107 protein-coding genes and 1 pseudogene are annotated in these 112,405 nt (G+C 71.3%); 74 read left to right on the forward strand and 34 right to left on the reverse strand.

Annotated elements, in window-relative coordinates:
* Nucleotides 1–72: 72 nt before the first annotated feature.
* Both AC5L3X_RS16565 and AC5L3X_RS16570 read right to left on the reverse strand, forming a co-directional pair.
* Nucleotides 73–810: an SAM-dependent methyltransferase gene (locus AC5L3X_RS16565; RefSeq protein WP_494857813.1), complete on the reverse strand. Its 738-nt coding sequence runs from the start codon at nucleotides 808–810 to the stop codon at nucleotides 73–75.
* A gap of 79 nt (nucleotides 811–889) precedes the next feature.
* Entirely contained in the window at nucleotides 890–2,668 is a 1,779-nt protein-coding gene (locus AC5L3X_RS16570; protein WP_494857814.1) for a hypothetical protein, read from the reverse strand.
* A gap of 66 nt (nucleotides 2,669–2,734) precedes the next feature.
* Between AC5L3X_RS16570 and AC5L3X_RS16575 the strand changes: the two genes are divergently transcribed.
* Entirely contained in the window at nucleotides 2,735–4,015 is a 1,281-nt protein-coding gene (locus tag AC5L3X_RS16575; protein WP_494857815.1) for a hypothetical protein, read from the forward strand.
* A gap of 65 nt (nucleotides 4,016–4,080) precedes the next feature.
* Here AC5L3X_RS16575 and AC5L3X_RS16580 read toward each other — a convergent pair whose 3' ends face one another.
* Nucleotides 4,081–4,956 carry an MBL fold metallo-hydrolase gene (locus AC5L3X_RS16580; protein WP_494858198.1) on the reverse strand — a complete coding sequence of 292 codons (876 nt, stop codon included), beginning with the start codon at nucleotides 4,954–4,956 and terminating at the stop codon, nucleotides 4,081–4,083.
* Nucleotides 4,957–5,116: 160 nt separating this feature from the next.
* Between AC5L3X_RS16580 and AC5L3X_RS16585 the strand changes: the two genes are divergently transcribed.
* Complete coding sequence (locus AC5L3X_RS16585; RefSeq protein WP_494857816.1) at nucleotides 5,117–5,518, forward strand: single-stranded DNA-binding protein; 402 nt, start codon at nucleotides 5,117–5,119, stop codon at nucleotides 5,516–5,518.
* A 138-nt stretch (nucleotides 5,519–5,656) separates the two neighbouring features.
* Here AC5L3X_RS16585 and AC5L3X_RS16590 read toward each other — a convergent pair whose 3' ends face one another.
* Nucleotides 5,657–7,066: a DUF1015 family protein gene (locus AC5L3X_RS16590; RefSeq protein WP_494857817.1), complete on the reverse strand. Its 1,410-nt coding sequence runs from the start codon at nucleotides 7,064–7,066 to the stop codon at nucleotides 5,657–5,659.
* A gap of 110 nt (nucleotides 7,067–7,176) precedes the next feature.
* Between AC5L3X_RS16590 and AC5L3X_RS16595 the strand changes: the two genes are divergently transcribed.
* Nucleotides 7,177–7,599 (forward strand): tetratricopeptide repeat protein, encoded by a 423-nt coding sequence (locus AC5L3X_RS16595; RefSeq protein ID WP_494857818.1) that lies wholly within the window; start codon nucleotides 7,177–7,179, stop codon nucleotides 7,597–7,599.
* A gap of 260 nt (nucleotides 7,600–7,859) precedes the next feature.
* A complete protein-coding gene (locus AC5L3X_RS16600) occupies nucleotides 7,860–8,831 on the forward strand; it encodes an HAD-IIA family hydrolase (protein ID WP_494857819.1) in 972 nt (323 codons plus the stop codon).
* A 305-nt stretch (nucleotides 8,832–9,136) separates the two neighbouring features.
* On the opposite strand, the gene AC5L3X_RS16605 is transcribed toward AC5L3X_RS16600, so the two are convergent.
* Nucleotides 9,137–9,484 carry an SCP2 sterol-binding domain-containing protein gene (locus AC5L3X_RS16605; protein WP_494857821.1) on the reverse strand — a complete coding sequence of 116 codons (348 nt, stop codon included), beginning with the start codon at nucleotides 9,482–9,484 and terminating at the stop codon, nucleotides 9,137–9,139.
* 124 nt (nucleotides 9,485–9,608) lie between these two features.
* Between AC5L3X_RS16605 and AC5L3X_RS16610 the strand changes: the two genes are divergently transcribed.
* The 13 genes from AC5L3X_RS16610 to AC5L3X_RS16670 all read left to right on the forward strand — a co-directional run bounded on the left by AC5L3X_RS16610 (nucleotide 9,609) and on the right by AC5L3X_RS16670 (nucleotide 22,234).
* On the forward strand, nucleotides 9,609–9,767 hold the full coding sequence (locus AC5L3X_RS16610; RefSeq protein ID WP_189126834.1) for a hypothetical protein: 159 nt from the start codon (nucleotides 9,609–9,611) through the stop codon (nucleotides 9,765–9,767).
* The gene (locus tag AC5L3X_RS16615; protein WP_494857823.1) at nucleotides 9,764–10,576 is read left to right on the forward strand and encodes a TlyA family RNA methyltransferase; all 813 of its coding nucleotides are present in this window, start codon (nucleotides 9,764–9,766) and stop codon (nucleotides 10,574–10,576) included. Before AC5L3X_RS16610 ends, AC5L3X_RS16615 begins: the two co-directional genes overlap by 4 nt.
* A complete protein-coding gene (locus AC5L3X_RS16620; RefSeq protein WP_494857825.1) occupies nucleotides 10,573–11,472 on the forward strand; it encodes an NAD kinase in 900 nt (299 codons plus the stop codon). Before AC5L3X_RS16615 ends, AC5L3X_RS16620 begins: the two co-directional genes overlap by 4 nt.
* A gap of 63 nt (nucleotides 11,473–11,535) precedes the next feature.
* Nucleotides 11,536–13,245, forward strand: a complete 1,710-nt coding sequence (gene recN, locus AC5L3X_RS16625) for a DNA repair protein RecN (RefSeq protein ID WP_494857827.1) — start codon at nucleotides 11,536–11,538, stop codon at nucleotides 13,243–13,245.
* Nucleotides 13,246–13,318: 73 nt separating this feature from the next.
* On the forward strand, nucleotides 13,319–14,515 hold the full coding sequence (gene steA / locus AC5L3X_RS16630; protein WP_189126944.1) for a putative cytokinetic ring protein SteA: 1,197 nt from the start codon (nucleotides 13,319–13,321) through the stop codon (nucleotides 14,513–14,515).
* Nucleotides 14,512–15,489: a copper transporter gene (locus tag AC5L3X_RS16635; RefSeq protein WP_494857829.1), complete on the forward strand. Its 978-nt coding sequence runs from the start codon at nucleotides 14,512–14,514 to the stop codon at nucleotides 15,487–15,489. The genes steA and AC5L3X_RS16635 overlap by 4 nt, the downstream gene beginning before the upstream one ends.
* Before the next feature lies 1 nt (nucleotide 15,490).
* Nucleotides 15,491–16,345, forward strand: coding sequence for a hypothetical protein (locus tag AC5L3X_RS16640; protein WP_189126839.1), 855 nt, complete (start codon nucleotides 15,491–15,493; stop codon nucleotides 16,343–16,345).
* Between the two features lie 75 nt (nucleotides 16,346–16,420).
* Nucleotides 16,421–18,055: a murein biosynthesis integral membrane protein MurJ gene (gene murJ, locus AC5L3X_RS16645; RefSeq protein WP_494857831.1), complete on the forward strand. Its 1,635-nt coding sequence runs from the start codon at nucleotides 16,421–16,423 to the stop codon at nucleotides 18,053–18,055.
* Between the two features lie 15 nt (nucleotides 18,056–18,070).
* Nucleotides 18,071–19,198 carry a glycosyltransferase family 4 protein gene (locus AC5L3X_RS16650; protein ID WP_494857832.1) on the forward strand — a complete coding sequence of 376 codons (1,128 nt, stop codon included), beginning with the start codon at nucleotides 18,071–18,073 and terminating at the stop codon, nucleotides 19,196–19,198.
* Between the two features lie 179 nt (nucleotides 19,199–19,377).
* Nucleotides 19,378–20,364: a TerC family protein gene (locus tag AC5L3X_RS16655; RefSeq protein ID WP_189126946.1), complete on the forward strand. Its 987-nt coding sequence runs from the start codon at nucleotides 19,378–19,380 to the stop codon at nucleotides 20,362–20,364.
* A gap of 108 nt (nucleotides 20,365–20,472) precedes the next feature.
* A complete protein-coding gene (locus AC5L3X_RS16660) occupies nucleotides 20,473–21,114 on the forward strand; it encodes a phosphatidylserine decarboxylase (RefSeq protein ID WP_494857833.1) in 642 nt (213 codons plus the stop codon).
* Nucleotides 21,101–21,925, forward strand: a complete 825-nt coding sequence (pssA, locus tag AC5L3X_RS16665; protein WP_189126842.1) for a CDP-diacylglycerol--serine O-phosphatidyltransferase — start codon at nucleotides 21,101–21,103, stop codon at nucleotides 21,923–21,925. The genes AC5L3X_RS16660 and pssA overlap by 14 nt, the downstream gene beginning before the upstream one ends.
* Nucleotides 21,926–21,961: 36 nt before the next feature.
* Nucleotides 21,962–22,234: a hypothetical protein gene (locus AC5L3X_RS16670; RefSeq protein ID WP_225263750.1), complete on the forward strand. Its 273-nt coding sequence runs from the start codon at nucleotides 21,962–21,964 to the stop codon at nucleotides 22,232–22,234.
* Between the two features lies 1 nt (nucleotide 22,235).
* Here the strand turns inward: AC5L3X_RS16670 and AC5L3X_RS16675 are convergent, their stop codons facing one another.
* Both AC5L3X_RS16675 and AC5L3X_RS16680 read right to left on the reverse strand, forming a co-directional pair.
* Nucleotides 22,236–22,892, reverse strand: a complete 657-nt coding sequence (locus tag AC5L3X_RS16675; RefSeq protein WP_189126843.1) for an MBL fold metallo-hydrolase — start codon at nucleotides 22,890–22,892, stop codon at nucleotides 22,236–22,238.
* A complete protein-coding gene (locus AC5L3X_RS16680; RefSeq protein ID WP_494857835.1) occupies nucleotides 22,889–23,683 on the reverse strand; it encodes a maleylpyruvate isomerase family mycothiol-dependent enzyme in 795 nt (264 codons plus the stop codon). Before AC5L3X_RS16680 ends, AC5L3X_RS16675 begins: the two co-directional genes overlap by 4 nt.
* A 213-nt stretch (nucleotides 23,684–23,896) precedes the next feature.
* Here AC5L3X_RS16680 and uvrA point away from each other — a divergent pair, with 213 nt between their 5' ends.
* The 8 genes from uvrA (at nucleotide 23,897) to whiA (ending at nucleotide 33,476) form a co-directional block, all read left to right on the forward strand.
* Entirely contained in the window at nucleotides 23,897–26,737 is a 2,841-nt protein-coding gene (gene uvrA / locus AC5L3X_RS16685) for an excinuclease ABC subunit UvrA (RefSeq protein ID WP_494857836.1), read from the forward strand.
* Nucleotides 26,738–26,923: 186 nt separating this feature from the next.
* Nucleotides 26,924–27,355, forward strand: a complete 432-nt coding sequence (locus AC5L3X_RS16690) for a Rieske (2Fe-2S) protein (protein ID WP_494857837.1) — start codon at nucleotides 26,924–26,926, stop codon at nucleotides 27,353–27,355.
* Between the two features lie 104 nt (nucleotides 27,356–27,459).
* Nucleotides 27,460–27,909 carry a Rieske (2Fe-2S) protein gene (locus AC5L3X_RS16695; RefSeq protein WP_494857839.1) on the forward strand — a complete coding sequence of 150 codons (450 nt, stop codon included), beginning with the start codon at nucleotides 27,460–27,462 and terminating at the stop codon, nucleotides 27,907–27,909.
* 45 nt (nucleotides 27,910–27,954) lie between these two features.
* On the forward strand, nucleotides 27,955–28,398 hold the full coding sequence (locus AC5L3X_RS16700) for a Rieske (2Fe-2S) protein (RefSeq protein WP_494857841.1): 444 nt from the start codon (nucleotides 27,955–27,957) through the stop codon (nucleotides 28,396–28,398).
* A 96-nt stretch (nucleotides 28,399–28,494) separates the two neighbouring features.
* On the forward strand, nucleotides 28,495–30,396 hold the full coding sequence (gene uvrC / locus AC5L3X_RS16705) for an excinuclease ABC subunit UvrC (protein WP_494858199.1): 1,902 nt from the start codon (nucleotides 28,495–28,497) through the stop codon (nucleotides 30,394–30,396).
* A gap of 72 nt (nucleotides 30,397–30,468) precedes the next feature.
* Nucleotides 30,469–31,335 (forward strand): RNase adapter RapZ, encoded by an 867-nt coding sequence (gene rapZ / locus AC5L3X_RS16710; RefSeq protein WP_189126848.1) that lies wholly within the window; start codon nucleotides 30,469–30,471, stop codon nucleotides 31,333–31,335.
* A gap of 134 nt (nucleotides 31,336–31,469) precedes the next feature.
* Nucleotides 31,470–32,426, forward strand: coding sequence for a gluconeogenesis factor YvcK family protein (locus AC5L3X_RS16715; protein ID WP_494857843.1), 957 nt, complete (start codon nucleotides 31,470–31,472; stop codon nucleotides 32,424–32,426).
* 69 nt (nucleotides 32,427–32,495) lie between these two features.
* Nucleotides 32,496–33,476, forward strand: coding sequence for a DNA-binding protein WhiA (whiA, locus tag AC5L3X_RS16720; protein WP_189126850.1), 981 nt, complete (start codon nucleotides 32,496–32,498; stop codon nucleotides 33,474–33,476).
* A 143-nt stretch (nucleotides 33,477–33,619) separates the two neighbouring features.
* Here whiA and AC5L3X_RS16725 read toward each other — a convergent pair whose 3' ends face one another.
* Complete coding sequence (locus tag AC5L3X_RS16725) at nucleotides 33,620–34,228, reverse strand: hypothetical protein (RefSeq protein ID WP_494857845.1); 609 nt, start codon at nucleotides 34,226–34,228, stop codon at nucleotides 33,620–33,622.
* A 224-nt stretch (nucleotides 34,229–34,452) separates the two neighbouring features.
* On the opposite strand from AC5L3X_RS16725, the gene gap reads away from it, so the two are divergent.
* The 5 genes from gap to AC5L3X_RS16750 all read left to right on the forward strand — a co-directional run bounded on the left by gap (nucleotide 34,453) and on the right by AC5L3X_RS16750 (nucleotide 38,225).
* Nucleotides 34,453–35,457 (forward strand): type I glyceraldehyde-3-phosphate dehydrogenase, encoded by a 1,005-nt coding sequence (gene gap / locus AC5L3X_RS16730; protein WP_189126852.1) that lies wholly within the window; start codon nucleotides 34,453–34,455, stop codon nucleotides 35,455–35,457.
* Between the two features lie 60 nt (nucleotides 35,458–35,517).
* Nucleotides 35,518–36,705: a phosphoglycerate kinase gene (locus tag AC5L3X_RS16735; RefSeq protein WP_494857847.1), complete on the forward strand. Its 1,188-nt coding sequence runs from the start codon at nucleotides 35,518–35,520 to the stop codon at nucleotides 36,703–36,705.
* 1 nt (nucleotide 36,706) lies between these two features.
* On the forward strand, nucleotides 36,707–37,483 hold the full coding sequence (gene tpiA / locus AC5L3X_RS16740; protein ID WP_494857849.1) for a triose-phosphate isomerase: 777 nt from the start codon (nucleotides 36,707–36,709) through the stop codon (nucleotides 37,481–37,483).
* Between the two features lie 99 nt (nucleotides 37,484–37,582).
* Complete coding sequence (gene secG / locus AC5L3X_RS16745) at nucleotides 37,583–37,813, forward strand: preprotein translocase subunit SecG (protein ID WP_189126854.1); 231 nt, start codon at nucleotides 37,583–37,585, stop codon at nucleotides 37,811–37,813.
* A 67-nt stretch (nucleotides 37,814–37,880) separates the two neighbouring features.
* Nucleotides 37,881–38,225: an RNA polymerase-binding protein RbpA gene (locus tag AC5L3X_RS16750; RefSeq protein WP_113703949.1), complete on the forward strand. Its 345-nt coding sequence runs from the start codon at nucleotides 37,881–37,883 to the stop codon at nucleotides 38,223–38,225.
* Nucleotides 38,226–38,310: 85 nt separating this feature from the next.
* Here AC5L3X_RS16750 and AC5L3X_RS16755 read toward each other — a convergent pair whose 3' ends face one another.
* Nucleotides 38,311–39,924, reverse strand: coding sequence for an amidohydrolase (locus AC5L3X_RS16755; protein WP_494857850.1), 1,614 nt, complete (start codon nucleotides 39,922–39,924; stop codon nucleotides 38,311–38,313).
* 216 nt (nucleotides 39,925–40,140) lie between these two features.
* Here AC5L3X_RS16755 and AC5L3X_RS16760 point away from each other — a divergent pair, with 216 nt between their 5' ends.
* Nucleotides 40,141–41,163: a GNAT family N-acetyltransferase gene (locus AC5L3X_RS16760; RefSeq protein WP_189126856.1), complete on the forward strand. Its 1,023-nt coding sequence runs from the start codon at nucleotides 40,141–40,143 to the stop codon at nucleotides 41,161–41,163.
* 135 nt (nucleotides 41,164–41,298) lie between these two features.
* Here AC5L3X_RS16760 and AC5L3X_RS16765 read toward each other — a convergent pair.
* Nucleotides 41,299–41,742, reverse strand: a pseudogene (locus AC5L3X_RS16765) (Clp protease N-terminal domain-containing protein); the annotation flags it as partial.
* A gap of 71 nt (nucleotides 41,743–41,813) precedes the next feature.
* Between AC5L3X_RS16765 and AC5L3X_RS16770 the strand changes: the two are divergent.
* Nucleotides 41,814–42,575: a hypothetical protein gene (locus AC5L3X_RS16770; RefSeq protein ID WP_494857851.1), complete on the forward strand. Its 762-nt coding sequence runs from the start codon at nucleotides 41,814–41,816 to the stop codon at nucleotides 42,573–42,575.
* A gap of 90 nt (nucleotides 42,576–42,665) precedes the next feature.
* Nucleotides 42,666–43,697, forward strand: coding sequence for an adenosine deaminase (gene add / locus AC5L3X_RS16775; protein WP_494857852.1), 1,032 nt, complete (start codon nucleotides 42,666–42,668; stop codon nucleotides 43,695–43,697).
* A gap of 7 nt (nucleotides 43,698–43,704) precedes the next feature.
* On the opposite strand, the gene pgl is transcribed toward add, so the two are convergent.
* From pgl to tkt, 6 genes are read right to left on the reverse strand one after another with little or no spacing between them, the layout of a single operon-like run.
* Nucleotides 43,705–44,478 carry a 6-phosphogluconolactonase gene (gene pgl, locus AC5L3X_RS16780; protein ID WP_189126860.1) on the reverse strand — a complete coding sequence of 258 codons (774 nt, stop codon included), beginning with the start codon at nucleotides 44,476–44,478 and terminating at the stop codon, nucleotides 43,705–43,707.
* Nucleotides 44,479–44,537: 59 nt separating this feature from the next.
* Nucleotides 44,538–45,482 (reverse strand): glucose-6-phosphate dehydrogenase assembly protein OpcA, encoded by a 945-nt coding sequence (locus AC5L3X_RS16785; protein ID WP_494857853.1) that lies wholly within the window; start codon nucleotides 45,480–45,482, stop codon nucleotides 44,538–44,540.
* 43 nt (nucleotides 45,483–45,525) lie between these two features.
* Nucleotides 45,526–47,127, reverse strand: coding sequence for a glucose-6-phosphate dehydrogenase (gene zwf / locus AC5L3X_RS16790; protein ID WP_225263755.1), 1,602 nt, complete (start codon nucleotides 47,125–47,127; stop codon nucleotides 45,526–45,528).
* Between the two features lies 1 nt (nucleotide 47,128).
* Entirely contained in the window at nucleotides 47,129–48,742 is a 1,614-nt protein-coding gene (locus AC5L3X_RS16795; protein ID WP_494858200.1) for a glucose-6-phosphate isomerase, read from the reverse strand.
* The gene (gene tal / locus AC5L3X_RS16800; protein WP_494857854.1) at nucleotides 48,742–49,833 is read right to left on the reverse strand and encodes a transaldolase; all 1,092 of its coding nucleotides are present in this window, start codon (nucleotides 49,831–49,833) and stop codon (nucleotides 48,742–48,744) included. Before tal ends, AC5L3X_RS16795 begins: the two co-directional genes overlap by 1 nt.
* Nucleotides 49,834–49,836: 3 nt before the next feature.
* Nucleotides 49,837–51,867, reverse strand: a complete 2,031-nt coding sequence (gene tkt / locus AC5L3X_RS16805; RefSeq protein ID WP_494858201.1) for a transketolase — start codon at nucleotides 51,865–51,867, stop codon at nucleotides 49,837–49,839.
* A gap of 336 nt (nucleotides 51,868–52,203) precedes the next feature.
* Between tkt and AC5L3X_RS16810 the strand changes: the two genes are divergently transcribed.
* Both AC5L3X_RS16810 and AC5L3X_RS16815 read left to right on the forward strand, forming a co-directional pair.
* Nucleotides 52,204–53,148, forward strand: coding sequence for a heme o synthase (locus AC5L3X_RS16810; protein ID WP_494857855.1), 945 nt, complete (start codon nucleotides 52,204–52,206; stop codon nucleotides 53,146–53,148).
* A gap of 75 nt (nucleotides 53,149–53,223) precedes the next feature.
* Complete coding sequence (locus tag AC5L3X_RS16815; protein ID WP_494857857.1) at nucleotides 53,224–54,417, forward strand: PrsW family intramembrane metalloprotease; 1,194 nt, start codon at nucleotides 53,224–53,226, stop codon at nucleotides 54,415–54,417.
* Between the two features lie 36 nt (nucleotides 54,418–54,453).
* On the opposite strand, the gene AC5L3X_RS16820 is transcribed toward AC5L3X_RS16815, so the two are convergent.
* A complete protein-coding gene (locus AC5L3X_RS16820) occupies nucleotides 54,454–55,170 on the reverse strand; it encodes a SanA/YdcF family protein (RefSeq protein WP_494857859.1) in 717 nt (238 codons plus the stop codon).
* Between the two features lie 61 nt (nucleotides 55,171–55,231).
* On the reverse strand, nucleotides 55,232–56,218 hold the full coding sequence (locus tag AC5L3X_RS16825) for a COX15/CtaA family protein (protein WP_494857861.1): 987 nt from the start codon (nucleotides 56,216–56,218) through the stop codon (nucleotides 55,232–55,234).
* 119 nt (nucleotides 56,219–56,337) lie between these two features.
* Between AC5L3X_RS16825 and AC5L3X_RS16830 the strand changes: the two genes are divergently transcribed.
* From AC5L3X_RS16830 to AC5L3X_RS16865, 8 genes are read left to right on the forward strand one after another with little or no spacing between them, the layout of a single operon-like run.
* Nucleotides 56,338–57,501 carry an NAD(P)/FAD-dependent oxidoreductase gene (locus tag AC5L3X_RS16830; RefSeq protein WP_494857863.1) on the forward strand — a complete coding sequence of 388 codons (1,164 nt, stop codon included), beginning with the start codon at nucleotides 56,338–56,340 and terminating at the stop codon, nucleotides 57,499–57,501.
* Complete coding sequence (locus AC5L3X_RS16835; RefSeq protein ID WP_225263760.1) at nucleotides 57,498–57,746, forward strand: (2Fe-2S)-binding protein; 249 nt, start codon at nucleotides 57,498–57,500, stop codon at nucleotides 57,744–57,746. Before AC5L3X_RS16830 ends, AC5L3X_RS16835 begins: the two co-directional genes overlap by 4 nt.
* Before the next feature lie 41 nt (nucleotides 57,747–57,787).
* On the forward strand, nucleotides 57,788–59,179 hold the full coding sequence (locus tag AC5L3X_RS16840) for an FAD-dependent oxidoreductase (RefSeq protein WP_494857865.1): 1,392 nt from the start codon (nucleotides 57,788–57,790) through the stop codon (nucleotides 59,177–59,179).
* Nucleotides 59,176–60,069, forward strand: a complete 894-nt coding sequence (locus AC5L3X_RS16845; protein ID WP_494857867.1) for a dihydrodipicolinate synthase family protein — start codon at nucleotides 59,176–59,178, stop codon at nucleotides 60,067–60,069. The genes AC5L3X_RS16840 and AC5L3X_RS16845 overlap by 4 nt, the downstream gene beginning before the upstream one ends.
* A complete protein-coding gene (locus AC5L3X_RS16850; protein ID WP_494857869.1) occupies nucleotides 60,066–61,067 on the forward strand; it encodes a proline racemase family protein in 1,002 nt (333 codons plus the stop codon). Before AC5L3X_RS16845 ends, AC5L3X_RS16850 begins: the two co-directional genes overlap by 4 nt.
* Nucleotides 61,064–62,035, forward strand: a complete 972-nt coding sequence (locus AC5L3X_RS16855) for a proline racemase family protein (RefSeq protein WP_494857871.1) — start codon at nucleotides 61,064–61,066, stop codon at nucleotides 62,033–62,035. The genes AC5L3X_RS16850 and AC5L3X_RS16855 overlap by 4 nt, the downstream gene beginning before the upstream one ends.
* Nucleotides 62,035–63,012, forward strand: coding sequence for an ornithine cyclodeaminase family protein (locus AC5L3X_RS16860; RefSeq protein ID WP_494857873.1), 978 nt, complete (start codon nucleotides 62,035–62,037; stop codon nucleotides 63,010–63,012). Before AC5L3X_RS16855 ends, AC5L3X_RS16860 begins: the two co-directional genes overlap by 1 nt.
* A gap of 4 nt (nucleotides 63,013–63,016) precedes the next feature.
* Nucleotides 63,017–63,688 (forward strand): GntR family transcriptional regulator, encoded by a 672-nt coding sequence (locus AC5L3X_RS16865; RefSeq protein ID WP_494857875.1) that lies wholly within the window; start codon nucleotides 63,017–63,019, stop codon nucleotides 63,686–63,688.
* Here the strand turns inward: AC5L3X_RS16865 and AC5L3X_RS16870 are convergent.
* On the reverse strand, nucleotides 63,680–64,627 hold the full coding sequence (locus AC5L3X_RS16870; protein WP_494857876.1) for an EamA family transporter: 948 nt from the start codon (nucleotides 64,625–64,627) through the stop codon (nucleotides 63,680–63,682). The genes AC5L3X_RS16865 and AC5L3X_RS16870 overlap by 9 nt on opposite strands.
* 323 nt (nucleotides 64,628–64,950) lie before the next feature.
* Between AC5L3X_RS16870 and AC5L3X_RS16875 the strand changes: the two genes are divergently transcribed.
* Complete coding sequence (locus tag AC5L3X_RS16875) at nucleotides 64,951–65,481, forward strand: MFS transporter (RefSeq protein WP_494857878.1); 531 nt, start codon at nucleotides 64,951–64,953, stop codon at nucleotides 65,479–65,481.
* 244 nt (nucleotides 65,482–65,725) lie between these two features.
* Nucleotides 65,726–65,995, forward strand: coding sequence for a hypothetical protein (locus tag AC5L3X_RS16880; RefSeq protein WP_494857880.1), 270 nt, complete (start codon nucleotides 65,726–65,728; stop codon nucleotides 65,993–65,995).
* Here the strand turns inward: AC5L3X_RS16880 and AC5L3X_RS16885 are convergent.
* Both AC5L3X_RS16885 and AC5L3X_RS16890 read right to left on the reverse strand, forming a co-directional pair.
* A complete protein-coding gene (locus AC5L3X_RS16885; protein WP_494858202.1) occupies nucleotides 65,957–66,670 on the reverse strand; it encodes an ABC transporter permease in 714 nt (237 codons plus the stop codon). The genes AC5L3X_RS16880 and AC5L3X_RS16885 overlap by 39 nt on opposite strands.
* Before the next feature lie 47 nt (nucleotides 66,671–66,717).
* Nucleotides 66,718–67,626 carry an ABC transporter ATP-binding protein gene (locus AC5L3X_RS16890; RefSeq protein ID WP_494857882.1) on the reverse strand — a complete coding sequence of 303 codons (909 nt, stop codon included), beginning with the start codon at nucleotides 67,624–67,626 and terminating at the stop codon, nucleotides 66,718–66,720.
* Nucleotides 67,627–67,770: 144 nt separating this feature from the next.
* Here AC5L3X_RS16890 and AC5L3X_RS16895 point away from each other — a divergent pair, with 144 nt between their 5' ends.
* From AC5L3X_RS16895 to AC5L3X_RS16945, 11 genes are all read left to right on the forward strand, one after another.
* A complete protein-coding gene (locus AC5L3X_RS16895) occupies nucleotides 67,771–68,538 on the forward strand; it encodes a VOC family protein (protein ID WP_494857884.1) in 768 nt (255 codons plus the stop codon).
* Between the two features lie 92 nt (nucleotides 68,539–68,630).
* Nucleotides 68,631–69,854 carry a multidrug effflux MFS transporter gene (locus AC5L3X_RS16900; protein WP_494857886.1) on the forward strand — a complete coding sequence of 408 codons (1,224 nt, stop codon included), beginning with the start codon at nucleotides 68,631–68,633 and terminating at the stop codon, nucleotides 69,852–69,854.
* 172 nt (nucleotides 69,855–70,026) lie between these two features.
* Complete coding sequence (locus AC5L3X_RS16905; protein ID WP_189126879.1) at nucleotides 70,027–70,731, forward strand: helix-turn-helix transcriptional regulator; 705 nt, start codon at nucleotides 70,027–70,029, stop codon at nucleotides 70,729–70,731.
* Nucleotides 70,728–72,140 carry a Fe-S cluster assembly protein SufB gene (gene sufB / locus AC5L3X_RS16910; RefSeq protein ID WP_189126880.1) on the forward strand — a complete coding sequence of 471 codons (1,413 nt, stop codon included), beginning with the start codon at nucleotides 70,728–70,730 and terminating at the stop codon, nucleotides 72,138–72,140. The genes AC5L3X_RS16905 and sufB overlap by 4 nt, the downstream gene beginning before the upstream one ends.
* A complete protein-coding gene (sufD, locus tag AC5L3X_RS16915) occupies nucleotides 72,140–73,264 on the forward strand; it encodes a Fe-S cluster assembly protein SufD (protein ID WP_189126881.1) in 1,125 nt (374 codons plus the stop codon). Before sufB ends, sufD begins: the two co-directional genes overlap by 1 nt.
* A complete protein-coding gene (locus AC5L3X_RS16920; protein WP_189126882.1) occupies nucleotides 73,261–73,578 on the forward strand; it encodes a non-heme iron oxygenase ferredoxin subunit in 318 nt (105 codons plus the stop codon). Before sufD ends, AC5L3X_RS16920 begins: the two co-directional genes overlap by 4 nt.
* 4 nt (nucleotides 73,579–73,582) lie before the next feature.
* Complete coding sequence (gene sufC, locus AC5L3X_RS16925) at nucleotides 73,583–74,329, forward strand: Fe-S cluster assembly ATPase SufC (protein WP_494857889.1); 747 nt, start codon at nucleotides 73,583–73,585, stop codon at nucleotides 74,327–74,329.
* Nucleotides 74,326–75,603, forward strand: a complete 1,278-nt coding sequence (locus AC5L3X_RS16930; RefSeq protein ID WP_494857891.1) for a cysteine desulfurase — start codon at nucleotides 74,326–74,328, stop codon at nucleotides 75,601–75,603. Before sufC ends, AC5L3X_RS16930 begins: the two co-directional genes overlap by 4 nt.
* Before the next feature lie 2 nt (nucleotides 75,604–75,605).
* Nucleotides 75,606–76,046, forward strand: a complete 441-nt coding sequence (gene sufU / locus AC5L3X_RS16935) for a Fe-S cluster assembly sulfur transfer protein SufU (protein ID WP_494857892.1) — start codon at nucleotides 75,606–75,608, stop codon at nucleotides 76,044–76,046.
* A gap of 10 nt (nucleotides 76,047–76,056) precedes the next feature.
* On the forward strand, nucleotides 76,057–76,416 hold the full coding sequence (locus AC5L3X_RS16940; protein WP_189126885.1) for a metal-sulfur cluster assembly factor: 360 nt from the start codon (nucleotides 76,057–76,059) through the stop codon (nucleotides 76,414–76,416).
* A gap of 313 nt (nucleotides 76,417–76,729) precedes the next feature.
* Nucleotides 76,730–78,544: a DEAD/DEAH box helicase gene (locus AC5L3X_RS16945; protein WP_494857894.1), complete on the forward strand. Its 1,815-nt coding sequence runs from the start codon at nucleotides 76,730–76,732 to the stop codon at nucleotides 78,542–78,544.
* 39 nt (nucleotides 78,545–78,583) lie between these two features.
* Here AC5L3X_RS16945 and AC5L3X_RS16950 read toward each other — a convergent pair whose 3' ends face one another.
* Complete coding sequence (locus AC5L3X_RS16950) at nucleotides 78,584–79,816, reverse strand: MFS transporter (RefSeq protein WP_494857895.1); 1,233 nt, start codon at nucleotides 79,814–79,816, stop codon at nucleotides 78,584–78,586.
* A gap of 58 nt (nucleotides 79,817–79,874) precedes the next feature.
* The gene (locus AC5L3X_RS16955) at nucleotides 79,875–81,074 is read right to left on the reverse strand and encodes a cytochrome P450 (protein ID WP_494857897.1); all 1,200 of its coding nucleotides are present in this window, start codon (nucleotides 81,072–81,074) and stop codon (nucleotides 79,875–79,877) included.
* A gap of 189 nt (nucleotides 81,075–81,263) precedes the next feature.
* On the opposite strand from AC5L3X_RS16955, the gene AC5L3X_RS16960 reads away from it, so the two are divergent.
* The 3 genes from AC5L3X_RS16960 (at nucleotide 81,264) to AC5L3X_RS16970 (ending at nucleotide 83,123) form a co-directional block, all read left to right on the forward strand.
* The gene (locus tag AC5L3X_RS16960; RefSeq protein ID WP_189126889.1) at nucleotides 81,264–81,527 is read left to right on the forward strand and encodes a phosphoribosyl-ATP diphosphatase; all 264 of its coding nucleotides are present in this window, start codon (nucleotides 81,264–81,266) and stop codon (nucleotides 81,525–81,527) included.
* A gap of 61 nt (nucleotides 81,528–81,588) precedes the next feature.
* Complete coding sequence (gene hisG / locus AC5L3X_RS16965) at nucleotides 81,589–82,434, forward strand: ATP phosphoribosyltransferase (protein ID WP_189126890.1); 846 nt, start codon at nucleotides 81,589–81,591, stop codon at nucleotides 82,432–82,434.
* Nucleotides 82,435–82,469: 35 nt separating this feature from the next.
* Nucleotides 82,470–83,123, forward strand: a complete 654-nt coding sequence (locus AC5L3X_RS16970; protein WP_494857899.1) for an acVLRF1 family peptidyl-tRNA hydrolase — start codon at nucleotides 82,470–82,472, stop codon at nucleotides 83,121–83,123.
* A gap of 35 nt (nucleotides 83,124–83,158) precedes the next feature.
* On the opposite strand, the gene AC5L3X_RS16975 is transcribed toward AC5L3X_RS16970, so the two are convergent.
* The gene (locus tag AC5L3X_RS16975; RefSeq protein ID WP_494857900.1) at nucleotides 83,159–83,977 is read right to left on the reverse strand and encodes an NAD(P)H-binding protein; all 819 of its coding nucleotides are present in this window, start codon (nucleotides 83,975–83,977) and stop codon (nucleotides 83,159–83,161) included.
* An 85-nt stretch (nucleotides 83,978–84,062) separates the two neighbouring features.
* Between AC5L3X_RS16975 and AC5L3X_RS16980 the strand changes: the two genes are divergently transcribed.
* The 5 genes from AC5L3X_RS16980 (at nucleotide 84,063) to AC5L3X_RS17000 (ending at nucleotide 89,642) form a co-directional block, all read left to right on the forward strand.
* Nucleotides 84,063–84,638: a TetR/AcrR family transcriptional regulator gene (locus AC5L3X_RS16980; RefSeq protein ID WP_494857902.1), complete on the forward strand. Its 576-nt coding sequence runs from the start codon at nucleotides 84,063–84,065 to the stop codon at nucleotides 84,636–84,638.
* A gap of 184 nt (nucleotides 84,639–84,822) precedes the next feature.
* A complete protein-coding gene (locus AC5L3X_RS16985) occupies nucleotides 84,823–86,421 on the forward strand; it encodes an ABC-F family ATP-binding cassette domain-containing protein (RefSeq protein ID WP_189126893.1) in 1,599 nt (532 codons plus the stop codon).
* A 113-nt stretch (nucleotides 86,422–86,534) separates the two neighbouring features.
* Entirely contained in the window at nucleotides 86,535–86,750 is a 216-nt protein-coding gene (locus tag AC5L3X_RS16990; RefSeq protein WP_020547488.1) for a helix-turn-helix domain-containing protein, read from the forward strand.
* Nucleotides 86,751–86,868: 118 nt separating this feature from the next.
* The gene (locus tag AC5L3X_RS16995) at nucleotides 86,869–87,702 is read left to right on the forward strand and encodes an enoyl-CoA hydratase/isomerase family protein (protein ID WP_189126894.1); all 834 of its coding nucleotides are present in this window, start codon (nucleotides 86,869–86,871) and stop codon (nucleotides 87,700–87,702) included.
* A 71-nt stretch (nucleotides 87,703–87,773) separates the two neighbouring features.
* On the forward strand, nucleotides 87,774–89,642 hold the full coding sequence (locus tag AC5L3X_RS17000) for an ABC transporter ATP-binding protein (RefSeq protein ID WP_494857906.1): 1,869 nt from the start codon (nucleotides 87,774–87,776) through the stop codon (nucleotides 89,640–89,642).
* Nucleotides 89,643–89,657: 15 nt separating this feature from the next.
* Here AC5L3X_RS17000 and AC5L3X_RS17005 read toward each other — a convergent pair whose 3' ends face one another.
* The gene (locus tag AC5L3X_RS17005) at nucleotides 89,658–90,539 is read right to left on the reverse strand and encodes a sulfotransferase family protein (protein WP_494857908.1); all 882 of its coding nucleotides are present in this window, start codon (nucleotides 90,537–90,539) and stop codon (nucleotides 89,658–89,660) included.
* 118 nt (nucleotides 90,540–90,657) lie between these two features.
* On the opposite strand from AC5L3X_RS17005, the gene AC5L3X_RS17010 reads away from it, so the two are divergent.
* Together AC5L3X_RS17010 and AC5L3X_RS17015 are read left to right on the forward strand one after the other, a co-directional pair.
* The gene (locus AC5L3X_RS17010) at nucleotides 90,658–91,551 is read left to right on the forward strand and encodes a S66 peptidase family protein (protein ID WP_494857909.1); all 894 of its coding nucleotides are present in this window, start codon (nucleotides 90,658–90,660) and stop codon (nucleotides 91,549–91,551) included.
* Nucleotides 91,552–91,592: 41 nt separating this feature from the next.
* On the forward strand, nucleotides 91,593–92,456 hold the full coding sequence (locus AC5L3X_RS17015; protein ID WP_494857911.1) for a hypothetical protein: 864 nt from the start codon (nucleotides 91,593–91,595) through the stop codon (nucleotides 92,454–92,456).
* 54 nt (nucleotides 92,457–92,510) lie between these two features.
* Here AC5L3X_RS17015 and AC5L3X_RS17020 read toward each other — a convergent pair whose 3' ends face one another.
* The 4 genes from AC5L3X_RS17020 to AC5L3X_RS17035 are packed head-to-tail and all read right to left on the reverse strand — an operon-like array spanning nucleotide 92,511 to nucleotide 97,125.
* Nucleotides 92,511–94,265, reverse strand: a complete 1,755-nt coding sequence (locus tag AC5L3X_RS17020) for a glycoside hydrolase family 15 protein (RefSeq protein WP_494857912.1) — start codon at nucleotides 94,263–94,265, stop codon at nucleotides 92,511–92,513.
* A 45-nt stretch (nucleotides 94,266–94,310) separates the two neighbouring features.
* The gene (gene yczE / locus AC5L3X_RS17025) at nucleotides 94,311–94,955 is read right to left on the reverse strand and encodes a membrane protein YczE (protein WP_494857914.1); all 645 of its coding nucleotides are present in this window, start codon (nucleotides 94,953–94,955) and stop codon (nucleotides 94,311–94,313) included.
* A gap of 56 nt (nucleotides 94,956–95,011) precedes the next feature.
* Complete coding sequence (locus tag AC5L3X_RS17030) at nucleotides 95,012–95,626, reverse strand: trimeric intracellular cation channel family protein (RefSeq protein ID WP_225263770.1); 615 nt, start codon at nucleotides 95,624–95,626, stop codon at nucleotides 95,012–95,014.
* A gap of 11 nt (nucleotides 95,627–95,637) precedes the next feature.
* Nucleotides 95,638–97,125, reverse strand: coding sequence for a peptide MFS transporter (locus AC5L3X_RS17035; protein ID WP_494857916.1), 1,488 nt, complete (start codon nucleotides 97,123–97,125; stop codon nucleotides 95,638–95,640).
* Nucleotides 97,126–97,275: 150 nt separating this feature from the next.
* Between AC5L3X_RS17035 and AC5L3X_RS17040 the strand changes: the two genes are divergently transcribed.
* From AC5L3X_RS17040 to AC5L3X_RS17065, 6 genes are all read left to right on the forward strand, one after another.
* Entirely contained in the window at nucleotides 97,276–99,111 is a 1,836-nt protein-coding gene (locus AC5L3X_RS17040) for an AMP-dependent synthetase/ligase (protein WP_494857918.1), read from the forward strand.
* Between the two features lie 70 nt (nucleotides 99,112–99,181).
* Nucleotides 99,182–100,054, forward strand: coding sequence for a hypothetical protein (locus AC5L3X_RS17045; protein WP_494857920.1), 873 nt, complete (start codon nucleotides 99,182–99,184; stop codon nucleotides 100,052–100,054).
* 153 nt (nucleotides 100,055–100,207) lie between these two features.
* Nucleotides 100,208–100,687, forward strand: a complete 480-nt coding sequence (locus AC5L3X_RS17050; protein WP_189126905.1) for a hypothetical protein — start codon at nucleotides 100,208–100,210, stop codon at nucleotides 100,685–100,687.
* Between the two features lie 211 nt (nucleotides 100,688–100,898).
* Nucleotides 100,899–102,359, forward strand: coding sequence for a benzaldehyde dehydrogenase (locus AC5L3X_RS17055; RefSeq protein WP_494857922.1), 1,461 nt, complete (start codon nucleotides 100,899–100,901; stop codon nucleotides 102,357–102,359).
* A 161-nt stretch (nucleotides 102,360–102,520) separates the two neighbouring features.
* Nucleotides 102,521–103,783 (forward strand): sensor histidine kinase, encoded by a 1,263-nt coding sequence (locus AC5L3X_RS17060; RefSeq protein ID WP_494857924.1) that lies wholly within the window; start codon nucleotides 102,521–102,523, stop codon nucleotides 103,781–103,783.
* The gene (locus AC5L3X_RS17065) at nucleotides 103,780–104,439 is read left to right on the forward strand and encodes a response regulator (RefSeq protein ID WP_494857925.1); all 660 of its coding nucleotides are present in this window, start codon (nucleotides 103,780–103,782) and stop codon (nucleotides 104,437–104,439) included. Before AC5L3X_RS17060 ends, AC5L3X_RS17065 begins: the two co-directional genes overlap by 4 nt.
* 19 nt (nucleotides 104,440–104,458) lie before the next feature.
* Here the strand turns inward: AC5L3X_RS17065 and AC5L3X_RS17070 are convergent, their stop codons facing one another.
* The 5 genes from AC5L3X_RS17070 to AC5L3X_RS17090 form a co-directional block, all read right to left on the reverse strand.
* Complete coding sequence (locus AC5L3X_RS17070) at nucleotides 104,459–105,700, reverse strand: cation:proton antiporter (RefSeq protein ID WP_494857927.1); 1,242 nt, start codon at nucleotides 105,698–105,700, stop codon at nucleotides 104,459–104,461.
* Between the two features lie 92 nt (nucleotides 105,701–105,792).
* Complete coding sequence (locus AC5L3X_RS17075; protein ID WP_494857929.1) at nucleotides 105,793–107,082, reverse strand: ArsB/NhaD family transporter; 1,290 nt, start codon at nucleotides 107,080–107,082, stop codon at nucleotides 105,793–105,795.
* The gene (locus AC5L3X_RS17080; protein WP_494857931.1) at nucleotides 107,079–107,699 is read right to left on the reverse strand and encodes an AAA family ATPase; all 621 of its coding nucleotides are present in this window, start codon (nucleotides 107,697–107,699) and stop codon (nucleotides 107,079–107,081) included. Before AC5L3X_RS17080 ends, AC5L3X_RS17075 begins: the two co-directional genes overlap by 4 nt.
* Nucleotides 107,700–107,834: 135 nt before the next feature.
* Nucleotides 107,835–108,929 carry a glycerophosphodiester phosphodiesterase gene (locus AC5L3X_RS17085; RefSeq protein ID WP_494857932.1) on the reverse strand — a complete coding sequence of 365 codons (1,095 nt, stop codon included), beginning with the start codon at nucleotides 108,927–108,929 and terminating at the stop codon, nucleotides 107,835–107,837.
* A gap of 64 nt (nucleotides 108,930–108,993) precedes the next feature.
* Nucleotides 108,994–110,151: an RtcB family protein gene (locus AC5L3X_RS17090; protein WP_494857933.1), complete on the reverse strand. Its 1,158-nt coding sequence runs from the start codon at nucleotides 110,149–110,151 to the stop codon at nucleotides 108,994–108,996.
* Between the two features lie 250 nt (nucleotides 110,152–110,401).
* Here AC5L3X_RS17090 and moaA point away from each other — a divergent pair, with 250 nt between their 5' ends.
* Both moaA and AC5L3X_RS17100 read left to right on the forward strand, forming a co-directional pair.
* Entirely contained in the window at nucleotides 110,402–111,391 is a 990-nt protein-coding gene (gene moaA / locus AC5L3X_RS17095; RefSeq protein ID WP_225263773.1) for a GTP 3',8-cyclase MoaA, read from the forward strand.
* Nucleotides 111,392–111,433: 42 nt separating this feature from the next.
* On the forward strand, nucleotides 111,434–112,234 hold the full coding sequence (locus AC5L3X_RS17100) for an NTP transferase domain-containing protein (RefSeq protein WP_189126914.1): 801 nt from the start codon (nucleotides 111,434–111,436) through the stop codon (nucleotides 112,232–112,234).
* The last annotated feature ends 171 nt before the right edge of the window (nucleotides 112,235–112,405 follow it).

Below are 112,405 nucleotides of genomic sequence, written 5' to 3' on the forward strand. Positions count from 1 at the left end.
CGCTGGTTCCATCACCGAGCCCGCCTGACCACCGCCTATCTCCAGGTCAACTAACGAATGGCGGCTGCCGTACTAGGAGCGGAGGACGAAGACACCCCATCCCAGGTACTGCCGGCCGTACTCAAGGTGAGAGCGCCGCGACTGGTTGAGGAAGTCACGAATGGCCGGAGCGTCGGGATCCTCTGAGTTGTGCTGGAGCCATTCGCTGAGCGTCCACCATTGGCTGGCTACATACCTGTCCCAGCTGTCCACGTTGGACATGACCATTTCCACCAATTCGAGGCCGGCGCTTTCGAACCGTTCGCCCGTGCCCGCGAGCGAAGTGAACGTGTCCCGGGCGATTCCGAGTGATTCGTAAGCCTCGTCTGGGGGAGGGGTCGCCCAGTAGCACTCACCGACCAGGGCCAGCCCGCCGGCACGCAATGGTGGGCGCATCAGGTCGAGAGTGCCGAGCAGACCATCGCCGATCCAGGTCGCACCGAGACAGGAGACGATGTCGTACGCTCCTGGTTTGTCCTTGTATTCTGCGGCGTCGGCCTCGACGAAGGTCACCTGCTCGGAGACTCCGAGCTCGTGGGCGCGGTCTCGGGCAGCAGCGAGAAAGACCTTGCTGATGTCCACGCCGACCCCTGTCAGGCCGTAGCGGGATGCCCAGCGAGCCAGCAACTCTCCCTTGCCGCAAGCCAGGTCCAGCTGGCGAGTTTCCGGGGTGATGCCGCAGATCTCCCCCAGCAGGTTGAGCTTGTCGTCCGTGAGGGGGTTCAGTATCCGGTGCCTGGACTCGGCGATCTCGTGGAAACGCAGTGACATGCATAGCAGTGTTCCGGACGTACGTCTTGGAGGCGACTCAATAAGGCTCTCGTCAGGCGCGTGGACGTTCTGGAGCTTGCTACGCTGAGAAGGAGCGGGCCGCCCCCACGGGTGGCCTTCGTCGCGTAAGGCCCGAGGGCGGGCGGCGACCAGCCACGGCAGACCGTGATTTGCGTACGGATCTCGCTGAGTGAGCCAACGAAATGGACCAGAAGTGAACAGAGATAACGGATCGGACGGCGGACAGTCCGGGCGCGGCGACAGCGAGGAAAGGCGGTCGCCCAGAAATACAGAGGGTGAGGCCGGTTCCCGCGGGCGCGAGGAGCGCGAAACCAGGGGCGACCGTCCGTTCCGTTCCGGCGAGCGCTCCAACGACCGTGGACAGCGGCGTGATGGTGACGACCGCCACTCGTCGCGGGACCGGGGACACCAGACGGAGCGGCCTGGATTCCGCGGCCGGGACGACCGCGGTGGCAACCGTGACAGCGCCCCGAGAGGTAGTTACGGCGGTGACCGGGGTCCGCGTCGTGACGATGACCGGCGTTCGTTCCGTGACCGCGATGATCGTGCTCCTCGTCGTGAGGGCGGGTACGGCGGTGGTCGTGGTCCGCGTCGTGATGACGACCGGGGATCCTTCCGTAACCGTGACGACCGCAGCCCGCGCAGTGAGGGCGGGTACGGCGGTGATCGTGGTCCGCGTCGTGACGATGACCGGCGTTCGTTCGGTGAGCGTGATGATCGCGGTCCTCGTCGTGAGGGTGGTTACGGCGCGGATCGTGGTCCGCGCGGTGAAGGCGGTTATCGCGGTCCGCGACGCGAGGGCGGTTACAGCGGAGACCGTGGTTCGCGCGGGGACAGTGGCCCGCGTCGCGAGGGTGGGTACAGCGGCGATCGCGGCCCGCGCCGTGAGGGCGGTTACGGTAGTGATCGCGGTCCCCGTCGCGAGGGCGGTTACAACGATGATCGCGGTCCGCGTCGTGATGACGATCGGCGTTCGTTCCGTGACCGTGATGATCGCGCTCCTCGTCGTGAGGGTGGTTACGGTGCGGATCGTGGTCCCCGTCGCGAGGGCGGGTACGGCGGTCCGCGTCGTGAGGGTGGATTCGGCGGTGATCGTGGTCCGCGTCGTGATGACGATCGGCGTTCGTTCCGTGACCGCGATGATCGCAGCCCGCGCAGTGAGGGTGGATTCGGCGGTGATCGTGGTCCGCGTCGTGATGACGATCGGCGTTCGTTCCGTGACCGCGATGATCGCAGCCCGCGCAGTGAGGGCGGGTACGGCGGTGATCGTGGTCCGCGTCGTGACGATGACCGGCGTTCGTTCGGTGAGCGTGATGATCGCGGTCCTCGTCGTGAGGGTGGTTACGGCGCGGATCGTGGTCCGCGCGGTGAAGGCGGTTATCGCGGTCCGCGACGCGAGGGCGGTTACAGCGGAGACCGTGGTTCGCGCGGGGACAGTGGCCCGCGTCGCGAGGGTGGGTACAGCGGCGATCGCGGCCCGCGCCGTGAGGGCGGTTACGGTAGTGATCGCGGTCCCCGTCGCGAGGGCGGTTACAGCGGAGACCGTGGTCCGCGTCGCGAAGGCGGTGACCGGGGCTCGCGCGGCGAGGGCGGCTACGGTGCCGGTCCGCGTCGCGATGACGAGCGCCGTCCCTTCCGCGACCGCGATGATCGTGGACCTCGTCGTGATGATGATCGGCGTTCGTTCCGTGACCGTGACGACCGCGGCCCTCGTCGCGAGGGCGCTGACCGGGGTCCGCGGCGTGAGGGCGGCTACCGGGATGACCGGGGTCCGCGGCGCGAAGGCGGCTACCGGGATGACCGGGCGCGACCTTTCTCGCGTGATCGCCAGGAGCACCCCGAGGACGGCACCCGTGCCCGGTATGGCCGGAATGACCGCGAGGACAACATGGGGCGTGAGAGCATGCCGGAGCTCGCGCCTGACATCACCGCCGACGAACTCGACAAGGAAGTACGTGACGAACTCCGTTCGCTGCCTACGGACCTTGCCGAACTGGTGGGCAGGCACCTCGTCGCCGCGGAGCGCGCACTCGAAGAGGATGACACCGACAAGGCGCACGAGCACACCAAGGTGGCGCGAAGGTTCGCGGCCCGCATCGGTGTCGTCCGTGAGGCGGCGGGCATTGTCGCCTATCGCGCCGGCAACTTCGCCGAGGCGCTCAGTGACCTGCGTGCCGCCAGGCGGATGACCGGATCGGACGCGTACCTCCCGATTATGGCCGACTGCGAGAGGGGCCTTGGCCGCCCCGAACGGGCCCTCGACCTGGTCCGGTCGCCTGAGGCTGAGCGTCTCGAACGGGCTGAGCGCATCGAGCTGTCCATCGTCGAGTCCGGTGCGCGCCGCGACCTCGGTCAGCACGACGCCTCCGTGATCATCTTGCAGCGCCTGCCCGAGCTACGTGATCCGCAGCCGAAGCCGTGGTCGGCGCGGCTGGCATTCGCGTACGCCGACGCGCTGGCCGAAGCGGGCCACCCGGAGGCGGCGACTGACTGGTTCGCCAGGGCGATGGCCTTCGACGAAGACGGCGAGACCGACGCGGCGGAGCGCTACGCCGAGCTCACCGGCACTGTCATCGAGGACATCGAAGAGGACTTCGATGACGAGTTCGAGGCGGATGAACAGGACGCGGAAGCCGTCCTGACCCCTGCCGAAGATCTGCCCGACAAGACGAAGAAGCCGGCGCCCGCTGACGGTGAAGCCGGAACGCGGGACAGCGCCGAGCCGGAGGGTGCCGCGGACGTGGCGCCATCGGACCTCGGCGGCAAGCAGGACGGCCCGGAGACGACCGAGCCCAAGGACGTCGCCGCGAAGTCGCCTGAAACGGAGGATGTTCCGGAGTCACCGGTGATTGGTGACACGACGGACGCCACCGGGGCAGGCGACGTGAACGAAGCGGCGGAGGCGAAGGATCTGACCTCGGCGGAATCCGGTGAAACAGAGGCCGTCTCCGAGTCAATATCGTCGGCTGGTGCGAAGGTTGTCCCCGAATCGGCTGACGGCGTCGACACCGGAGTGTCCGGTGACGGGGTGGACTCCGACGATGACGGGGAGGCCGCTGGTGAGACGGTTGTGGTGAAGGGCGATACGCCCGACATCAACCTGGCGTTCATCGAGCCGGACTTCGGCGACATCTTGGATGAGCCTGACGAACCAGCCAAGGAACATCCCAAGCACGACAACTGACGTCTTATGAGACGTTACTGCGGCGGGTGGCCCCCAGGGGTCACCCGCCGCAGCAATCTGAGGTTCTACGGTGAGACGCGGTCGAGCCAGTGGATGATGCCGGCCACGTTGGACGCGGCGCCGCTGAGCAGTTCGAACTGTTCGGCCGTCTCGTCATCGGACTTCAGTGCGGTGTAGCGCTCCTTGGTGCGTTCTCTGACCATGGCGACGGCGTGGTCCAGATCCACGCCCTCCGCATGCGCCTGGCGGGTCAGATCGACCCAGATGCGGAGTTCCTCCGCAGAGCGTTCCAGTGTCTCCTGTACCGCGTCCACGGGCCCATAGTGGCTGAACAGCAGCCGTTGCGGCCCAAGCGCCCCGAACAACGCGATCGAGTCGAGTGCCGTCCGCAGGTCGAAGTCCGGCGGCGGGGTGGCCGGACGCAGGTCGCCGGTCTGTGGCAGGTAGACTCCGGCCGCGTCGCCTACGTAGAGGTCACCGGTGCCCGAATCGATCAGGCCGACGTGGTGCTTGGCATGACCGGGGGAGTAGTGGCTGTTCAGTGTCCTGCCGTTGCCCAGGTCGATGGCGCCGGTGTCGCCCAGCGCCACGATCCGCTCGGCCTCGGTGGGGGACAATTCACCGAAAAGCGTGTCGAGCCGGTCGCCCCACACCATCCGGGCGCTGGCCATCAGTCGCGATGGGTCGGCCAGATGCCTGGCGCCCTTCTCATGCACGACGATCTGCGCGTTCGGGAAGAATCTCGCGATGTCCCCGACCCCTCCGGCGTGGTCGAGGTGGATGTGCGTGACGACGACCGTGGCCAGGTCCTGAGGTCCGACGCCAAGCGAGGCCAGCGCGTCGCGCACGATCGGGGCCGACGTCGAGGTGCCGGTCTCGACGAGACACGGCCGATCCCCCAGGATCAGATATCCAGCGGTGATGCCCGAATACCCCGCCATTCTCGTGTCGATTTCATACACGTCTCCGCCTAGGGCGGTGATGTTGTCCACAGGCAGCTCCCGAGCGTCGGCCACTGTCCCCAGAACGGCGTTCGGCCGATCCGGCTCTCTGCTCATCGTAGAGAGTGATCCTCACCAGACCACAGACGGGAGGACGACAGTGGACCGCAACGAGGTCGTGCTGGTGGGGAGGCTGTCCATGGCAGCCGAGGACAAGACGTTGCCGAGCGGCGACACCCTGACGAAATGGCGCCTGGTCGTACGACGGCGCCGCCGTCACAAGCGAGGTGAGGCTCTGACGGACAGCATCCCGTGCGTGACCTTCGACCCCGAGACGGCCGCCTTCGTTCGCAGTCTCGATCTCCAGGACACCCTGGAGGTCATGGGCGCCTTTCGTTGCCGCATCTACGGCCCGGCCACCGCCAAGGTTTGGCGTTACGAGGTGGAGGTGTTCACTGCCAAGGCAGTAGAGGAGGCGACGTGCCCGGTTCCCGAGGTGACGCCCGTGGACCTCGTCACCCGGCCACCCCGTGCGGTGGCATCCCTCGCTCGAGCGGGCTGAATCCCCACTCCGTAGCGCCGTGGCCATGGTCCCGGGCGCCTGATTCACCTGCGGCCCTCCTCAGGACGCCGCGTCCGGAGGCTCGTGATCAGGTCCCTGTGAGGCCGGTGGCGCGGTTCCTGCGGATGAGCGGGGAGGTCAGTCGATGGCGAAGGTGCGCAGGACGAGGCCGGTGCGGGGCTTGGGGCCGAAGGAAGTGGACTTGCGGGGCACCCGTTCGCCGCTGGCGGCCACGGCCAGCACGTCCTCGACGGCGAGAGGCTTGAGGATCACGGCCGTGCCGCCCATGCTGACGGCCAGCCGGGCAGCGGCCTCCGCGTCGTGGTGCACCACGCGTACGGCCTGTTCGTCATCCCGCATGCCCCACACCCGCGGCATGACGAACTCCGTCAGGATCGAGGTGTTCAGGGAGTTCCATCGGTCGGAGCGGTCGGCGGGCATCGCGAGGGCGAGCTGCACCGGGTCAGGATTGGTCAGCAGGTGGCAGCCGCCCTCGCCGGCGATCAGAAAGGCCGGTTCCGGGGCGGCGTCGAGCGCGGCCAGGCCCTCGGTGAGGGTCGGGTGGTCCTGTACGCGCCACGAACCCTTGGCCCTGGCGGCCGCCTCGTCCAGCGGCAGGCCTGGGACGACCCGGTGGATGGCCTTCAGGTCGGGCGGGTACGCGGAGGAGTCGACGAGCAGCGCCAGCCCGAAGTCCCACGGGCCCAGCGCCCGCTCGTCGGCCGAGCCCGAGGCGCCGGGCGGCGACGAGGCGGCGACGTCCAGGGGGCTGGGCTGAGACGTCGCGCGCGCGGCGTGCTCCTGACGTTGGAGTACGCGATATGTCGCGTACCTGTGGTGACCATCGGCGATGAGGGCCTGGCGGCTGCGGAGGTCGGCGTTGACGGCGTCGATCTCCGCCTGGTCCGTGATCGCCCAGAGGCGGTGGTCGAGGCCGTCCTCTGTCCGGGCGCTCACCAGCGGCGCACGGTTCACGGCCACCTCGTCCACCAGGGTGGTGGCCGTGCTCTGGGCGCCGTCGTACAGGAGGAAGATCGGTTCCAGGTTGGCCTGGGTGGTGCTCATGAGCGCGAGACGGTCGGCGACCGGGCCGGGCAGCACGTCCTCATGAGGCAGGATGATGCGGCGCGCGGGGTCAGTGAGGGCCACGTCGCCGATGATCCCGCGTTGCAGCACGCCGGGGCCGCTCTGCTCGTACACGTAGAGCGCCGGGCGTTCGTCCGATGCCAGCACGCCGGAGTCGAGCCAGGCGCGCAACGTGTCCCGGGCCTCGACATACCTCTCTTCGAGGGGCTTGTCGGACCGGCTGGCGGGGGAAGGGTCAGAAGACGCGCCACCGGACGTGGGCGGAAACGATGGCGACGCGCCGGGAAGGATGAGGCGGACGACATTGTTGGGATGTGCGTTGAGGAGTACGCGGACGTCGCCGTCGGAGATCAGATCGTAGGGCGGGGAGGTCACCCTGGCGGGCTCGTCGACAGTGAAACGGACGCCACGGAAGGGCCGCAGCACCAGTCCATCGGGTACCGGCAGTTCATGAATCCCCATACCGGGCATGCTCCCATAAAGATCCGAGTCTTCCGGAAATCCCCACACCTCAGCCGTTCCGAGATCGCGGTGTCCAGCGGATCCGTCGTCTGCAGAAGGAGGCCTCACGCATGGTCCAAGGACGAAACGTCCACGATGATTCCCCTGGAGCCCCAGAGGGGGACGTATACGAGTGGTATCAGCGGGGGGTGAAGCTGCTCCGCGAAGGTAGTCCCGCGGCTGCCGCGGCCCTGCTCGAGCGTGCCGCGACGGCCGAGCCCGACTCCCGTAGCATCCGTGAGGCTCTGGCCCGGGCGCAGTTCAACTCGCGGCAGTATTCTGACGCCGCCGCGAGCTTCCGCCAGATCGTGGACGCCAATCCGGCGGAGGACTACGCCTATTTCGGGCTTGGCCTGGCGTTGTGGCGGACGGGCGATGTGGAGGGAGCCCAGGAGCCCCTCGCGATCGCCGTGGCCATGCGCCCGGACGAGGGCCACTACGTGTCCGCTTTGAAGAGCGTCCGCGCCACCTTGCGTGCCCGCCGCGAGATGTGACCTGCGCTACTTAAGGTGAAGTCCGCTTCATGTGAGATGGCGGGCAGGAGCGCTGTACGGCTCGCCAAGGCCGTGGTGGATCTCGTACGCGCGTCTTCGGCGGCGAAATCGCCGAACGGTTCCGTCCGTGCTGGGGTGAGATCGGGCTGTGCTGGGGTGAGATCGGGTGGTTCGGACATGGTCGGCCTTCCTAGGGTGGGTAGGAGGTCCCCGACGCTAAGGTCTCACGCGACGTGAGAGCCGAACCGGAATGAGGCGCTGTGCTGATCGACGGTTATGACACCCTGCTGCTCGACCTCGACGGGGTCGTCTACCTGGGCGACCACGCGGTTCCCGGCACGCCTGAGGCGCTGGAGGCGGCACAGGGCACGGGTGTCCGCCTGGCGTACGTCACCAACAACGCCTCGCGCACCCCCGCGGTCATCGCCGGCCATCTGCGTAGGCTGGGCGTGCCGGCGACGGCCGACGACGTCGTAAGCTCCGCTCAGGCGGCCGCGCGGTTGGTCTCCGAACGGGTGCCACCGGGGTCGAACGTGCTGGTCGTCGGTGGGTCCGGCCTGCGGCTGGCGGTGCGAGACAGGGGTCTTCGGCCGGTGACCACGGCGCTGGACGCGCCCGCCGCGGTGGTGCAGGGTTTCGCGCCGGGACTCTCCTACGGGCTGTTGGCGGAGGGCGCGCTGGCGGTGCGGCAGGGAGCGCTGTTCGTCGCGTCCAACGGCGACCACACCATGCCCACCGGCCGCGGTGAGCTACCGGGCAACGGCTCGATGGTGCGGGTGATCGCCACGGCGACGGGCGTGGAGCCGTTGTACGCGGGCAAGCCCGACCCGCCGCTGCACCGGGAGTCGGTGATCCGCACCGGGGCCCGCCGGCCGCTGGTCGTGGGCGACCGGCTGGACACCGACATCGAGGGGGCGGTCAACGCGGGCGTGGACGGCTTGGTGGTGCTCACCGGAGTGGCGACACCGCTCGACCTGCTCACTGCCGGTCCCCGGCAGCGGCCGACGTACTTGTCGGAGGATCTGTCGGCGCTGCTCGAGCCCTACCCGGAGGTGCGGCACGGCGGTTGCGGCGGTTGGCGGGCCCGCTGGGTGGACGGCGTGCTGCGACTGGAGGGCGACGGGAGCCGGATCGACGGCCTGCGTGCCGCCTGTGACGCCGCGTGGGCGGCGGCGGGAGCCGGACGGGCGGAGGAGGACGCGGTCAAGCACGTGCTCGACCGCGTCGCGTGACGGCGGCTCGGCTCGGGCGGCGCGTTCAGCGGTCTGGCGGGCGAACTGCAAGGAGCCCCCGGTGCCCGCAGTCCACGGTGCCCGCAGTCCACGGTGCCCGCAGTCCACGGTGCCCGCAGTCCACGGTGCCCGCAGTCCACGGTGCCCGCAGTCCACGGTGCCCGCAGTCCACGGTGCCCGCAGTCCACGGTGCCCGCAGTCCACGGCCGGCAGTGGCGCCGATGAGGAGACCCAGGTGTTCGCCCGTCGCCAAACAGTTGATGAAGTCACTGAATATCCGCGAGGCGACTCAGGTCAGCGGGCCGTCAGATCAGACGACGCAGGCGCAGCAGGTCGCCGAAGCTCGCGTCGATCTTCACCTTGCCCCCGAGCAGCGCGCGGGCCAGGTCGAGCTCCCCGTTGACCATCGACACGAGATCGTCGCTGCCGATCGTCAGCCTGACGTCAGCGGATCTGCCGTCCGTGGGAGGTTCCTCAAGAAACGGGTCAAGTCCGTCGTGGTGCAGGCGGCCGTAGAACGTCACGGCAAGGTCGGGAATTCGGCAACTGACCGTGCGCTCGACCACGTGCCTGGCCCGGTCCTGCTCGTCGATCTCGTCGAACTGGGCGACGAGCTTGGCCAGTGCCGCCCGGCACTCCTCGACGCTTGCCATGGTGCCCATCCTTTCTGACCTCTGGGACGTAGCGTTCCACATCAATCGCGGCCGCCATGACCCTTCAACGTCTGACACGCCTGCCAAGGTGCCGGGCGCTCCCGAGAGGCGTTACCGTCGTGTCATGAGTGCGCTGCCGGAGGAGACCGGCGACGAGCGGGTCGACGCCGTGCTCGACGGCCTCGGTCGTCTGGCCGGGCTGCCGGTGAGCGACCATGTGGCGGTGTTCGAGGAGGCGTTCTCCGGGCTTGAGGCCGCCCTCGCCGACGTGGACGACCAGTGAGCCGCCGGATCCGTCTGGACAGCGAGCTGGTACGACGGGGCCTCGCCCGGTCGCGTGAGCAGGCGGCCCAGCTCATCGAGGCCGGCCGGGTCTCCGTCGGCGGCCGTCGGGCGGGCAAACCGGCCACGCAGGTCGACACCGCCTCACCCATCGTCGTGGCCGAGTCTCCCGACGGGCCCGACTACGTCTCGCGCGGAGCCCACAAACTGCTCGGCGCGCTCAAGGCGTTCGAGAGCCTGACCGTCGAGGGCCGCCGCTGCCTCGACGCGGGCGCGTCCACCGGCGGTTTCACCGACGTGTTGCTGCGCGCGGGCGCCGCCCACGTGCTCGCCGTCGACGTCGGCTACGGTCAGCTGGCCTGGTCGCTGCGCACCGACGAGCGGGTCACCGTGATGGAACGGGTCAACGTCCGAGACCTCACCCCCGACATGGTCGGCGAGCCGCCCACGCTGGTCGTGGGCGACCTGTCGTTCATCTCGCTGCGGCTCGTGCTGCCCGCCCTGGCTGGCGTGGCCGCTCCGCGAGCCGACTTCGTGATGCTGGTCAAGCCGCAGTTCGAGGTGGGCAGGGAGCTCGTGGGAGCCGGCGGGGTGGTGCGCGACCCCGAGCTCAGGGCGGGAGCCGTGCGCGAGGCGGCGGGCAGCGCGGTCCGGCTCGGCCTGGAGGTGCGCGGCGTCACCGCCAGCCCTCTGCCGGGGCCCTCCGGCAACGTCGAATACCTCCTCTGGCTGGGCAAGGGCGAGGGCGCGCCGCCGGTCGCCGACCTCGAGGCCGAGATCCGGCGTGCCGTCGCGGAGGGGCCGCAATGAACCGGACCGTCCTGGTCACCGTGCACACCGGGAGAGAGGCGGCCGTCGACAGCGCCCGCCTGGTCATCAGCCGTCTGGTCGACGCCGGACTGACCGTCAGAGTGCTCGACCTGGAGGCGCCCGAGCTCGCCTGTCCGGGCGCCAAGGTGGTGCCCGGCGACGCCGACGCTGCCAAGGGCGCCGAAGTCATGATCGTGCTGGGCGGCGACGGCTCGCTGCTGCGCTCGGCCGAGCTCGCCCGCCCCACCCGCACGCCGCTGCTCGGCGTCAACCTCGGGCACGTGGGGTTCCTGGCCGAGGCCGAGGTGGCCGACCTCGCCGCGGCGGTCGACAGCGTCGTCGCCGGCCGCTACGACGTCGAGGAGCGCATGACGATCGACGTCCTGGCCCGGCAGAACGGGCAGGTCATCGCCGACACATGGGCGCTCAACGAGGCGACCGTGGAGAAGCGCGACCGCATGCTGGAGGTCGTGGCCGAGATCGACGGGCGGCCCCTGTCGCGCTGGGGCTGCGACGGGGTGATCTGCGCGACCCCGACCGGATCGACCGCCTACGCCTTCTCCGCCGGCGGCCCGGTGGTCTGGCCGGAGGTGGAGGCGCTGCTCATGGTGCCGATCAGCGCCCACGCGCTGTTCGCCAGGCCGCTGGTGGTCTCGCCGCGCTCCACGCTGGCCATCGAGATCCTGCCCGACACGCCCGGCGGGGTGCTGTGGTGCGACGGGCGACGCCGTTTCGACCTGCCGTCCGGCACCCGGGTGGAGGTCCGCAGGGGCTCCGATCCCGTACGGCTGGCGCGATTGCACGGGGTGGAGAGCACCGGCGCGCCCTTCACCGACAGGTTGGTCGCCAAGTTCGAACTGCCCGTTCAGGGGTGGCGCGGAAGGGTGCGTCCCTGAGTGAATGAGCGGTGAGGCGCGTAGGATCATGCGCACAGGTGTTCGGAGCGACGGGAGTGGGCAGTGCGACCAAGGGTCGAGGAGGTCCGCATCCAGGGGCTCGGCGTCATCGATGAGGCCGTGCTCGAGCTTTCGCCGGGCTTCAACGTGGTCACCGGCGAGACCGGCGCGGGCAAGACGATGGTCGTCACCGGGCTCGGGCTGCTGTTCGGTGGCCGGGCCGACCCGTCGCGCATCAGGCCGGGCGCCGACAAGGCCACCGTCGAGGGCACGCTCGTCATCGAGACCGGCGGCCGGGTGGCCCAGCAGGTCGAGGACCTCGGCGGCGACGTCGACGACGGCGAGCTCCTCATCTCCCGCACCGTCTCCGCCGAGGGCCGGTCGAGGGCCTGGCTCGGCGGTCGCAGCGTCCCTGTCGGCACCCTGACCTACCTGGCCGACGACCTGGTGGCGGTGCACGGCCAGATGGACCAGCAGCGCCTGCTCCAGCCCGCCAGACAGCGCGCCGCGCTCGACCGCTACGCGGGAAACGGCCTGGTCAAGCCGTTGCGTGCCTATACGCAGGCGTACAAACGGCACAAGCAGGTGAGCGCGCTGCTCGACGAGCTCACCACCCGGGCACGCGAGCGTGCCCACGAGGCCGACCGGCTCAGGTTCGGCCTGGAGGAGATCGAGAAGGTCGATCCCAAGCCGGGCGAGGATGTCGAGCTGCGCGGCGAGGAGGAGCGGCTCTCGCACGCCGACGCCCTGCGCGGCGCGGCCACGGGCGCCCACACGGCGCTGCTCGGCGACCCGATGGAGGCGGCGAGCGACGCCCGGGACGTGATCTCGCTGCTCGGTGAGGCGCGCGCGGCCGTCGAGGCGGCGGGCGACTTCGACGCGCAGCTGGCCGGGATGGCCGAGCGGCTGGCCGAGGCCGGCTACCTGATCTCCGACGTGGCCACCGATCTGGCCGCCTACGCCGAGTCGATCGAGGCCGACCCCGCCCGGCTGGCCGCCGTGCAGGAACGCCGGTCGCTGCTGTCCGGGCTGATCCGCAAGTACGGCGAGGACAGCGCCGGGGTGCTGGCCTGGGCGCGCGAGGCGGCGGCCCGGCTGGCCGACCTCGAGGGAGACGACGACCGCATCGAGGAGCTGACCCGCGAGCAGGAGGAGCTGACCGCGCAGCTCACCGAGCTGGCGGCCAAGCTGACCGCCGTGCGTGAGGCGGCCGCCGAGCGGTTCGGGCAGGCCGTCACCGAGGAGCTGACCGCGCTCGCCATGCCCCACGCCAGGGTCGTCGTCCAGCTCACCCAGGCCGCCGACTTCGGCCCCGAGGGCGTCGACGAGGTCGAGCTGCGCATGGCCGCCCACCCCGCCGCTCCGCCGCTGCCGCTCAACAAGGGCGCCTCGGGCGGCGAGCTGAGCCGGGTCATGCTCGCCATAGAGGTGGTGTTCGCCGGTGCCGATCCGGTGCCGACCTTCGTGTTCGACGAGGTCGACGCCGGAGTGGGCGGCAAGGCCGCGGTCGAGATCGGCCGCAGGCTGGCCCGGCTGGCCCGCACCGCGCAGGTCGTGGTCGTCACCCACCTGCCGCAGGTCGCCGCCTTCGCCGACCAGCACCTCGTGGTCGAGAAGGCCGGTGACGGCAGCGTCGTGCGCAGCGGCGTGCTGGCGCTCGACCATGAGGGCAGGGTCCGCGAGCTGTCCCGCATGCTGGCCGGACTGGAGGATTCCGAGCTGGGCAGGGCACATGCCGAAGAACTCCTCGGGCTGGCCGCGGCAGACCGGTGATCCGATGTGACATAGCGGACACACCGCGTACTGAATGGCCTCCCCGCCGTTTCACTCTGGCAGGATGGTCATGATGAAGGTTCCGGGGAGCAGAATGCCGGGCCTCCGTGCGAAGAAGGTCGCGGACCTTCCCGGTGTCACGGCTGTGGCGAGAGTCGATCGGCGGACGAAGAGGCTGACCAAGCGCCTCCAGCCCGGTGAGATCGCGATCATCGATCACGTCGACGTGGACCGGGTCAGCGCGGAGGCTCTCGTCGCGTGTGGTGTCGCGGCCGTGGTCAACGTGGCGGCGGGCATCAGCGGCCGCTATCCCAACCTGGGGCCACAGATTCTTGTCGAGGCGGGCGTGACGTTCGTCGACAACGCCACGCCGGAGCTGTTCGAACGTGTCCAGGACGGCGACGTCGTCCGCCTGCACGAGGGTGTCGTCTACCTTGACGACGAGCTCGCCGGCAAGGGCGACGAGCAGACGGCCGAGGCCGTCGACGCGGCCATGGCCGAGGCCCGAGCCGGCCTCGCCGTGCAGATCGAGGCCTTCGCCGTCAACACCATGGAGTACGTCCGCGGCGAGGGCAAGCTGCTCATCGACGGCGTCGGGGTGCCCGACATCCGCACCCCGATGGAGGGCCGGCACGCCCTCATCGTGGTGCGCGGCTACCACTACAAGGAAGACATCGCGACGCTGCGCCCCTACCTTCGCGAATACCGGCCGGTGCTCATCGGCGTCGACGGCGGCGCCGACGCGCTGCTCGAGGCCGGCTATCTGCCCGACGTGATCGTGGGCGACTTCGACTCGGTCTCCACCAAGGCGCTCACCTGCGGCGCCGAGCTGGTCGTGCACGCCTACCGCGACGGCAGAGCTCCGGGCCTCGAACGGGTCCACCAGCTCGGTCGCGAGGCCGTGCTCTTCCCCGCCACCGGCACCAGCGAGGACATCGCCATGCTGCTGGCCGACGACAAGGGCGCCGAGCTGATCGTCGCCGTCGGCACCCACGGTACCCTCGAGGAGTTCCTCGACAAGGGCCGGTCCGGGATGGCCAGCACCTTCCTCACCCGGCTGCGCGTCGGCAGCAAGCTCATCGACGCCAAGGGCGTCAGCAGGCTCTATCGCAGCCGCATCTCCACGCCGCAACTGCTGTTGCTGGTGATCACGGCGCTGATCACCATGGGCGTGGCGCTCTTCCTGTCGCCGCTCGGCCAGACCTGGCTCAACGGCCTGCAGGACGTCTGGAACGCATTCATCTTCTGGTTGGTCGGACTCTTCTCGTGATCGATTTTCGCTATCACCTTGTCTCCATCGTCGCGATCTTCCTCGCGCTCGCCGTGGGCATCGTCCTGGGCACCACGCTGCTGCAGGAGCCCGCTCTCAAGTCGGCCGAGGAGCTGACCGCCCAGCTGGCCAAGACCAAGGAGGAGCTGCGCACCCAGGTCAACCTGCTGCAGGGCCGGGAAGCCGGCAACGACGCGTTCGTCAGCGAGCTCACGCCCAAGCTCGTCGCGGGCGAGCTCAACGGCGAGCACGTGCTGCTGATCGAGGCGCCGGGCTCCAGCTCCGCCAACCGCGAGGCGCAGCACCAGGTCCTCCTGCAGGCGGGAGCGGCGATCACCGGACGGGTGACGCTGACCGACAAATACCTCGACCCCGCCAACGCCGGCCTGATCGACGGGCTGGTCAACCAGCTCAAGCCCGCCGACATGGTGTTCACCGAGGGGGCCGCCACCTACGACAAGGCGTCCACCCTGCTCGCCGCCACGCTCATGACCACCGACCAGGGCCAGGCGGGCACCGCCAACCAGGCCACCGCGGCCGTGCTCGACGGCTTCGAGACCGGTGGCCTGCTCAGCGTCGACGACGAGCCCGAGAAGCGGGCCACCCTCGCCGTGATGTTCGCGCCGGAGGAGCCCTTCGAGGGCAAGTACGCCGCGGTCCAGGCCGGCGCCCTGGCCTCGCTCGCCGGCGGGCTCGACGCGGGCGGCAAGGGCACGGTGATGACCGGCAGCGGGAGCTCCGCGGTCGGCCCCGGAGGCGCGCTCACCACGGTCCGTGACGACGGCGACATCGCCAAGCGTGTCTCCACCGTCGATACTCCCGACATGCCGGCGGGCCAGATCGTGATCGTCTACGCTCTGCGGGAGCAGGCGCGCGGCGGCGTCGGCCAGTACGGCATCGGCGCCGGAGCCTCGGGGCCCATGCCCGCGCTGCCCACCTCGTCCCCGTCCCCCTCCAACGAGTCAGGGAGCTGACATGGCCCGTGGCCTGCTCTACGCACTCGCCGGCGCCGCTCTCGGCGCCGCCGCCGCCCGTGCCGCCTACACCGCGCTCACCCGCGGGCGCGGGCAGGGCGACCCCGGTGACCGCTGGACCCGCAAGAACCATCGGGGCGAGCCCATCACCCTCCTCGAAGGGCCCGCGTTCGTGGCCGGCTCGGGCGCCGCGCTCGCGTGCGCGCCCGGCCTCCCCACCCGGGTACGGCTGGCGGCGCTGCTCGCCGGGGGCGGCAGCGGAGCGCTCGGCGCCTACGACGACCTGTACGGCACGACGTCCTCCAAGGGATTCAAGGGACATCTGAGCGCGCTCACGCGTGGCGAGGTCACCAGCGGCGCGGTCAAGATCCTCGGCATCGGCGCCACCGGTCTCGGCGCCGCCGCGCTCGTCTCGACCGGCCCGGTCGACACCCTGGTCAACGGCGCCACCGTCGCGGGCGCCGCCAACCTGGCCAATCTCTTCGACCTGCGCCCCGGACGGGCGATCAAGGTCGGACTGCTCGCGGGCGGGCCGCTGCTGGCCGCCTCCCTCCTTCGTGACCGGCCGGTGAGCGCAGCCCTCACGGCGGTGCCCCTGGGGGCGGCCGCGGCGCTGCTGCCCGAAGACCTCGGCGAGCGGGCCATGCTCGGCGACGCCGGAGCCAACGCGCTGGGTGCCCTGCTCGGGCTCGCGGCCGTGACCGGGCTGGGCCGGCCGGGCAGGCTCGCGGTGCTCGGCACCGTCGTCGCGCTCACGGCCGCGGCCGAGAAGGTCAGCTTCACCAAGGTGATCGCGGGCAACCAGGTCCTCAACCGTCTCGACATGCTCGGCCGCCGCCCGGCCGCCGCCGTGTGACCGGACCTGGCTCGGCGGACCGGTCATCCGCGTGGCCTGCCAGGATGTCAGCGTGACCGGCTACAGGCGGGCGTCGTGACCTCGAGGCTGGCCCGTGGCGTGGCGGGTGGAGCCCTGCTCATCGGCGCGATCACCATCCTGGCGCGGGTCATGGGCTTCGCCAAGCAGTACGCCTTCGCCCAGACCGTGGGCACCAACTGCCTGGCCACCGCCTACGCCACCGCCAACCAGGTGCCCAACATCATCTTCGAGGTGGTGGTCGGCGGGGCTCTGGCCGGCGTGGTGGTCCCGGTCCTCGCGGGCGCGGCCGGCGCCGAGGCGCCGGCGGGGCGGGAGCGGGTGGAGTGGATCAGCTCCGCACTGATGACCTGGGTGGTCGTCGTGCTGGTGCCGCTCGGCCTGCTCACCGCGCTGTTCGCCGAGCCCGTCGCCGGCTTGTTCTTCGGCGACGCCCTGAAGGGGTGCGACGCCGGCGCGGTCACCGCCGTCGCCACCCGCATGCTGGTGGTGTTCGCCCCCCAGATCCCTCTGTACGGCGTGGCGGTCGTGCTGTACGGCGTGCTCCAGTCACACCACCGCTTCGCCTCGCCCGCCCTGGCGCCCCTGGTGTCCAGCGTGGTCGTCATCGTCGCCTACCTGGTGTTCGTCCCGCTCAGCGGTGGCGACACCGACCCGGGCGCCGTGCCCTCGGCCGAGCTGGCCCTGTCCGTCGGCACCAGCCTCGGCGTACTGGCGCTCGTGCTCACCGTGATCGGCCCAACGGCCGGGCTCGGTCTGCGCTGGCGGCCCACGCTGCGTTTCCCCGAGGGCGTCGCGAGGCAGGTGCGCAGGCTGGCGCTGGCCGGGGTCGCCGCGCTGCTCGCCCAGCAGGCAGCGATGATCGTGGTGCTGCTGCTGTCCAACAACGTCATCGGCAACGGCGCGATCGTGGTCTACAACTACGCGTGGGCGATCTACCTGGTGCCCTACGCCGTGCTCGCCGTGCCCATCGCGACCAGCGCCTTCCCGCGCCTGTCCGCGCGGGCGGAGGCGGCGGACAGCGATGGCTTCGTCACGCTGGCGGCGGGCACCACGCGGGCGGTGGTGCTGGTGTCCGGGCTCGCCGCCGGGGTGCTGGCCGCCGTCGCCGGGCCGGGCGCCGTGGTGTTCCTCGGTTTCAAGAGCGACGTGCCGGCCGCCGACTTCGCCCGGGCCGTCGCGTTGTTCGCGCCCGGCCTCATCGGCTACGGGCTCATCGCGCACCTGACCCGGGTCCTCTACGCCGCCGGAAAGAGCCGGGCCGCGGCGACCGGCACCGTGGCGGGCTGGCTCGTCGTCATGGCCGCGCAGGTCGTCTTCGTGCCGGCCTTCCCCGACGGCTGGAAGATCGCCGGGCTGGCGCTCGGCATGACGGTGGGCATGACCGTGGGAGGCGGACTGCTGCTGGCATCCGTCGTGTCCGCCCGGGGACGCGGGACGGCGAAGGGACTGGGCCGGGCCGCCGTGGCCGCCGTGGCGGGCGGCGGCGCCGCCTACCTGGCCGGCGCCGCCGTGGTGGCCTGGATCGGCGCGCGCGGCATCTGGCCCAACATGGGCGCGGTCGTCCTGGCCGCGATCGTGGCGACGGCCGCCGGAGGGCTGGTCGTCGCGCTGGTGGACCGGGCCGACGCCCGGGCGGTGGCCCGTCGGCTCACGCGCGGCGGTCCGTCGCGCGGGCCGGGCGGGATCTGAGAGAAAGGAACTCCTGTGCGGGTGGCATTCGTGCTGGGCACCACGTCCGGCGGCACGGGCAGGCACGTCCACATGCTGGTGGAGGGGCTGGTCCGGCGCGGCCACCAGGTGCTGGTCGTCGGGCCGCGCAGCGTCGAGGAGCGTTTCTCCTACACCGGCGCGGGCGCCCGCTTCGCCGAGGTGACCGTCTCGGACCGGCCGCATCCGTTCAACGACGCGCGGGCGGTGCTCGCCATCAGGCGGCTGACCCGTGGCGCCGACGTCGTGCACGCCCACGGCCTGCGGGCCGGTGCGCTCGCGGCGCTGGGCCGCCGCTCTCCCCGGCGCGGCTCGTCCCGGGCGGTCGCGGCGCGGGCGCCGCTGGTCGTCACGCTGCACAACGCGCTCACCGCAGGCGGGCTCATCGGGCTCGTCTACGGGCTGCTGGAACGCGTCGTGGCCGGGCGAGCCGACCGGGTGCTCGTCGTCTCGCCCGATCTCGGCGAGCGGATGGCCGCTCTCGGGGCCCGCGACGTGCGAGCCGCCGTGGTGCCCGCGCCCCCGCCGCCGCCCGCGCGGCGCGGCCCCGAGGAGGTGCGGGCCGAACTGGGCGCCGGGCGGCGTCCCGTCCTGCTGACCATCGCCAGGCTCGCGCAGCAGAAAGGCCTCGACACCCTGCTCGACGTCGCGCGCGGCCCGTGGCCGGACGACGACCCGGAGCGGTCGCCCCTGTTCGTGGTGGCGGGGGAGGGGCCGCTGTGGGAGCCGCTGCAGGCCAGGATCGACGCCGAGCGGCTGCCCGTGACGCTCCTCGGCAACCGTGACGACGTGCCCGACCTGCTCGCCGCCGCCACCGCGGTGGTGGCGACCGCCCGGTGGGAGGGGCAGCCGCTCAGCCTCAGCGAGACGCTCATGGTGGGCAGGCCGGTGATCGCGACCGAGGTGGGCGGGATTCCGGACCTGCTCGGCGGTGCCGGCGTGCTGGTCCCGTACGGGGACGTCGAGGCGCTGCGCCGTGCCGTACAGGAGCTGGTTGGGGATCCGGGGGTGGTGGAGAGGATGGCGGAGGCGTCCGCGCGGCGCGGCGCTGAACTGCCGGACGCGGATGACGCGGTGGAGAGAATTATGTCCGATTATGGACAGGAAGATCGCACGAAGGATTAGGCGAGGGTTAAGCGTTCTCGTATACTGCGTGCGTTAAGGGAGGGGAGTATCCCTTCGCGGCAGCCTCGTCATCACGGTGTAGCCCCGCTCCACGGGGCCCCCGGGGCTGCCGGTCCGCGTGTTCGGCGGGCGGGAGAGACCTCCGGCAGTTTTTTCTCGCATGCCGGAGGTTTAGTCACGTGAGCGTACCCTTGTGGGCTTGGATCGCCGTGATCGGCGGTCTGCTGGTCATCCTCGCCGTCGATCTGTGGATAGTCGACCGGGGCGAGGCCCGCGAATTCTCGATGCGGCAGGCCGGTTACTGGGTCACGTTCTACATCACGCTGGCCGCCGCCTTCGGCGTGGTGCTCTGGATGACGGCGGGTGCCGCCAAGGCGGGTGAGTTCTTCGCCGGTTACATCACTGAATACAGCCTGAGTGTCGACAACCTGTTCATCTTCTTCATCATCATGAGCCGGTTCGCGGTGCCGAAGGCCTACCAGCACAAGGTGCTGCTCATCGGCATCCTGCTCGCGCTGGTCATGCGCGGCATCTTCATCGCCCTCGGCGCCGCCGCCCTCGAGCGGTTCAGCTGGCTGTTCTACGTGTTCGGTGTGTTCCTCATCTACACCGCGGTCAACATCGTGCGCGGGCACATGAAGGGTGACGACGAGGGGGACTTCAACGAGAACGTGCTGCTCAGGTGGGTGCGCAAGGCGTTCCCGACGACCGAGGGATACGTCGGCTCCAAGATCACCGTGAAGATCGACGGCAAGCGCATGGTCACGCCCATGCTGATCGTGATGATCGCCATCGGCTCCACCGACCTGTTGTTCGCGCTCGACTCGATTCCGGCGATCTTCGGCCTCACCACCGACCCGTTCGTGGTGTTCACCGCCAACGCGTTCGCCCTGATGGGCCTGCGTCAGCTGTACTTCCTGCTCGGCGGGCTGCTGCAGCGCCTGGTTTACATCAGCTACGGTCTCGCGTTCATCCTCGGGTTCATCGGGGTTAAGCTGATATCGGAGGCCTTGCACGCCAGTGGGGTTTCCTGGGCGCCCGAAATCCCCATCTGGTTGTCGCTCACTGTCATCGGCAGCACCATGGTCATCACCACTGTGGCCAGCTTGGTCAAGGCCCGCGCAGACGCGCGCAGGAGCGAGGAAAGCAGCCCTACCAGGGGCTAGCTAAATGGCTTTCGAGGCGCTTTGCTTGTGTAGTTCCGCCGTGTAATAGTTGCTGACCCCGTAACATCACGGCAAAGCGCCCAGTCCAGCCACCACCAAAGGTTGTCCGTGTCAGACGATTCTGCCCAGTCGAACCGCCTCAGACTCGCGCGCGGGGTGTCCCCGTGGCTCATCCCCACGGTGGCCGCGGCGGCCGCCACCGCGTTGCTGACGCGCCGGGACCGGCGATGGGCGCTCGCGGCGCTGCCGCTGGGCGCGCTCACCGGCGGCATGCTCTGGTTCTTCCGTGACCCCGACCGCACGCCAGGCGAGGGGCGCGTCCTGTCGCCGGCCGACGGGGTCGTGCAGAGCATCGACCCCTGGCCCGACGGCCGCATCCGTGTCGCGATCTTCATGAGCCCGCTGAACGTGCACGTCAACCGTGCCCCTCTTGCGGGAAATGTCCTGTCCGTGCAGCATGTGGCGGGTGGCTTCCTGCCGGCTTTCAACAAGGACAGCGACCAGAACGAACGCGTGGTGTGGCATTTCGACACCGCGCTCGGTGACATCGAGATGGTGCAGATCGCGGGCGCGGTGGCGCGCAGGATCGTGCCGTATCTGAGCGCGGGCGCCAAAGTCGCGCAGACCGACCGCATCGGCCTCATCAGGTTCGGTTCCAGGGTCGACATCTACCTTCCCGAAGGGATCTCTCCCGCGGTGTCCGTGGGCGAGAAGACGATTGCGGGGGTGACCAGAATTGACCACGGCTGATGCCGGCAGTTGGCAGGAGGAAGAGGAAGAACTCCGGGGCCCGGTCGGAAAGGCGTTCCGGCTCTCGGCCGCCGACTCTCTCTCCCTGGGCAACGCCCTCTGCGGTTTTCTCGCGGTCTGTGTTCTGGCCTCCTCCGCCATCCAGTCGCTCAAGGACGGCGGTGACTTCACCCCCGCGCCGAGCTACTTCGCGACCGCGGTGGTGCTGCTGTTGATCGGTGCCACCTGTGACCTGTTCGACGGTCTGGTCGCGCGCCGGTTCCGTGCCTCCGCGATGGGCGCCGAGCTCGACAACCTCGCCGATGTGATCAGTTTCGGGTTCGCTCCCGCGTTCATGGTCGTGATCTGGGGCGGCTTCACGCACCAGGTGCCGTTCGTCGCGGTGCTGGCCGCCGCGGGTGCCGTGCTCGTCGCGGGAGTCGTACGCCTGGCCAGGTTCGCCTGTGTCAAGACCAAGAGCGGCGACTTCATGGGGCTGCCCATCCCGATGGGCGCCATGACCGTGATCTCCATCGTGCTGCTGTTCGAGCCCAGCATCTACGCGCTGCTGGCGGTGCTCGGCGTCGCCTGGCTGATGGTCAGCCGCATCGAGTATCCCAAGCCCAAGGGGCAGCTCGCCGCGGTCGTCCTCGGATGGATCATGGTGAACGTCGCATTCCTCGCCTTCTGGGTGGCGCGGCCGGAGGGTGGTGACCTGCCCATCATGATCGGCGCCTCCATGCAGATCGCGTTGGTGGCGGCGATCCCGCTCCGGATGCTGTTCTACAAGCGGTCGCAGCGCAGGGAAGCCGAGCGGGTCATCAGCAACTAAGGCGATTTTTCGGCCTTCTTCGGCTTTGATGGAGCCATGTCGGCCATGCCGCGCGAGCACACGCGCACGTACTTCCTCGGCAAACTGGCCCAGGAGCTCGAAGCCCGCGGGCTGACCGCCATTCTGCGCGCTCATCCGCCCGCGCTGCGGATCAGCGACCCGGACACCGCGATCCTCGCCGAGACCGTCGACTGCGTGCCGCTGGCCGACGGATGGTTCTACCGCTGGTCGTGGGGCGAGGTCGTCGGGCTCGCCGACGACCCCGCGCTCGCGGCCCAGCGGATCGCCAAGGTCCTCGCCGGGCGCTGAGCTACCAGCCCCGCTCCTTCCACTCCTGGAGCGAGGGGCGCTCGGCGCCGAGCGTGGTGTCCTTGCCGTGGCCCGGGTAGACCCAGGTCTCGTCGGGCAGCCGGTCGAAGACGCGCTCCACCACGTCGGTGTAGAGCTGGGTGAAACGCTCGGGGTCGTTCCACGTGTTGCCCACCCCGCCGGGGAAGAGCGAGTCGCCGGTGAACAGGTGCAGGTCGGAGCCGCCCCCGTCGTAGAGCAGCGCGATCGCGCCCGGCGTGTGACCGCGCAGGTGGATCACCTCAAGGGTGACCACGCCGACCGTGATGCGGTCGCCGTGCTCCACGGTCCGGTCGGCAGGCAGCGGCAGCGCGGCCGCGTCGAGCGGATGCACGAGCACCTTGGCGCCCGTCACCTTGACCACCTGCTCCAGCGCCTGCCAGTGGTCGCCGTGCTGGTGGGTCGTGACCACCGAACTGATCGGCTGGTCGGAGATCAGGGCCAGCAGCCGGTCGGCCTCCGCGGCCGCGTCGATGAGCAGCCCGTCGCCGGTCTCGACACAGCGCAGCAGGTAGGCGTTGTTGTCATAAGGCCCGACTGCCAGCTTGTAGATCGTCAGCTTGGCCAGCTCGCGGACGTCGGCGGGACCGCCGACCTGGACGTCGCCTGTGTAGGTCATGGATAGTCCTTCGGGGGCGTCTCGGGCAGATCAGCGGGAGCGAGCGTCGTCAGCCACGGCGGCGGCGCCGGGACGGTCGCCGGGCCGGGCCCGGACCGTTGCCCCGCCAACACCAGCCTAACCCCCCGCCCGTCGGACCTGCCCGTGAGCCAGGCCAGTAGGTCGGCCCGCAGGCCTTCCACCGCCGGTCCGTCGCCGAGTCCCCGCCAGGTGCCGGCCGGCGTCCCGTCCGCGCTGAGCATCCTGATCTCGCTGACCGGGCTTCGCTCGTACGGCCACGTCCGCAGGCAGTCGTGCAGCTCACGCGTGACGAACGGCCCGGACCAGTCGGCCGGCCCGAAGCCGGCGTCGAGGTCGACGTGGTGCATGCCGATCTCGCGCAGCCGCCTGACCAGGATGTACCAGGCGGGATGCGACGTCGGGCGCAGGCCGGCGACCGGTGCGGACCAGGCCTCCCCGGGCAGCCCGTCGATGGCCGCGGTCAGGCGGGCGGCGCTGTCCTCCAGATCCGCCAGCTGCTCGGCGGCCCCCCGGCCGGATCCGGCCTCGATCCCGGCCTGCCTGGCCTCGGGGGTCGCGTACTGTGGTGTCTTGACGCCGGTCCTGGCCCAGGTGAGCAGGTTGACGTGGCTGTCGGCGTTCCGGGCCACGTGGGTCAGGACGTGCCCTCTCGTCCAGCCGGGGAGACGGGAGGGGGCGGAGACGTCGCCGTCGGACAGGGTCGCCGCCGTGGCCAGCAGGTGGTGGGTGGCCACGGCCAGCTCGGCTTGCAGCGCAGGAATAACTGTCATGCCAGATATTTCATCACCTGTGGTGGAGCGTTGGCCCTGGCATAAAAGGCCAGGTCATGCGGTTGACTGGAGAAGGCATCCTGCCGGGGTGGCGGGAGGCCGTAACCTGAGAGGGACGGATTTTCGGAGGGTGGACAGCGACCCGCCGAAATTGTCGGAGCCCCCGTCTACCATCCCCGTGGACCTATCCGCCTCTTCGACATCGGGATCACCGTGGCAGACCGCCTGATCGTGCGTGGTGCACGAGAACACAATCTCAAGGACGTCTCACTCGACCTCCCGCGAGACGCTCTGATCGTTTTCACCGGCCTGTCCGGCTCGGGCAAGTCGAGCCTGGCCTTCGACACGATCTTCGCCGAGGGGCAGCGTCGTTATGTCGAGTCGCTCTCCGCCTACGCCCGTCAGTTCCTCGGCCAGATGGACAAGCCCGATGTCGACTTCATCGAGGGCCTGTCGCCCGCGGTCTCGATCGACCAGAAGGCCACCAGCAAGAACCCACGGTCGACGGTCGGCACGATCACCGAGGTCTACGACTACCTGCGGCTGCTCTGGGCGCGCATCGGCAAGCCGCACTGCCCGGTCTGCGCCCGCCCGATCGCCAGGCAGACGCCCGAGCAGATCGTCGACAGGGTGATGGACCTCGAGGAGGGCACGCGCTTCCAGGTGCTGGCCCCCGTCATCAGGGGCCGCAAGGGCGAGTACGGCGAGCTGTTCCGTGAGCTGCAGACCAAGGGCTTCGCCCGGGCCAGGGTCGACGGCACGGTCGTGCGGCTGGAGGAGCCGCCGGTCCTGAAAAAGTACGAGAAGCATGACATAGAGGTCATCGTCGACCGCCTGTCGGTCAAGGAGTCGGCCCGGCGCAGGCTCACCGACTCGGTCGAGACCGCCCTGCAGCTGTCCGGCGGCACGATCACGCTGGAGTTCGTCGACCTGCCCGAAGACGATCCTGGCCGGGAGCGCTTCTACTCCGAGCACCTCTACTGCCCCTACGACGACCTGTCGTTCGAAGAGCTCGAACCGCGCTCGTTCTCGTTCAACTCGCCGTTCGGCGCCTGTCCCGAGTGCACCGGCCTCGGCACCAAGATGGAGGTCGACCCCGACCTGGTCGTGCCCGACCCCGAGCGCGCGCTCGGCGAGGGCGCGCTCCATCCCTGGTCCGGCGGTCACACCAGCGAATACTTCGCCAGGCTGATCGAGGCGCTCGGCCACGCCATGGGCTTCACCCTCGACACGCCCTGGGAGAAACTGCCGAAGAAAGCGCAGAAGTCGCTGCTGTTCGGCCACGACGAGCAGGTCCACGTCCGCTACAGCAACCGCTACGGTCGTCAGCGTTCCTACTACACCACCTACGAGGGCGTCATCCCGTGGGTGCAGCGCAGGCACGCCGAGGCCGAGAGCGACTCCTCGCGCGACCGGTTCGAGGGCTACATGCGGGAGATCCCGTGCCCGGTCTGCCGGGGCGCCAGGCTCAAGCCGGTCTCGCTCTCGGTCACCGTCGCCGACCGGTCGATCGCCGAGGTGTCGGCCATGTCGATCGGCGAGTGCGCCGAGTTCCTGGCGGCGCTCAAGCTGTCCGACCGCGACATGCAGATCGCCGAGCGGGTGGTCAAGGAGATCAACGCCCGGATGGGCTTCCTGCTCGACGTCGGTCTCGACTACCTCACCATGGACCGGGCGGCCGCCACGCTGGCCGGCGGCGAGGCGCAGCGCATCCGGCTGGCCACGCAGATCGGCTCCGGTCTGGTCGGCGTCCTCTACGTGCTCGACGAGCCGTCGATCGGCCTGCACCAGCGCGACAACATGCGGCTGCTCGACACGCTGGTCAGGCTCCGCGACATGGGCAACACGCTGATCGTCGTCGAGCACGACGAGGACACCATCGCCGCCGCCGACTGGGTGGTGGACATCGGTCCCGGCGCGGGCGAGCACGGTGGTCAGGTCGTCGTCTCCGGCACGGTCCAGGACCTCCTGCGCAGTGAGGAGTCGATGACCGGCCAGTACCTGTCGGGCCGCCGGAGCATTCCGATCCCCGCCAAGCGCCGCAAGCGCGACAAGAAGCGGCAGATCACGGTCAAGGGGGCGCGCGAGCACAACCTCAAGGGCGTTGACATCGACTTCCCCCTCGGGGTCTTCACCGCGGTCACCGGTGTGTCCGGATCGGGCAAGTCGACACTGGTCAACGACATCCTCTACACCGCGCTGGCCAAGGAGCTCAACGGCGCCCGTGCGGTGCCCGGGCGCCACTCGCGGATCAACGGCATGGATCTGGTCGACAAGGTCGTCCACGTCGACCAGTCGCCGATCGGGCGCACCCCGCGCTCCAACCCGGCGACCTACACCGGCGTGTTCGACCACGTCCGCAAGCTGTTCGCGGCCACCGCCGAGGCCAAGGTCCGCGGTTACCAGCCCGGCCGGTTCAGCTTCAACGTCAAGGGCGGCCGCTGCGAGGCGTGCGCCGGCGACGGCACGATCAAGATCGAGATGAACTTCCTGCCCGACGTCTACGTCCCGTGCGAGGTCTGCCACGGCGCCCGCTACAACCGCGAGACGCTGGAAGTCCACTACAAGGGCAAGACGATCTCCGAGGTCCTCGACATGCCCATCGAGGAGGCGCTCGCGTTCTTCGAGGCGATCCCGGCGATCAAGCGGCACCTGCAGACCCTCAACGACGTCGGCCTCGGCTACGTCCGCCTCGGGCAGCCCGCCACGACGCTGTCCGGTGGCGAGGCGCAGCGCGTCAAGCTCGCCTCCGAGCTGCAGCGCCGCCAGACCGGGCGGACGATCTACGTGCTCGACGAGCCGACCACGGGGCTCCACTTCGAGGACATCCGCAGGCTGCTCGGCGTGCTCGGCCGGCTGGTCGAGGGCGGCAACACGGTGATCGTCATCGAGCACAACCTCGACGTCATCAAGACGGCCGACTGGGTCCTCGACATGGGCCCGGAGGGCGGTTCCAGGGGAGGCACGCTGGTCGCTGCCGGCACCCCCGAGGAGATCGCCCTGGTCGAGGAGAGCCACACCGGCCGCTTTCTGCGCAAGATCCTGGAGATCTAGCGGCCCCCGTACGAGATCGTGACGCCGCCCGAGCCGGCCGACGAGGCGGGCGGCGTCCCGGCTCCTCGGGCACCACTCGGCCGTGCGCCACCCGATTCCGGGACCGAGGGGTGCCGCCCATAAAGTGAGGCGTGAAACTCCCTGACCTGCAGGGGATCAGGGCTGATGGGGGAGGGCCGGCATCACATGAGGAGTTCGGAGCGGGGCTTCGCCATGCCCGAGATCGGGCGGCGTCAGGCACTGGGAGTGGCCGGAGTGGCGGCGTGTGGCCTGGCGCTGGCCGGCTGTGGCGCGGACGCCGCCGAGCCGGAGCGAGCCCAGGGCATCAAGGGCCAGGTCATCGCCAAGACGGCCGACGTGCCCGTCGGCGGCGGCACGGTCGTCGATCGGTGGAGGATCGTGGTCACCCAGCCCACCGAGGGGGTCTACAAGGCGTTCAGCGCGGTGTGCCCGCACCGCGGCTGCGCGGTCGGCCTGCCCAAGGACAACGTCATGACCTGCCCGTGCCACGGCAGTGAGTTCGCGGCCGACACCGGCAAGGCCCTCACGGGCCCGGCGACCGGCCAGTTGACGGCCTACCAGGTCAAGGTCGAGGGCGACGGCATCGTGGTGGTGTGAACCGGTAATTGTGCGTGGTTCCCGGGATCGGCTCACGGCAGGCTGAACCAGCCTGAGGGCGCTGGCCGTACCTGTAGTGAGACCCGAACCTGGGAGGACCGACCATGACCGAAACGACGCGCCGGACAGTGGTGCTCGGAGCCGGAAGCGCGGGGCTCGCCGCGGTGCTGACCGCGTGTGCGAGCTACGGCGATCCCGCGACACAGGCGAGTGCTGAGCCTCTGCCCGAGGAGCCGTCGTCCGCGGCGCCGAAGAAGAAGGCGAGGGCGAAGCCGCTGGCCGCCACCTCCGACATTCCCTCGGGTGGCGGGAAGATCTTCGAGAGCCAGAAGGTGGTCGTCACCCAGCCACAGGAGGGTGAGTTCAGGGCGTTCAGCGCGGTGTGCACCCACCAGGGCTGCACGGTGGCCAGTGTCTCCAACGGGACGATCAACTGCCCGTGCCACGGCAGCAAGTTCGACATCGCCGACGGATCGGTGGCCGGTGGACCCGCCGGCGATCCGCTGCCCGAAAAGAAAATCAAGGTGGACGGCGACACGATCATGCTCGCTTGAGGCGTCTTTCATGAATTTCTCACCTGCGTGCGGTTTCGTGGTCGCATGGCAGATGACCTTCAGAGCCGCCGGGCGGTGATCGCGGGTGTGGGCGCCGGTGGCCTGGCGCTCGCGCTCACCGCCTGCGGGGCGGACACCGACACTCCGGACGACGCGGTTGCGGCCGGTCCGGCGAAGTCCGGCGCGCCGGACGGTGCGCCGGGTGGTGCGCTGGGCAGGACCGCCGACATCCCGGTGGGCGGGGGAACGGTCTTCAAGGAGCAGAAGATCGTAGTGACGCAGCCCACCGCTGGTGACTTCAAGGCGTTCACCGCCGTCTGCACCCACCAGGGCTGCACGGTCGCGAGCGTCGCCAACGGCCTGATCCAGTGCCCGTGCCACGGCGGCAAGTACAAGATCGAGGACGGATCGGTGGCGGGCGGGCCGCCCAAGGGGCCGCTCGCCGAGACGGCGATCAAAGTGGAGGGCGACCAGATCACCCTGGCCTGACCTCGGGCCCGCCGTACCAAGCCGGAGCGTACGGCGGGCCTTCCTGTCGGTGCGGCCCGTTAGGCTTTGGTCGTGGTGAGATCAGCGGGCAGCTCCCTGAGTTTCCGGCCCAGGCCAGGATCGATCCCCGATTCGCCGGGGGTCTACCGGTTCCGGGACGGGCACGGCCGCGTGATCTACGTCGGCAAGGCCAAGAGCCTCCGGCAGCGGCTCAACTCCTACTTCGCCGACATCAGCGCGCTCCACCCGCGCACCCAGTCGATGCTCAACACCGCGACCGGGGTCGACTGGACCGTCGTGGGCACCGAGGTCGAGGCGCTGCAGCTCGAATACTCCTGGATCAAGGAGTTCGACCCCCGCTTCAACGTCAAATACCGCGACGACAAGTCCTACCCCTACCTCGCGGTCACGATGGGCGAGGACTTCCCGCGCGTGCAGGTGATGCGCGGCGCCAAGCGCAAGGGCACCCGCTACTTCGGCCCCTACTCCCACGCCTGGGCCATCCGCGAGACCGTCGACCTGCTGCTGCGTGTCTTCCCGGTCCGCACGTGCAGCGCCGGGGTGTTCAAGCGGGCGGGCCAGATCGGCCGGCCGTGCCTGCTGGGCTACATCGACAAGTGCTCCGCGCCCTGCGTCGGCAGGGTCACCCCCGAGGAGCACCGCGCTCTCGCCGAGGACTTCTGCGACTTCATGGCCGGCAACACGAGCCGCTTCATCCGGCGGCTCGAGAAGGAGATGCGCGAGGCCGCGAGCGAGCAGGAGTACGAACGGGCCGCCCGGCTGCGCGACGACATCCAGGCGCTGCAGCGGGCCCTTGAGAAGCAGGCCGTCGTGCTGGGCGAGGCCACCGACGCCGACGTGATCGCGCTCGCCGAGGATCCTCTGGAAGCCGCGGTCCAGGTCTTCTACGTGCGCGGCGGCCGCATCCGCGGCCAGCGCGGCTGGGTCGTCGACAAGGTCGAGGAGACGTCGCCCGGCGAGCTGGTCGAGCAGTTCCTGCTGCAGATGTACGCCGAGGCCAGCCCCGAGTCGATGCCCCGCGAGGTGCTCGTGGCCGCGCTGCCGCCCGACGCCGAGGCGGTCACCGAGCTGCTGTCCGAGCAGCGCCGGGCCCGGGTCGAGGTGCGGGTGCCGCAGCGCGGCGACAAGAAGGCGCTGATGGAGACCGTCGAGCGCAACGCCAAGGAGTCGCTCGCCCAGCACAAGATCCGCCGGGCCGGCGACCTGACGACGCGCAGCAAGGCGTTGCAGGAGATCGCCGACGCGCTCGACCTCGACCAGGCGCCGCTGCGCGTCGAGTGCTACGACGTCTCCCATCTCCAGGGCGAGAACGTCGTGGCGTCGATGGTGGTCTTCGAGGACGGCCTGGCCCGCAAGAGCGAATACCGGCGCTTCGCCGTCAAGACCAAGGAAGGCGACGTCGCCTCGATCCACGAGGTGATCATGCGGCGGTTCCGGCGTTACCTGGAGGAGCGCTCCGCCACGGGAGAGCTGGCCCCCGACGACGACGCCCACAGCCCCATCGACCCCGAGACGGGCAAGCCTCGCAAGTTCGCCTACCCGCCCAACCTCGTCGTGGTCGACGGCGCGGGCCCGCAGGCGGCCGCCGCCCAGCGCGCGCTCGACGAGCTGGGCATCGACGACGTCGCGGTCTGCGGCCTGGCCAAACGGCTGGAGGAGGTGTGGCTGCCCGGCGACGACCAGCCGGTCATCATGCCCCGGTCAAGCGAGGGCCTCTACCTGTTGCAGCGGGTCAGGGACGAGGCGCACCGGTTCGCCATCACCTACCATCGTTCCAAGAGGTCAAAGACCGTCAAGGAGAGCGCGCTCGACAGCGTGCCGGGTCTCGGCCCGGCGCGGCGACAGGCGCTGCTCAGGCACTTCGGCTCTGTGAAGAAGCTGCGCGAGGCCACCGTCGCCGAGATCTGCCAGGTCCCCGGCATCGGCCCGTCGACCGCCGAGGTGATCGCGTCAACGCTGAAGGGGGAGTCACCGTGAGCACCCCGCCACCGCGACGGAGCGCTGCCACCGAGCGGCCGCGCGGAGTTCGGCAATGAGCAGGAGTGAGCAATGAGCATGGAGCCGGCGTTCGTCATCGTCACCGGCATGTCGGGTGCGGGCCGCAGCACCGCGGCCAAGGCCCTGGAGGACCTCGGCTGGTTCGTCATCGACAACCTGCCGCCGGGGCTGCTGTTCGCCATGGCCGAGGAGGCGGGCAGGGTCAAGCTGGCCGCCGACAAGGTGGCCGCGGTGGTCGACGTGCGCAGCCTGGCCTTCACCACCGACCTCAACGCCGCCATCGAAGAGCTCGAGGCCCGGGGCGTGCGGGTGCGCGTGGTGTTCCTCGAGGCCAGCGACGAGGAGCTGGTGCGCCGCTTCGAGAACGTCCGCCGCCCCCACCCGCTGCAGGGCGAGGGCAGGCTGGTCGACGGCATCACCCGCGAGCGCGGCATCCTGCGCGAGGTGCGCGCCAACGCCGACCTGGTCATCGACACCTCCTCGCACAACGTGCACGAGCTGCGCAACAAGATCGTCAACTTCTTCGGCGGTGACGACCGGCCGGGACTGCGGGTCAACGTGGTCTCGTTCGGGTTCAAGTACGGCCTGCCGGTCGACGCCGACCTCGTCGTCGACTGCCGCTTCCTGCCCAACCCGCACTGGGTGCCGGAGCTGCGGCCGATGAGCGGTCTCGACGCGCCCGTCCGCGACTACGTGCTCGGCCAGCCCGGGGCCAAGGAGTTCCTCGACGCCTACGAGGAGGTCCTGCGGGTGGTCGCGACGGGCTACGCCCGCGAGGGCAAGAGCTACGCGACGCTGGCCGTGGGATGCACGGGCGGCAAGCACCGCAGCGTGGCCATGGCCGAGCAGGTCGCCGGCCGGCTGCGTGACCGCGGCATGGAGGTCCAGGTGAGTCACCGGGATGTGGGCCGGGAGTGACCGATGACAGCGAAGACTCAGGCGCCGCGAGTGCCTCCGAGGCGTCCGAGGGCCCGGTCCCGGCTTATCCCCTCCGGCCCTCCACGGCGCACGTCCCCGTAAGCGGCGCGCAGGCGGGCGGCGGCACCGGGAGCGTGGCAGGGGCACCGCGCTCCGCAGATCGGGCGCCGCGGGTCGTGGCGCTCGGCGGCGGGCACGGGCTACACGCCTCGCTGTCCGCGCTCCGGTCGGTGACCGACGCGCTCACCGCTGTGGTGACCGTGGCCGACGACGGAGGGTCCAGCGGCAGGCTCAGGCGGGAGCTCGGCGTGCTGCCGCCCGGCGACCTGAGAATGGCCCTGGCCGCGCTCTGTGGCGACGACGAGTGGGGCGTCACCTGGAGCGAGGTGGTCCAGCACCGTTTCCGCAGCGAGGGCGACCTGCACGGGCACGCCGTCGGCAATTTGCTGATCGTGGCGCTGTGGGAGCTGCTCGGCGACCCCGTGCAGGGGCTCGACTGGGTGGGGCGGCTGCTCGGCGCGCGGGGCCGGGTGCTGCCGATGGCCTCGGTGCCGCTCGACATCGTGGCCGAGGTGGAGCTCGACGGCGTCATCTCCACCGTGTGCGGGCAGGTGGCCTGCGCGCTCACCCCTGGCCGGGTGCAGGCGATCTCGCTGGTCCCGGAGGACCCGCCCGCCCGTCCCGAGGCCGTGGAGGCGATCCTGCGGGCCGACTGGGTGGTGTTCGGCCCCGGATCGTGGTTCACCAGCGTGCTGCCGCACCTCAAGGTGCCCGAGCTGGCCAGGGCGCTGCACGAGACCCGGGCCAGGCGGCTCGTCACGCTCAACCTCGCTCCGCAGGCCGGCGAGACCGACGATTTCTCGCCCCAGCAGCATCTGGAGGTGCTCAGACAGCACGCTCCCGACCTCGCGGTGGACATCGTGCTCGCCGACACCGGCGTGGTCGACGACCCCGGCGCGCTGGACAAAGCAGCCGCCGCGCTCGGCGGGCGGCTCGTCATGGCCGACGTGGCCGCCTCCGATGGTTCGCCCCGGCACGACCCACGACGTCTTGCCTCCGTCCTTGACGAGATTTTCCTCCAGAAGCGTTGATCCTGGTCGGCGGGGCTTGAAGGTACGAGAGACTGGGAGCCGGTCTGAATGGGGGAGGACTAAACGCTTATGGCGATGACGGGTGTGGTCAAGGACGAGCTGAGCCGACTGCCGGTGCTGAAGCCCTGCTGCCGAAAGGCCGAGGTCTCCACGCTGCTGCGGTTCGCCAGCGGCCTGCACCTGGTGGGCGGGCGCATCGTGATCGAGGCGGAGCTCGACACCAATGCCACCGCGCGGCGGCTGATCAAGGACATCAGCGAGGTGTTCGGTCACAAGGCGGAGGTGCTGGTGCTGGCGCCCGCCGGGTTGCGCAAGGGCTCTCGCTACGTCGTACGCGTCTACCGCGACGGTGAGGCGCTGGCCCGGCAGACGGGCCTGATCGACAACCACGGGCGGCCCGTGCGCGGGCTGCCCCGCCAGGTCGTGGCGGGCGCCTCCTGCGACGCCGAGGCCGCCTGGCGGGGGGCGTTCCTGGCGCACGGGTCGCTCACCGAGCCGGGCCGCTCGATGTCGCTCGAGGTCACCTGCCCAGGGCCGGAGGCGGCGCTGGCGCTCGTGGGGTCGGCGCGGCGGCTGAAGATCCATGCCAAGGCCCGTGAGGTGCGCGGTGTCGACCGGGTCGTGGTGCGCGACGGCGACGCGATCAGCGCGCTGCTGACCAGGCTGGGGGCGCACGACAGCGTGCTCGCCTGGGAGGAGCGCCGGATGCGCCGGGAGGTCCGGGCGACGGCCAACCGGCTGGCCAACTTCGACGACGCCAACCTGCGGCGCTCGGCGCGGGCCGCGGTGGCGGCGGGCGCCCGGGTGCAGCGGGCGCTGGAGATCCTCGGCAACGAGGCGCCGGAGCACCTGGTGGTGGCCGGGCGGCTGCGGGTCGAGCACAAGCAGGCGTCCCTGGAGGAGCTGGGGCAGATCGCCGATCCGCCGCTGACCAAGGACGCCATCGCGGGCCGCATCCGCAGGTTGCTGGCCATGGCCGACAAGCGCGCCTCCGACCTGGGCGTCCCCAACACCGAGGCCAACCTCACCGTGGACATGCTGGCCCCCTGACGGCCTCCGCCGTGAGGCACGCCGCGGCTCCGCCGCCGGGTGTGGCCGAGGGGCCGTCTCCGGGGGCGGCGGTCGCGTGACCTGGGACGGAGGTGGCGCTCCTGTGATCCCGGGACCGGCGGGCCGTGGCGCTGAGCGGCAGATCAGTCGTGGGACGGCTTCCTGGGAGTGAACAGGTCACCCGCCGGCGGCGCGGGCGTGCCGGTGGACTGGGCCGGCTCGAAGGGAGCCCGATACTCCGGCTCGGGCTGAGCCTCCGTGGGCTCGTCCTTGGTGGTGTGGCCGGCCGCTGCCTGGGTGCCGCGGCGCATGTGCAGCGCGCGGGCGAGCACGAGGGCGAACGCGGGGATCGCCGCGACCGGCAGGGGCGCCCATGGCTCCCACGAGGTCGCGAACGCCCTCCAGATGGTCTGCGCCGCGTAGGGCAGGCCGTTCAGGAAGTCGTCGACGGTCAGCGTGAGCGGATCGGCCCGGCCCCCACCGAGCGTCAGGTGGCCGTACGGCGCGGATCCGCCGATCCAGCCCAGCGGCACGGCCGCCGTCGCGTACAGCGCCGCGGCCCAGGGCAGCGCCAGGCTGCGCGCCCTGACCAGGCGGATCGCCCAGCCGACCAGCAGGCCGGCGACGAGCGCGAGCGCGGATATCAGCGGGACGCCGCTGCCGTAGGTGCGCGCGAACACCGGCAGGTAGTCCCAGAACACGAGGACCGCCCCGAGCCCGACCGCGCAGACGAGCATCGCGATAAAACCCATGACCAGGCCAGACAGCAGGCCGGACCGGCGTTGTGACATCTCAGCCCCCCAGAGAATGCCGGAATTTACTCTGATGAGTCGGGCACTTTACTCGAAGCTCACAAACTGCGCTTGCGGAACCGCCGTTCACACACCGGGGGTGCACGTGGTCTAAACCAATTACGGTCCGATAGGGTTCATGGTTGAGGATTAGCCCGCCATCATGCACGAGGAGATCGGTTTCCGTGAGCATCCGCGTAGGCGTCAACGGCTTCGGCCGTATCGGTCGCAACTTCTGGCGTGCTGTCGCAGCCAGCGGTAAGGACATCGAGATCGTCGCGGTCAACGACCTGACCGACAACGCGACGCTCGCCCACCTGCTGAAGTACGACAGCATCCTCGGCCGCCTCCCTTACGAGGTGAAGGCGTCCAGTGACGAGATCACCGTCGACGGCAAGGCGATCAAGGTCTTCGCGGAGCGTGACCCGGCCAAGCTGCCCTGGGGCGACCTGGGCGTGGACGTGGTGGTCGAGTCGACCGGCCTGTTCACCGACGCCAACAAGGCCAGGGTGCACGCCGACAACGGCGCCAAGAAGGTCATCATCTCGGCTCCGGCCAAGAACGAGGACATCACGATCGTGATGGGCGTCAACCAGGGTCTCTACAACCCGGCCACCGACACGATCATCTCCAACGCCTCCTGCACCACCAACTGCCTGGCCCCGATGGCGAAGGTGCTCCACGACACCTTCACCATCGAGAAGGGCCTGATGACCACGATCCACGCCTACACGCAGGACCAGAACCTCCAGGACGGCCCGCACAAGGACCTGCGCCGCGCCCGCGCCGCCGCGCTCAACGTGGTGCCCACCTCCACCGGCGCCGCCAAGGCCATCGGCCTGGTGCTGCCCGAGCTCAAGGGCAAGCTCGACGGCTTCGCGATGCGCGTGCCGATCCCCACCGGCTCGGCCACCGACCTCACCGTCGACCTCGCCCGCGAGGTCACGGCCGAGGAGGTCAACGCCGCGGTCAAGGCCGCCGCCGAGGGCCCGCTCAAGGGCATCCTGTCCTACACCGAGGACGACATCGTCTCCTCCGACATCGTCACCGACCCGGCCTCCTGCATCTTCGACGCCGGCCTCACCAAGGCGCTCGGCAACCAGGTCAAGGTCGTCGGCTGGTACGACAACGAGTGGGGCTACTCCAACCGCCTCGTCGACCTCATCGAGCTGGTGGGCACCGACCTGTGACACGGCAGCCGCAGCCGCGGGCAGCGGCGCACCACGACGAGGACGCACGAAGGAGCACAGTTGCGCACGCTTGACGATCTCGACGTGAAAGGGCGGCGCGTGCTCGTGCGCGCCGACCTCAACGTCCCCCTCGACGGTGAGACGATCACCGACGACGGGCGCATCCGCGCGTCGGTGCCGACGATCCGGACCCTGGTGGACCGGGGCGCGAAGGTCATCGTCTGCGCTCATCTGGGCCGTCCCAAGGGCCAGGTGAAGCCCGAGTTCTCGCTGCGGCCGGTGGCCGGGCGCCTGAGCGAGCTGCTCGGCCAGGAGGTGGCCTTCGCCACTGACGTGGTCGGCCCGAGCGCCCAGGGCGTCGCGGAGGAGCTCCAGGAGGGCCAGGTCGCCCTGCTGGAGAACCTCAGGTACGAGCCCGGCGAGGAGTCCAAGGACGACGCGACGCGCCAGGCCTTCGCCGAGCGGCTGGCGGGCCTGGCCGAGCTCTACGTCGGCGACGGGTTCGGGGCGGTACACCGCAAGCACGCCAGCGTCTACGACGTGCCCCGGCTGCTGCCGCACGCGGCGGGCGGGCTGGTCGTGGCCGAGGTCGAGGTGCTGCGCAGGCTCACCGAGGCCACCGAGCGGCCCTACGTGGTCGTGCTCGGCGGCGCGAAGGTGTCCGACAAGCTCGGCGTCATCGCCAACCTGCTGACCAAGGTCGACCGGCTGCTCGTCGGCGGTGGCATGGCCTACACCTTCCTCAAGGCCCAGGGCCACGAGGTCGGCGGCTCGCTGCTCCAGGAGGACCAGCTCGACCAGGTGCGCGGCTTCCTCAACGAGGCGGCCAAGCGGGGCGTCGACCTGGTGCTGCCGGTCGACGTGCTGGCCGCCACGCACTTCGACCCGAGCGCGCCCTACGACGTGGTGGAGGCGACCGCGATCCCGGCCGACCGGCAGGGGCTCGACATCGGGCCGAGGACACGCGAGCTGTTCGCGGGCAAGCTGGCCGACGCCCGCACCGTCTTCTGGAACGGCCCGATGGGCGTGTTCGAGTTCGACGAGTTCGCCGGCGGCACCCAGGCGGTGGCCGAGGCGCTGATCGGCTCGGAGGCGTTCACCGTCGTCGGCGGCGGCGACTCCGCGGCTGCCGTACGCAGGCTGGGCCTGCCCGAAGACGGTTTCTCCCACATCTCCACCGGTGGCGGGGCGAGCCTCGAATACCTTGAGGGCAAGACCCTCCCCGGACTCGCCGCCCTGGAGGACTGACGTGCGAAAGCCGCTCATCGCCGGTAACTGGAAGATGAACCTCAACCACCTTGAGGCGATCGCGCTGGTCCAGAAGCTGGCCTTCGCGTTCTCCGACAAGGACTTCGACAAGGTGGAGGTCGCGGTCCTGCCGCCCTACACCGACCTGCGCAGCGTGCAGACGCTCGTCGACGGCGACAAGCTGCGCGTCGTCTACGGCGCGCAGGACCTGTCCCAGCACGACGCGGGGGCCTACACGGGCGAGATCTCCGGCGCCATGCTGGCCAAGCTCGGCTGCACGTTCGTCGTGGTCGGCCACTCGGAGCGGCGGCAGTACCACCGCGAGGACGACGACATCGTCAACCTCAAGGTGCAGGCCGCCTACCGGCACTCGCTCACCCCCATCCTGTGCGTCGGCGAGGGGCTGGCGGTGCGCCAGGCGGGCGAGCAGGTGGCGCACACCCTCGCCCAGCTTGAGGGCGCGCTGCGCAAGGTCCCGGCCAAGCAGGCACAATCGATAGTGGTGGCCTACGAGCCCGTGTGGGCGATCGGCACCGGCGAGGTGGCCACCCCCGAGGACGCCCAGGAGGTCTGCGCGGCTCTGCGCGTGCGACTCGCTGAGCTGTACGACTCCGAAGTGGCCTCGGCGGTACGTATCCTTTACGGAGGATCGGTCAAGTCAGGCAACATCGCCGGCATCATGGCTCAGCCCGATGTCGACGGCGCGCTCGTGGGCGGTGCCAGCATCGATGCCGGTGAGTTCGTGAAGATCTGCCGGTTTTCCGAAATGCCCGGCTAACTGAGCCGTTCGGAGGGTGCGACTTGACAGCAGGCCGTACCCTCTAGAAGCAAGTTTGAATCGTCGCGCGTAACAGAGCATTGAAGGAACAGGCATACCGTGGAACTCGGAATCTCCATCGCCCTCATCCTGGCGAGCCTTCTCATGATCCTGCTCGTCCTGCTCCACAAGGGCAAGGGTGGCGGCCTGTCTGACATGTTCGGCGGTGGCTTCTCGTCGAACTTCGGAGGTTCCTCCGTGGTGGAGCGCAACCTCGACCGGCTGACGGTCATCACGGGCGTGATCTGGTTCATCTGCATCGTGGCTCTCGGTCTGCTCGTGAGGCCCTGAGCCGTCTGACGCGTGACAGTGATTCTCTCCCCGCCCCATGCGGGGCGATCAAGCGAGGAGTTCATCCGTGGGTAGTGGCAACGCGATCCGTGGCAGCCGTGTCGGCGCTGGCCCGATGGGGGAGGCCGAGCGCGGCGAGGCAGCTCCGAGAGTGCGGGTCTCGTTCTGGTGCGCCAACATGCATGAGACGCGCCCCAGTTTCGCGAGTGACGCGGCGGTTCCCGAGATGTGGGACTGCCCGCGTTGCGGCCTCCCGGCCGGACAGGACGAGCAGGCCCCGCCTGCCCCGCCCAAGAACGAGCCGTACAAGACGCACCTGGCGTATGTGAAGGAGCGCAGGAGCGACAAGGACGGCAAGGCGATCCTCGAGGAGGCCCTCGAGCGCCTGCGCAACACCAAGTCCCCCTGGTAGGCGAGTCCTCCCGGCAGGACGGTCGAAAGGCCCCGGCAGTTGCCGGGGCCTTTCGCGTGGAGCGGTCCGGCCGCGGGCGGGTACGTTACAAGCCGGGCCGCCGGTGGACGATCTCGCCGTCCACGAACGTCATGGCCACCCCGGTGGTCCAGATGTCCGCCGCGGGCAGCGCGAACGGGTCGCGGTCGAGCACGACCAGGTCGGCCGGGCGGCCCGGCTCGATGGCCCCGGCCGGCGAGCGGTTGATCCACGCCGAGCCCGTCGTGTAGGCGCTCAGCGCGGTCGCGAGGCCGATGCGCTGGCCGGGCAGGAACGGCTTGCCCGCGGTGGGGTAGCCGGCGTGCACCGAACCACCCGGCTCGGTCCGGTTCACCGCCACGTGCAGGCCCTGCAGCGGGTCGGCGCTCGACACCGGCCAGTCGCTGCCCGCGCAGAGCCTGGTGCCGTGGGCCAGCAGACCGGCGAACGGATACTGCCAGGACGATCGCGGCTCGCCGAGGAACGGCAGCGTCAGCTCGTCCATCTGGGCGTGGTGCGTGGCCCACAGCGGTTGCAGGTTGGCCGTGACGCCGAGGGCGGCGAAGCGCGGCACGTCGGACGGCTCGATGATCTGCAGGTGCGCGATGTGGTGCCGGTTGGCCGGGTCGGTGCCCTCGAAGCTGTCGAGCGCCTCGCGCACCGCCCGCTCGCCGATCGCGTGGAAGTGCACCTGGAAGCCGAGCCGGTCGAGTTCGGCGACGTACTCCCTGAGCTTGGCCGGATCCACGTAGGACAGGCCGGTGCCGCCGCACCGGCAGTAGGGCTCCAGTGTGGCGGCCGTGAAGTTCTCGGTGATGCCGTCCTGCATGATCTTCACCGAGGTGGCCGCGAACCGGTCGAGCCCCTCGGCCGAGGCGCGCCGGGCGACCAGCTCCTCGATCTGGTCGAGGCCGCGGGTCCTGTCCCACCACAGCGCCCCCACCACGCGCGCCCTGAGCCTGCCGGAGCCGGCCGCGGACAGGTAGGTGGGCAACTGGTCGTCGGAGCCCGCGTAGGAGCCCACGATGGCGTCCTGCCACCCTGTGACACCCAGTGAGAACAGGTGGCGCTCGGCCTCCGTCAGCGCCGTGTCCAGGTCGGCGGTCGTGGGGCGGGGGGTGAGTAGGCCGACCAGGTCCATCGCGCCCTCGTGCAGCACGCCGCTGGGGCTGCCGTCGGGGTCGCGCTCGATGCGGCCGTCGGCGGGGTCTGGGGTGTCGCGGGTGATCCCGGCCCGTTCGAGCGCGCGGGTGCTGACCCAGGCGGCGTGGTGGTCGCGCTGGATCAGGTAGACGGGACGGTCGGCGAAGTCGAGCAGGCTCCGGTGGGGCAGCCCGCCCGGGAAGGCCGACATGTCCCACCCGCCGCCATCGATCCACTCCTTTTCAGGATTTTTCGTCGCATAGTCTGCGATCTTCTCGATGTACGCGTCCAGTCCGTAGACTTCCGACAGGTCGCACTTGGCGCGTTCCAGGCCCGCCTGTACCGGATGCACGTGCGCGTCGGTGAACCCCGGCACCAGCAGCCCGCCCGCCAGGTCGACGGTGTCGTGCGCCGGCGCCAGCCGCGCCAGCTCCCGCTCGCCGCCCACGGCGGCGATCACGCCGTGGCGGACCAGTACGGCCTCCGCGAAGCCGCCCGTCGGGGTGAAGGCGCGCCCGCCCCGGAAGAGGATGTCCATCGATCTCCTGTCTGGCTGCGCCGGCCGGGACACGACCGGGGTGTTCGGCCCAGGGCCGGGGGAGCGGGGCGTCCGGCGGACCGTGTGGCCGGGATGAAGCCCCTCACCGCCGGTCAGTCCGGGCGAAGAGACATTTACACATATATGGCCACATATCTTGCTACATGAAACGCGGTGGTAGCGGTCGCGTAACAGCCCTCCGGCATGCTCATGGCCATGGGATTCTTGCGCATCCGCACCACGGTTGACGAGCGGCCCGGACGGCTCGCCTCCCTTGCCGCCGCCCTGGCCGCACGGGGCGGCAACATTCTCGGCCTGAGCGTCCAGTCCAACGCCGACGGCACCGTCGACGAGTTCGTCGCCGACATCCCCGCGACCCCTGAGACCGTCCGTGAGGCGCTGGAGGCGGCCGGGGGGCGCAGAGTGCAGGTCGTCCCCGCGACCGCCCACGAGCTGACCGACGAGCCGACCCGAGCCCTGCTGCTGGCCTCCAGGCTGAGGTCCACGCCGTGGCGGCTGCCCGAGCTGCTGGCCGAGCTGCTGCGCGCGGACGACGCCCGGTGGATCTATGGTGAAGCGGTGAGTGACCTGCCCGATCCGACCCAGCTCATCGTGCCCGTGGCCGCCAGGCGAGCGGTGCGCCTGCGCCGGGGTGAGCTGCCCTTCACACTGACCGAGGCCGCCAGGGCGGCCTCCTTCGCCCGGCTCGCCCAGCCGCCCGCGGAACGGGCGGGCGCCGAGCGCGCGGCCAAGCTGGCCGACGGCGCGGAGGTCACCGTCCGCCCGCTCACCACGATCTACCGTGAGGCCGTGCGAGACCTGCACGACCGCTGCTCGCCGGAGGCGCGCCGGTTCCGCTACTTCACCTCGATGCCGACGCTGCCCCCGCGCATGTTCGACCGGCTCTGCGACCGCAACCGTGGCCAGTCCCTGGTCGCCGGGCACGACGGGCAGGTGGTCGCGATGGCCAACCTGATGTTCACCCCCGATCCGGGCATCGCCGAGATGGCCTTCCTGGTCGAGGACCGCTGGCAGGGGCGCGGTCTGGGCCGGGCACTGGCCACGATGCTGGTGCGGGACGCGCGCGACCTCGGATACGCCGAGGTCAGGGCCTCGATGCTGTCCGACAACGTACGCATGCGCAGGCTGCTGCTGTCGCTGGGCGCCACGATCGGCTACACCGAGGACCCCGGCGTGGTGGAGGCCAGGCTGCCGGTCGGCGCGCTGGTGTCAGCCTGACTCCTCCCGTGCCGCGTCGTCCGGCCCGGGCGGCCGCCGGATTCCGAGGTGGCGCTCGATGCGATCGAGGCTCTCCTGGATCCGGTTGAGCCGCTCGCCCAGCATCGAGACGCCGGCGAAGGGGAGGTCGCCCGGCTTGTCCCTGTGGCGGCCCACGCGGTGGATCAGCCGCTGGCGGGCCTCGGTCAGGTCGACTCCCAGGTCGGTGAGCGCCCGGGCGCCCAGGCCCTCGCCCTCGCGCAGGAGGCCGAGCAGGATGTGCTCGGTGCCGATGTAGGTGTGCCGCAGCTGCAGGGCCTCGCGCAGCGAGAGCTCCAGCACCTTCTTGGCGCGCGGAGTGAACGGGATGTGGCCGTCCGGCTCCCGGTCGCCCGGCGCCACTTCTCGCACGATGTACGCGCGGACGCCCTCCAGATCCACGCCGAAGCTCTCCAGGATCGTCCTGGCCGCCCCTTCGTCCTGGTGGAGGAGACCGAGCAGGATGTGCTCGGTGCCGATGTAGGCGTGGCGCATCGTCCGGGCCTCCTGCTGGGCGAGGACGACGACCTTGCGGGCACGGTCGGTGAAGCGCTCGAACACGTGCGGCCTCCGTTCGAATGCCTGCCTCCACTATGCGCTACGAAAGGGCGGATGTGGGGTATCTCACCATTGTGGATCTTGACGAGGTGGCCGACCGGCTCTACGCGCTCGTGCCGTCCGAGTTCACCGCCGCGCGCGCGGCCGAGGCGGGCGCGGCCAAGGCCGCGGGCGAGGCCGGGCTGGCCCGTGAGATAACCGGGCTGCGCAAGCCCACGGTCTCGGCCTGGGCGCTGAACCGGGCCGCCCGCCTGCACCCCGGCGAGCTCCAGGAACTGTTCGACCTGGGGGAGCGGTTGAGGAGCGCGTGGGAGGAGCACGACGCCGACGCGCTGGCCGAGCTCACCCGGCGGCGCGGCGACCTCACCGGCAGGGTGGGCCGCCTGGTGAAGGAGGGCGCCCGGCTGTCGGCCGCGGCGGCGGCCGAGGTCGACCAGACGCTCGACGCGGCCGTGGTGGACGCCGACGCGGCCGCCCAGGTACGGCGAGGCCGCCTGGTCAGACCGCTCAGCTACAGCGGCTTCGCCCCCGCTCCCGCGCCCCGTCGCGGGCCCGCCGGCCGGAAGAAGACTCCGGACGCCGAGGACGAGGTGGCCAGGGCCAGGCAGGAGACCGAGGAACGGCGGGCGCGGGAGCGACAGGAGGCCGAGGCCGCCTACGAGGAGTGGCGGGACGCGGTGGCCGCCGCCGCCGAAGAGCATCGCGCCCGCGCCGCGAAGGTCGCCACGATCGAGAAGAAGCTGGCGAAGGCGCGCAGGAAGCTCGCCGAGACCGAGCAGCGGCTGGAGGTGGCCCGGCGCGAGGAGCGCCTCGCCCGCCGGCGACTCGAACGCTGAACGCCCTCAGAATCGAAATCTGACGTTTTCATGTGAGATTCGGCCGGGAAATCTGTCCGGATGGCGAAACGCAGGCTTATGGTCGTGGCCATGATCCTCGACGCGTCACTCGACGCCTTCATCGTCGCGCTGCCCAAGGTCGAGCTGCACGTCCACCTGATCGGCTCCGCCTCCGTCGCCACGGTCCTGGAGCTCGCCCGTCGCCACCCGGACGGCGGCGTGCCCACCAACGAGGAGGAGCTGCGCGCGTTCTACGCCTTCACCGACTTCCGGCACTTCGCCCGGGTGTACGCGGCGGTCAACGCCCTGGTCAGGGAGCCGGAGGACGTGGCCGCCTTGGTGCTCGGCCTGGCTCGCGACCTGTCGGAGCAGGGGGCCCGCTACGCCGAGCTCCAGGTCACCCCGTACGCGCACCACCAGGTCGGCATGCCGATGCGCGAGGTGACGGAGGCGCTGGACGGCGCGGCCCGCCGCGCGCCGGTCGAGTACGGCGTCGAGATGGCCTACATCTTCGACATCCCCGGCGAGTACGGCGTCGAGGCCGCCGAGGTGACCCTGGCCCACGCGCTGGAGGAACCTCCCGCCGCGCTGGTAGGTTTCGGCCTCGGCGGGATCGAGCAGGAGCGCCCGCCCTACCGTGACGCGTTCCGCGACGCGTTCGCCGCCGCCCGAGCCGCCGGGCTGCACAGCGTCCCGCACGGCGGCGAGATGACCGGTCCCGAGACGATCTGGGAGGTCGTCGACGGCCTCGGCGCCGAGCGTGTCGGACACGGCATCTCCTGCCTCCAGGACGACCGCCTGGTGGCCCGCCTGCGCGAGCGGCAGCTCCCGCTCGACGTCTGCCCGACCTCCAACGTCCGCACCGGCCAGGTGGCCCGCATCGAGGACCACCCGCTGCCGCGGCTGCTGGAGGAGGGCCTGTTCGTGACGCTGGGCAGCGACGACCCGCCCATGTTCGCCACCACGCTGGCCGACGAGTATCGGACCGTGGCCCGCGCCTTCGGCTTCGGCAGGGAGGAGCTGGCCTCGTTCGCCCGCAACGGCGTGACCGCGTCCTACCTGGCCGCGGACCGCAAGCGGGCGCTGCTGGCCGAGATCGACGCGCTCGCCGCGACAGGCTAGGGACCGGTCAGGGAGAGGCGATGCGGCCCATGCCCGGCGGGATCTTGCCGGCGGCCGCACGGTCCAGCAGGAACAACGTCCGGCTCCGGCCGTGGGCGCCGGCCGCCGGCACCTGGACCGGGCCGGATTCGGACAGGGCGAGCCGTACGGCGCCCGACTTCTCCTCGCCCGCCGCGATCACCCACACCTCGCGCGAGCCCTGGATGACCGGGAGCGTCAGCGAGATGCGCGTGGGCGGTGGCTTGGGGGAGCCGTGCACCGCCACCACCGGGCGTGTGTCGTAGAGCGCGGGCATGCCCGGGAACAACGAGGCGACGTGCGCGTCGGGGCCCATGCCGAGCAGCATCACGTCGAACGACGGCGCCGGGCCGTGGTCCTCCGGCCTGGCCGCCTTGCGCAGCTCGGTGGCGTAGGCGTCGGCCGCCTCCTCCGCCGTCAGGCCGGAGTCGGGGCCCAGCATCACGTGCACCCGCTCCGGATCGACGTCGACCTGGTCGAGCAGCGCCCGGCGGGCGCCGGTCTCGTTGCGCTCGGGATCGCCCGAGGGCAGAAAGCGCTCGTCGCCCCACCAGATGTCGAGCCGCGACCAGTCGACCGCGTCACGGGCGGGCGTGGCGGCGATCGCGGCCAGGGTCGCCGTGCCGACCGTGCCCCCGGTCAGCACCAGCGACGCCGAGCCCGTCGCGGACTGCGCGTCGACCAGCCGGGTGATGATCCGCGCGGCCACGGCCTTGGCCAGGACGTCGGCGTCACGGTGGACGACAATGGTGGGGACGCTCACGCAACCACTCTTTCACAGGTGAAAAGATCAGGGCTTGACCAGGACAGGGCCCGATCGGGTCAGGGCTTACTCGGGTCGGACTTACTCGAATCGGGCTTGTACGAGCGGGCCAGCCGCTTGACCGCCGCCGCGTAGGTCTCGTCGGAGTCGAGCCGCCGCAGCTCCTCGGCCAGGAGCTCCGAGGTGTGCCGCCGGGCCAGCGCGACGTTGCGATCGGGCTGCCCCGGCCGCGACAGTGTGGCCAGCCTGGCGTCGCTCCTGGCCACCGAGAGATCGCCGTCGGCCACGGTCAGCCGCACGCAGGTGAGCCCTGGCCCGGCGGAGTCGGCGACCTTGACCGGCGCGCCGAGGCGCTCCGACAGCCAGGCCGCCATGAGCGGGGCGCTCGGATTGCCGGGCGACGCCTCGACCAGACCCTTGCGCACCTTGCCCACGGGCTGGTCGAACGCGGCCGCCAGCAGGCTGCGCCACTGCGTCAGCCGGGCCCAGGCCAGGTCGGTGTCGCCGGGGGCGTACCCCTTGGCCCTGGTGGCCAGCGCCTTGGTGCCGTCGCCGGCCGCGCGCCGCGCGTCGGTGATGCGCCGCTGGCCCAGCATCCCGACCGGGTCCTTGGACGGCACCGTGGGCGCCTCACCCGGCCACCACACCACGACCGGCGTGTCGGGCAGCAGCAGCGGGCTGACCACCGAGTCGGCGTGCCGGGTCAGCTCGCCGTACAGGCGCAGCACCACGACCTCGCCCGGCGTGGACTCGCCGATGCGCAGCTCCGCGTCGAGACGGGTCTGTTCGTCGGTCTCGCGGCTGATCACCACGAGGATGCGCGACGGGTGCTCGCGCGCCGCCTCGGTGGCCGCGCGCAGCGAGTCGTACTGGTCGCGCTCCTCGCAGACCACGACCAGCGTCAGCACCATGCCGACGGCGGGCGCGCCCATCTGGTGCCGCAGCATCATGAGCTGGGACGAGATCTTCCCGGCCGTCGTGTCGGCCAGCATGAAGGTCGTCATGCGCGCTCCTTCGCCGGTGTCGTCGCCCCGCTCCGCTCGCCCACTAGAGCCTCCTCCACACGCGGCCGTCGCGTGCCATCATCGCGTCCGCCGTCGGCGGCCCCCACGAGCCCGCCGGATAGGGCTCGGGCTGGCCCAGCGTGGCCCACAGATCCTCGATCGGGTCGAGGATCTTCCACGACAGCTCGACCTCGCGCTGGTGCGGGAAGAGCGGCGGGTCGCCGATCATCACGTCCAGCAGCAGCCGTTCGTACGCCTCGGGCGAGGACTCCATGAACGACTCGCCGTAGGCGAAGTCCATCGACACGTCGCGCACCTCCATCTGGGTGCCCGGCACCTTGGAGCCGAACCGCACCGTGATGCCCTCGTCCGGCTGCACCCTGATGACCAGGGCGTTCTGGCCCAGGATCTCGGTGTCGTCCTTGGAGAACGGCAGGTGCGGCGCCCGCTGGAACACCACGGCCACCTCGGTCACGCGGCGGCCCAGCCGCTTGCCGGTGCGCAGGTAGAACGGCACGCCCGCCCAGCGCCGGTTGGCGATCTCCAGCTTGACGGCCGCGTAGGTCTCGGTGATGGAGTCGGCCGGGATGCCCTCCTCCTGCAGATAGCCGACGACCTTCTCACCGCCCTGCCAGCCCGCGGCGTACTGTCCGCGCGCGGTGTTGGCCGCCAGGTCGGACGGCAGCCGCACCGCCTTGAACACCTTCTCCTTCTCGCGGCGCAGCGCCGAGGCGTCGAAGGACGTCGGGTCCTCCATGGCCACCAGGGCGAGCAGCTGGAGCAGGTGGTTCTGGATCACGTCGCGGGCCGCGCCGATGCCGTCGTAGTAGCCGGCCCGGCCGCCGATGCCGATGTCCTCGGCCATGGTGATCTGCACATGGTCGACGAAGCCGCGGTTCCAGATCGGCTCGTAGAGGTTGTTGGCGAACCGCAGCGCCAGGATGTTCTGGACCGTCTCCTTGCCCAGGTAGTGGTCGATCCGGAAGATCGAGCTCTCGGGAAAGGCCGAGGTGGTGATCTCGTTGAGCTGGTGGGCCGACTGCAGGTCGTGGCCGAAGGGCTTCTCGATGACCACCCGGCGCCACGACCCGGGCGGCGCCTCGGCCACGCCGGTGCGCTTGAGCTGCTCGACCACCACGGGGAAGAACTTCGGCGGCACGGACAGGTAGAACGCGTAGTTTCCGCCGGTGCCGCGGGTCTCGTCGATCTCCTTCAGGGCCATCGCCAGCGCGTCGAACGCGCCGTCGTCGGAGAACTCTCCGGGCACGAAGTGGATGCCCTCGCAGATCTGTTTCCAGACCTCCTCGCGGAACGGTGTCCGCGCGTGCGCCTTGACGGCGTCGTGCGTGAGCCGGGCGAAGTCCTGGTCCTTCCAGTCACGGCGGGCGAACCCGACGAGCGAGAACCCCGGCGGCAGCAGCCCCCGGTTGCCCAGGTCGTAGATCGCCGGCAGCAGCTTGCGCTTGGCCAGGTCTCCCGTCACGCCGAACAGCACCATGACGCACGGCCCCGCCACCCGTGGCAACCGTTTGTCCCGCGGGTCGCGCAACGGGTTGGCCTCCTCCACCTCCAGTGTCGTGGACGTGGCCGCCACGGCCGACGCGATGGTCGCGGCCTCGGGGGCGGGCGCTCCCGGGTCTGTCATCTCAAGCCTCCTGTGCGGCTGCGAGCAGGTGCGCGACTCCCGCCGCGCGGTCGGTCAGATGCACGCGTACGGCGGGCCGCCCGCGGTGCTCCAGCGCGTCGAGGTCGCCGAGCGCCTGGGCCAGCTGGAGCGTGCCCAGGGTGTAGGGCCTGCCGGGCACCGCCACGTCGTCGGCCACGGCGCCGGTGACCTGCAGGAAGACCCCGTTCTGGGGACCTCCCCTGTGGTATTGCCCGGTGGAGCGCGCGAAACGCGGGCCCCAGCCGAACGTCACGGGCCGGTTGGTGCGCAGGGCGAGCAGTGGCCGCAGCGTGGCCGCGTCGGCCGCCATCCACGCGTCGGTCATCTGCTCGAAGTCGGCGCCCTCAGCCACCGGCGCGTCGAAGGCGGCCAGCCGGTCGAGGTAGGCCGTCACGGCCAGGTAGCCGCCGTCGGGCACCGACCGCAGCAGCTCGGTCAGCACGCCGGGCAGATCCTTGGCCCGGGTGTGGCCGTAGACCTCGACGGGGCCGTCGACCAGCACCGGTTCGCCCACCGGCAGCGTGGGCAGGGTCAGCAGCCTGCCGGTGGCGGCCGTGGACTCGGCGATGTTGGGCTCGTCGAACGGGTCGACGCCGAGCACCAGCCCGGCGACGGCCGTGGCGTACTGCCAGACCAGGAACTGCGCGCCGAGCGGCCCGTCCACCCGGACGTCGCCGTCGTCCGCGTCGAAGGCGACGAGCAGCTCGTCGCCGGTGCCCCGCGGCTCGCCGCCGACTACGGGCAGGATGCCCCGGCCGCGTTTGCCGGTCGACCCGGCGACCAGCTGCTCGATCCAGTCGGGCAGCCCGGTGGCGGCCGACAGCCGGTCGTCCATGAGCAGCTTGTCGCGGCCGGTGAGGGCCGCGCCGCCGAGCGCCGCGCCGAGGTCGAGCCCCGGGTTGCCGGTGTCCTTCGACAGCAGGGGCAGCACCTCGGCGGCCTCGTCCAGCAGCCTGCCCGCGTCGGCGCCCGCCAGCGCACTCGGCACCAGGCCGAACGCCGACAGCGCGGAGTAGCGGCCGCCCACGCCGGGCGCGGCCGGGATCAGGTGGTAGCCCGACTCGGCCGCCGGTCGCTCCAGCGGGGAGCCGGGGTCGGCGACGACCGTCACGCGCGTGGCGGGGTCGAGGCCGGCGTCGAGGAAGGCCCGCTCGTAGACCCGCAGCAGGGCCTCGGTCTCGACCGACGCGCCGCTCGTGCCGGCCACGACCAGCATCGTGGAGTCGAGACCCTCGGCCAGCGCCCGGCGCACCTGGCCGGGGTCGGTCGTGTCGAGAACGGTCAGCGGCGCGTCGGCGGAGGCGCAGATCACCTCGGCCGCCGGCGACGAGCCGCCCAGCCCGGCCAGCACCACGTTGGTGAGCCCGTCGGCGCGGGCGCGCCGCGCCAGCGCCGCGAGCTCGGGCAGCAGCTCCCGGGACGCGCGCGGCAGCGCGAGCCAGCCCAGCCGGGCGGCCGCGACCGGCGCGGCGTCCTCCCCCCACAGTGTGGGATCGCCGCCGGCGAGCCGGGCGGGCACGCCTTCGGCGACGAGCCGCTCCGCGACGGAGGCGGCCGAGTCGGCCACCTCCTGGTCGCGGTAGGTGACCTCCATCAAGGGACCAGGTTCTTGGTGACGCTCTCCAGCAGCTCGTTCCAGGACGCCTCGAACTTGTCCACACCCTCGTCCTCGAGCACCCGGACGACGTCGTCGTAGTCGACGCCGGCCTCCTTGAGCTCGGCCATGATGTTCCAGGCCTGCTCGTAGAAGGGCCGGATGGTGTCGCCCGAGATCTGGCCGTGGTCGGCGACCGCGTCGAGCGTCTTCTCCGGCATGGTGTTGACCGTGCCCGGGGCGACGAGCTCGTCGACGTACATCGTGTCGGCGTAGTCGGGGTTCTTGACGCCGGTCGAGGCCCAGAGCGGACGCTGCGGGCGGGCGCCCGCGGCGCGCAGCGCCTGCCAGCGCTCGGAGTTCATCACGTCCTCGAAGGCCGCGTAGGCCAGGCGGGCGTTGGCGACGGCCGCCTTGCCCTTGAGCTCGGGCCGGCCGAGCCCGTCGAGCCGCTTGTCGATCTCGCTGTCGACGCGGCTGACGAAGAACGAGGCCACCGACTCGATCGTGGCCAGGTCGAGCCCCTTGGCCCGCGCGGCCTCCAGGCCGGCCAGCCAGGCGTCCATGACCTGGCGGTAGCGCTCCAGCGAGAAGATCAGTGTGACGTTGACGCTGATGCCCTCGCTGATCGCCTGGGTGATCGCCGGCAGGCCCTCCAGGGTCGCCGGGATCTTGATGAACAGGTTGGGCCGGTCGACCAGCCACCACAGCGCGCGCGCCTCGGCGATGGTCTTGTCGCTGTCGCGGGCCAGGCGCGGGTCGACCTCCAGCGAGACGCGGCCGTCGGTGCCGCCGGTGGCGTCGTAGACCGGACGCAGCACGTCGGCCGCCCACCGGATGTCGTAGGTGGTGATGGAGCGCACCGCCTCGCCGACGTCGACGCCGCGCACGGCCAGGTCGTGCATCTGCGTGTCGTAGGCGTCGCCCTTGCTGAGGGCACTGGCGAAGATCGTCGGATTGGAGGTGACCCCGACCACGTTCTTCTCGCGGATCAGCTGCTCAAGGTCGCCCGTGCGCAGCCGCTCGCGGCTGATGTCGTCGAGCCAGATGGACACACCCTGGCCGGACAGCTTGTTGAGGATCTCACTCATAGTTCAGTTTCCCGTCGTCTCGCCCTTGTCGTGACCCAGCTTGGCCAGGCTCGACCTGGCCGCCGCCGCCACGCGCTCGGCCGTCAGGCCGAACTGTTCGTACAGCGTCCTGTACGGCGCGGAGGCGCCGAAGTGTTCGAGGCCGACCACTTCGCCGCACTCGCCGACGAACTCCCGCCAGCCAAGGGCCACCCCGGCCTCGACCGCGACCCGCGCCTTGACCTCCGACGGCAGGACGGTCTGCCTGTAGGCGATGTCCTGCCCGTGGAACCACTCGACACACGGCATCGACACGACCCGTGTCGGGACGCCCTGCGCCTCCAGCAGCTCGCGGGCGTTGACGGCCACCTCCACCTCGCTGCCGGTGGCGATCAGGATCACCTGCGGCCGGGCGTCGGACGCCTCGTGCAGGATGTAGCCGCCGCGGGCCACGCCGTCGGCGCTGGTGCCCTCGAAGACCGGGAGGTTCTGCCTGGTCAGGGCCAGTGCCGCGGGCCTGTCGCTGTGCTCCAGCACCGCCTTCCAGGCGTGGGCCGTCTCGTTGGCGTCACCGGGGCGCACCACGTCGAGGCCGGGGATCGCGCGCAGCGCCCACAGGTGCTCGATCGGCTGGTGGGTCGGGCCGTCCTCGCCGAGGCCGATCGAGTCGTGCGTCCACACGTAGATGACCGGCAGCTTCATCAGCGCCGCCAGGCGCACGGACGGGCGCATGTAGTCGGAGAAGACCAGGAACGTGCCGCCGTAGGGGCGGGTGCCCCCGTGCAGGGCGATGCCGTTGAGGATGGCCCCCATGCCGTGCTCACGGATGCCGAAGTGCAGGGTGCGGCCGAAGCGGTTGCCGGGGAACTCCTTGGTTTGGTACTCCTCCGGGATGAAGGACGGCTCGCCCTTCATCGTGGTGTTGTTGGACTCGGCCAGGTCGGCCGAGCCGCCCCACAGCTCGGGCAGCACCGGGGCCAGCGCGCTGAGCACCTCGCCGGAGGCCTTGCGGGTGGCCATGGAGGCGCCCGGCTCGAACGACGGCAGCGCCGAGGCCCAGCCGCCGGGCAGCTCGTGACGCGAGATGCGGTCGAGCTCGGCCGCGCGCTCCGGGTTGGCCTGGCGCCAGGCGGTGTAGGACTTCTCCCACTCGACGTGGGCCTCGTGACCGCGCCGCGCCACGTCCCGGCTGTGGTCGAGCACGTCGCCGGGGACCTCGAAGCTCTGCGCCGGGTCCATGCCGAGGATGGTCTTGGTGGCGGCGACCTCGTCGGCGCCGAGGGCGCTGCCGTGGATCTTGCCGGTGTTCTGCTTGTTGGGCGCGGGCCAGCCGATGATCGTGCGCAGCCGGATGAAGGTCGGCCTGTCGGTCTCGGCGCGCGACTCCTCCAGGGCGGCGTGCAGGGCCGCCACGTCCTCGACGTACTCGCCCGTCTGGGTCCAGTCGACCTTGAGCGTCTGCCAGCCGTAGGCCTCGTACCGCTTGACCACGTCCTCGGACTTGGCGATCAGCGTGTCGTCCTCGATGGAGATGTGGTTGTCGTCGTAGACGACGGTCAGGTTGCCCAGCTTCTGGTGGCCGGCGAGGGCGCTGACCTCGTGGCTGACGCCCTCCTCGATGTCGCCGTCGCTGACGAAGCACCAGATGTGGTGGTCGAACGGCGAGGCGCCGGGAGCGGTGTCGGGATCGAACAGCCCGCGCTCGCGCCGGGCCGCCATCGCCATGCCGACCGCGTTGCCGAGGCCCTGGCCGAGCGGCCCCGTGGTGGTCTCCACGCCGGCCGTGTGCCCGTGCTCGGGGTGACCGGGCGTCACGCTGTCCCACTGGCGCAGCCGCTTGAGGTCGTCCAGGTCGAGGCCGTAGCCCGACAGGAACAACTGGATGTACAGCGTCAGGCTGGTGTGCCCGCACGACAGCACGAAGCGGTCACGCCCGATCCACGTGGGATCCGTCGGGTCGTGGCGCATCGTACGCTGGAACAACAGATATGCGGCGGGGGCCAGGCTCATGGCGGTGCCGGGGTGACCCGAGCCCGCCTTCTCCACTGCGTCCATCGCCAGGGCTCGAACGACGTCGACCGCCTTCTTGTCGAGGTCGGTCCATTCGAGGGCTGGCACGAGTTCGGTGCTCAAGTGCTCGGTCTCCGGAATCTAGTTGTCATTGATGCTGCCGGTTGGCGTATCCCGCCCACACCGGACCCTAACCGAGTGGAGCCGGCGATCGATTCCCCCTCCACTCATGCGGGTCCGTGGATGGCCGAAGCCCCCCATTGGCCGGACCGGCCGTCCCTGCGACTACAGTTTGGTTGTTCGCAGAGGCGTCACGGCGCCCACCCACGGATCCGCTCTATTCAGAGGTTACGCGTTGACTCCGCACGTGCTGGAAGCGCCTTGACGGTGCTGACGAACAGGCAGACGACGGCCCCCGCCACCGCGGCCGAGGAGCCGCGGACGATCGGCACGGTCGTCAAGGCCTACATCGCCCTCACCAAGCCGCGGATCATCGAGCTGCTCCTCATCACCACCCTGCCGGTGATGTTCCTCGCGGCGGGCGGCCTGCCCCCGCTCTGGACGTCGATCTGGGTGATGGTGTTCGGCACCCTGTCGGCGGGCAGCGCCAACGCGCTCAACTGCTACGTGGATCGCGACATCGACCAGAAGATGCGCCGCACCAGGCGCCGGCCGCTGGCCCGGCACCAGGTGTCGCCGAAGGGCGCGCTCGTCTTCGGCGTCGTGCTCGGAGTTCTGTCGACACTCGGGCTCTGGCTGACGACCAACTGGCTCGCCGCGGTGCTGTCAACCGGGGCGATCCTGTTCTACGTCCTCGTCTACTCGATGATCCTCAAGCGACGCACCGCCCAGAACATCGTGTGGGGCGGCATCGCCGGCTGCATGCCGGTGCTGATCGGCTGGGCGGGCATCACCGAGCGGCTCGACTGGGCGCCGCTGGTGCTGTTCGGCGTGGTGTTCTTCTGGACCCCGCCGCACACCTGGACCCTGGCGATGCGCTACAAGGACGATTACGCGGCGGCCGAGGTGCCGATGCTGCCGGTGGTCGCCACCGAGCGCCGGGTGATCCTGGAGTCGATCGCCTACACCTGGGCCACCGTGCTCTGCTCCCTCGCGCTCTGGCCGGTGGCCGGCACCACGCTGTTCTACCCGGCCGTGGCCGCCGTGCTCGGCGCGTTGTGCCTGTGGGAGGTGCACCGCCTGCTGGGCCGCCTCAACTCGGGCCTGACCGGTGTGGAGCTACGCCCGATGCGCTTCTTCCACTGGTCCAACGCCTATCTGGCGCTGCTCTTCCTGGCCGTGGCGATCGACCCGCTGCTGGCCTGAGTCCGCTCCCGCGCGGGCCCGCCGGCCTCGCCGGCTCGATGGGACAGCTTCTTTTTGATCCGTTACAGTCACCGTATGGCGTCCCGTGATCCACGCTGGGTGTTGAAGGACCGCCCGTCGTTCACGTTGATCATCGGGCTGGTCGCGACCGGCATCTGCGCTCTCGTCTCCTTCTCCTTCGACGTGCTCAACGGCGCGCCGGTGCAGTTCTTCATCGCGCTCGGTCTCGCCCTGGCGCCGGTGCCGCTGCTGCTGGCCGCCGTGCTGGCGCTCGACCGCATGGAGCCGGAGCCGCGCGGCGACCTGGTGTTCGCCTTCGCCTGGGGGGCGGGCATCGCGGTGCTCGTCGCGGGCGTCATCAACTCGCTCAACCTGCACTACATCATCGACACGGCCAAGCTGTCGGAGCCGAGCGCGCGCAACATCGCGGCCACCTTCGGCGCGCCCGTGGTCGAGGAGACGATGAAGGGCCTGGTGCTGCTGGGGCTGCTCAAGTACCGCCGGGCCGAGCTCGACGGGCCCACCGACGGCGTCATCTACGCCAGCATGGTCGGCCTCGGCTTCGCCATGAGCGAGAACGTCAGCTACTACGTCGCCGCCCTCAACTCCGAGCAGGGCGCGATGGGGCTGGCCGTCACCGTGGTGCTGCGCGGCCTGCTGTCGCCGTTCGCGCACCCGTTGTTCACCTCGATGATCGGCGTGGCCGTCGCCTACGCCGCCCAGCGTCACGGGCCCGAGCGGGTGTTCTACGTCATGGCCGGCTGGGTGGGGGCGATGGTGCTGCACGGCCTGTGGAACGGCCTGGTCTCCTACGGCGGCTTCCCCGGTCTCGTGATCGCCTACCTGGCGCTGATGGTCGTGCTCATCGTGCTGATCATGGTGGTCTTCCGCGACCGGCGGCGGATCGTCGCGCTCATCCAGCGCTACCTGCCGCCGTACGAGCCGACCAAGCTGGTCAACAGGGCCGACATCCACATGCTGTCGGGCCTGGAGCGGCGCCGCCAGGCCAGGCAGTGGGCCAAGGCCCACGGCGGCAAGCGGGGGCTGCGGGCGATGAAGGACTACCAGCTGGCCGCGACCGAGCTGGGCCTGCTGCACGAGCGGGCCGCCCGCCGGATGGTCGACGAGCACACCTTCCACGAGGAGCAGCGCGCCCTGCTCGAATGCATGAGCGTCGCGCGGGCCGACTTCCCAGTCCCGCCGGCCCACCTGCGGGCCGCGGCCCGTGGCATGCCGCCGCCGGGCTACGCCCCGGGCGCGCCGAGCTGAGGGCACGACCCTCGGCGCGGCCCGGCCCGCCCGGCACTACGGCCCGGGTGTTCCCGGGTGCGGGCTGCGGGCCAGGATCGTGGTGAGCGACGTCTCACGCGGGCCCGGGAAGACCGGGTCGGAGCGCAGCAGGAGCGCGTCGGCGAAGCCCTTGGCCGTCGCGGCGAGTTCGCGGGCGGCGTACTGGTAGGTGGTGGCGGCCCACCGCCTGCTCGAGTCGTCGCCCACGCCGAAGGCGTCGAGCCCCGCCGTACGGCACAGCGTCACCGCCCTGGGCAGGTGGAACTGCTGGGTCACCACGGTCACCCGCTCGGCTCCGAAGACCTCACGGGCCCGCACGCACGAGTCCCAGGTGTCGAACCCGGCGTAGTCGAGCACCATCACCGCGTCGGGCACCCCCTTGGCCCGCAGGTGGTCGCGCATGGCCGTCGGCTCGTCGTAGTCGGCGCGGCTGTTGTCGCCCGACAGCAGCAGTGCCCTGACCTTGCCCGTGTGGTAGAGCTCGGCGGCGACGTCGAGCCTGTCGGCCAGCATGGGCGAGGGCCGCCCGCCGTACAGGCCGGCGCCGAGCACCAGGGCGGCCTGCGAGCCGGGCACCCGGGCCAGCCAGCCGTCGGTGCCGGCGACCACGCGGTGGCCCGAGCTGGCGAGCCAGGCCCAGGTCATCGGTGCCAGGGCGAGCACGCTGAGCAGCACCAGGCCCTGGTAGGAGCGTCGGAGAGCGGCGCGAGAGGGGCGGACGAACAACCGCAAACGGGACCTCGCCTCGGTGGGGGAGTGGCCGACGTATCTCCCCATAGCGTGGCATAGCGGCTCAGGCTGTGGCGGCCATTTCGGCGGGGGAGGGGCGGGCCTCAGCCGGCGGAGCGCCCCGGGCGCGCAGCGAGGTGACGGTGCGCAACGTGGCGATCCAGACCAGGGTCGAGCCGAGCACGTGCAGCCCCACCAGGAACGCGGGCACGGCCAGGAAGTACTGGGTGTAGCCGATCACGCCCTGGGCCAGCTCGATCACGAGCAGGGCCAGCGCCGCACGGCGGGCGGGTCGTGGCGCGTCGGACACGCGCAGCGCGAGCAGCAGCGCGAAGGTCAGCCCGACCACCAGGTAGACGAGGTCGGCGTGCAGCCGCGCCATGTCCTCGATGTCGAGGTCGAACCGCGAGGCCAGCACGTCACCCGAGTGCGGGCCGGTGCCGGTCACCACCACCCCGGCGACGATCAGCGCGAACACCGCCGCGACCAGGACGTGGCCGAGACGGCGGAGGTCGCGGTGGACCAGGTCGCGCGCCGGTCCGTCGCCCTCGGACGCGCGCCGGTAGAGCATCCAGGACGCCGCGATCAGCCCGGTCGAGAGCAGGAAGTGCATGCCGACTGTGAACGGGTTGAGCATGGTGCGCACCACCAGGCCGCCCCAGAGCGCCTGGGCGACGATGCCCACCGGCTGCAGCAGGGCGAGCAGGAGCACGGAACGGCGGCGCGGGACCAGCCGCCAGGCGGCGACCACGCAGGCGAAGCCCACCGCGAGCACGAGGAAGGTGAGCAGCCGGTTGCCGAACTCGACCGCCATGTTGATCGGCGAGACCTCGGGGTGCGGGACGGGCACGAAGCTGTCGGGTGTGCACTTCGGCCAGGTCGGGCAGCCGAGCCCGGAGCCGGTGACCCGGACGGCGGCGCCCGTCACCGTGATGCCCGCGTTGACCACCACGGCCGCGATCGCCCAGCCTCCCATCGACCGGGCGGTGGGCGCCCAGAACGAGAGCAGGAACCGGGTGAGCGGGTGGGAACGGTCGGTGGGTAGCTTCACGACATCGATGGTATGGGCCTGCCCGGCCGGTCCCGCCACCGGGAACGGGCTCGCCCGGCGGGCTTCTCCGGCATCTTCTCAAACGTAAAAGTATGTGACATGTTACTGGCGGAGGTGTGATGCCGGACCTGATCGTCATCGGCGCCGGAGTGGTCGGCGCGGCGTGCGCCCACTACGCGGCGCACGCCGGACTCGACGTGACCGTGCTCGACCGCGGTCCCGTCGCCGGCGGCACGACCGGCGCGGGCGAGGGCAACGTCCTGGTCTCCGACAAGGAACCCGGCCCCGAACTGGACCTCGCCGTGCTGTCCCGCCGCCTGTGGCGCGCGCTCGCCGAGGACGCCGGGCCCGGCGGCTTCGAGTACGAGCCCAAGGGCGGCCTGGTCGTCGCCGAGACCCCGGAGATCCAGCGGCGGCTGGCCGCACTGGCCGCGCTGACCGCGGCGCACGGTGTCGAGCACACCGTGGTGGCGGGCGAGGACCTGCGCGGCTACGAGCCGCATCTGGCCGGTGGGCTGGCCGGCGGTGTGCACTACCCGCAGGACGCCCAGGTGCAGCCCATGCTGGCCGCCGCCCGGCTGCTCGGCCACGGCTCCATCCGGCTGCGCACCGGCGTCACCGTGACCGGATTCACCCGCTCCGGCGACCGGGTGACCGGCGTGCGCACCGACCGGGGCGACCTGACCGGCGACGCGGTGATCAACGCGGCCGGCACCTGGGGCGGCGAGATCGCCGCGCTGGCCGGCGTCGAGCTGCCCATCCTGCCCCGGCGCGGGTTCATCCTGGTCACCGAGCCGCTGCACCGGCCGCTGGTCCGGCACAAGGTCTACACCGCCGCCTACGTGACGAACGTGGCCAGCGACGCGGCCGGCCTGGAGACCTCGGCCGTCGTCGAGGGCACCCCTGCCGGGACCGTGCTCATCGGGGCCAGCAGGGAACGGGTCGGCTTCGACCGCACGACGTCGGTGCCGGTGCTGTCCCGGCTGGCCGCGCAGGCCGTCGCCCTGTTCCCGGCCCTGCGCGACGTGCGGGTCATCAGGTCCTACTGCGGGTTCCGGCCGTACTGCCCCGACCATCTGCCGGTGATCGGCCCGGATCCACGCGCTCCCGGGCTCTACCACGCGTGCGGCCACGAGGGCGCGGGCATCGGGCTCGCGCCGGCGAGCGGTCACCTGCTCGCCCAGGTTCTCACCGGCCGGCGCCCCGAGCTGGACCTGCGCCCCTTCCGCCCCGACCGATTCGAACCCGCCCTTCGCCCCGACCGATTCGAGGAGCCGGCGTGAGCGACGCCTTCCAGATCACCGTCGACGGCCGGCCCGTGCCCGTGACGCGCGGCCAGACGATCGGCGCGGCCCTGCACGCGGCGGGCGTCCGCTCGTGGCGCACCACCCGCCTCGGCGGCCGGCCGCGCGGGCTCTTCTGCGGGATCGGGATCTGCTTCGACTGCCTGGTCAGCGTGAACGGCCGCCCGCCGGAACGCGCCTGCCTGCTGGACGCCCGGCCCGGAGACGAGGTGACCACGTCTTGACCTCCTCCCCAGGCCCGAACTCGGGGTCTCCGGCGCGGTCCATGTCCGGTCAGCCCGGCTCGGATCCGGTGACCTGCGACGTCGTGGTGGTCGGCGGCGGGCCGGCCGGGGTGGCGGGCGCCCTCACGGCGGCCCGGCGGGGGCTGCGCGTCGTGCTCCTCGACTCCGGCGCGCGGCTCGGCGGCCAGTACTTCCGCCATCCCGCCGTCGCCGTACGGCCCGGCACAGCGGGGTTCGACCGTTTCGTACGCCAGGCGCGCGCCCTCGACCGGCAGGCCCGGGTGCTGCTCAGGCACCAGGTGTGGGCCGTGAGCCGTGACGATGACCTGGTCGTGCACTGCCTGGCCCCCGGCGGCGGCGCCGTCACCGTCCGGTGCCGCGGCCTGCTCATCGCCACCGGCGCCCACGACCGGGCGCTGCCGTTCCCCGGCTGGGACCTGCCCGGGGTGCTCACGGCGGGTGGTGCCCAGGCGCTGCTCAAGGGCGACGGCGTGGTGGCCGGCCGGCGGATCGTCGTGGCCGGGACCGGCCCGTTCCTGCTGCCCGTCGGCGCCGGCCTGGCCGGGGCCGGAGCGCGGGTGCTCGGCGTGTTCGAGGCCAACGGCGGCCTCGGCCTGGCCCGCCACCCGCTGCCGGCGTTGGCCAGGGCCGGGGAGGCCGCGGGGTACGCGCTGGCCCTGGCCCGGCACCGCGTGCCGTACCGGACCCGCCGGGCCGTGGTCGCGGCGCACGGCGAGCGCGAGCTGGAGGCCGTCACGGTGGCCCGGCTCGACCGCGACTGGAACGTGCTGGCCACCCGCCGGATCGCCTGCGACACGCTGGCCGTGGGGTACGGCTTCGTGCCCCAGATCGACCTCGGCGTCCAGCTCGGCTGCGACACGCGCGCCGACGTGGACGGCAGCCCTGTCCTGGCCGTGGACGGCGCGCAGCGCACCTCGGTGGAGGGCGTCTGGGCGGCCGGTGAGCCCACCGGCGTCGGCGGGTGGCGGCTCGCCGAGCTCGAAGGACGCATCGCGGGCCTGGCCATCGCCGCTCATGCCGCCCCGGACGCCCCGGCCGCCGGGCGGGTGACGGAGGGGCTGATCCGCCGGCGCGGACGGCTGCGGGCGTTCGGCCGGGCGCTGCAGGAGGCGTACCCGGTCCGGCCGGGCTGGCGGGGATGGCTGCGCGACGACACCCTGGTGTGCCGGTGCGAGGAGGTGCCGCTCGGCCGGATCCGCGAGGCGCTGCGGCTCGGCGCCACCGACGCCCGCTCGGTCAAGCTGCTGGCCAGGCCCGGGATGGGCTGGTGCCAGGGCCGCGTCTGCGGCTACGCCGTCGCCCGCCTGGCCGGTGAACCGCCCGGCCCGCCGCGCCGCCCCGTCGTCCAGCCCGTCAGCCTCGGCACCCTGGCCGAGCCACCCCAACCCCTCTCCTGGAAGGATCTGCCGTGATCGAACGCGTCAAGCCGTGGCAGGGCGTCATGGTCGCCACCGCCCTCCCGCTCCGCGACGACCTGTCCGTCGACTTCGATGGCTACGCCGAGCACTGCCGCTGGCTGACCGCGGGCGGCTGCGACGGCGTGGTGCCCAACGGCTCGCTGGGCGAGTACCAGACACTCACCGCCGAGGAACGGGCCAGGGTGGTGCTGACCGCCGTCGAGGCCGTCGGCGGGGCCCAGGTGATGCCGGGCGTCGGCGCGTACGGCGCGGCCGAGTCGCGGCGCTGGGCCGAGCAGGCGGGCGAGGCGGGCTGCGGATCGGTGCTGCTGCTGCCGCCCAACGCCTACCGGGCCGACGATCGGGCCGTGATGGAGCACTACCGCGAGGTGGCCAGGGCAGGGGTGCCCATCGTGGCGTACAACAACCCCTACGACACCAAGGTGGACCTGACGCCCGCCCTGCTCGCCCGGCTGTCCGAGGAGGGCCTGATCGTGGCGGTGAAGGAGTTCACCGGCGACCCGCGCCGGGCCTACGAGCTGGCCGAGCTGGCTCCCCGGCTCGACCTGCTGATCGGGTCCGACGACGTGCTGCTCGAACTGGCGCTGGCCGGAGCCGTCGGCTGGATCGCCGGCTACCCCAACGCGCTGCCCGCCTCCAGCGTGGCGCTCTACCGGGCCGCGCTGGCCGGCGACCTGGACACCGCGCTGCCCCTCTACCGCACGCTGCACCCGCTGCTGCGCTGGGACTCCAAGACCGAGTTCGTCCAGGCCATCAAGCTGTCCATGGATCTGGCGGGACGGCACGGCGGCCCCTGCAGGCAGCCCCGCGCCCCGCTGACGGACGAGCAGGCCGCGGCCGTCCGCGCCGCCACGGAGAAGGTCCTGGCGGAGGGGCTGCGATGAGGACCGGGCGGGTCTTCCACGCCGTCGACTCGCACACCGAGGGCATGCCCACGCGGGTCGTCGTCGGCGGCGTCGGCGTGATCCCCGGCGCCAGCATGGCCGAACGGCGCGTCCACTTCCGTGACCACCTCGACCACCTCCGCAGGCTGCTGATGAACGAGCCGCGCGGCCACGCCGCCATGAGCGGCGCCATCCTGCAGCCGCCCACCCGGCCCGACGCCGACTGGGGCGTGCTGTTCATCGAGGTGTCCGGGCTGCTGCCGATGTGCGGCCACGGCACCATCGGCGTCGCCACCGTCCTGGTCGAGACCGGCATGGTGGAGGTCGTCGAGCCCGTCACCACCGTGCGGCTGGAGGTGCCCGCCGGGCTCGTCGTGGTCGACGTGGCCGTTCAGGACGGCAGGGCCACCGCCGTGACGCTGCGCAACGTGCCCTCCTACAGCGACCGGCTCGACGCCTCGGTGACCGTGCCGGGGTACGGCGAGATCCGCTACGACCTGGCCTACGGCGGCAACTTCTACGCGATCGTCGGCCTCGACTCCTACGACCTGCCGTTCGACCGCGCGGCCAAGAACGAGATCCTGGCCGCCGGGCTGGCCACGATGAAGGCGATCAACGCGGCCGACGAGCCGGTCCACCGCGAGGACGACCGCATCCGGGGCTGCCACCACGTCTACTTCGCGGCTCCCGGCTCCGACGCCCACCGCTCGCGCCACGCGATGGCGATCCACCCCGGCTGGTTCGACCGCTCGCCCTGCGGCACCGGTACCAGCGCCCGGATGGCCCAGCTGCACGCCCGCGGCGAGCTCCCGCTGGGCCGCGACTTCGTCAACGAGTCGTTCATCGGCACCCGCTTCGTCGGCCGGCTGCTGGAGGAGACCACGGTCGGCGGCGCGCCCGCCGTGGTGCCGTCGATCACCGGCCGCGCCTGGCTGACCGGCACCGCCCAGTACTTCCTCGACCCGCGCGACCCGTTCCCCGAAGGGTTCGAGCTGTGACCGTCACCACCGTCGACTACCACACCGGCGGCGAGCCGTTCCGGATCGTCACCGCGGGCGTGCCCGCCATTCCCGGCGCCACGGTGCTCGACCGCCGCGCCGCCGCGAGCGCCCCGGAGATCGACCGGGTGCGGCGGCTGCTCTGCCACGAGCCGCGCGGCCACGCCGACATGTACGGCTGCTTCGTGGTCCCGCCCGACGACGACGGCGCCCACCTGGGCGCGCTGTTCTGGCACAAGGACGGCTACTCCACCGCCTGCGGCCACGGCACGATCGCGCTCGGCGTGCACGCCGTCCAGGAGGGCCTGGTCGAGGCCGATCCCGACGGCGACACCGACGTGGTCGTGGACGTGCCGTCAGGCCGCGTCACCGCCCGGGTGCGCTGCTCCGGTGGCCGCGTCCGCTCCGTCACGTTCGTCAGCGTCCCGTCGTACGTGATCGCCCGCGCCGTCCCCGCCGCCGGAGTCGAGGCCGACCTGTCGTACGGCGGGGCGATCTACGCCTCCGTGCCGGCCGGGGCGCTCGGCCTGGCGGTCGAGCCGGAGTACCTGACCGAGCTGATCACCCACGGCCGCCGGATCAAGGCGGATCTCGCCGGGCATCCGGCCACCCGGCACCCGGGCGACGACCGGCTGTCCGGCGTCTACGGCGTGATCTTCTACGACGAGCTGCCCGGCGGCGACGGCCACGTCCGCCAGCGCAACGTCACCGTCTTCGCCGACGGCGAGGTGGACCGCTCGCCGTGCGGCTCCGGCACCGCCGCCCGGCTCGCGCTGCTGCACGACCAGGGCGTGCGCGAGCCGCTCGTGCACGAGAGCATCGTCGGCAGCGTCTTTCGGGCCCGGGTCACCCGGGTGAGCGGCGACGGCGTCGTCCCCGAGATCGAGGGCATGGCCTACCGCACCGGCAGGCACGTCTTCGAGCTCGATCCCGCCGACCCCGTCGGCACCGGATTCACCCTGCGTTGATGCCGGTCATGGACCATCTCGACGCCGCCGCCATCGAGCGCCTGGTGCCCGTGGCGCGTGCCGTACAGATCCTGGAGGACGCCCTGCGGGCCGGCCTCGATCCCGAGGCGACGCCGCGGCGGCCGGTGGTCGAGCTGCCCGCCGGGCAGCTCCTGCTGATGCCCGCCGCGGCGGGCCGGTACGCCGGGATCAAGGCCGTCACCGTCGCGCCCGGCAACCCGGGGCGTGGCCTGCCCCGGATCCAGGGCACCTACCTGCTGTTCGACGGCGACACCCTGGCCCCGCTGGCTACCCTGGACGGCAGCGCGCTCACCTCGTCGCGCACCCCGGCCGTCTCCGCGCTCGCCGTCCGGCATCTGGCCGGCCCGGACGCCCGCGAGCTGGTAGTGTTCGGCACCGGCCCGCAGGCGTGGGGGCACGTCGTCGCGCTCGGCGCGGTGCGGCCGGTCGAGCGCGTGACCGTCGTCGGCCGCGACCCCGGCCGCCTGGAGGACTTCGCGGCCCGCTGCCGCGCCCGCGGGCTGACCACGCGGGCCCTGCGCGGCGGGGCGTGGGGCGGCGACCGCGCCGCGCGGGAGGAGCTCGCGGAGGCGCTGTCGCGGGCCGACCTCATCGCCTGCTGCACGACCGCCAGGGAGCCGTTGTTCCCCGGTAAGCTGCCCCGCGACGGCGCCACCGTCGTCGCGATCGGCTCGCATGAGCCTGACGCCCGAGAGCTCGACGGTGACCTGATCGCCCGGGCCACCGTGGTCGTCGAGGCCAGGTCGGCCGCGTTGGCCGAAGCAGGCGATGTGGTCGTCCCGATCCGCCACGGTACGATCACCACTGGTCATCTTGCCGGAAACCTCGCCGATCTGATCGCCGGCCGGGTTCGCAGCGGTCCCGGGCCTCGTGTGTTCAAGGGCACGGGCATGGCCTGGGAGGACCTGGTGGTCGCGGCCGCCGCCTACGAAGCGTGGAACGCAGGGAAGGGATGAGCGGATGGCTGACCGGCTCGACCTGCCGATGGTGGGGGAGCGGCAGAGCCTGCGCGAGCAGGTGGCGCACGCGCTCCGCGCCGCGCTGATCGCCGGCGAGATGCGGCCCGGCGTGGTCTACTCCGCGCCGATGCTGGCCCAGCAGTTCGGCGTCTCCGCCACGCCGGTCCGCGAGGCGATGCTCGACCTGGCCAAGGAGGGCCTGGTCGAGGCCGTCCGCAACAAGGGCTTCCGGGTGACCGAGCTGTCCGACCGGGATCTCGACGAGCTGACCGAGATCCGGCGGCTGATCGAGGTGCCGACCGTGACCCGCCTGGCCGACGCCTCGCGGGCGGCCGACTTCGAGCGGCTCCGGCCGCTCGCCGAGGAGATCGTGGCCGCCGCCGAGCGAGCCGACCTGCTCGGCTACGTCGACGCCGACCTGCGCTTCCACGTGGAGCTGCTGGCCCTGTCGGGCAACGACCACCTGGTGGCCGTGGTCAGGGACCTGCGCAACCGGGCCCGGCTCTACGGCCTGTCACAGCTGGTCGCGCGCGGCGGGCTGCCCGACTCGGCGCGCGAGCACCTGGCCCTGCTCGACGCCCTGGCCCGCGGCGACCAGAGGGCCGTGGGCCGGCTCATGGCCGAGCACATCCATCACGTACGCGGCATCTGGGCGGGCTCGCCGTCAACCTGACGGAGCCGACCGGCTCGGCCGGGGCGTGCGCGGCGTCCGCGTGGAGCCGAGGCTGGCGGCCACGATGCAGACGATGGCCGCCCACTGCTGGACCTGCAGCATCTCGCTCAGCACCAGCACGCCGATCAGCGCGGCCGCCGCGGGTTCCATGCTCATCAGGATGCCGAAGACGTGCTTGGGCATCCGCCGCAGCGCCTGCAGCTCCAGCGAGTACGGGATCACCGACGACAGCAGCCCCACGCCCACGCCGATCAGCAGCAGCTCCGGCTGGAGCAGGCTCGCGCCGCCCGTCGTGACGCCCACGGGCGCGATCAGCAGCGCCGAGATGATCATCGCGATCGACAGCCCCGAAGTGCCGGGGAAGCGCCGGCCCGCCGCGGCCGACAGCAGGATGTAGGCCGCCCAGCAGGCGCCGGCCACCAGGGCGAAGCCGATGCCCACCCAGCTCGTCGTCTCCGACTCGCCCCACGGCGCGAGCAGCGCCACGCCCAGGCCCGCGAGCCCGATCCAGACCAGGTCCAGCCGTCGCCGCGACGCCGCCACGGCGACGCCGAGCGGCCCGAGGAACTCGATGGCCACCGCGACGCCCAGCGGCAACCTGGCCAGCGCCTCGTAGAACGACAGGTTCATCAGCGCGAGCGTCGCGCCGAAGGTCAGCCCCACCGCCCAGTCGCGCCAGGACATGCCCTTCAGTTTCGGGCGGGCCACCACGGCCATGATCAGCGCGCCCGCCGCGATGCGCACGAACACCACCGCGCTCGGCGGCAGCGCCGCGAACAGCTCCTTGGCGAACCCCGCGCCCAGCTGCACGGAGAAGATCGCCAGCAGCACCAGCCCGGACGGCGGGATCGAGTCGGCCGCCGTACGCAGCAGGCTACCGGGCCGGGGCAGGCTGGAGCCGCGATCCAGCGGATCGTCGAGGGCGAAGGCGGTGGTCACGGGACTCCTCAGGGGCAGGTATCCGTTAGAGGGTAGTCAGCGCGACCGACATATCTGCACTTAGGGTGGTACTACCGGGCATCTGGATCAGCTGCCGTGGTCCCCCCACCATGGAGGCATGACGGCACTCGCCCCGCCCATCACGCTCTCCCGGCCACCGCTCGCCCTGTCCGTGGCGTCCTTCGTCAGCAGCTTCGACCGGTTCGCCGTGAGCCCGATGCTGGTCCTGATCGCGCTCGACCTGCACGTGCCGCTGGCCGCGGCCGTGGTGGCGGCCAGCGGCTACTTCCTCGCCTACGGACTGTCGCAACCGCTGTGGGGGCGTGCTGTCCGACCGTTTCGGGCGGGTGCCGGTGATGCGGGCCGCCCTGCTCGGGGCCGCGGTCGCCGGAGCCGTCTCGGCCCTCATGCCGGCGCTCGGGGCGCTCGTCGCCGCCCGGATCGTCGCCGGCGCCTGCTTCGGCGCGGTGATCCCCACCTCGCTCACCTACGTCGGCGACACCGTCCAGCCCTCGATCCGCCAGCGCGCTCTGACCGACCTCATGGGCGCCACCGCCCTCGGCACCGCCGCGGCCACCGGGCTCGGCGGCGTGCTGGCCGACCTGGTCGACTGGCGCGTGGTCTTCACCGTGCCGGCGGCCCTGGCGCTGGGCTGCGCGATCTGGCTGCGCCGCGTGCCCGAGCCGCCCGGCGGCGCGAACGGCCGGCTCGGCACGCACGTCGGCACGGTGCTCAGGCATCGCTGGGCCCTGCTGGTCTTCGTGCTGGCCTTCGTGGAGGGCGCCGTGCTGCTCGGCGTCATGCCGTTCCTCGCCCCCGCCCTCCAGCACGGCGGCACCACCGCCGCTGTTTGAGAAATGGCAGCGCACTCCCGTGCGAGCCAATTATGGTGTGCCTGTCTGGTGGTGAGAAGCAAGCCGCCGGGTCTACCGCCGGGCTGGCGGGATGTGATGCCTGTGGAGACCACGTAAGACCGTCGGGCAGTTCTCTGCCCCTCGCCTTGACCGGGACGGCTGTCGCCTGTGAAGCAGGAAGGTCCAACCTGCGAGGGTTGGAGTCCCCGCCTTCAGGGGTGGGGAGGAAGTCAAGCACTCGTCGTTGCAGACCTGGGTGACGTCCGTGGCGCCGCGGGCCAGGGGCACCTCCGTGGCCTTCTTCGCGGCGGCGCTGTTCGTCGGCAGCGCGGTCTCCTCCTGGGCCGGCGGCCCGGTGGCCGGCGACGGAAGGTACGCGCTGCTGTTCGGCGTGGCGGCGGCCGTGGCGCTGCCGCTGACGGTGGTGGCCGTCATCGGCAGGCACCGTTACGGCGCGCTCCCGGCCGAGGAAGGCTCACTCCCAGCGGAAGAAGCGGGAGGCCAGACCCAGTGACACGACCGCCCACGCGGCCAGCACCGCGACCGCCCCGAGCGGCAGGGCGCCCGCGCCGAGCACCGTGCGCAGCCCGCTGGTCAACGCCGAGATCGGCAGCAGCTCCAGCACCGACCGCATGCCCGCCGGGAACTTCGACAGCGGGAACACCACCCCGCCCACGCCCAGCAGCACCAGGTAGACGAGGTTGGCCGCGGCCAGCGTCGCCTCGGCCCGCAGCGTGCCCGCCATGAGCAGCCCGAGCCCGCTGAACGCCGCGGTGCCCAGCACGACCAGCAGCGCCGCGGCCGCGAACGAGCCCTGTGGCCGCCAGCCGAGGGCCAGCGCCACGGTCACGATCACCACGACCTGGACCAGCTCCACGGCGAGCACGGCCAGCGTCTTGGCCAGCATGAGCCCCTGCCGGGACAACGGGGTGGCGCCCAGCCGCTTGAGCACGCCGTAGCGCCGCTCGAAGCCCGTCGCGATCGCCTGACCGGTGAACGCCGTCGACATGATCGCCAGCGCGAGCACCCCGGGCGTCAGGAAGCCGACCCGGCTGCCTCCGCCGATGTCGATCAGGGGCGCCAGTGAGAAGCCGACGAGCAGCAGCACCGGGATGATCATCGTCAGCAGGAGCTGTTCGCCGTTGCGCAGCGTCGCGCGCACCTCGGCGCCCGCCTGGGCCAGCACCATGCGTGGCAGTGGCGCCGCGCCCGGCGCGGGTGTGAGGTCGAGCGTGGTCAACGCAGCTCCCTGCCGGTCAGTTCGAGGAAGACGTCCTCGAGGGTACGGCGCTCGATCCGCAGGTCGTCGGCCGTGACGCCCTCGGCCGCGCACCATGCGGTCACCGTGGCCAGCAGCCCGGGATCGACCTGGCCCTCGATGATGTAGTGGCCGGCGGGCGACTCCTTGGCGACGCTGCCCACCGGCAGCGCGTTGAGCAGCTCCTCCAGCGCCAGGCCGGGCCGGGCGCGGAAGCGCAGCTGGCGCTCGGCCCCGGTGAGCGAGGCGGGGCTGCCCTCGGCCACCACCCGGCCCCTGTCGATGATCACCACCTGGTCGGCCAGGCGCTCGGCCTCGTCCATGTGGTGCGTGGTGAGGACCACCGAGACGCCGGCGGCGCGCAGCTCGCCCACCAGGTCCCAGCAGGCGTGCCTGGCCTGCGGGTCGAGCCCGGCCGTCGGCTCGTCGAGGAAGACCAGCTCGGGCCTGCCGATGACCGCGGCGGCCAGGGAGAGCCGCTGCTGCTGGCCGCCGGACAGCCGGCGGAAGGGCGTGCGGGCGTGCTCGGCCAGGCCGAGCCGGGCCAGCAGGGCCGGCGGATCGAGCGGATGGGCGTGGAAGCGGGAGACCAGGCGCAGCCACTCGGCGCAGCGCATGGCAGGCGGCACGCCGCCCGCCTGGAGCATGACCCCCACCCGCGGTCGCAGCGCCGGCGTCGAGGGCGGCTCGCCCAGCACGCGGACGGTGCCCGAGTCGGCCCTGCGGAAGCCCTCGCAGATCTCGATCGTGGACGTCTTGCCCGCCCCGTTGGGGCCGAGCACGGCGGTGACCGCGCCGGCCGCGGCGCGCATGGACAGGCCGTCGACCGCCGTAGCGCCGCCGTAGCGCTTGACCAGGTCGATGAGCTCGACGGCTGGGGAATCCATGGGTCGAGTTTAGGGACTGTCCGGCGCGGTCCGGCTCGCGCCCTGCCGTGGCCGGTTATGGACAGGTATTGACGGGGCTTTTCCCGGCATGTCGCGGAATGGGGTGAAAGTCTGATGACGAGGTCCGCGTCACAGGAGGTTCCCATGTCACAGCGCAGCGGATACGAACCAGGCGTTCCGTGCTGGGTGGGTCTGTCGAGCACCGACGTCGAGGCGTCCGTCCGCTTCTACGGGGAGGTCTTCGGCTGGCGAGCGGAGATGACCGGCGACCCCCGCTACGGCCGGTTCGCCTACCAGGGCAGGAAGGTCGCCGGCGTGGGGCCCGTCGTCGTCGAGGGCGGCACCCCGGCCTGGAACACCTACGTCGCGACCGAGGACGCCGCCGCCACGGCCGACCGGGTCAAGAACTCCGGCGGCACCGTCCTGATGGACCCGGCGCGGATCTCCGACGCGGGCTCGATGGCCGTCTTCCAGGGCCCCGACGGAGCGTTCGTGTCGGTCTGGCAGGCGGACGGCCACCACGGCGCCGAGCTGGTCAACGAGCCCGTCTCGTTCTGCTGGAACGAGCTCGTCACCCGCGACGTCGCCGCCGCCGAGCGGTTCTACCGGGCGGTCTTCGACTGGACACCGCAGCTCCAGGAGCTCGACGGCGTCGACTACGTCGAGTGGCAGGTGGGCGGCAAGGGCATCGCCGGGATGATGGAGATGGCGCCGGGCTACCCGCCCGAGACGCCGTCCCACTGGATGGTCTACTTCGCGGTCGCCGAGCTGGACACGACCGTCGCCACCGCGCGCCGCCTCGGCGCGCACGTGCTCATCGACTCCATGGACGCCCCTCCGGGCCGCTTCGGCGTGCTCGTCGATCCGCAGGGCGCGGCGCTGTCCGTCATCCAACTTCATGAAATCGAATGAAAAGTCAGATAACCGGGAATCAGGAGGACCGAAATTCGGTTTGACCCCTCGGCCCTCGTGGGCCACAACCCACGAGGGAGAGGGGTTCACGCATGTCCGTGGCAGGAGCCGCGACGGTCGCCGTCCAGGAAACAAGAGGCCGCCGCGGTCTGCTGCTGTTCATCCTGGGCGCCCTTTCGGCCATCGGGCCGCTCTCGATCGACATGTACCTGCCGGCGCTGCCCGCCATCACCGCCGAGATGCTCACCGTGCCCGCGCAGGTGCAGCTCACCCTGACCGCCTGCCTCATCGGCGTCTCGGTCGGCCAGGTGATCGCCGGACCGGTGAGCGACGTGCGCGGGCGCAGGATGCCGCTGATCGTCGGCGTGGCCGGCTTCGCGATCGCCTCCCTGCTGTGCGCGTTCGCGCCGTCGGTGCCGATGCTGATCGCCTTCCGGCTGCTCCAGGGCATCCTCGGCGGCGCCGCCCTGGTGATCGTCCGGGCCGTGGTCCGCGACCTGTACGAGGGCGCCGCCATCGCCCGCATCTTCGCCACGCTCATGCTCATCAGCGGGCTGGCCCCCATCCTCGCCCCGATCGCGGGCGCCCAGCTGCTGGCCTTCACCTCGTGGCGCGGGGTGTTCGTCGCGCTCAGCCTGATGGGGCTGGCGCTGCTGCTCGCCGTGATCCCCGGTGTGCGCGAGACCCTGCCCGCCGACAGCCGGGAGGGCGGCGGCCTGCGGCACACCGCGCGCACCTTCTGGGCTCTGCTGCACCACCGGTCGTTCATGGGCAACGCGCTCACCGCGGGTCTGGCGTTCGCCGCGATGTTCGCCTACATCTCCGGCTCGCCGTTCGTCCTGCAGGAGGTGTACGGGACCACGCCGCAGCAGTTCTCCCTCATCTTCGGGCTGAACGCGCTCGGCCTGACCCTCATGGCCCAGGTCGGCGGGCGGCTCGCCGGCCGGTTCGCGCCGGAGCGCCTGGTTCTCGCCGGCCTGCTCGTCTCCGTGGTGGGCGGCGCCCTGCTGCTGATCGCCGCCGTCACCGGCATCGGGCTGCCGGGCGTCGTGGCCGGCCTTTTCGTGATCATGTGCGGTCAGGGGCTGGTGCTGCCGGGCACCGGCGCGCTGGCTCTGGCCGGCCAGCCGCCCCAGGTCGCGGGCAGCGCCTCGGCGTTGCTCGGCGTCCTGCAGTTCGCGCTGGGCGCGTTCGCCGCCCCGCTGGTCGGCCTCGCCGGATCGGGCTCGGCGGTGCCGATGGCCACAGTCATGCTCGGCCTGTTCGCGCTGTCCGTCCTGTTGTTCGCCGTGCTCGGCCGCCATTCTGTTAGGTAAGCCTTACCTGAGTGAGAAATTGCATTGACTGAGTTACGTGGATCTGTTTGTGAACGGGGAAGGAATTACGGCACACTGATGTTGTGAAAAACGGGAGCGAGTCCGACCGCGGTACGCGAAGTGCGGGGCCGCAGAGCCTCCCACCGAGCGGACGAGGAGTGGTGAGCGACCGATGAGCTACGTGCCCATGGAGCCTGGCAGCGAGCGCGGCACCCGCGCGCGCGTCGCCCGGCTCATTCTGGAGCACGGACCCGTCGCGGCCGCCGCGTTGGGCGAGCGGCTCGGGCTCACGCCCGCCGCCGTGCGCCGCCACCTCGACGCGCTGCTGGCCGACGGGATGATCGAGCCTCGCGCCGTACGACCGCGTGGCCAGCGTGGGCGAGGGCGGCCGGCCAAGCTGTTCGCCATCACCGACGCGGGCCGCAGTGCCTTCGAGCACGCCTACGACGACCTGGCCGGGAGCGCGCTGCGGTTCCTGGCCGACCGCATGGGACACGAAGCCGTGACCGACTTCGCCCGCTCGCAGGTCTCCGGCCTGCTGAGGCGGCTGGAGCCGGTCATGCGGACGGTGCCGGCCGACCAGCGCGTTCAGGTGCTGGCGCAGGCGCTGTCGGCGGAGGGCTACGCCGCCTCGGCCAGCAAGGCCAAGTCCGGCGGCGACCAGCTCTGCCAGCATCACTGCCCGGTGGCGCACGCGGCGGCGGAGTTCCCGCAGCTGTGTGAGGCCGAGACCGAGGCGTTCGCGCAGTTGCTCGGCACGCCGGTGCAGCGCCTGGCCACCATCGCCCATGGCGACGGGGTCTGCACGACACATGTGAGCCCACAATCGCTGGGTCATTCCGCACATAGAGACAAGAGCAAGGAGACCGGAAGGTGACTGTCACCGACCGCCCGGAGCTGGAAGGCCTCGGGAATTACAAGTTCGGCTGGTCCGACTCGGATGTCGCCGGGGCGGCGGCCAAGCGTGGCCTGTCCGAGGAAGTCGTCCGCAACATCTCCGAACTCAAGAACGAGCCGGAGTGGATGCTCGACCTTCGCCTGAAGGGCCTCCGCTTGTTCCACAGGAAGCCGCTGCCGACCTGGGGCTCCGACCTCACGGCCATCGACTTCGACAACATCAAGTACTTCGTGCGCTCGACCGAGAAGCAGGCCGCTTCCTGGGAGGAGCTGCCCGCCGACATCAAGAACACCTACGACAAGCTCGGCATCCCCGAGGCCGAGAAGCAGCGCCTCGTGGCCGGTGTCGCCGCCCAGTACGAGTCCGAGGTCGTCTACCACAAGATCCGTGAGGACCTCGAGGAGAAGGGCGTCATCTTCGTCGACACCGACACGGGCCTGAAGGAGCACGAGGAGCTCTTCAAGGAGTACTTCGGCTCGGTCATCCCGGTCGGCGACAACAAGTTCGCCGCGCTCAACACTTCCGTGTGGTCGGGTGGCTCGTTCATCTACGTGCCGCCGAACGTCGAGGTCGAGATCCCGCTGCAGGCCTACTTCCGGATCAACACCGAGAACATGGGCCAGTTCGAGCGGACCCTGATCATCGTCGACGAGAACAGCTACGTCCACTACGTCGAGGGCTGCACGGCGCCGATCTACTCGTCCGACTCGCTGCACTCCGCGGTCGTCGAGATCATCGTGAAGAAGAACGCCCGCTGCCGCTACACGACCATCCAGAACTGGTCCAACAACGTCTACAACCTGGTCACCAAGCGCGCCGTCGCCTACGAGGGCGCGACCATGGAGTGGATCGACGGCAACATCGGCTCCAAGGTCACGATGAAGTACCCCGCCGTCTACCTGATGGGCGAGCACGCCAAGGGCGAGACGCTGAGCGTCGCCTTCGCCGGCGAGGGCCAGCACCAGGACGCCGGCTCCAAGATGGTGCACCTGGCTCCGCACACGAGCTCCAGCGTCATCTCCAAGTCGGTGGCCCGTGGCGGCGGCCGCACCTCCTACCGCGGTCTCGTGCAGATCGAGGAGGGCGCCCACGGCAGCGCCAGCACGGTCAAGTGCGACGCGCTCCTGGTCGACCAGATCAGCCGCTCCGACACCTACCCCTACGTCGACGTCCGCGAGGACGACGTGCGCATGGGCCACGAGGCCACGGTCTCCAAGGTCAGCGAGGACCAGCTGTTCTACCTCATGAGCCGCGGGCTCGACGAGGACGAGGCGATGGCGATGATCGTGCGCGGCTTCGTGGAGCCGATCGCGCGTGAGCTGCCCATGGAGTACGCCCTCGAGCTCAACCGCCTGATCGAGCTGCAGATGGAAGGAGCCGTCGGCTGATGGGCCTGAACGAGAAGCCCTTGTCGACCCTGCACGAGAAGGCGTCCTACGACCTGGACGACTTCGAGGTCCCGACCGGGCGCGAGGAGGCGTGGCGCTTCACGCCGCTCTCCCGCCTGAGGGGCCTGCACGACGGCAAGGCGGAGGTGACCGGCCAGGTGCTGGTCCAGGTCCACACGCCGGCCGGCGTCACCGCCGAGTGGGTGGGCCGCGAGGACCCGCGGATCGGCCAGGCCTACGTGCCGGCCGACCGGGTCAGCGCGCAGGCGTACAACGCCTTCGAGAAGGCGCTGGTCGTCACCGTGCCCAAGGAGTCGGTGCCCGCCGAGCCGATCCGCGTCGAGGTGCGGGGCGGCGGCGTCGACGGCGCCTCCTACGGCCACATCGTGGTCAAGGTCGAGGCGCTCGCCGAGGCGCTGGTCGTCATCGAGCACCAGGGCAGCGCGATCTACGCCGACAACATCGAGTTCGTGGTCGGTGACGGCGCCTCGCTCAAGGTCGTCACCCTGCAGGACTGGGCCGACGACGCCGTGCACGTCTCCCACCACCACGCCCAGCTGGCCAGGGACGCGACGTTCCGCGGCTTCACGGTGACGCTCGGCGGAGACCTCGTACGACTGTCGCCCAGCGTCTCCTACACCGGCCCCGGCGGCGACGCCGACCTGTCGGGCGTCTACTTCGCCGACGCGGGCCAGCATCTGGAGCACCGCCTGCTCGTCGACCACTCGCACCCCAACTGCAAGAGCAACGTCGACTACCGCGGCGCGCTGCAGGGCGAGGACGCCCACACCGTCTGGATCGGCGACGTGATCATCAGGGTCGCCGCCGAGGGCACCGACACCTACGAGCTCAACCGCAACCTGATCCTCACCGACGGGGCCCGCGCCGACTCGGTGCCCAACCTGGAGATCCTCACCGGCGAGGTGGCCGGCGCGGGGCACGCCTCGACGTCGGGCCGCCTCGACGACGAGCACATCTTCTACCTCCAGGCCCGCGGCATCCCCTTCGACGAGGCCCGGCGCCTGGTCATCAGGGGCTTCCTCGGCCAGCTCATCGAGAAGATCCAGATCGACGAGCTCCGCGAGCGCGTGTTGAGCGCGGTGGAGGCGGAGCTGGCGCGATGAGTCTCGAGAAGGTATGCAAGATCGATGACATCCCCGACGGCGGGGTGATCGGCGTCGAGGTGGGGGAGACCCCCGTCGCGCTGGTCCGCAAGGGCGCCGAGGTCTACGCGCTGCACGACGTCTGCTCTCACGCCGAGGTGAAGCTCAGTGAGGGCGAGGTCTACGACGGCACCCTGGAGTGCTGGCTGCACGGCTCGTGCTTCGATGTCCGCTCGGGCAAGCCCACCGGACCGCCCGCCACCAAATCCGTGAACGTCTACACAGTCAAGATCGACGGCGATGACGTGCTCGTCTCGCTCTCGAAGGAGTCATAAGCACATGTCCACCCTAGAGATCCGTGACCTGAAGGTCGCCGTCGAGGACAAGGAAATCCTGCGCGGCGTCAACCTCACCGTGAAGTCGGGCGAGACCCACGCCATCATGGGTCCCAACGGCTCCGGCAAGTCCACGCTCGCCTACGCCATCGCCGGCCACCCCAAGTACACGATCACCGGCGGCGAGGTGCTGCTCGACGGCGTCGACCTGCTCGCGCTGTCGGTCGACGAGCGCGCCCGGGCCGGGCTGTTCCTCGCCATGCAGTATCCGGTCGAGGTGCCCGGCGTCTCGGTGTCCAACTTCCTGCGCTCGGCCGTCACCGCCATCCGCGGCGAGGCGCCCAAGCTGCGGCAGTTCGCCAAGGACCTCAAGGCCGGCATGGACTCCCTGTCCATCGACGGGGCCTTCGCCCAGCGCAACCTCAACGAGGGCTTCTCCGGCGGCGAGAAGAAGCGCCACGAGATCCTCCAGCTGGAGCTGCTCAAGCCGAAGATCGCGGTGCTCGACGAGACCGACTCCGGTCTCGACGTCGACGCGCTGCGTGTGGTGTCCGAGGGCATCAACCGGTTCCGCGCCTCGGGTGAGACGGGCGTGCTGCTCATCACCCACTACACGCGCATCCTGCGATACGTGACGCCGGAGTTCGTGCACGTCTTCGCCGGCGGCAGGATCGTCGAGGAGGGCGGGCCCGAGCTGGCCGAGAAGCTCGAAGCCGAGGGCTACGAGCAGTACACGAAGGCGAGTGCATGACTCCCACCAGCTTGGACGTGGAGAGGATCAGGAAGGACTTCCCGATTCTCTCCCGCGAGCTGCCCGGCGGGCGTCCGCTCGTCTACCTCGACTCGGGCAACTCCTCCCAGAAGCCCGCGGCGGTCGTCGAGACCATCCGTGAGCATCTGGCGATGCACTACAGCAACGTCGGGCGCGCGATGCACGTGCTCGGCGCGGAGTCGACCGAGGCCTACGAGGGAGCGCGCGACAAGGTGGCCGCGTTCGTCGGCGCCCCGTCGCGCGACGAGGTGATCTTCACCAAGAACGCCTCCGAGGCTCTCAACCTCGTCGCCTACTCCTTCGGGCAGCATCTCTGGCGCGGCACGGCCGACGCCGACCCCCGCTTCACGCTCGGCCCCGGAGACGAGATCGTCATCTCCGAGATGGAGCACCACTCCAACATCGTGCCGTGGCAGCTGCTCGCGCAGCGCACCGGGGCGACGCTGCGGTGGTTCGGCGTGACCGACGAGGGCCGGCTCGACCTCTCCGGCCTGCCGGAGCTGATCACCGCGCGAACGAAGATCGTGTCGATCGCCCACCAGTCCAACGTGCTCGGCACCGTCAACCCGGTCGCCGACGTGCTGGCGCGGGTCCGCGAGGTGGGCGCGCTGATGATGCTCGACGCGTCCCAGTCGGTGCCTCACCACCCGGTGAACGTCGCCGAGCTGGGGGTCGACTTCGTGGCCTTCACGGGGCACAAGATGCTCGGCCCCTCGGGCATCGGCGTGCTCTGGGGCCGGGCCGAGCTGCTCGACGCGATGCCCCCGTTCCTGGGCGGCGGCGAGATGATCGAGGCGGTCTGGATGGACCACTCGACCTACGCGCCGATCCCGCACAAGTTCGAGGCCGGCACCCCGCCGATCGTCGAGGCCATCGGTCTCGGCGCGGCCGTCGACTACCTCCAGGCGATCGGCATGGAGGCGGTGGAGGCCCACGAGCGCTCGCTGACGGCGTACGCGCTGGAGGCCCTGCGTGAGGTGCCCGAGCTCCGGCTGATCGGGCCCGACTCCCTTGAGCTGCGCGGCGGCACCCTGGCGTTCACGCTGGAGGGGATCCACCCCCACGACGTCGGCCAGATCCTCGACGACGAGTTCGGCATCGCGGTGCGCGTCGGCCACCACTGTGCCCGCCCGCTGCACCTCAGGTTCGGAATACCGGCGACCACCCGGGCGTCGTTCTATCTGTACAACACCACGGGCGAGATCGACGCCCTGGTCCGCGGCCTCCTCCATGTTCAGAAGGTGTTCGGATAGCCATGATCGGCGAGTCGATGTACCAGGAGCTGATCCTGGAGCACTACAAGCACCCGCAGGGCCGGGGGCTGCGTGAGCCGTACGACACCGAGGTTCACCACGTCAACCCGACCTGCGGCGACGAGATCACGCTCCGGGTCAGGGTGGGCACGGCCGGGCGCATCGAGGACGTCTCCTACGATGGGCAGGGCTGCTCGATCAGCCAGGCGGCCGCCTCGGTGTTGCACGAGCTGACCACCGGCTCGACGGTCGAGGAGACGCTGTCGGTCGTCGACGAGTTCACCCGCCTCATGCAGGGCAGGGGGCAGGTCGAGGCCGACGAGGACGTGCTGGGCGACGCGGTGGCCTTCGCGGGCGTGGCGAAGTTCCCGGCGCGGGTGAAGTGCGCCCTGCTGTCGTGGATGGCGTACAAAGACGCTGTTGTGAGGAGTGCTGCGCTGTGAGGAGGGTGTCATGAGCAAGCCGGTGGAGACGCCTACCGGGGTCGACGGAGACGTCAGCCTCGACGAGGTCATGGAGGCGCTCAGGGATGTCGTCGACCCCGAGCTGGGCATCAACGTGGTCGATCTGGGGCTGATCTACGGCCTCAACCTTGACCCGTCCGACGGCGGCCGGCCGGTGGCGACCATTGACATGACGCTGACCAGCGCCGCCTGCCCGCTGACCGACGTGATCGAGGACCAGGCCCACTCGGCGCTCGACGGTATGGTCTCCGATGTCAAGATCAACTGGGTCTGGCTGCCCCCGTGGGGACCGGACAAGATCACTGATGAGGGTCGTGAGCAGCTGCGTATGCTAGGATTCAACGTCTGATCTTTTGCTGCACGGCTGACGCCTCGGCGTCGGCCGTGCCAGCGTGCTAAAGTCCGATAATCGGACTAGCCGGGGAATACATGGTGTTTTCCCCGCGTTGGCACCACGTGCACCTGGCGCACCAATGTGCGTTATCGCCGCCTGCGGCCGGCAATGGGGTGCGCGTAGACGGCCCGTCGATTTCGGGCCAGTCCCCACCCAGCGGGTCCGAATTCCCGCGAACGTAACGCAGTACGGCACTGCCGTACGTCCTGGCACGTCCTTTCGCAGAAGTGACGCGCCACTTCGACTGAAAGGCACGACTTTCGTGACCATGCTTGATGCTGTCCTGCCCGAGCTCACCCCCGAGCAGGGCCCGTCCGAGTTCGAGCTGCTGGGGCTGCCCAGGCCGCTCATCACCGGGCTGGCCAAGCAGGGCATCGCCAGCCCGTTCCCCATCCAGAGCGCGACCATCCCCGACGTGCTGGCCGGCGCCGACGTGCTCGGCCGCGGCCAGACCGGCTCCGGCAAGACGCTCGCCTTCGGCCTGCCGACCATGGCCCGCATCGCCGGCACCCGGCCGGCCCCCGGCCACCCCCGCGCCATGATCCTCGTCCCCACCCGCGAGCTCGCCCTGCAGGTGCACGACGCCCTTGAGCCGCTCGGCCGCGGCCTGGGCCTGCGCATGAAGGTCATCGTGGGCGGCATGTCCATGGGCAAGCAGATCGAGGCCCTGCGCCGCGGCGTCGACATCGTCATCGCCACGCCGGGCCGGCTCGGCGACCTCATCCGCCAGGGTGAGTGCTCGCTGTCCGACATCGAGGTCAGCGTCATCGACGAGGCCGACCACATGTGCGACCTCGGCTTCTTCCCTGTCGTGACCGAGTTGCTCGCGCAGACGCCGGCCGACGGGCAGCGGCTGCTGTTCTCGGCCACGCTCGACGGCGACGTCGACAAGCTCGTGCGCCGCTTCCTCAAGGACCCGATCACGCACTCCGTCGCCCCCGCGACCTCCCCGGTCGACACCATGGAGCACCACGTGCTCCAGGTGACGCGCGACGACAAGTTCGACATCACCGCCGAGATCGCCAACCGCGAGGGCCGGACGATCATCTTCGTCCGCACCCAGCACGGCGTCGACCGCCTGTGCAAGCAGCTCGCCAGGGTCGGCGTCAAGTCGGGCGGCCTGCACGGCGGCAAGCGCCAGAACCAGCGCACCCGCATCCTGGCCGAGTTCCGCGAGGGCTCCGTCAACGTGCTCGTCTGCACCGACGTCGCCGCCCGCGGCATCCACGTCGACAACATCAGCCTGGTGCTGCACGTCGACCCACCGCAGGACCACAAGAGCTACCTGCACCGCGGCGGCCGCACGGCCCGCGCCGGCGAGAAGGGCACCGTCGTCACGCTGGTGCTGCCCAACGAGCGCCGCTCGACCGACCAGCTCACCCGGCGCGCCGGCATCCAGCCGTTCCGCCTCAAGGCCTCCCCGGGTCACCCCAGGCTCGCCGAGCTGGCGGGTGCCCGCCAGCCGAGCGGCGAGGCCATCCCCGTCTGGGAGCCCGACGTCCGCAAGCCGCTGCGCCCGCGTCGCGAGGGCGGCCACAACGGCGCCGAGCGTCGCGGCCGGCGTCCGCGCCGTGACTTCGACGGCGACCGCCGTCCGCGCCGCCACGAGGACGGCGACCGCCCGGCCGTCGGCTCGGGCGACGACCGGCGTCCCCGCCGCCACGACGGCGAGGACCGCTACCACCGTCGCCACACCGACGCCGCCGAGCCGCGTACCTTCGGCGAGCGCCGCTCCGGTGGCGACGACCGCCCCCGTGGCGGCTACCGGTCCGACGACCGCGGCCCCCGTGCCGGCGGGTTCCGCTCCGACGACGGCCCGCGCGGTGGCGGCTTCCGCTCCGACGACCGTGGCCCGCGTGGCACCCGGCCCGACGACGGCGGCTCCCGCGGCGGTTTCCGGTCGGACGACCGCGCCCCCCGCGCCGCCGGTGACCGTGGCCGCCCGTTCTCGGCCGACCGCGAGCGGGGCGGCCGGTCCGACGACCGTTCCCGTGACGGCTACCGGTCCGGCGGCCCCCGCGCCGACGGCCGTGGCAACGGTGGCTACCGTTCCGGTCAGGGCGAGCGCCGCTACGGCCGCTGACCGCCCGGCACAACCGACGAGGCCCGCCGTACCTCTCCGCTATGGAGCGGTACGGCGGGCGTCGCCGTTCGCGAGGTCATCCCGGCGCGGACGCAGGAACGGCACCAGGGCGAGGCCCAGCGCGGCGGTCACCGTGATGACGAGCGAGGGCGCGGCGAACTGGGCGGCGGCGCCGGCCACGGCGAATCCGACACCCTGCCAGAACATCAGACCGGCCGTCTGGACACTCAGCGCCCTGCCGAGCAGCTCCTCGGGGGCGACGTCCACGAGCAACTGGTCCAGGCCGAGGTGGTGGGCGAGCCCGATGCCCGACAGGACGAGCAGCGCGATCGCCGACGGCAGGCCCGGCCGCAGTCCGAACAGCAGCTGCGGCAGGAACACGAGCAGTGCCAGCGGCGCGATGAGCCGCAGCCGGCGGGCGGGAGAGGGAAGCCACAGGCACAGCAGCTCGCCCAGGACCGTGCCGATCGGCAGCGCCGACATGAGCAGCCCCAGCCCGGCCGTGCCGAACCCGGCCAGATCGGCGTACGGCGCGGCCAGCGCCTCGGGCGCCACCCCGAGAGCGGGCACGGCCCAGCCGAACACGAGGACACGGCGCAGCCGTACCTGCCGGAAGATCCTGCCCAGGCCGGTCAGCGAGTCGCCCACCAGAGACTGAGTCCCGGGAGCGGAGACCGCCGGGCGGGCCGTGAGCCCGGCGGCGAGCAGCGCCGCCGACAGCAGGAAGGCGCCGGTGTTGATCACGAGGGCGGCGCGCGGCGTCAGCACGATGAGCAGCAGCCCGCCGAGGGCGAAGCCGCTCACCTGCGCGCCCTGCGCGACCAGCCGGAACAGGCTGCGGGCGGCGATGTAGACGTCACCGTCGAGGACGCGCGGCAGCATCGCGGCCCGCGCCCCCGCGAAGACCGGGGCCACCAGGCCCATGCCGAGGGCCAGGACCAGCACGACGGCGACCGGCAGCCCGGGCAGGGTCATGGCGGCGGCGAGGGCGGCGGTCAGCAGGTTGCAGCCCACCAGCAGCCGGCGGATCGCCACCCGGTCGACCAGCGCGGACAGCAGCACCCCGCCGAACAGGTAGGGGACGAACGCGACGGTGAACACCAGGGCGGCCAGCAGGGGAGAGCCGCTCTGGCGGTAGACCAGCACGGTCAGGGCGAACTGGGTCACGATCGTGCCCAGCATGCAGAGCACGTGTGAGAGGAAGAGGGTCCGGAACTCGGGCACGGCGAGGGCGTCGCGATAGCGGCCCCGCGCGCCCGTCGGATGGGTCATCGAGCTCCTCGGGGGAGGGGGAGGCGCCGGTTCGCCGTGGCCTGGCCGGCCACGGCGACTATCGGTCAGTAGACGTAGCGCATGGGACCACCTCCTGGGCGAACGTGACCGGCAGGCTTCGCACGCCGCGCAGGGTTCCGCTGTCCCACATCACCGGGGCGGCGTGCGGACGGACGGTGTGTCCGGCGCGGGCGAGTTCGGTGAAGAGCGCCCGGGTCTGCGCCGAGGCGACACCGGCGCCGAGGCAGGCGTGCAGGCCGCGGCCGAAGCCGAGGTGCGGGTTGTGGGCGCGGTCCAGCCGCAGGGCGTCGGGGTCGGCAAAGACGGCCGGGTCGCGGTTGGCGGCGCCGATGATCAGTGTCACGCCCTCTCCCTCGCGCACCTTGCGGCCGCCGATCTCGGTGTCGGTCAGGCAGGCGCGGGCGAGCACCTGGACCTGGCTGGTGTAACGGATCAGCTCCTCTACCCCGGAATCCGGATTTTCCGGGAAATCCTGGAGAGTGTCAGGATTATCGATGAACGCGAGTAGTGAGAGGGCGAGTAACCGGGCCGACGATTCGAAGCCCGCGTGGAAAGTCGAGCGCAGCGAATTCAGCAGGAGCCTTCGGTCGACGTCCACGGTGCGCAGTTTTTCGGCGACAAATGCGAACATGCCATCCGGACGGTGGTCGGTCATCCAGTGGGCGATGACCGCGTCGATCTCCGCCCGCGCGGCGATCCCCGCGGGCATCACCTCGGGGCGCAGCCCGCCGTCCATGGTGTCGACGACCGACGGGGAGACGGAGGTGAGCCAGTCGAGATCGGGCGGGTCCACGCCCAGCAGGTCGCAGATCGTCTCCACGGTGAGCGGGATGGCCACCTCGTGCACGAACTCCACCTCGGCCCCGCCCAGCCCGGCCAGGCGGCGTCGTACCCGCTCGGCCGTGCGCCCGGCCAGCGCGGCGTGGTCCTGGGCCCGGTAGGCGGCCGCGAGCAGCCGCCGAACGGGCGGGTGGTCGGGCGGGTCGACGGACTGCAACATGATCAGCTCGTCGGGCAGCCGCTCGCCGACCCGCCGCCAGTCGGAGGAGAACAGGTCCAGCCGCCTGAGCACCTCGGCGCAGTCGGCGTGGCGGGTCAGCACCCAGGTGCCGAGTTCGTCAAACCAGAAGAAGGGGTCGGTCTCGCGCCAGGCGGAATAGACGGGGGCGGGATTCCGGAGAGTTTCCGGCCAGAGGAGCGTACGGAGCGAATGCGGAAAGGGGCTTTCCGTCGACACTAAGTCTCCATATTCGGCTCAAATGACTCTAATAGAATGATTTAACCGTGTGAACGATAAAGGAGTGCAGGGGAATGGTCAACATCGCCGTTCCGGCCCCCGGCGTCTCGCGTGGCGGACACCGGGCCATCCGACCCGCGCGCGCAGACTAGGCTTGTCATGCACGTCAGCCGACCGACGAGAGAGATCATGAAGACCTTCGAAGAGCTGTTCGCCGAGCTGTCAGAGAAGGCGCAGACCCGGCCCGCGGGCTCGGGCACCGTCGCCGCCCTCGACGCCGGCGTCCATGCCATCGGCAAGAAGGTCGTCGAGGAGGCCGCCGAGAGCTGGATGGCCGCCGAGCACGAGTCGAGTGACCGGGCCGCCGAGGAGATCTCGCAACTCCTCTACCACGTGCAGGTGCTCATGCTCGCGAAGGGCATCGGGCTGGACGAGGTGTACAAGCATCTCTAGGGCGCCCGCGCCCGCCCTCGTCCCACCCGTTCGGACCCGCGAGACTTAGGACACGATCCACATGATCCGCCTGGCAGTACCCAACAAGGGCGCGCTCAGCGAAGCCGCCCAGGTCATCCTCAAGGAGGCCGGCTACCGGTCCCGAAAGGACAGCAAGGAGCTCGTCGTCGTCGACGCCGACAACGGCTGTGAGCTGTTCTTCCTGCGCCCCCGTGACATCGCCGTCTACGTCGGCGAGGGCACCCTCGACGCCGGCATCACCGGCCGCGACATGCTGATCGACTCCGGCGCGCCCGTCGAGGAGATCATGCCGCTCGGCTTCGGCGGCTCCACCTTCCGGCTGGCCTGCGGGGCCGGCGAGATGACCTCGGTCAAGGACCTCGACGGCAGGCGCATCGCCACCTCCTACGCCGGGCTGCTCGACAAATACCTGTCCGACGCGGGCGTCGACGCGCGCGTCATCAAGCTCGACGGCGCCGTCGAGACCGCCATCAGGCTCGGCGTGGCCGACGCGATCGCCGACGTCGTCGAGACCGGCACCACGCTGCGCAACGTCGGCCTGGAGGTCTTCGGCGAGCCGATCATGCGCTCGGAGGCCGTGCTGATCAAGCAGCAGAGCGCGCCCGAGGCGCCCGGCGTCGCCCAGCTGGTGCGCCGCCTCCAGGGAGTCGTGCACGCCCGCGACTTCGTCATGATGGACTACGACATCCGCGCCGAGCGCATCGAGGAGGCCATCGCCCTCACGCCCGGCATGGAGGGCCCCACGGTCTCCCCGCTGCACCGCGAGGGCTGGGTCGCCGTCCGCGCCATGGTCCGCCGCAAGGGGCACCAGCAGGTGATGGACCAGCTGTGGGACATCGGCGCGCGCGCCATCCTGGTCACCGACATCTACGCCTGCCGCCTTTGACCCGGGTCCGTCGCCGGGTCGGCTAGCCTTCGGGGATGAACGCGCGACCGGCGAAGGGCGGCGGCCGGTGGGTTTCGGTGCCGCCCGAGCGCGTGCACCCGTGGATCGACGGCTTCGCCGCCCGGCACGGCTCCTTCGAGGCCGCCGGTGACGGGCTGATGGTGCGCCTGGTGGCCGCCGACGGGGCGCTGGCCGAGCTGCACGTCCCCTTCCCGCCGATGCGGCCAGGGCCGCCGCATGTCACCCGGCTGGTCACGCACGCGCGGGCCGAGCGGCGCGTGGGCGTGGTGCTGGTGCGGCTGGGCGGCTACGCGGCCGGAGTGTTCCACGGGTCGCGGCTGGTGGCCTCCAAGGTCGGCTCCCGGCTGGTCCAGGGGCGCACCGCCGCCGGCGGCTGGTCGCAGCAGCGTTTCGCCCGGCGCAGGCAGAACCAGGCGGGCCAGGCCGTCGAGTCGGCCGTGGAGACGGCGCTGCGGGTGCTGTCGCCGCACCTGGCCGAGCTGGACGCGGTCGTGTTCGGCGGTGACCGCCGCGCGGTCGACACCCTTCGGGCCGACCGGCGGCTGGCGCCGCTCCTGGCCCTCGAATCCGAGCCGTTCCTCGTGGTGCCGGACCCGAAGCTGGCGGTGCTGCGCGAGACGCCCAAGCTGTTCCGCGAGGTACGGATCCGGGTGGTCGACCCCGCCTGAGACGCCGCCCGCGGCCCGCGCCGCGACCCGCCTGGTCAGCGCTCGAAGGCGGGTGCGTGGTCGGCGAGGAAGGCGGCCAGGGAGCGGGGCGGGTGCCCGGTGATGTCCTGGACGGCCGTGGTGACCGTGGACCAGCGGCCGTCTCCGATCTCGGCCATGAGCGCGGCGAGATCGTGGCTGACCGGCTCCGGGAGGCCCTGCCGGGCGAGATGGGCGGCCATCTCCGGCACCGGCAGGTCGGTGTACTCGACCGGCCGGCCCAGGGCGGCGCCGATCGCGGCGGCGATCTCGTCGTGGGAGCGCGCCTCGGGACCGGTGAGGACATGGACACCGCTCTCACCGACCGGGCGGGTCAGCAGCGCCGCGGCCACGTCCGCGATGTCCCGGGCGTCGATGTAGCCCACCGGGGCGGAGCCGTACGAGCCGTACATGCGGCCGTCGCGCACCTCGGCCGGGAGGTTCTGCATGAACCCCACGGGCTCAAGGATCGACCACGGCACCCCCGACTTCCTGAGGTGGGCATCGACCTCGCCGTGTGCGCCGCCGCCGAGGAGAGCGCCGGGCGTGGCGCCGCGCACCGACACGGTCACGATCTGCCCGGCGCCCGCCTCGCGGGCCAGGTCGATCATCCGCTGGTGGGCCTGGACGAACCCCGGCCAGAGCGAGCTGTTGAGAAAGAGCCGGTCGCCGGGCGAGAGGGCGGCGGCGATGGTCTCCGGCCGTTCGAGGTCGCCGAGCACGTGGGCGCAGTCGAGGTCGGCCGGGCGGCGGAGCACGGCGACGACGTCCTCGCCGCGCAGTCTCTCGATGAGCGCCCTGCCGATCGTGCCCGTGGCTCCGGTCACCAGGATCATGTTGGGTCCTCCTAAGTGGAATATTGGATTCCGGTTAGCGGACGATACAATAAGCGGAATCTCTTCGTCCAGTTCGGAGTCGTACGTGCGCGCGGACGCCAGACGCAACCTCGACAAGATCCTCGACGCGGCCGCCGACGTGATCGCCGAGCGCGGCGTCAACGCGCCCATGGAGCTCATCGCCCGTCGGGCGGGCGTCGGAGTCGGCACGCTCTACCGGCGTTTTCCCGACCGCGGCGCGCTGATCGCGGCCATCGGCGACCACTACGTCCACTCCCTCGCCGCCGCCCTGGACAGCGCCGTCAAGGGCGCGCCCGACGCCTGGACCGGGCTGTACGACTTCGTCGTCTGGGCGGGAGATCCCGGCCGCGGCGCGCTCGCCACCGCGCTGGCCGACGTGCCCGAGGAGACCTTCACCGACCGTGCCGAGTTCGCCGGGGCGCGCCGGGAGTGGCTGGAGCGGCTCGACGAGCTGGTCCGCCAGGCCCAGGCCGAGGGGGCGCTGCGACTCGACGTCGGCACCGACGACATCGTGGCGCTGCTCGGCCTGTTCGCCTGCCATCCCGCCGGCCTGCCGGCCCACATCGCCGCCCGGCCGGAGCGGTTCCTGCGCCTCATGCTCGACGGCATGCGGGCGGGCGCGGCCACGCCCGCCGATTGAGCCGGTGCGTAACCGGCCCGGTGGTCATCCGGAACGCGACGGTGATCGTGGGGCGCCCGCCGGAGGTTTATCCGGAGGTGGAACCCCAGATCGGGGTCATACACTGATCTGTATGCACACTCCCGATTGACCGGCGTCGCACGCCCAAACCCTCGTTTCCTAGCTCGGGAGTGTCCCGTCAACCATGATCATCGCCAGTGACATCGAGCTGCGCGCCGGCGCGCGCCTGCTCATCGAGAAGTCGTCGTTCCGCGTCAACCCGGGCGACAAGATCGGCCTCGTCGGCCGCAACGGCGCCGGCAAGACCACGCTGACCAAGGTGCTCGCCGGGGAGGGGCTGCCCGCCGCGGGCGTGGTCAACACCACCGGCAACGTCGGCTACCTGCCCCAGGACCCCCGCACCGGCGACCTGGAGGTGCTCGCCCGCGACCGCATCCTGTCGGCCAGGGGCCTCGACGAGGTGCTGCGCAAGCTGCGCCAGGCCGAGCTTGGCATGTCCTCCGCCGACGAGCGCACCCGGGAGAAGGCCGTGCGGCGTTACGGCGCGCTCGAGGACCAGATGCACGTGCTCGGCGGCTACGCGGCCGAGTCCGAGGCGGCCTCGATCGCCTCCAGCCTCGGCTTGCCGGACCGCGTGCTGGGCCAGCCACTGAAAACGCTTTCCGGTGGTCAGCGCAGACGTGTGGAATTGGCGCGCATTCTTTTCAGCGGGGCGGAAACTCTCCTTCTCGACGAGCCGACAAACCACCTAGATGCCGACTCAATCGGGTGGCTTCGTGATTTTTTGCGATCGCATCAGGGCGGCTTGGTGATCATCAGTCACGATGTCGACCTTCTTGAAGCGACGGTCAACAAGGTCCTTCACCTCGACGCCAACCGGTGTGTGATCGACCACTACAACGTCGGCTGGAAGGCCTATCTGGCGCAGCGTGAGACCGACGAGAAGCGTCGCAAGCGCGAGCGTGCCAACGCCGAGAAGCAGGCCGGCGCGCTGCTGGCGCAGGCCGACAAGATGCGCGCCAAGGCGACCAAGGCCAAGGCCGCCCAGGACATGATGCGCCGCGCCCACCGGCTGCTCGCGGGCACCGAGGAGGAACGGCAGAGCGACAAGGTGGCCAAGCTGCGCTTTCCCGCGCCGCTGCCCTGTGGGCGCACCCCGCTGACGGCCGAGGGGCTGTCCAAGTCCTACGGCTCGCTGGAGGTGTTCACCGACGTCAACGTGGCCATCGACCGTGGCCACCGGGTCGTCATCCTGGGGCTCAACGGCGCCGGCAAGACCACGCTGCTGAGGCTGCTCGGCGGCGTCGAGCAGCCCGACACGGGCGAGATCAGGCCAGGCCACGGCCTCAAGGTCGGCTACTACGCCCAGGAGCACGAGACCCTCGACAGCGACCGGACCCTGCTGGAGAACATGCGTTCGGCGGGCGGTGAGTTCACCGACACCGAGTTGCGCAAGGTGCTCGGCTCGTTCCTGTTCAGCGGAGACGACGTCGACAAGCCCGCCGGAGTGCTGTCGGGCGGCGAGAAGACCCGGCTCGCGCTCGCCATGCTGGTGCTCTCCAGTGCCAATGTCCTGCTGCTCGACGAGCCGACGAACAACCTGGATCCGGTCAGCCGCGAGCAGGTTCTCAGTGCTCTGAGGTCATATTCAGGAGCGATCGTACTGGTCACCCATGACGAGGGTGCCGTTGACGCCCTTTCACCGGATAGGGTGATCTTGCTACCCGACGGAACTGAAGACGCATGGAGCGCCGAATTTTCCGATCTTGTGGCACTTGCCTGATCTTAATTTGGGTGGGTACGGATCTTTTCCCGTGGAGTAGGTAGCCGATCCCGCTGAAATGACTGATCATGGCGGAGTAACGCTGCGGAAGTCCGGCACTACAGGAGGTACTCGTGGCCGAGACACTGAAGAAGGGCACCCGGGTCACCGGGGCCGACCGAGAGAAGCTGGCAGGCGATCTCAAGAAGCGCTATGCAGCGGGTGAGAGCATCCGTGCGCTGGCCGCTTCGACCGGCCGGTCCTACGGGTTCATCCACCGCATCCTGAGCGAGTCCGGTGTGACTCTGCGCGGGCGCGGAGGGGCGACCCGAGGCAAGTCCAAGCGCTGACGGCCGCCTCGGAACGTGCGACCGCAGCCGCTCGTCCCAGTCAGCCAGCCGTCGCGCCCGAGCCAGAACGATATTCTGTAGGCTCGGGCGCGACGGTCTAGCACAGAGGGAGCGGGCGATGGCGGAAGCGAAGGCGCCACAACAGCGCGGGGGGCAGACGGAGGACGTCTCTGCCGAGACACTGGCGGAGATCGGACTGCGTTTCGAGGTGGACGGTGAGATCGCGACGATCACGCTGGACCGGCCGGACAAGCGAAACGCGCAGACGTTCGCGACCTGGTCGGCGCTGGCCCGCATCGGCGACAGCCTGCCGGAGCAGGTGCGCGTCGTCGTGGTGCAAGGTGAGGGACCGTCCTTCTCGGCAGGGATCGACCTGCGCATGTTCACACCCGAAGGAGTGCCCGGACAGGGCTCGTTCGGCTCGGCGGCGCGACTCGACAGCGCATCGTTCGAGCAGCGGATCCAGGAAGCCCAACAGGGATTCCGTTGGCTCCGCAGACCAGAGATCGTTTCCATCGCGGCCGTGCACGGTCACGCCATCGGCGCGGGATTTCAGCTCGCGCTCTCCTGTGACCTGCGGATCGTGGCCGACGACGTAAAATTCTGCATGAAAGAGCCCGCACTGGGGCTGGTGCCCGATCTGACCGGCACCAAGCCGCTGGTCGAGCTGGTCGGCCTGGCCAAGGCGATCGACATCTGCCTGACCGCCAGGTTCGTGGAGGCCGACGAGGCCATGCGCATCGGCCTCGCCGAGCGAGTAGTCGCGGGGGGCGACCTCGCCAAAGCCGTACAGGACAAGGCCGCTGAGCTGCTGTCGACCAACCGGGACGCGGCGGCGGCGACCAAGCGACTCCTCCAGGGCGCGCAGAGCCGCACCCTGGAGGAGCAGTGCGCGGCCGAAGGAGCCGAGCAGATCAAGCGGCTCAGGGCGATGTTCGGCGGAGCCGCCTGAGTTTCGCGCTGAGCTGACCCGGGAATCGTCATGAGTCCCCACGGCGCTCATACCGGGGGAGGAGGCCCCGGATGTCGATGATGGGAGGGGGTTTCGGCCCCCATGTGATGGCGTCGCTGCGACGCGACGATTCGGTGACCAAGCAGCGGCTCACACCGGGCACGGTGCGGCGCATCGCGCGTTACGCGAGGCCGCACACCCGGCAGATCTGCGCGTTTCTCCTGCTCGTGGTCGCGGGCGCGGTCATCGTGGTCGCCAACCCGCTGCTGATGAAGGCGATCATCGACGACGGCATCCTGCCGAAGCGCGGCGACGTGGTGATCGGCCTGGCGGCGGCGATCGCGGCGCTGGCGGTCGTCGACGCCGGCCTCACGCTGGCGCAGCGCTGGTTCTCCGCCCGCATCGGCGAAGGGCTCATCTACGACCTGCGCACCGAGGTGTTCGACCACGTGCAGCGGATGCCCGTGGCCTTCTTCATGCGCGCGCAGACCGGCGCCCTGGTCTCCCGGCTCAACACCGACGTCATCGGCGCGCAGCGGGCCCTGACCAGCACCCTGTCGTCGGTGGTGTCCAACGTCATCAGCCTGGTGCTCGTGCTCGGCGCGATGCTGGTGCTGTCGTGGCAGGTGACGCTGGCCGCGCTGGTGCTGCTGCCGATCTTCGTCATCCCGGCCAAGCTGGTGGGGCGGCGCATGTCGGTGCTCACCCGCGAGCAGATGCAGCTCGACGCCGAGATGAGCTCGGTCACCACCGAGCGGTTCAACGTGGCCGGCGCGATGGTCGCCAAGCTCTACGGCAGGCCCGACGACGACGCGGCCGTGTTCGGCGCCCGGGCCGCCCGGGTGCGCGACGTGGGCGTCACGGTCGGAATGTACGGAACGGTGTTCAGGGTCGCGCTCGGCCTGGTCGCGGCGCTGGCCACCGCGCTGGTCTACGGGATCGGCGGCGTGCTGTCGGTCAACGGCGTGTTCGAGCTGGGCACGCTGGTCGCCCTGGCGGCGCTGCTCATGCGCCTGTACGGCCCGCTCACCTCACTGTCCAACGTGCACGTCGATGTGATGACCGCGCTGGTCAGCTTCGACCGGGTCTTCGAGATCCTCGACCTGAAGCCGATGGTCGCCGAGCGGCCCGGCGCCGAGCCGGTGCCCGAGGGCCCGGTGACGATCGAGTTCGACGACGTCCACTTCCGCTACCCGTCGGCCGAGGAGGTCTCGCTGGCCTCCCTGGAGTCGGTCGCCAGGCAGGACACCGGCCCCTCGCAGCCGGTGCTCAGGGGCGTCTCCTTCACCGCCAAGCCGGGGCAGCTGATCGCCCTGGTCGGCCCCTCGGGGGCGGGCAAGACCACGATCACCTCGCTGGTGTCGCGGCTCTACGACGTCAATGAGGGGGCGGTCCGTGTCAACGGGCTCGACGTGCGCGACGCGACGCTCGCGTCGCTGCGCGACACCGTCGGCGTGGTCATGCAGGATCCCCATCTCTACCACGACACGATCGAGGCCAACCTGCGCTACGCGCGTCCCGGGGCGAGCGAGGAGGAGCTGTGGGAGGCGCTGAGGGCCGCGCAGATCGGCGACCTGATCGAGTCGCTGCCCGACGGGCTGGAGACCGTGGTGGGCGACCGCGGTTACCGCCTGTCCGGCGGTGAGAAGCAGCGGCTGGCTCTGGCCCGGCTGCTGCTCAAGGCGCCGCGCGTGGTCGTGCTCGACGAGGCCACCGCGCATCTCGACTCCGAGTCGGAGGCGGCCGTGCAGCGGGCGCTGAAGACCGCCCTGGAGGGCCGCACCTCGCTGGTCATCGCGCACCGGCTGTCGACGATCCGGGAGGCCGACGAGATCCTCGTGGTCCAGGACGGCCGCATCTCCGAGCGGGGCCGGCACGACGAGCTGCTCCGGCGCGGCGGGCTCTACGCCGAGCTCTACCGCACGCAGTTCAGCCGGTGAGGCAGCCCCGTCGGGTCAGGTGAGGTAGCCCAGCCGGGTGAGCTCCTGCCTGGCCACCTTCTCCACGAGCTCCAGGTCGTCCGGCCGCAGCCGGGTGCGCCAGGAGCCGACCTCGGGGGCGTGCGTGCCGTACAGGGCCACCTTGGAGACGCGCGTCTCCAGGAAGTCGGTGAGGGCCGCCACCGACTCGGCGGGCCGCCGCAGCAGGTCCTCGTAGCGCAGCGTCAGCAGCCGGCCGGCGGGCAGCTCCTGGCGCAGCGTGGCGCTGAGCCGGACGGCGCTGCGCCAGCGCAGCGCGCTCTTGCCCGCGACGGGCATGGTCTTCCACCGCTCGACGTGTTCGTCGCGGTTGACGCCGAGGAAGTCGTTGGGGAACTCGGTGTGCTCGGCCAGCATCACCGGCTTGAACCAGGCCAGGCAGGCCGGGTCGGCGAGCATGTCGGCGACCACGTCGCGGCCGTCGCGGATCAGCTGGACGAACTGCGCGTCGGGGAAGGCCTGCTGGAGCACCGAGGCGCTGTAGAGCAGGTCGGGGCTGCCGTCTCCGAAGCGGGTGATCGAGCCCGCCGACACGCACGGGCCGCTGCCGGTGACGCCGCCCGCCTCACGGCACGGCTCGGCGCACTGCTCGCAGGCGCCGGGGAGCACCTGCCACGACTCGGCCAGCGCGTCGCGCAGCACGCGCACGGCGCCCGAACCGCGGCCGATCGACGGCTTGCGGGCGAAGGCGTAGACCACGTACGCCACGCACGCGCGGCCCATCGTCAGGTGGAAGCCCGGCGATCGCTTCAGGGCGCGCCCCAGCAGATCCGCGCCGGAGTGCGGGGCTCCCAGCAGGAAGACCGGCTTGCGGACCTTGATGCCGTTGACCACGAGGATGTGGGGCGGAAGTCGCATACGACAGGTAAGTGTGACACCGTTTGCCAGGTGTACGAGCCAATGTCGGTGTCGCTGCTCACAGCGGCCGGCGTCATCACCGGCCAGGGCGTTCCCACCCTCCTCAAGGAGTTGATCGATGCGGCAAGGTGACACGGTCGCGATCGTCTCGCCGTCGGGCCCGCCGGACGCCGTCCTGCTGAGACGCGGGATCGCGCGGCTGGAGGAGTTCGGCCTGAAGGTGGTGACCGGCGAGCACGTGCTCGACCGGCAGGAGCTCGACTTCCTGGCCGGGTCCGACGCGGCGCGCGCCGCCGACCTGCAGGCTGCCTGGTGCGACCCGGCGGTCTCCGCCGTCTTCTGCTCCAGGGGCGGCTACGGCGCGGCCAAGCTGCTCGACCTGCTCGACTGGGACGCCATGCGGGCGGCGGGGCCCAAGGTCCTGCTCGGATCCAGCGACATCACGGCGCTCCATCAGGCGTTCGCCGCCGAGCTGGGCGTGCCGACGCTGCACGGCCCGATGCCGGCCTGCTCGACGATCGCCGGCGAGCAGGGCCCGGAGCCCGAGTCCTGGGAGCACCTGCGGGCCGCGATCTTCGGCACGGCGCCGCCGGTCCGCGCGGAGGCCGTGCTCGCGCCCGGCCGGGCCGAGGGCGTGCTGACCGGCGGCAACCTGTCGCTGCTCGCGTCCTTGTGCGGCACGCGCTACCAGCCGTCGTTCGCCGGGAGGATCGTGCTGCTGGAGGACATCGGCGAGGAGCCGTACCGGATCGACCGCATGCTGACCCAGCTGCTGCAGTCGGGCGCGTTCGCCGGGGTGCGGGGCGTCGTGCTCGGCTCTTGGGTCGAGTGCCGCGACCCGTTCGCCGTGCTGCGTGAGCGTCTGCTGCCGCTCGGGGTGCCGATCCTGGCCGGACTGCCGGTCGGCCATGGATCACCACAGCTCAGTGTGTGGCTTGGGGCGCTTGGTGTTATCGATACCGAATCGTGCTCGCTGACTGGCATGTTCCGCGACGGCGAGCAGGCAAGGTAGGAGAGACAGACAGGGGCAAACCGGACAGAAGGGGGCACGGCGTGTTCGGACGCGGCCGGAAGCCCTCGCGTAGAGCGGTCGAGGACGTCGACCTCGACTCGCTCCTCGCGCTCGTCGCCGAGTCCCGCGGCTACACCTGCGTGTTCTCCGCCGACGGCGGCTGGCTGACGCTGGGCGGCGGCACGGACATCCGGGTCAGGCTCACCGGGCTGCGCCGCGAGGCCGGCCGCAGGGCCCGCGAGGACTGGCCGTCCCTGGTCTCCGAGCATCTTGCCAACGCGGTCGCGGCGGCCGGCGACCTGCTCGACGTGTGCGACCTCGAACAGGCCGGGCCGCTGCTGCGCACCCGCGTCGAGGCGGTCGACGAGGTGCCCGACCTGACCCGGGTGGTGGGCCGCCACCTCAACGGCGAACTGGTCGAACTGCTCACCGTCGGCTCCCGTCCGGTGCGCCCCGAGGAGGCCGGTTGCTGGCCCATCCCGTCGGGTGAGGCGCTGGGGCTGGCCGTCGCCAACGTCCGGCGCGCCGAGAGGCTCTCGGCGGAGACCGTCGAGCTGTCCGGCACGCGCGTGACCCGGCTGTCCGGCCGCGACGCCTCGACCGCCACCCACCTGCGCTGGCTGCGCGACTACCTGCCGGTGCCGCCCGACGGCGTGCTCGCCGTGCTGCCCGACCCCTACACGTTGCTCGTGCACCCCGTCGACGGGATCGCCGTGGTGCGGGCCATCGAGCGGCTCCGTGTGCACGCGGCCCGCAACGGAAGGCTCAGCCCGCAGGTCTACTGGTGGCACGACGAGCAGCTGACGCTCATCAAGGCCGACGTGGTGCTCCAGCGGGGCCAGACCCGGCTGGTCGTCGCCCCGCCGCCGGAGTTCGCCCGGGTGCTGGCCCGCCTGGCCGTCTAGGACCCTCGCGGGGGCGTCCGGGAGCCGGCCCGCCGCGTCTAAGAGAGCGCGCGTCTAGGAGAGCGCGCGCGCCGCGTGGATGAGCGGGACGTGGCTGAACGCCTGCGGGAAGTTGCCCACCAGCCTGCCGTATCTCGGGTCGTACTCCTCGGCCAGCAGCCCCACGTCGTTGCGCAGGGCCAGCAGCCGCTCGAACAGCTCCCGGGCCTCGTCCTTGCGGCCCTGCATGGCCATCACCTCGACCAGCCAGAAGCTGCACGCCAGGAACGCGCCCTCGCCGCCCGGCAGCCCGTCGACCTCGTTGTCGTCGGCCACCGGATAGCGCAGCACGAAGCCGTCGGCCATCAGCTCCTTCTCGATGGCCGCCACGGTGCCGGTCACGCGCGGATCCTCCAGCGGCAGGAACCCCAGGATCGGCATCATCAGCAGCGACGCGTCGAGCTCGGCGGAGCCGTAGGACTGGGTGAAGGTGTTGCGCCGGGCGTCGTAGCCCTTGTCGCAGATCTCCGCGTGGACGGTGTCGCGCAGCGCCCGCCACCGCTCGACGGGGCCGGACCGGCCGAACCGCTCGACGTACTTCACGGCCCGGTCGAGCGCCGTCCAGCACATCATCTTGGAGTGGGTGAAGTGCCTGCGCGGGCCGCGCACCTCCCACAGCCCCTCGTCCGGCTCGTCCCAGTGCTCCTCGACGTAGTCGAGCAGCTCACGCTGGATGGACCAGGCCCGCTCGTCGGCGGGCAGACCGGAGGTCCGCGAGGCGTACAGGCAGCTCATGACCTCGCCGTAGACGTCGAGCTGGAGCTGGGTGACGGCGTCGTTGCCGATGCGGACCGGGCGGGAGGACTCGTAGCCGTCGAGCCAGCCGAGCGTCATCTCGGGCAGCCGGCGCTCGCCGGCGACGCCGTACATGATCTGGAGGTCCTGTGGCCGGCCGGCGATGGCGCGCAGCAGCCACGACCGCCAGGCGGCGGCCTCGTCGAGGTAGCCGTTGCCGATCAGCGCCTCCAGCGTCATCGTGGCGTCGCGCAGCCAGCAGAAGCGGTAGTCCCAGTTGCGCACGCCGCCGAGGTCCTCGGGCAGCGAGGTGGTCGGGGCGGCGACGATGCCGCCGGTGGGGGAGTAGGTGAGCGCCTTGAGGGTGATCAGCGAGCGCACCACGGCCTCGCGCCAGGGGCCCTGGTAGGTGCAGGTGGCCACCCAGTCGGACCACATGGCCTCGGTCTCGGTGAGCTGGGTCTCGGCGTGGATCTGCCGGGGCATCGCCTCGTGGGAGGGATGCCAGGTGAACACGAACGGCAGCCGCTCGCCCGCCTTGACGGTGAACGTGGCGATGTGGGCGTAGTCGCCGCCCCTGAGCGGCACGGGGGAGTGCAGCCAGACGGAGTCGGGGCCGCCGACGGCCTGCAGGTGGCCGTCGGTGCGGCGCACCCACGGCACGATCCGGCCGTAGTCGAAGCGGACCCTCAGCTGCGTGGACATCTCGACGGTGCCGGACACGCCCTCCACGATGCGGACCACGTCGGGGTTGACGTCGCGCGGCGGCATGAAGTCGATCACCCGGACCGTGCCTGTGGGGGTGTCCCACTCGCTCTCCAGGATGAGCGTGTCGGGACGGTAGCGGCGCCGGGTGGCGGGCCGCCGGCCGACCGGCCCGAGCCACCAGTGGCCGTTGTGGTCGCCGCCGAGCAACGCCGAGAAGCACGCGGGGGAGTCGAACCGGGGCAGGCACAGCCAGTCGATCGAACCGTCTCTGGCGACCAGGGCCGCCGACTGCATGTCCCCGATCAGGGCGTAATCCTCGATCAGCATGCCTCAGACGCTACTCGGCGTGGGAGGACGGCGCGTCGGGTCCGATCAGTCCGCGTCAGGATCGGGGCGGCGCGCGGTGCCGCCGGCGGGCGACAGCGGGAACCAGCGGGTGAGGAGCTGGGTCAGCGGGCCGATGGCCAGGGCGAAGACCAGGGTGCCGAGGCCGACGGTGCCGCCGAGCAGCCAGCCGGCCGCCAGCACGGTGATCTCGATCAGGAAACGGCTCAGGCGCACGGACAGGCCCAGCCGGATCAGCCCGGTCATGATGCCGTCGCGCGGCCCGGCGCCCATGCCGGCGCCGATGTAGAACAGAGTGGCCAGCGCGATCGACAGCACGCCGAGCGCCAGGTAGAGCCAGCTCAGCGTCCAGTGCGTGGGCTCCGGCAGCAGGAGGATGGCGGCGTCGGCGAACAGGCCGACGAAGACGACGTTGCTGATCGTGCCGAGGCCGGGCCGCTGCCGCAGGGGGACCCACAGCAGCATCACCAGCGCGCCGGCCACGATGATGACCGTGCCGATCGACAGGCCGGTCCTGATCGCCACGCCCTGGTGGAAGACGTCCCAGGGGGAGTTGCCGAGGCCGGAGGTGACCTGCAGGCCGATGCCCGCGCCGTAGAGCGCCAGGCCGCCGTAGAGGCGCAGGAGGCGGACGGGCAGGGAGCCGGGGTATGGGAGGGTCGTGTCGCTCATGGTGCCCTCAGGATGGCAGTCCGCCGGTCCGCGCTTGACGCGAGGCCCGGCGGGCCTCACTCCGGCGGTGTGACCCCCCGGGCCAGCGGGGCCCGCCACTTGTAACGCATGGCCGCGATGCGGGTGCCGAAGGCGAGCAGGGCCGCGGCCAGGGTGGCCGGCCAGCCGTACAGGCCGACGGTGTAGAGGCCGGCCATCGCGCCGGAGCCGAGCAGCGCGGGCACCGCGTAGAGCTCGCGGTCGTACAGCAGGGTCGGGATCTCCCCGGCCAGCACGTCGCGCAGCATGCCGCCGCCCACGCCCGTGGTGACGCCGAGCAGGCTCGCGTGCAGCGGGCTGAGCCCGTACTCGAGCGCCTTGAGCGTGCCGAGCGCGCAGAACAGGCCGAGCCCGGCGCCGTCGAGCACCAGGATGGCGGGCATCACCCGGGCCACGTGCGGATGCCAGAAGAACACGATGGCCGTGGCCGCCAGCGGCACGAGCACGTAGCCGAGGCTCTGGAAGGCGGCGGGCCGGACGTTGAGGATCAGGTCGCGCATGACGCCGCCGCCCAGCGCGGTGATCTCGGCGAGCACCCCCATCCCGACCACGTCGAGCCGTTTGCGCACGCCCATGAGAGCGCCGGACAGGGCGAAGACGAAGATTCCGGCGAGATCGAGAAGTTCGGGCACGGTGGCCATCTTTACCGGATCGGCGGCTCGGCCGGCACATGGTGCTCGGACATCATCGCCCGCAGCCTGCGGGTGAACAGGAACAGGGCCAGCCCGGCGACGATCGCCATGGCGGCCAGCAGCAGGTAGTAGGCGGGCTCGGACATGACCTGGCTGAGCCGCCCGGTCTGCCCGCCGACGGCGTCGCCCACGGACACCGCGATGAACCAGATGCCGAGCATCTGCCCCTTGAACGCCCGCGGCGCCAGTTTGGTGGTGACCGAGAGGCCGACCGGGCTGAGCGACAGCTCGCCGAAGACCTGGACGAGGTAGACCAGCACCAGCCACCACACCGACACCTTGCCGGTCTCGGCCAGCGAGGCGGCGGCCGCCATGACCACGAAGCTCAGCCCGACCATGACGAGCGCGAAGGCGAACTTCTGCGGGGTGCTCACCCGGGTGCCCAGCCGGACCCAGAGCGCCGCGAAGACCGGCACGAAGATCATGATGAACAGCGGGTTGAACGACTGGGTCGTGGCCGCCTGGATGCGCACGCCGAACAGCGTCAGGTCGGTGTCGTTCTGGGCGAAGAACAGCAGCTTGCTCGGCGCCAGGTCGTAGACCATCCAGAAGATCGCGGCGGCCACGAACAGCCAGATGTACGCCTTCATCCGCGAACGCTCATCCTCGGTCAGGTCGTGGCTGCCGAAGAGGATGTAGGCGAAGTAGCCGACCGGCACCGCCAGGATGACCACGGTCACCACCACCGTGAACCGGTCGAGGGTGAGGGCGCCCGTGGCGGCCCAGGCCCCCAGCGCCGAGGCGACGGCCGCCGTGACCACGCTGACCAGCCGGATGACGCGCCCGCGCTCGCGGGGGGTGAGCGGCATGCCGGGCCGGTCGCCGACGCCGCGCAGGTGCCGGCGGCCCAGGACGTACTGCAGCAGGCCGAGCGCCATGCCGACCGCCGCGGCGCCGAACCCCAGGTGCCAGTGGTCGTCGCGGGCCAGCCAGCCCACCACCAGCGGCGCGAAGAACGCGCCGAGGTTGATGCCCAGGTAGAACAGCGAGAACCCGGCGTCCCTGCGGCCGTCGTCGTCCTCGGGGTAGAGCTTGCCGACCATGACCGAGATGTTCGGCTTGAGCAGGCCGGTGCCGGCGATGATGAGCAGCAGGCCGAGCCAGACGAAGGCCCCCGAGGAGACCGGGACGGCCATGCTGATGTGGCCGCACATGATGACGAAGCCGCCCCAGAAGACCGAGCGGCGGGCGCCCAGGATCCGGTCGGCGATCCAGCCGCCGGGCAGCGCCACCAGGTAGATGAGCGCGCCGTAGACGCCGACGACCGCCTGCGCGGTCTGCTCCGGCATGCCGAGGCCCTGGTGGGCGGGCGAGGCGGCGAGGAACGTGGCCAGGATGGCACGCAGGCCGTACCAGCTGAAGCGCTCCCACATCTCGGTGCCGAACAGGGTGGCCAGGCCGCGCGGGTGCCCGAAGAACGTCCTGCCTTCGGTAGTCATGCCCGCCCCCCGGCCGCACGGATGCGCGTGTGAGTTCATCACTCTACGTGACGGATCAGTTTCTTTCCCTGGAGGGTCTTGCCGCTGTCCCGGCGGTGTGGTGCGATGCATGCCACCTGTGCAAGTGATTACTGACTGGAGGCGGGTGTCATGGCCGATGTCCTCGAGGTACGGGCCGAGATCGAGCGCGAGATCGCTGGCCGTACCGTGTGCGAGCAGTTGAGACAGGTCGCCGAGCGTCATCCTGACGCGCCCGCCTACTCCGACCCGGTCGAGGGAGGCTGGAGCACGCTCACCTACTCCGAGGCCCGCCGGCGGGTGCTGGAGATCGCCGCAGGTTTCATCGCGCTCGGGCTGGAGCCGGGCGACTCGGTCGCGCTGATGATGGTCAACCGGAGCGAGCACGTGCTCGCCGACCTTGGAACGGTGCACGCCGGAGGGGTGGGCTGCACGGTCTACTCGACGTTCGCGTCCGACCAGATCGCCTTCGTGGCGGGCGACGTGGGGGCGAAGTTCGCGGTGCTCGGCGGCCCCGCCGACCTGGCCCGCTGGGAGCCGGTCCTCGAGCGGCTGCCGGGGCTGAGCAAGATCATCATGCTGGAGGGCGCGCCGGCCGACGAGCGCTTCCTGGCGTGGGACGACTTCCTCGAACTCGGCCGCGCCTCGCTGGCCGAGGACCCGTCGGCCGTCGAGGACCGGGCGCGGGCCGTGACGCAGGACGATGTGGTGACCGTCCTCTACACCTCGGGCACCACCGGCATGCCGAAGGGGGTGCCGCTCACCCACCACAACGTGTTCTACGAGGTGGCCTCGACCGACCGGCTGACCTCGCTGCCGTCGCAGGGCACCCAGATCTCCTACCTGACGTACGCGCACATCGCCGAGCGGGTGCTCAGCCTCTACCTGCCGCTGGTCAAGGTCTCCCACGTGCACTTCTGCACCGACCTGGCCAACCTCGGCGCCACCCTCGGACAGGTCAAGCCGATGATGTTCTTCGGCGTGCCCCGCGTGTGGGAGAAGATGATGGCCCGCCTGCAGGCGGTCCTCGCCTCCCAGCCGGCCGAGCAGCAGGACGCCGTGCGCCAGGCCATGGCGGCCGGCGTCGCCTACGTCGAGGGCGGCCAGTTCGGCCACACCCTGACCCCCGAGGTTCAGGCAGCCTACGAGCAGGCCGACCAGTCGCTGCTGTCGATCATCCGGGGCATGATCGGTTTCGACCGCGCCGAGTGGACCGCCACCGGCGCCGCGCCGCTCCCGGACGAGGTGCAGCGGTTCTACGCCGGCCTCGGGCTGAAGGTCATCGACGTGTACGGGATGACCGAGACGACCGGCGCGTTCACCGGCAACAGCCCGTCCTGCTACCGCCTCGGCACCGTGGGCCGGGCCGAGCCGGGCGCCGAGGTGCGCATCGCCGACGACGGCGAGATCCTCACCCGCAGCCCGCTCAACACCCGGGGCTACCTCAACCGGCCCGAGGCCACCGCCGAGCTGATCGACGCCGACGGCTGGCTGCACACCGGCGACATCGGCACGGTCGACGAAGACGGCTTCTACCGGGTCGTCGACCGCAAGAAGGAGCTCATCATCACCGCGGGTGGCGAGAACATCTCCCCGGCCGCGATCGAGAACCACCTGAAGGAGCACCCCCTGATCGGCCAGGCGCTCGCCTACGGCGACGGCAGGCCCTACCCGGTCGCGGTGCTCACCCTGGACGGCGAGGTGGCGCCGGGCTGGGCCGGCTCGCGCGGCATCACCTTCGACTCCCTGGCCGAGCTGGCCGAGCACCCCGACGTGCTGAAGGAGATCGAGGCGGCGGTGGAGGCGGCCAACGTCAAGCTGGCCCGGGTGCAGCAGGTCAAGCGCTGGGCGCTGCTCGGCACCGAGTGGACGGCCGAGACCGAGGAGCTGACCCCCAGCCTGAAGCTGAAGAGGCGGATCATCCACGCGAAGTACGGCGACATCATCGAGGGCCTCTACGCCGGCTGACCGGGTTTTTGCCTTCCGGGGCGTGTGTCGTGAACCTGGTCATGACCGTGCGGTTCCTACCGTCTGGCTCATGACCAGACGACTCCTTCTCGTCTCGCTCGCGGCGGGGACGCTCATGGCGCCCGCGCCGGCGTACTCCGCCGCGACCGAGCTCACCATCCGCGAGATCAACGTACGTCCCGCCGAACCGGTGGTCGGGGTGGGTGATTCCGTCCGCCTGCTGGTCGACGTGATCGTCAAGGGGGCGCGGGGCAAGGACGGGGTGACCATCAAGGTCGAACCCGGCCCGCCGCCCAAGCCGGCCCCCACCACCACGCCCGCCGCCGGCACCCCGGGGGCCACCGGCCAGCAGGCCGGCTGGGACCGGACCAGGCCGGAGGGACGGCCCGCCACCGTCGTACCCCAGACGGAGCGCAGGCCCGAGCCGCGGCCGATCCACGTGAACCCCGCCGTGGCGCGGCTGGCGGCCCCGGCCTCCGACCGCGGCGCGGAGGCCTGGGAGACCTGGCGGTTCCTGCCCGACAAGGGGCTCAACCGCTTCTACCCGGCGGGCACCTGGACGGTGACGGCGACGGCCAAGGGCGCCGACGGGGCGACGGTGACGGAGTACGCCTCGTTCCAGTTGCGCAGGGACACGAGGCTGACGGGGGTCCGGGTCGCCAGGGCCCGCGGCTCGGAGTCGGTGCGTGTGAACGGCTCCCTCACCCGGGTCGGCCCGAAGGGGCTCGCCGACTACGCCCCGTTCACCGGCCAGGAGGTGGAGATCCTCCGGCGGCAGGGGACCACGGGCTCGTGGGAGCGGGTCGGTACGGCGACCACCGGCGAGAGGGGCGACTTCACCGGGACCGTGCAGGGGCGTACCGGCGACTACTGGCAGGTCCGCTACCCGGGAACCGGACACTACGCCGCCGCGCTCTCCTCAGTGCACCAAATCCCCCAGTAAACGGCATAGTGCCCCGCCCGAGCGAGGCGTGATTGACCGGTCGTTGCGGAAACGTGATCGGCTTTACCAAAACTTTTCCTTACCCTTACGCGTCAATGGCGTTGACGCGCATCGTCGCGGTGCGCGTCCGATACGGGGAAGGAAGTTGATCTCATGATGCGACGACTCGCCGCCGGGCTGGCGGCCGCCGCCCTCGGCGTCACGGTGGCAGGGGTGGCCGCCTCGCCGGCGCTGGCCGATCCCGGCGCCGACGACGGTCACACCCAGCTCACCTTCGACGCGAGCCCCGAGCCCGCCTGGCGGGGCAAGCCGCTGACGCTCACCGGCAAGCTGTCGGTGCGCTGCGACGACGACTACATCGACGGCTTCGTGTCGGTGCACCACGCCGACTACTGCAGGGACTCCGAGGCGTGGCACCGCCTCGGCCGCAAGCGGATCGTGATCCTCTTCCAGCCGGCCCGCAGCGGCAGGTGGGAGTACGTCGAGACGGTCAGGACCAGCCACAAGGGCTACTTCCACACCAAGGTCCCGGCCTACACCTCGGGCACGTGGCGCGCCGTCTTCGAGGGCGACCGCCGCCTCGAACCCGCCGGGGCCACCGACTGGGTCAAGGTCATCGGCCACCGCCGCTGACCGCCTCGCCCGCCCGCGCCCGGCTCCCCTCGGGGCCGGGCGTTTCGCGTCTCCGGCGCACCACCCGCTCCGGCGGGCCGGCTCACCGTCCCGGAGCGAAGACGCGCGGCCTGGGGTGACATCAGTGTTCGAACATGTGGAACCGCCCATTGATTGCGGCACGACCCGGACCTACAGTCGGTCCCCTGTCCGCGAGCGGAAGGTGACAGCGGTGTTTCTCGATGCAGCAACGTGGGAGAACCGGATCTTCATCGGCGGGGCGTGGGCGCCGGGCTCCGGTGGTTCCATGGACGTCACCGAGCCGGCCACCGGCTCGGTCCTCGGCCACGTCGGCGTGGCCTCCGCCGACGACCTCGGCAGAGCGGCGGAGAGCGCGAGCGAGGCGCAGCGCGCATGGGCCGTCACCCCTCACCCGGAACGCGCCGAGGTGCTGCGCCGGGCGGCCCGGCTGTGGCAGGAGCACGCCGAGGAGATCGCCTGGTGGAACATCCGCGAGGTCGGCGCGGTCCCCGCGATGGCCGGGTTCGCCGTGCACGTCGCCGAGCAGGAGTGCCACGAGGCCGCAGCCCTGCCCAGCCGCCCCTACGGCGAGCTGCTGCCGAGCGAGGAGCCGAGGCTGTCGATGGCCAGGCGGATGCCGGTCGGCGTCGTCGGCGTGATCTCGCCGTTCAACGTGCCCATCATCCTCGGCATCCGCTCGGTCGCCCCCGCGCTCGCCCTGGGCAACGCCGTCCTCCTGAAGCCCGACCCGCGGACCGCGGTGACCGGCGGGGTCACCATCGCCCGGATCTTCGAGGAGGCCGGGCTGCCGCCGGGCGTGCTGCAGGTGCTGCCCGGCGGGGCCGATGTGGGCGAGGCCATGATCACGCACCCGCTCGTCCGGGTCATCTCCTTCACCGGCTCCACCGCGGCGGGCCGCAGGGTGGGCGAGCTTGCCGGCAAGCACCTCAAGCGGGCGCACCTGGAGCTGGGCGGCAACTCGGCGCTGCTCATCCTCGACGACGCCGACGTCGACGCGGCGGCGAGCCTGTCCGCGTTCGGCGCCTTCTTCCACCAGGGCCAGATCTGCATGACGACCGGGCGGCATCTGGTGCACGAGAGCGTCCACGACGACTTCGTCGAGCGGCTCGCCGCCAAGGCCGCGGCCCTGCCGGTGGGCGACCCGGCCCGCGCCGAGGTCGCGCTCGGCCCGCTGATCGACGCCGGCCAGCGCGACAAGGTGCACCGGCTGGTCACCGCCAGTGTCGACGTCGGCGCCAAGCTCGCCGCGGGCGGCGACTTCGACGGGCTCTGCTACGCCGCGACCGTGCTGACCGAGGTGACCCCGTCGACGCCGGCCTTCTCCCAGGAGATCTTCGGGCCGGTCGCCCCGGTCGCGCGCTTCTCCACCGTGGAGGAGGCCGTGCGGCTGGCCACCGCCGGCGAGTACGGGCTCTCGCTCGGCATCGTCACCCGCGACGTGATGAAGGGCCTGGCCGTGGCCGACCGCGTCCCGACCGGCATCGTGCACATCAACGACCAGACCGTCAGCGACGAGGCCAACAGCCCGTTCGGCGGCATCGGAGCGTCCGGCACCGGCTCGCGGTTCGGCGGCCCGGCGGCCAACGTCGAGGCGTTCACCGAGACCCGGTGGGTCACCATGCGCGCCGAGCCCCCGGCCTACCCCTTCTAGCACCCCCTACCCGAGAGCCAGAGGACGGCATGGCCCCGCCGGGTCATGACGTCCAAGGCGCGCGCGTCCTAGCCTTCGGCCGAGATCGATCTCGGCGGCGGCGTTTCTCGGGCACAGTGGAAGCCGGAGCGATCTACGGGAGCTGACGGAAAGGTGCCGGGGTGCGCGAGGGTGATCGGGGACCGCGCGCCGCTCTGCGCGGCGTGCGGCGGGATCTGTCACCGGGCGCCGGGACCTCCCTGTTCCCGGCGTCCCCGCGGGCGTTTCCCTTCCTGGCCTGGGCGGCACACGCGGCGGTGGCCGGATACGCGCTGCTCGTCATGGGCGTCGCCTGGCACACCCTGATCGAGGACTTCGGGCTGCGCAACGAGGTGGCGGGCACGCTGGCCGTCGCCCAGGCCGCCGCGCTGCCGCTCGCCCTCTACTGGCCGATGGCCTCGTGGTGGCTGTCGCTCGCGGCGGCCACGCTGGTCGCCGTCACGGCCGGACTGCCGCCCGGCGAGCCGGTGTGGCCGACGCCGTCCATGCTCGTGCACCTGAGCGTGCTCGGGCTGGTGGCCCTCCGGACGCGCGTCCGTGTGTCGGTGGAGATGTGGCTGATCACGCTGCTGTCGGGGATCGGCGTCCGGCTGGCCGCGCACGGCTCGATCGAGCCCGGCGCCGTGGCGGACATGACGGTGCTCAGCGCCGCCGTGCTCATCGCGGCCGGCGCGCTTCGCGGCCGCGCCGACGCCCTGACCAGGATGGCCCGCGCCGAGCGGGTGAGCGGCGAGGAGCAGGCCCGGCGGGCGCTGCTGGAGGAGCGGGCCAGGATCGCCCGCGAGTTGCACGACGTCGTGGCGCACCACATGTCGGTGATCGCGATCCAGGCCGAGGCCGCCCCCTACCGCGTGCGGCACCCGCCCGAGGAGCTGGCGCGAAGCTTCGCCACCATCCGGGCCGGCGCGTTGGAGGCGCTCACCGAGCTGCACCGAATCCTCGGCCTGCTCAGGAACGACGCGGGCGGGGCCGACCCCGCGCCGCAGCCCACACTGGACGACCTGGAAGGGCTGGTGGCCGGGGTGCGGGAGGCCGGTCTGGAGGTGACCCTGGTGACGGAGCCGGACCAGGGCGGGCCGGTCCCGCCGGGCGTGCAGCTGTCGGCGTACCGGATCGTGCAGGAGGCGCTGAGCAACGTGCTGCGGCACGCCCCCGGCGCGGCCGCCCTGGTGGAGATCCGTCACACGGCGCGCTGCCTCGACCTGCGGGTGGCGAACGGCCCCGCCGCGGCGTCCGCGCCGGAGCGGGCGGGCTCGGGACACGGCGTGGTCGGCATGCGCGAGCGGGCCGCGATGCTCGGCGGCGAGCTCGGGGCGGGTCCCGGGCCGGACGGCGGCTACACCGTGACGGCCAGGTTGCCCTTCGGGAAAGGCGCCGCCACGTGATCCGGGTGGTGATCGCCGACGACCAGGCGATGGTCCGCGAGGGTCTGTCCGTCCTGCTCAACGCCCAGCCGGACATCGAGGTGGCAGGCGAGGCCGCGAACGGGCGCGAGGCCGTCGACCGGGTCTCCGAGCTGAGCCCCGATGTCGTGCTCATGGATGTGCGCATGCCGGTGCTGGGCGGGCTGGACGCCATCCCGCTGGTGGTCCCCGCCACGAGGGTGCTGGTGCTCACCACGTTCGACCAGGACGAGTACGTCTACGCGGCGCTGCGGGCCGGAGCCAGCGGATTCCTGCTGAAGAGCGCCTCCGCGCGCGAGCTGGGCGACGCCGTCCGCGTCGTGGCCGGGGGAGACGCCCTGCTCGCGCCCTCCGTCACCCGCCGCCTCATCACGGCCTTCGCCCGCCAGGCCCCGCCGCGGGCCCGTGGGATCCGGCTCGACGAGCTCACCGAACGGGAGAACGAGATCCTCGCGCTGATCGCGCACGGCATGTCCAACGCCGAGATCGCCGGCCACCTGGTGATCGCGGAGCAGACGGTGAAGTCGCACGTGAGCAACATCCTGGCCAAGCTCGGCCTGCGCGACCGCACCCAGGCGGCGGTGTACGCCTTCGAGACGGGCCTGGTCCAACCCGGCGGCAGGCGGCCACCCCGGTAGCGGCCACCCGCCGCGTCACTCACGCCTGCCGGTCCCTGAGCCGGTCGAGGCGGGCCATCACCGGAGTCGCGGTGACGCCGTGCAGCACGATGGAGGCGATCACGGTGAAGGCCACGACCGCCCACAGCTCCTCCGCCGGGACCCCGAAGTCGGCGTGGCCGAGCGCGTACGCCAGGTAGTAGAGCGAGCCGATGCCCCGGATGCCGAAGAACGAGGTCGCGACCCGTTCCATCGGCGAGGCACGGCCCCGCCACTGCGACAGCCAGGCCGTCAGGGGACGGATCACCAGCAGGAGCGATAACCCGGCCACGGCCCCCTGCCAGGTGAGCGCGGCGAGCCCGCCCAAGGCCACGAAGCCGCCGAGCAGGAGCAGCAGCCAGGCGGTCAGCAACCGTTCGATCTGCTCGACGAAGCCGTGCAGGACGTTGTTGTAGCCGTGGCCCCGCTCCAGGCCCCGGATGGCGCACGCGGTGACGAAGACCGCGACGAAGCCGTATCCGTGCACCATCTCGGTCAGGCCGTAGGCCAGGAAGGTGGCGGCCAGCGCGACGAAGCCGTCGCGGTGCTCGGCCAGGCGCAGGTCGCGCGTCGGGGCGTGGAAGAACAACCGGCCCAGGAGCCGGCCGATGAGCAGCCCGGCCAGCACCCCGGCCCCGGTCCGGTAGAGCACGTCGACCAGCGCCCACTCACCGAGCCAGCCCGCTCCGCCCACGCTCGCCAGGGCGATGGCGGCGTACACGAAGGGGAAGGCCGCGCCGTCGTTGAGACCCGCCTCGGAGGTCAGCGCGAAGCGGACCTCGTCGTCGGCGTTCTCGGCGTCGACGGGCTCGCCCACCTGCACGTCGGAGGCGAGCACCGGATCGGTCGGCGCCAGTACCGCGCCGAGCAGGAGCGCCGCCGCGAGCGGCCAGCCCAGCAGCCCGGTGGCGACGCCCGCGACGCCGGCCACGGTCAGCGGCATCGTCCAGCCGAGCAACCGCCAGGTCGACGACCAGCCGCGCAGGCTCACCGTGCGGTTGAGCGCCAGGCCCGCGCCCATCAGGGAGACGACGACGCAGATCTCCGTGATGTGTTCCAGCGCGGCTCGGTGGGTCACCGGGTCGGGGTCGGGCAGCCCGGTCGGCAGCAGGAACACCAGTACGCCGCCGAGCAGGCAGGCGAGCGGCAGCGAGAACGGACGGCGGACGAGGACGCCGGGCAGCGCGGCGGCGAGCAGCGCACCGGCGCCCGCGACGACGTAGACGAGTTCAGCGGAAGGCATCGCGGCATTCCTGCCCCGCTGATCATCATGCATCCCCGTGCAGCACGACAGATCACGCCAGATCATGACTAATCGCGACTGACCACGACAGATCACGCCAGATAACGCAGCCACAGATAGGGGGCCACCAGGGCGACCGTGACCGCGGTGACGACCAGCCCGTACCTGGTGAACTGCCAGAAGCTGATCGGGACGCGGTTGCGGGCGGCGATGCCGACCACGACCACGTTGGCGGCGGCGCCCACCGCCGTGGCGTTGCCGCCCAGGTCGGCGCCGAAGGCCAGGGCCCACCACAGCACCCGCGCCTGCTCGCCACCGCCCGCCTCGACCAGCCTTTCCACGATCGGGCTCATCGTGGCCACGTAGGGGATGTTGTCCACGATGGCCGACAGCACGGCCGAGACGCCGAGCAGGCCCATCGCGGTCAGTTCGGGCCGCCCCTCGGTGGCGGACACCGCGGCCCGCGCGACCTGCTCGATGACGCCGGTCTCCACCAGCGAGCCGACCATGACGAACAGCCCGGCGAAGAACACCAGGGTCGGCCACTCGACCTCGCGGATGGCGTCCTCGGTGGTCACCTTGGTGGCCGCGACCAGGATGCCCGCGCCGAGCAGCGCCACCACCGACGGCTCGTAGTGCAGCACCGGGTGCAGCACGAACGCCGCCATCACCACCGTCAGCACGGCCAGGCTCTGCCACAGCAGCCGGTGATCGGCGATCGCCTCCCGCTCGTCCAGCGTCATGATCGCCGCCGCCCGTTCGGGGTCGTAGCGGAACGCCTTACGGAACAACACCCGGCACAGACCGGCGAACACCACCATGAGCACGACGACCATCGGCGCCATGTGCGCGAGGAAGTCGTTGAAGGTCAGCCCGCCGCGGCTGGCGATGATGATGTTGGGCGGGTCGCCGATCAGGGTGGCGGCGCCGCCGATGTTGGAGGCCATCGCCTCGGCGATGAGAAAGGGCGCGACCGGCAGCGCGAGCCGGTCGCAGACCAGGAACGTCACCGGCGCGATCAGCAGCACCGTGGTGACGTTGTCGAGCAGCGCCGAGGCCGACCCCGTGATCACCACGAGCAGCACCATCAGCCGGTACGGCCGGCCGCGGGCGCGCTTGGCAGCCCAGATGGCGAGGTACTCGAAGACGCCGGTCTGCTTCAGCACGCCGACGATGACCATCATGCCGAGCAGCAGGAAGATGACGTTCCAGTCGATGCCGGTGTGCTCGGAGAAGAACGCCGCCCCCGCGTCGCTGGCGTGGACCAGCAGCATGATCCCGGCCCCGCCGAGCGCCGCCGCCACCCGGTGCACCTTCTCGGTGGCGATCAGCGCGTACGAGGCCAGGAAGACCGCCACGCTGAGCCAGGCGAGTCCGCTCATCGCGGGGGCCCGGCGGGCGGGCCGTCGAAACGGATGTCCTCCAGGAGGTCGGCGCCCGCGCGGTCGAGCACGATCGCGCCCGCGGCCGGCTCCACCGTCCCGGCGCGGGCCCGCGCGAGCAGCGCGCCCCAGTGCCGGCGGTGCCAGGCGAAGGTGCGCTCGCCGACGACCCGGTTCCTGGCCCGCTGACCGGCCCGCGCGGCCTCCGGTGAGGCGTCCAGGAGCAGCAGGTGGAAGGCCGCCCCGGAGCGGCGGGCCAGCCAGGCGAAGATCCGCAGCACCCCGGGAGCGCAGCCGCGGTTGTGCGCGATCACCGCGCGGCCGGTGGTGAGGGCCCGATGGACGCGCCACAGGTGGGTGGCGAACACGACGCCGGTGCGCGCCGGCTTGGGCGCCCACCCGAGCCGCCCGGCCCACCACAGCCGCGACTGGTAGGAGTCGATCACCGTGACCGGACCGGCCGCCACCGGCCGCCTCTCGCCGCCGTCGAGCGCGTACAGGCGGCGGAGCAGGGTGGTCTTGCCGGCGCCGGGCAGGCCGGTGAGGATCACCAGCGAACCCGCCGGGAAGCGTAACGTCGGGGCCGCCTCTCGGGCGGCCGGCACCGAGCCCGTCAAAGATCCTCATCCTCGGGGCACCTGGACGACGGGCAGTATAGGGCAAATCCGCATACCCTCGCCGGAGGTCTGCCAAGGTGACCACGCCCGGCCCGCCAGCGCGGCTACGCCATCCGGTCGCCTCGCCCCGGCCGCTCAGCCGGCCCGGCGGGCGACCACCGCCCGGCCCATCGCCGGGTCATCGCAGAACGCGCCGTCGACGCCCAGGTCGAGGAGCCTGCCGAGCCAGCCCGCCACGTCGCCCGTGGCGCGCGCGTAGACGGGGCTGGCCGGATCGCCCAGCCGGTGGTCGGCCGGCAGCTGGGAGTTCTCGTTGCGCACGGTCCAGACGTGCACGTCCAGCCGCCGCCGGTGCGCGTCGGCCACCAGCGAGGTCGGCGGCCCCAGCCGCCCGTCGGCGCCCACCGGCACCACCCGCCGCGTGTCCACCCCGATCCCGTCGGCGTAGCGGGCCACCTCACGCAGGCCCGCCGGCGTGACCATGTCGTCGTAGGTGCGCGGGTCGCCCGCGGCCGTCCAGTCGTACGGCGCCCCACCCCAGGTGATCAGCTGGATCAGCGGCAGCTTCGTCCTGCCGCGCAGCTCACGCAGGTTGCCCGTCTCGAACGACTGGATGAACACCTCGCGCATCCGGGTGGCGCCGAGCACGTCGAGCAGCGGCTCCTCCAGCGACAGGCCGATCGAGTCGAAGTAGGACGGGTGCTTGGTCTCGGGGTAGACGCCCACGCCGTGGCGCTGCGCGAGCCGCACGACCTCCTCGAACGTGGGGATCTCGGCCAGCCCGTCGAAGGCCGTGTTGTCCGGGCGCAGTTCCGGCACCCGCTCGCGGGCGCGCAGCGTCTTGAGCTCGGCCAGGGTGAAGTCCTCGGTGAACCACCCGGTGACGGGCCGGCCGTCGATCGTCTTGGTGGTGCGCCGACCGGCGAACTCTGCCCGCGCGGCGACGTCGGTGGTGCCGGAGATCTCGTTCTCGTGCCGGGCCACCAGCACGTGATCCTTGGTCGAGACCAGGTCGGGCTCGATGTAGTCGGCGCCCATCGCGATGGCGGCCTCGTACGACAGCAGCGTGTGCTCGGGGCGGTGCGCGCTCGCGCCGCGGTGCCCGATCACGAGGGGGGCCTCGCCGCGGCGCTCGGCGGCGGCGGGAGTGGTGGACTGGATCAGCACAACGGCGACCGTACCGCCGGTGAGCACTGCCAGCGCGCCCGCGAGTAATCTCCGCATTCTCATGGGCGTACGGTAGATCGCCGCGGTGGCCCGGAGGTGAAGACTGAGCCACCGCGCAGGAGCCGCCTCAGCCCTTGTAGTTGAACACCTGGCTCAGCGTGTGCCGCACCTCGACCAGATCCCGCTGGTCGGCCATCACCTGGTCGATCGGCTTGTAGGCGTCGGGGTGCTCGTCCACCAGCGCCGCCGCCCGGCTGGAGTTCCAGGTGCGGCCCTGCATGGCCTCCGTGAGCGAGGCCGCCGACAGCTGCCGCTTGGCCTTGCTGCGCGACATCCGCCGCCCCGCCCCGTGGGAGCAGGAGTTGTAGGAGTCGGGGTTGCCGCGCCCGCGCACAATGTAGGAGCGGGTGCCCATCGAGCCCGGGATGACCCCCTCGTCGCCGACGTCGGCCTTGATCGCCCCCTTGCGGGTGATCCACAGCTCCTTGCCGCCGTGGACCTCCTGCTGTGTGAAGTTGTGGTGGCAGTTGATCGTGCGGACCCGGGCGCCCCGCCCGACGACGCGGAACAGCGCGTTGCTGAGCACCCTGTCCATCCGGGCGCGCGAGGCCATGGCGTAGCGCTGCGCCCACAGCATGTCCTCGATGTACGCGGTGAACTCCGGCGTGCTCTGCACCAGGTAGGCCAGGTCGGGGTCCTCCAGCCCGAGAGCCTGGCGGCGCATCAGCCGCTTGGCGTCGGCGATGTGCTTGACGGCCAGCTGGTTGCCGATGCCGCGCGAGCCCGAGTGCAGCACCGTCCACACCCGGTCGCGCTCGTCCAGGCAGACCTCGACGAAGTGGTTGCCCGAGCCGAGGGTGCCGAACTGCACCGACACCTTCTTCTCCTGCTGGGGCGTCAGGCCGGTGTGCGGGCGGCCGAGGTCGCTCAGCGCCCGGTCGAGCGCCGGGTCGTCGTGGCCCCTGCCGACGCCCGCCGGGATGCGCCGCTCGACCAGCGGCATCAGCGCGCCGAGGTCGTCGGGCAGGTCGGCGGCCGTCAGGGTGGTCTCGGTGGCGACCATGCCGCAGCCGATGTCGACTCCCACGGCGGCGGGGATGATCGCGCCCTCGGTGGGGATCACCGAACCGACGGTGGCCCCGATGCCGACGTGCGCGTCGGGCATGAGAGCGACGTGACCGGACACGAACGGCAGCCGGGCGGTGCGCGCGGCCTGCATGATCGCGCCGTCGTCGATCTCGCTGGCCCACGACAGCAGATTGGGCGCGGGCTGGTTGGGCAACATCTGGATCTCCTCAGGTGGACCTGATCCAGTTTGTGGGATCTTGGAATGGATCCCCACTCATTTATTGTCCCTCCGCTCCGCGCGCCCGGCGGTGGGGGTGGGGACCGCGTGCCGCGCCGGAGGGTGATCTAGGGTGGATTCGCGGGTGTTCGGCGGATATCCATATGCGGACTGACCGTTACCTTTGGGGTCTTGCCGACACGCCACGTAGTCTGGCCGTCTGGCCAACGGGAACAGGAGGTGACGCCCCATGTTGCGAGACTCGTTCGGACGGGTGGCGACTGATCTGCGGGTGTCCCTCACGGACAAGTGCAACCTGCGTTGCACCTACTGCATGCCCCCTGAGGGGCTGGAGTGGCTGCCCAACGCCCAGTTGCTCACCGCCGCCGAGATCGTCCGGCTGGTCACGATCGGCGTCGAACGACTCGGCATCACCGAGGTCCGCTACACCGGCGGCGAGCCGTTGCTCCGCCGCGAGCTGGTCGACATCGTCGCCCGGACCGCAGCGCTCGCCCCCCGGCCGCAGGTCTCGCTGACCACCAACGGCATCGGGCTGGCCAAGCTGGCCGGCGCGCTCGCCGGGGCCGGGCTCGACCGGGTCAACGTCTCCCTCGACACGCTCGACCGCGACGTGTTCAAGCGGCTCGCGCACCGCGACAGGTTCGCCGACGTGATCGACGGCCTGGCCGCCGCCCACGACGCTGGCCTGCGTCCCGTCAAGGTCAACACCGTGCTGATGCGCGGGATCAACGACCACGAGGCCGTGAGCCTGCTCGGCTGGTGCCTGGAGCGGGGCTACGAGCTGCGCTTCATCGAGCAGATGCCGCTCGACGCCCAGCACGGCTGGACCCGCGAGGACATGGTGACCGCCGACGAGATCCTGGCCATGCTCACCACCGCCTACCGGCTCACGCCCGACGATCCGGAGGAGCGCGGCAGCGCCCCCGCCGAGCGGTTCCTGGTCGACGGGGGCCCCGCCCGGGTGGGCGTGATCGGGTCGGTGACCCGCCCGTTCTGCGGCGCCTGCGACCGTGTCCGTCTCACCGCCGACGGGCAGATCCGCAACTGCCTGTTCGCCACCGAGGAGTCCGACCTGAAGGCCGCCCTGCGCGCGGGCGCCTCGGACGAGGAGCTGGCCGAGCGCTGGGTCGCCGCCGTCTCCCGCAAACGCGCCGGTCACGGCATCGACGACCCCTCGTTCCTGCAGCCCTCCCGGCCGATGTCGGCCATCGGCGGCTGACCGTTTCGCGGCCGGTGGCGACCTGTGCCGGGCGGTGAGCGCGTGAACGGCGGCTACGACGCGGTGATCCTGGCGGGCGGCCTGGCCCGCCGGCTGGGCGGGGTCGACAAGCCCGGCCTGGCCGTGGGCGGCCGGGCGATGGTCGAGCGGGTCGTGGCGGCCGTCCCGGACGCCCGGCGGGTCGTCGTGGTCGGGCCCGAGCGCGGGCTGACGGGGGTGGTGTTCGCCCGGGAGGACCCTCCGGGAGCGGGACCGGTGCCCGCGCTGCGGGCCGGGCTGAGCGAGGTCACCGCGCCCTGGGTGCTGTTGCTGGCCGCCGACCTGCCGTTCCTGCTGCCCGCCCACCTGACGCCCCTGCTGGCGGCTCGCTCCTGCGGGACGGGCGGCGTCGTGGCCGTCGACGGCGACGGGCGCGAGCAGTGGCTGCTGGGCGTATGGGAGGTCGCGCCGTTGCGCGCGGCGCTGGACGGCTATACCGGGCGGTCGCTGCGCGGCCTGCTCGGGCCCCTGGTCGCGGGCCGGGTGCCGTTGCCCGGCCGGGCCTCGTTCGACTGCGACACTATGGACGATCTCAAGGAGGCTCACATGAACGTGCTGCACGAGTGGACCGCGCTGGCCTGCCGGGAGCTGGGCATCGACCCCGCCCGCGTCGACCGCGACGCGATCCTCGACCTCACCAAGGAAGTGGCGCACGGGGTGGCCCGGCCGGCCGCGCCGCTCACCGCCTATCTGCTGGGGCTCGCCGAGGGCGCCGGCACCGCTCCGGAGGACGCCGTGGCCCGGCTGACGGCTCTGGCCGGCAACTGGGGGCAGGCCACCGCCGAGACACTGACGGACGACTGACACTCGGGCGAACTCCCAAAGTCAAGCCCTGCGCGAAGCTGAAGATTTCCTGGGAATTCCGAGCGCGTTGGAGCGTAAACGATTTCGGGAAAGAGGCCCTATCAAACTGAGATCGCCGCTGTCGGACTGATCATCCAAAGACAAAGGTTTCCCCAGGAAAGGGGCGACGCC

The organism is Nonomuraea sp. CX421 (assembly GCF_059358955.1).

Bases quoted from the DNA above. Each gene is read 5' to 3' on its own strand.
- AC5L3X_RS16850 (WP_494857869.1), top strand. From the start codon at position 60,066: ATGAGGACCGGGCGGGTCTTCCACGCCGTCGACTCGCACACCGAGGGC.
- AC5L3X_RS16605 (WP_494857821.1), bottom strand. From the start codon at position 9,484: ATGGCAAGCGTCGAGGAGTGCCGGGCGGCACTGGCCAAGCTCGTCGCC.
- AC5L3X_RS16895 (WP_494857884.1), top strand. From the start codon at position 67,771: ATGTCACAGCGCAGCGGATACGAACCAGGCGTTCCGTGCTGGGTGGGT.
- AC5L3X_RS17040 (WP_494857918.1), top strand. From the start codon at position 97,276: ATGGCCGATGTCCTCGAGGTACGGGCCGAGATCGAGCGCGAGATCGCT.
- AC5L3X_RS16580 (WP_494858198.1), bottom strand. From the start codon at position 4,956: ATGGCGGGGTATTCGGGCATCACCGCTGGATATCTGATCCTGGGGGAT.
- AC5L3X_RS16755 (WP_494857850.1), bottom strand. From the start codon at position 39,924: ATGGACATCCTCTTCCGGGGCGGGCGCGCCTTCACCCCGACGGGCGGC.
- AC5L3X_RS16575 (WP_494857815.1), top strand. From the start codon at position 2,735: ATGCCGGAGCTCGCGCCTGACATCACCGCCGACGAACTCGACAAGGAA.
- AC5L3X_RS16950 (WP_494857895.1), bottom strand. From the start codon at position 79,816: ATGACCCATCCGACGGGCGCGCGGGGCCGCTATCGCGACGCCCTCGCC.
- AC5L3X_RS17035 (WP_494857916.1), bottom strand. From the start codon at position 97,125: ATGACTACCGAAGGCAGGACGTTCTTCGGGCACCCGCGCGGCCTGGCC.
- AC5L3X_RS17090 (WP_494857933.1), bottom strand. From the start codon at position 110,151: ATGTTGCCCAACCAGCCCGCGCCCAATCTGCTGTCGTGGGCCAGCGAG.
- AC5L3X_RS16610 (WP_189126834.1), top strand. From the start codon at position 9,609: ATGAGTGCGCTGCCGGAGGAGACCGGCGACGAGCGGGTCGACGCCGTG.
- AC5L3X_RS16700 (WP_494857841.1), top strand. From the start codon at position 27,955: ATGGCAGATGACCTTCAGAGCCGCCGGGCGGTGATCGCGGGTGTGGGC.
- whiA (WP_189126850.1), top strand. From the start codon at position 32,496: ATGGCGATGACGGGTGTGGTCAAGGACGAGCTGAGCCGACTGCCGGTG.
- AC5L3X_RS17020 (WP_494857912.1), bottom strand. From the start codon at position 94,265: ATGCTGATCGAGGATTACGCCCTGATCGGGGACATGCAGTCGGCGGCC.
- AC5L3X_RS17000 (WP_494857906.1), top strand. From the start codon at position 87,774: ATGTCGATGATGGGAGGGGGTTTCGGCCCCCATGTGATGGCGTCGCTG.
- rapZ (WP_189126848.1), top strand. From the start codon at position 30,469: ATGAGCATGGAGCCGGCGTTCGTCATCGTCACCGGCATGTCGGGTGCG.
- AC5L3X_RS16995 (WP_189126894.1), top strand. From the start codon at position 86,869: ATGGCGGAAGCGAAGGCGCCACAACAGCGCGGGGGGCAGACGGAGGAC.
- AC5L3X_RS16840 (WP_494857865.1), top strand. From the start codon at position 57,788: ATGTCCGGTCAGCCCGGCTCGGATCCGGTGACCTGCGACGTCGTGGTG.
- AC5L3X_RS16670 (WP_225263750.1), top strand. From the start codon at position 21,962: ATGTCGGCCATGCCGCGCGAGCACACGCGCACGTACTTCCTCGGCAAA.
- AC5L3X_RS16900 (WP_494857886.1), top strand. From the start codon at position 68,631: ATGTCCGTGGCAGGAGCCGCGACGGTCGCCGTCCAGGAAACAAGAGGC.
- AC5L3X_RS17085 (WP_494857932.1), bottom strand. From the start codon at position 108,929: ATGAGAATGCGGAGATTACTCGCGGGCGCGCTGGCAGTGCTCACCGGC.
- AC5L3X_RS16905 (WP_189126879.1), top strand. From the start codon at position 70,027: ATGAGCTACGTGCCCATGGAGCCTGGCAGCGAGCGCGGCACCCGCGCG.
- AC5L3X_RS16620 (WP_494857825.1), top strand. From the start codon at position 10,573: ATGAACCGGACCGTCCTGGTCACCGTGCACACCGGGAGAGAGGCGGCC.
- AC5L3X_RS16695 (WP_494857839.1), top strand. From the start codon at position 27,460: ATGACCGAAACGACGCGCCGGACAGTGGTGCTCGGAGCCGGAAGCGCG.
- AC5L3X_RS17005 (WP_494857908.1), bottom strand. From the start codon at position 90,539: ATGCGACTTCCGCCCCACATCCTCGTGGTCAACGGCATCAAGGTCCGC.
- AC5L3X_RS16690 (WP_494857837.1), top strand. From the start codon at position 26,924: ATGAGGAGTTCGGAGCGGGGCTTCGCCATGCCCGAGATCGGGCGGCGT.
- AC5L3X_RS16815 (WP_494857857.1), top strand. From the start codon at position 53,224: ATGGCGTCCCGTGATCCACGCTGGGTGTTGAAGGACCGCCCGTCGTTC.
- moaA (WP_225263773.1), top strand. From the start codon at position 110,402: ATGTTGCGAGACTCGTTCGGACGGGTGGCGACTGATCTGCGGGTGTCC.
- sufC (WP_494857889.1), top strand. From the start codon at position 73,583: ATGTCCACCCTAGAGATCCGTGACCTGAAGGTCGCCGTCGAGGACAAG.
- tkt (WP_494858201.1), bottom strand. From the start codon at position 51,867: ATGGACGCAGTGGAGAAGGCGGGCTCGGGTCACCCCGGCACCGCCATG.
- steA (WP_189126944.1), top strand. From the start codon at position 13,319: ATGAAGGTTCCGGGGAGCAGAATGCCGGGCCTCCGTGCGAAGAAGGTC.
- AC5L3X_RS16885 (WP_494858202.1), bottom strand. From the start codon at position 66,670: ATGGTGCTGGCCCAGGCGGGCGCCGAGGTGCGCGCGACGCTGCGCAAC.
- AC5L3X_RS16975 (WP_494857900.1), bottom strand. From the start codon at position 83,977: ATGATCCTGGTGACCGGAGCCACGGGCACGATCGGCAGGGCGCTCATC.
- AC5L3X_RS16940 (WP_189126885.1), top strand. From the start codon at position 76,057: ATGAGCAAGCCGGTGGAGACGCCTACCGGGGTCGACGGAGACGTCAGC.
- AC5L3X_RS16945 (WP_494857894.1), top strand. From the start codon at position 76,730: ATGCTTGATGCTGTCCTGCCCGAGCTCACCCCCGAGCAGGGCCCGTCC.
- AC5L3X_RS17075 (WP_494857929.1), bottom strand. From the start codon at position 107,082: ATGAGCGGACTCGCCTGGCTCAGCGTGGCGGTCTTCCTGGCCTCGTAC.
- sufD (WP_189126881.1), top strand. From the start codon at position 72,140: ATGGGCCTGAACGAGAAGCCCTTGTCGACCCTGCACGAGAAGGCGTCC.
- AC5L3X_RS17045 (WP_494857920.1), top strand. From the start codon at position 99,182: ATGACCAGACGACTCCTTCTCGTCTCGCTCGCGGCGGGGACGCTCATG.
- hisG (WP_189126890.1), top strand. From the start codon at position 81,589: ATGATCCGCCTGGCAGTACCCAACAAGGGCGCGCTCAGCGAAGCCGCC.
- AC5L3X_RS16595 (WP_494857818.1), top strand. From the start codon at position 7,177: ATGGTCCAAGGACGAAACGTCCACGATGATTCCCCTGGAGCCCCAGAG.
- AC5L3X_RS16675 (WP_189126843.1), bottom strand. From the start codon at position 22,892: ATGACCTACACAGGCGACGTCCAGGTCGGCGGTCCCGCCGACGTCCGC.
- AC5L3X_RS16640 (WP_189126839.1), top strand. From the start codon at position 15,491: ATGGCCCGTGGCCTGCTCTACGCACTCGCCGGCGCCGCTCTCGGCGCC.
- AC5L3X_RS16795 (WP_494858200.1), bottom strand. From the start codon at position 48,742: ATGGAGGTCACCTACCGCGACCAGGAGGTGGCCGACTCGGCCGCCTCC.
- AC5L3X_RS16860 (WP_494857873.1), top strand. From the start codon at position 62,035: ATGCCGGTCATGGACCATCTCGACGCCGCCGCCATCGAGCGCCTGGTG.
- AC5L3X_RS16930 (WP_494857891.1), top strand. From the start codon at position 74,326: ATGACTCCCACCAGCTTGGACGTGGAGAGGATCAGGAAGGACTTCCCG.
- AC5L3X_RS16985 (WP_189126893.1), top strand. From the start codon at position 84,823: ATGATCATCGCCAGTGACATCGAGCTGCGCGCCGGCGCGCGCCTGCTC.
- yczE (WP_494857914.1), bottom strand. From the start codon at position 94,955: ATGAGCGACACGACCCTCCCATACCCCGGCTCCCTGCCCGTCCGCCTC.
- AC5L3X_RS16590 (WP_494857817.1), bottom strand. From the start codon at position 7,066: ATGGGGATTCATGAACTGCCGGTACCCGATGGACTGGTGCTGCGGCCC.
- AC5L3X_RS16725 (WP_494857845.1), bottom strand. From the start codon at position 34,228: ATGGGTTTTATCGCGATGCTCGTCTGCGCGGTCGGGCTCGGGGCGGTC.
- AC5L3X_RS16680 (WP_494857835.1), bottom strand. From the start codon at position 23,683: ATGACAGTTATTCCTGCGCTGCAAGCCGAGCTGGCCGTGGCCACCCAC.
- AC5L3X_RS16920 (WP_189126882.1), top strand. From the start codon at position 73,261: ATGAGTCTCGAGAAGGTATGCAAGATCGATGACATCCCCGACGGCGGG.
- add (WP_494857852.1), top strand. From the start codon at position 42,666: ATGATCCTCGACGCGTCACTCGACGCCTTCATCGTCGCGCTGCCCAAG.
- AC5L3X_RS16760 (WP_189126856.1), top strand. From the start codon at position 40,141: ATGGGATTCTTGCGCATCCGCACCACGGTTGACGAGCGGCCCGGACGG.
- AC5L3X_RS16865 (WP_494857875.1), top strand. From the start codon at position 63,017: ATGGCTGACCGGCTCGACCTGCCGATGGTGGGGGAGCGGCAGAGCCTG.
- AC5L3X_RS16565 (WP_494857813.1), bottom strand. From the start codon at position 810: ATGTCACTGCGTTTCCACGAGATCGCCGAGTCCAGGCACCGGATACTG.
- AC5L3X_RS16890 (WP_494857882.1), bottom strand. From the start codon at position 67,626: ATGGATTCCCCAGCCGTCGAGCTCATCGACCTGGTCAAGCGCTACGGC.
- zwf (WP_225263755.1), bottom strand. From the start codon at position 47,127: ATGACAGACCCGGGAGCGCCCGCCCCCGAGGCCGCGACCATCGCGTCG.
- AC5L3X_RS17070 (WP_494857927.1), bottom strand. From the start codon at position 105,700: ATGCCTTCCGCTGAACTCGTCTACGTCGTCGCGGGCGCCGGTGCGCTG.
- AC5L3X_RS16960 (WP_189126889.1), top strand. From the start codon at position 81,264: ATGAAGACCTTCGAAGAGCTGTTCGCCGAGCTGTCAGAGAAGGCGCAG.
- AC5L3X_RS17010 (WP_494857909.1), top strand. From the start codon at position 90,658: ATGCGGCAAGGTGACACGGTCGCGATCGTCTCGCCGTCGGGCCCGCCG.
- AC5L3X_RS17050 (WP_189126905.1), top strand. From the start codon at position 100,208: ATGATGCGACGACTCGCCGCCGGGCTGGCGGCCGCCGCCCTCGGCGTC.
- sufU (WP_494857892.1), top strand. From the start codon at position 75,606: ATGATCGGCGAGTCGATGTACCAGGAGCTGATCCTGGAGCACTACAAG.
- AC5L3X_RS16970 (WP_494857899.1), top strand. From the start codon at position 82,470: ATGAACGCGCGACCGGCGAAGGGCGGCGGCCGGTGGGTTTCGGTGCCG.
- tal (WP_494857854.1), bottom strand. From the start codon at position 49,833: ATGAGTGAGATCCTCAACAAGCTGTCCGGCCAGGGTGTGTCCATCTGG.
- AC5L3X_RS16785 (WP_494857853.1), bottom strand. From the start codon at position 45,482: ATGACGACCTTCATGCTGGCCGACACGACGGCCGGGAAGATCTCGTCC.
- AC5L3X_RS16830 (WP_494857863.1), top strand. From the start codon at position 56,338: ATGCCGGACCTGATCGTCATCGGCGCCGGAGTGGTCGGCGCGGCGTGC.